Source organism: Marinomonas primoryensis, assembly GCF_013372285.1.
In the GTDB taxonomy this organism is placed as follows: domain Bacteria; phylum Pseudomonadota; class Gammaproteobacteria; order Pseudomonadales; family Marinomonadaceae; genus Marinomonas; species Marinomonas primoryensis.
The window spans coordinates 3478358-3593700 of sequence record NZ_CP054301.1 but is presented as its reverse complement, the minus strand read 5'-3'; the positions used below and the strand labels follow the sequence as shown (position 1 = coordinate 3593700).

At 43.6% G+C, this 115343-nt stretch carries 114 protein-coding genes (2 of these 114 running past the window's edge); 57 read left to right on the top strand and 57 right to left on the bottom strand.

Annotated features, from left to right (window positions below; all coding sequences use genetic code 11):
- The 6 genes from MP3633_RS16745 to MP3633_RS16720 form a co-directional block, all read right to left on the bottom strand.
- Window positions 1-582: the 5' portion of a GlxA family transcriptional regulator gene (locus MP3633_RS16745; protein WP_176336391.1), read on the bottom strand. It extends 486 nt beyond the left edge of the window; the window shows 582 of its 1068 coding nt (coding positions 1-582); it begins with the start codon at window positions 580-582; its stop codon lies off the left edge, out of view.
- Between the two features lie 183 nt (window positions 583-765).
- Window positions 766-1917, bottom strand: a complete 1152-nt coding sequence (locus MP3633_RS16740) for a sulfate/molybdate ABC transporter ATP-binding protein (protein ID WP_176336390.1) — start codon at window positions 1915-1917, stop codon at window positions 766-768.
- Window positions 1914-2801 (bottom strand): sulfate ABC transporter permease subunit CysW, encoded by an 888-nt coding sequence (gene cysW, locus MP3633_RS16735; protein WP_112134767.1) that lies wholly within the window; start codon window positions 2799-2801, stop codon window positions 1914-1916. Before cysW ends, MP3633_RS16740 begins: the two co-directional genes overlap by 4 nt.
- A 9-nt stretch (window positions 2802-2810) precedes the next feature.
- Entirely contained in the window at window positions 2811-3671 is an 861-nt protein-coding gene (cysT, locus tag MP3633_RS16730) for a sulfate/thiosulfate ABC transporter permease CysT (RefSeq protein ID WP_112134765.1), read from the bottom strand.
- A gap of 167 nt (window positions 3672-3838) precedes the next feature.
- Window positions 3839-4852, bottom strand: coding sequence for a thiosulfate ABC transporter substrate-binding protein CysP (gene cysP / locus MP3633_RS16725; protein WP_176336389.1), 1014 nt, complete (start codon window positions 4850-4852; stop codon window positions 3839-3841).
- Between the two features lie 151 nt (window positions 4853-5003).
- The gene (locus MP3633_RS16720; protein WP_176336388.1) at window positions 5004-5906 is read right to left on the bottom strand and encodes a LysR family transcriptional regulator; all 903 of its coding nucleotides are present in this window, start codon (window positions 5904-5906) and stop codon (window positions 5004-5006) included.
- A 171-nt stretch (window positions 5907-6077) separates the two neighbouring features.
- On the opposite strand from MP3633_RS16720, the gene MP3633_RS16715 reads away from it, so the two are divergent.
- Window positions 6078-6833 carry an SDR family NAD(P)-dependent oxidoreductase gene (locus tag MP3633_RS16715; RefSeq protein WP_176336387.1) on the top strand — a complete coding sequence of 252 codons (756 nt, stop codon included), beginning with the start codon at window positions 6078-6080 and terminating at the stop codon, window positions 6831-6833.
- Between the two features lie 161 nt (window positions 6834-6994).
- Here MP3633_RS16715 and MP3633_RS16710 read toward each other — a convergent pair whose 3' ends face one another.
- From MP3633_RS16710 to MP3633_RS16690, 5 genes are all read right to left on the bottom strand, one after another.
- Window positions 6995-7369: a hypothetical protein gene (locus MP3633_RS16710; RefSeq protein ID WP_217909021.1), complete on the bottom strand. Its 375-nt coding sequence runs from the start codon at window positions 7367-7369 to the stop codon at window positions 6995-6997.
- An 85-nt stretch (window positions 7370-7454) separates the two neighbouring features.
- Window positions 7455-7766: a cupin domain-containing protein gene (locus MP3633_RS16705; RefSeq protein ID WP_176336385.1), complete on the bottom strand. Its 312-nt coding sequence runs from the start codon at window positions 7764-7766 to the stop codon at window positions 7455-7457.
- A gap of 138 nt (window positions 7767-7904) precedes the next feature.
- Window positions 7905-8501, bottom strand: coding sequence for a Fic/DOC family protein (locus tag MP3633_RS16700; RefSeq protein WP_176336384.1), 597 nt, complete (start codon window positions 8499-8501; stop codon window positions 7905-7907).
- A 4-nt stretch (window positions 8502-8505) separates the two neighbouring features.
- Complete coding sequence (locus MP3633_RS16695) at window positions 8506-8688, bottom strand: YhfG family protein (protein WP_176336383.1); 183 nt, start codon at window positions 8686-8688, stop codon at window positions 8506-8508.
- A gap of 110 nt (window positions 8689-8798) precedes the next feature.
- The gene (locus MP3633_RS16690) at window positions 8799-9077 is read right to left on the bottom strand and encodes a helix-turn-helix domain-containing protein (RefSeq protein WP_176336382.1); all 279 of its coding nucleotides are present in this window, start codon (window positions 9075-9077) and stop codon (window positions 8799-8801) included.
- 136 nt (window positions 9078-9213) lie between these two features.
- On the opposite strand from MP3633_RS16690, the gene MP3633_RS16685 reads away from it, so the two are divergent.
- Genes MP3633_RS16685 through MP3633_RS16675 form a run of 3 tightly spaced genes read left to right on the top strand, consistent with a single transcriptional unit; the run spans window position 9214 to window position 11554 of the window.
- Window positions 9214-9444, top strand: a complete 231-nt coding sequence (locus tag MP3633_RS16685) for a Trp family transcriptional regulator (RefSeq protein ID WP_176336381.1) — start codon at window positions 9214-9216, stop codon at window positions 9442-9444.
- Entirely contained in the window at window positions 9441-10880 is a 1440-nt protein-coding gene (locus tag MP3633_RS16680) for an anthranilate synthase component I family protein (RefSeq protein WP_176336380.1), read from the top strand. Before MP3633_RS16685 ends, MP3633_RS16680 begins: the two co-directional genes overlap by 4 nt.
- Before the next feature lie 11 nt (window positions 10881-10891).
- Window positions 10892-11554 (top strand): anthranilate synthase component II, encoded by a 663-nt coding sequence (locus MP3633_RS16675; RefSeq protein WP_176336379.1) that lies wholly within the window; start codon window positions 10892-10894, stop codon window positions 11552-11554.
- Window positions 11555-11637: 83 nt separating this feature from the next.
- Here the strand turns inward: MP3633_RS16675 and MP3633_RS16670 are convergent, their stop codons facing one another.
- Complete coding sequence (locus tag MP3633_RS16670) at window positions 11638-12204, bottom strand: YdcF family protein (protein ID WP_244959715.1); 567 nt, start codon at window positions 12202-12204, stop codon at window positions 11638-11640.
- Window positions 12205-12522: 318 nt separating this feature from the next.
- On the opposite strand from MP3633_RS16670, the gene MP3633_RS16665 reads away from it, so the two are divergent.
- The 8 genes from MP3633_RS16665 to MP3633_RS16630 all read left to right on the top strand — a co-directional run bounded on the left by MP3633_RS16665 (window position 12523) and on the right by MP3633_RS16630 (window position 20465).
- Window positions 12523-13206 (top strand): GDSL-type esterase/lipase family protein, encoded by a 684-nt coding sequence (locus tag MP3633_RS16665; protein WP_176336378.1) that lies wholly within the window; start codon window positions 12523-12525, stop codon window positions 13204-13206.
- A gap of 159 nt (window positions 13207-13365) precedes the next feature.
- Entirely contained in the window at window positions 13366-14451 is a 1086-nt protein-coding gene (locus MP3633_RS16660; RefSeq protein WP_176336377.1) for a TRAP transporter substrate-binding protein, read from the top strand.
- 68 nt (window positions 14452-14519) lie between these two features.
- On the top strand, window positions 14520-15059 hold the full coding sequence (locus MP3633_RS16655) for a TRAP transporter small permease subunit (protein WP_176336376.1): 540 nt from the start codon (window positions 14520-14522) through the stop codon (window positions 15057-15059).
- A 55-nt stretch (window positions 15060-15114) separates the two neighbouring features.
- The gene (locus tag MP3633_RS16650) at window positions 15115-16404 is read left to right on the top strand and encodes a TRAP transporter large permease (protein WP_112134714.1); all 1290 of its coding nucleotides are present in this window, start codon (window positions 15115-15117) and stop codon (window positions 16402-16404) included.
- A gap of 131 nt (window positions 16405-16535) precedes the next feature.
- The gene (locus MP3633_RS16645) at window positions 16536-17945 is read left to right on the top strand and encodes a cache domain-containing protein (protein ID WP_176336375.1); all 1410 of its coding nucleotides are present in this window, start codon (window positions 16536-16538) and stop codon (window positions 17943-17945) included.
- Window positions 17914-18546, top strand: a complete 633-nt coding sequence (locus tag MP3633_RS16640) for a response regulator transcription factor (RefSeq protein WP_112134712.1) — start codon at window positions 17914-17916, stop codon at window positions 18544-18546. Before MP3633_RS16645 ends, MP3633_RS16640 begins: the two co-directional genes overlap by 32 nt.
- A gap of 221 nt (window positions 18547-18767) precedes the next feature.
- Window positions 18768-19574, top strand: a complete 807-nt coding sequence (locus tag MP3633_RS16635; RefSeq protein WP_112134710.1) for an endo alpha-1,4 polygalactosaminidase — start codon at window positions 18768-18770, stop codon at window positions 19572-19574.
- Window positions 19575-19616: 42 nt separating this feature from the next.
- On the top strand, window positions 19617-20465 hold the full coding sequence (locus tag MP3633_RS16630) for an AraC family transcriptional regulator (RefSeq protein ID WP_176336374.1): 849 nt from the start codon (window positions 19617-19619) through the stop codon (window positions 20463-20465).
- 3 nt (window positions 20466-20468) lie between these two features.
- Here MP3633_RS16630 and MP3633_RS16625 read toward each other — a convergent pair whose 3' ends face one another.
- A complete protein-coding gene (locus MP3633_RS16625; protein ID WP_176336373.1) occupies window positions 20469-21059 on the bottom strand; it encodes a LysE family translocator in 591 nt (196 codons plus the stop codon).
- Window positions 21060-21277: 218 nt separating this feature from the next.
- On the opposite strand from MP3633_RS16625, the gene MP3633_RS16620 reads away from it, so the two are divergent.
- Complete coding sequence (locus tag MP3633_RS16620; protein WP_176336372.1) at window positions 21278-21574, top strand: Dabb family protein; 297 nt, start codon at window positions 21278-21280, stop codon at window positions 21572-21574.
- A gap of 91 nt (window positions 21575-21665) precedes the next feature.
- Here MP3633_RS16620 and MP3633_RS16615 read toward each other — a convergent pair whose 3' ends face one another.
- Window positions 21666-22355: a type 1 glutamine amidotransferase domain-containing protein gene (locus tag MP3633_RS16615; protein WP_176336371.1), complete on the bottom strand. Its 690-nt coding sequence runs from the start codon at window positions 22353-22355 to the stop codon at window positions 21666-21668.
- Window positions 22356-22517: 162 nt separating this feature from the next.
- Here MP3633_RS16615 and MP3633_RS16610 point away from each other — a divergent pair, with 162 nt between their 5' ends.
- From MP3633_RS16610 to MP3633_RS16600, 3 genes are all read left to right on the top strand, one after another.
- Window positions 22518-23411, top strand: a complete 894-nt coding sequence (locus tag MP3633_RS16610) for a LysR family transcriptional regulator (protein WP_176336370.1) — start codon at window positions 22518-22520, stop codon at window positions 23409-23411.
- 126 nt (window positions 23412-23537) lie between these two features.
- Window positions 23538-23876, top strand: coding sequence for a hypothetical protein (locus tag MP3633_RS16605; RefSeq protein ID WP_176336369.1), 339 nt, complete (start codon window positions 23538-23540; stop codon window positions 23874-23876).
- Window positions 23869-24447 (top strand): cysteine hydrolase family protein, encoded by a 579-nt coding sequence (locus MP3633_RS16600; protein ID WP_176336368.1) that lies wholly within the window; start codon window positions 23869-23871, stop codon window positions 24445-24447. The genes MP3633_RS16605 and MP3633_RS16600 overlap by 8 nt, the downstream gene beginning before the upstream one ends.
- Window positions 24448-24540: 93 nt before the next feature.
- Here the strand turns inward: MP3633_RS16600 and MP3633_RS16595 are convergent, their stop codons facing one another.
- The 12 genes from MP3633_RS16595 to MP3633_RS16540 all read right to left on the bottom strand — a co-directional run bounded on the left by MP3633_RS16595 (window position 24541) and on the right by MP3633_RS16540 (window position 37199).
- Window positions 24541-26982, bottom strand: coding sequence for a TonB-dependent receptor (locus MP3633_RS16595; RefSeq protein ID WP_176336367.1), 2442 nt, complete (start codon window positions 26980-26982; stop codon window positions 24541-24543).
- 115 nt (window positions 26983-27097) lie between these two features.
- Complete coding sequence (locus tag MP3633_RS16590; RefSeq protein ID WP_176336366.1) at window positions 27098-28069, bottom strand: FecR family protein; 972 nt, start codon at window positions 28067-28069, stop codon at window positions 27098-27100.
- Window positions 28062-28589, bottom strand: a complete 528-nt coding sequence (locus tag MP3633_RS16585) for a sigma-70 family RNA polymerase sigma factor (protein ID WP_176336365.1) — start codon at window positions 28587-28589, stop codon at window positions 28062-28064. The genes MP3633_RS16590 and MP3633_RS16585 overlap by 8 nt, the downstream gene beginning before the upstream one ends.
- Before the next feature lie 122 nt (window positions 28590-28711).
- Window positions 28712-29479 (bottom strand): Fe(3+) dicitrate ABC transporter ATP-binding protein FecE, encoded by a 768-nt coding sequence (fecE, locus tag MP3633_RS16580; RefSeq protein ID WP_176336364.1) that lies wholly within the window; start codon window positions 29477-29479, stop codon window positions 28712-28714.
- 3 nt (window positions 29480-29482) lie between these two features.
- Window positions 29483-30442: a Fe(3+) dicitrate ABC transporter permease subunit FecD gene (gene fecD, locus MP3633_RS16575; RefSeq protein ID WP_176336363.1), complete on the bottom strand. Its 960-nt coding sequence runs from the start codon at window positions 30440-30442 to the stop codon at window positions 29483-29485.
- The gene (locus MP3633_RS16570; protein ID WP_176336362.1) at window positions 30439-31443 is read right to left on the bottom strand and encodes an iron chelate uptake ABC transporter family permease subunit; all 1005 of its coding nucleotides are present in this window, start codon (window positions 31441-31443) and stop codon (window positions 30439-30441) included. Before MP3633_RS16570 ends, fecD begins: the two co-directional genes overlap by 4 nt.
- A 3-nt stretch (window positions 31444-31446) precedes the next feature.
- Window positions 31447-32337: a Fe(3+) dicitrate ABC transporter substrate-binding protein gene (locus tag MP3633_RS16565; protein WP_176336361.1), complete on the bottom strand. Its 891-nt coding sequence runs from the start codon at window positions 32335-32337 to the stop codon at window positions 31447-31449.
- A gap of 130 nt (window positions 32338-32467) precedes the next feature.
- Entirely contained in the window at window positions 32468-33496 is a 1029-nt protein-coding gene (gene gntR, locus MP3633_RS16560) for a gluconate operon transcriptional repressor GntR (protein ID WP_343750220.1), read from the bottom strand.
- A 158-nt stretch (window positions 33497-33654) separates the two neighbouring features.
- Window positions 33655-34146, bottom strand: coding sequence for a gluconokinase (locus tag MP3633_RS16555; protein WP_112134686.1), 492 nt, complete (start codon window positions 34144-34146; stop codon window positions 33655-33657).
- Window positions 34147-34229: 83 nt separating this feature from the next.
- Window positions 34230-35546 carry a TRAP transporter large permease gene (locus MP3633_RS16550; protein ID WP_176336360.1) on the bottom strand — a complete coding sequence of 439 codons (1317 nt, stop codon included), beginning with the start codon at window positions 35544-35546 and terminating at the stop codon, window positions 34230-34232.
- Complete coding sequence (locus tag MP3633_RS16545; protein ID WP_176336359.1) at window positions 35539-36096, bottom strand: TRAP transporter small permease subunit; 558 nt, start codon at window positions 36094-36096, stop codon at window positions 35539-35541. The genes MP3633_RS16550 and MP3633_RS16545 overlap by 8 nt, the downstream gene beginning before the upstream one ends.
- A gap of 86 nt (window positions 36097-36182) precedes the next feature.
- Window positions 36183-37199 (bottom strand): TRAP transporter substrate-binding protein, encoded by a 1017-nt coding sequence (locus MP3633_RS16540; protein WP_112134679.1) that lies wholly within the window; start codon window positions 37197-37199, stop codon window positions 36183-36185.
- 511 nt (window positions 37200-37710) lie between these two features.
- On the opposite strand from MP3633_RS16540, the gene siaA reads away from it, so the two are divergent.
- The 10 genes from siaA to MP3633_RS16490 all read left to right on the top strand — a co-directional run bounded on the left by siaA (window position 37711) and on the right by MP3633_RS16490 (window position 48948).
- The gene (gene siaA, locus MP3633_RS16535) at window positions 37711-39705 is read left to right on the top strand and encodes a biofilm regulation protein phosphatase SiaA (RefSeq protein ID WP_176336358.1); all 1995 of its coding nucleotides are present in this window, start codon (window positions 37711-37713) and stop codon (window positions 39703-39705) included.
- A 17-nt stretch (window positions 39706-39722) separates the two neighbouring features.
- A complete protein-coding gene (gene siaB, locus MP3633_RS16530) occupies window positions 39723-40259 on the top strand; it encodes a biofilm regulation protein kinase SiaB (RefSeq protein WP_112134675.1) in 537 nt (178 codons plus the stop codon).
- Between the two features lie 4 nt (window positions 40260-40263).
- Entirely contained in the window at window positions 40264-40644 is a 381-nt protein-coding gene (siaC, locus tag MP3633_RS16525; RefSeq protein ID WP_342356105.1) for a biofilm regulation phosphoprotein SiaC, read from the top strand.
- Window positions 40645-41424, top strand: coding sequence for a diguanylate cyclase (locus MP3633_RS16520; protein ID WP_176336357.1), 780 nt, complete (start codon window positions 40645-40647; stop codon window positions 41422-41424).
- A gap of 468 nt (window positions 41425-41892) precedes the next feature.
- Window positions 41893-43770 carry a DUF294 nucleotidyltransferase-like domain-containing protein gene (locus MP3633_RS16515; RefSeq protein ID WP_176336356.1) on the top strand — a complete coding sequence of 626 codons (1878 nt, stop codon included), beginning with the start codon at window positions 41893-41895 and terminating at the stop codon, window positions 43768-43770.
- A complete protein-coding gene (locus tag MP3633_RS16510) occupies window positions 43770-44435 on the top strand; it encodes a 3'-5' exonuclease (RefSeq protein WP_176336355.1) in 666 nt (221 codons plus the stop codon). Before MP3633_RS16515 ends, MP3633_RS16510 begins: the two co-directional genes overlap by 1 nt.
- A gap of 1124 nt (window positions 44436-45559) precedes the next feature.
- The gene (locus MP3633_RS16505; RefSeq protein ID WP_176336354.1) at window positions 45560-46372 is read left to right on the top strand and encodes a TIR domain-containing protein; all 813 of its coding nucleotides are present in this window, start codon (window positions 45560-45562) and stop codon (window positions 46370-46372) included.
- Window positions 46373-46389: 17 nt separating this feature from the next.
- Window positions 46390-47232 carry an ImmA/IrrE family metallo-endopeptidase gene (locus MP3633_RS16500; protein ID WP_176336353.1) on the top strand — a complete coding sequence of 281 codons (843 nt, stop codon included), beginning with the start codon at window positions 46390-46392 and terminating at the stop codon, window positions 47230-47232.
- 119 nt (window positions 47233-47351) lie between these two features.
- The gene (locus tag MP3633_RS16495) at window positions 47352-48317 is read left to right on the top strand and encodes a hypothetical protein (protein WP_176336352.1); all 966 of its coding nucleotides are present in this window, start codon (window positions 47352-47354) and stop codon (window positions 48315-48317) included.
- Between the two features lie 127 nt (window positions 48318-48444).
- A complete protein-coding gene (locus MP3633_RS16490) occupies window positions 48445-48948 on the top strand; it encodes a hypothetical protein (RefSeq protein WP_176336351.1) in 504 nt (167 codons plus the stop codon).
- A 176-nt stretch (window positions 48949-49124) separates the two neighbouring features.
- Here the strand turns inward: MP3633_RS16490 and MP3633_RS16485 are convergent, their stop codons facing one another.
- From MP3633_RS16485 to MP3633_RS16470, 4 genes are all read right to left on the bottom strand, one after another.
- Window positions 49125-49928, bottom strand: a complete 804-nt coding sequence (locus tag MP3633_RS16485) for a UDP-2,3-diacylglucosamine diphosphatase (RefSeq protein WP_176336350.1) — start codon at window positions 49926-49928, stop codon at window positions 49125-49127.
- A gap of 69 nt (window positions 49929-49997) precedes the next feature.
- Window positions 49998-51785, bottom strand: a complete 1788-nt coding sequence (locus MP3633_RS16480; RefSeq protein WP_176336349.1) for a GGDEF domain-containing protein — start codon at window positions 51783-51785, stop codon at window positions 49998-50000.
- A 307-nt stretch (window positions 51786-52092) separates the two neighbouring features.
- Window positions 52093-52266, bottom strand: coding sequence for a hypothetical protein (locus tag MP3633_RS16475; protein WP_176336348.1), 174 nt, complete (start codon window positions 52264-52266; stop codon window positions 52093-52095).
- 128 nt (window positions 52267-52394) lie between these two features.
- Entirely contained in the window at window positions 52395-53285 is an 891-nt protein-coding gene (locus MP3633_RS16470; protein ID WP_176336347.1) for a helix-turn-helix domain-containing protein, read from the bottom strand.
- Between the two features lie 286 nt (window positions 53286-53571).
- Here MP3633_RS16470 and pobA point away from each other — a divergent pair, with 286 nt between their 5' ends.
- From pobA to MP3633_RS16445, 5 genes are all read left to right on the top strand, one after another.
- Window positions 53572-54774 carry a 4-hydroxybenzoate 3-monooxygenase gene (gene pobA, locus MP3633_RS16465; RefSeq protein WP_176336346.1) on the top strand — a complete coding sequence of 401 codons (1203 nt, stop codon included), beginning with the start codon at window positions 53572-53574 and terminating at the stop codon, window positions 54772-54774.
- Window positions 54775-54979: 205 nt separating this feature from the next.
- Window positions 54980-56011, top strand: coding sequence for a TRAP transporter substrate-binding protein (locus MP3633_RS16460; RefSeq protein ID WP_176336345.1), 1032 nt, complete (start codon window positions 54980-54982; stop codon window positions 56009-56011).
- Window positions 56012-56059: 48 nt separating this feature from the next.
- Window positions 56060-56569 carry a TRAP transporter small permease gene (locus MP3633_RS16455; protein ID WP_112141334.1) on the top strand — a complete coding sequence of 170 codons (510 nt, stop codon included), beginning with the start codon at window positions 56060-56062 and terminating at the stop codon, window positions 56567-56569.
- Window positions 56566-57852, top strand: coding sequence for a TRAP transporter large permease (locus tag MP3633_RS16450; protein WP_112141332.1), 1287 nt, complete (start codon window positions 56566-56568; stop codon window positions 57850-57852). The genes MP3633_RS16455 and MP3633_RS16450 overlap by 4 nt, the downstream gene beginning before the upstream one ends.
- Window positions 57853-57975: 123 nt before the next feature.
- A complete protein-coding gene (locus tag MP3633_RS16445; RefSeq protein WP_176336824.1) occupies window positions 57976-59304 on the top strand; it encodes an IS4 family transposase in 1329 nt (442 codons plus the stop codon).
- Window positions 59305-59359: 55 nt separating this feature from the next.
- On the opposite strand, the gene MP3633_RS16440 is transcribed toward MP3633_RS16445, so the two are convergent.
- The 9 genes from MP3633_RS16440 to MP3633_RS16405 form a co-directional block, all read right to left on the bottom strand.
- The gene (locus tag MP3633_RS16440) at window positions 59360-60388 is read right to left on the bottom strand and encodes an LPP20 family lipoprotein (protein ID WP_176336344.1); all 1029 of its coding nucleotides are present in this window, start codon (window positions 60386-60388) and stop codon (window positions 59360-59362) included.
- Window positions 60389-60390: 2 nt separating this feature from the next.
- Window positions 60391-61017, bottom strand: a complete 627-nt coding sequence (locus MP3633_RS16435; RefSeq protein ID WP_176336343.1) for a penicillin-binding protein activator LpoB — start codon at window positions 61015-61017, stop codon at window positions 60391-60393.
- 54 nt (window positions 61018-61071) lie between these two features.
- Window positions 61072-62739 carry a COG3014 family protein gene (locus tag MP3633_RS16430; protein ID WP_176336342.1) on the bottom strand — a complete coding sequence of 556 codons (1668 nt, stop codon included), beginning with the start codon at window positions 62737-62739 and terminating at the stop codon, window positions 61072-61074.
- Window position 62740: 1 nt separating this feature from the next.
- Complete coding sequence (locus tag MP3633_RS19050) at window positions 62741-62863, bottom strand: hypothetical protein (protein WP_275426914.1); 123 nt, start codon at window positions 62861-62863, stop codon at window positions 62741-62743.
- A gap of 101 nt (window positions 62864-62964) precedes the next feature.
- Entirely contained in the window at window positions 62965-63447 is a 483-nt protein-coding gene (gene secB, locus MP3633_RS16425) for a protein-export chaperone SecB (RefSeq protein WP_176336341.1), read from the bottom strand.
- Between the two features lie 42 nt (window positions 63448-63489).
- A complete protein-coding gene (gene grxC / locus MP3633_RS16420) occupies window positions 63490-63744 on the bottom strand; it encodes a glutaredoxin 3 (RefSeq protein WP_176336340.1) in 255 nt (84 codons plus the stop codon).
- An 11-nt stretch (window positions 63745-63755) separates the two neighbouring features.
- Window positions 63756-64175, bottom strand: coding sequence for a rhodanese-like domain-containing protein (locus tag MP3633_RS16415; RefSeq protein ID WP_239495615.1), 420 nt, complete (start codon window positions 64173-64175; stop codon window positions 63756-63758).
- Window positions 64176-64337: 162 nt separating this feature from the next.
- Window positions 64338-65141 carry a DUF1338 domain-containing protein gene (locus MP3633_RS16410; RefSeq protein ID WP_176336339.1) on the bottom strand — a complete coding sequence of 268 codons (804 nt, stop codon included), beginning with the start codon at window positions 65139-65141 and terminating at the stop codon, window positions 64338-64340.
- A 112-nt stretch (window positions 65142-65253) separates the two neighbouring features.
- Window positions 65254-66108: a LysR family transcriptional regulator gene (locus MP3633_RS16405; RefSeq protein ID WP_112141313.1), complete on the bottom strand. Its 855-nt coding sequence runs from the start codon at window positions 66106-66108 to the stop codon at window positions 65254-65256.
- 177 nt (window positions 66109-66285) lie between these two features.
- Here MP3633_RS16405 and amaB point away from each other — a divergent pair, with 177 nt between their 5' ends.
- From amaB to MP3633_RS16345, 12 genes are all read left to right on the top strand, one after another.
- Entirely contained in the window at window positions 66286-67830 is a 1545-nt protein-coding gene (gene amaB / locus MP3633_RS16400) for an L-piperidine-6-carboxylate dehydrogenase (RefSeq protein ID WP_176336338.1), read from the top strand.
- An 82-nt stretch (window positions 67831-67912) separates the two neighbouring features.
- A complete protein-coding gene (locus MP3633_RS16395) occupies window positions 67913-69184 on the top strand; it encodes an NAD(P)/FAD-dependent oxidoreductase (protein ID WP_176336337.1) in 1272 nt (423 codons plus the stop codon).
- Window positions 69185-69319: 135 nt separating this feature from the next.
- Window positions 69320-70210: a LysR substrate-binding domain-containing protein gene (locus tag MP3633_RS16390; RefSeq protein WP_176336336.1), complete on the top strand. Its 891-nt coding sequence runs from the start codon at window positions 69320-69322 to the stop codon at window positions 70208-70210.
- A gap of 124 nt (window positions 70211-70334) precedes the next feature.
- On the top strand, window positions 70335-71864 hold the full coding sequence (gene gpmI / locus MP3633_RS16385) for a 2,3-bisphosphoglycerate-independent phosphoglycerate mutase (protein ID WP_176336335.1): 1530 nt from the start codon (window positions 70335-70337) through the stop codon (window positions 71862-71864).
- 7 nt (window positions 71865-71871) lie between these two features.
- Window positions 71872-73011: a murein hydrolase activator EnvC family protein gene (locus MP3633_RS16380; RefSeq protein WP_176336334.1), complete on the top strand. Its 1140-nt coding sequence runs from the start codon at window positions 71872-71874 to the stop codon at window positions 73009-73011.
- A 52-nt stretch (window positions 73012-73063) separates the two neighbouring features.
- A complete protein-coding gene (locus tag MP3633_RS16375) occupies window positions 73064-74341 on the top strand; it encodes a S41 family peptidase (protein WP_176336333.1) in 1278 nt (425 codons plus the stop codon).
- Window positions 74342-74377: 36 nt separating this feature from the next.
- Window positions 74378-75595, top strand: a complete 1218-nt coding sequence (locus tag MP3633_RS16370; RefSeq protein WP_244959713.1) for a divergent polysaccharide deacetylase family protein — start codon at window positions 74378-74380, stop codon at window positions 75593-75595.
- A 472-nt stretch (window positions 75596-76067) separates the two neighbouring features.
- Complete coding sequence (locus MP3633_RS16365; protein WP_176336332.1) at window positions 76068-77180, top strand: branched-chain amino acid ABC transporter substrate-binding protein; 1113 nt, start codon at window positions 76068-76070, stop codon at window positions 77178-77180.
- 96 nt (window positions 77181-77276) lie between these two features.
- Entirely contained in the window at window positions 77277-78188 is a 912-nt protein-coding gene (locus MP3633_RS16360; RefSeq protein ID WP_176336331.1) for an ABC transporter permease subunit, read from the top strand.
- Complete coding sequence (gene livM, locus MP3633_RS16355; RefSeq protein ID WP_112141295.1) at window positions 78189-79463, top strand: high-affinity branched-chain amino acid ABC transporter permease LivM; 1275 nt, start codon at window positions 78189-78191, stop codon at window positions 79461-79463.
- Window positions 79460-80344, top strand: a complete 885-nt coding sequence (locus tag MP3633_RS16350) for an ABC transporter ATP-binding protein (RefSeq protein WP_176336330.1) — start codon at window positions 79460-79462, stop codon at window positions 80342-80344. Before livM ends, MP3633_RS16350 begins: the two co-directional genes overlap by 4 nt.
- Window positions 80341-81054, top strand: coding sequence for an ABC transporter ATP-binding protein (locus tag MP3633_RS16345; protein ID WP_176336329.1), 714 nt, complete (start codon window positions 80341-80343; stop codon window positions 81052-81054). Before MP3633_RS16350 ends, MP3633_RS16345 begins: the two co-directional genes overlap by 4 nt.
- 169 nt (window positions 81055-81223) lie before the next feature.
- Here MP3633_RS16345 and tsaC read toward each other — a convergent pair whose 3' ends face one another.
- The 5 genes from tsaC to glnA form a co-directional block, all read right to left on the bottom strand.
- The gene (tsaC, locus tag MP3633_RS16340; protein ID WP_112141289.1) at window positions 81224-81781 is read right to left on the bottom strand and encodes an L-threonylcarbamoyladenylate synthase type 1 TsaC; all 558 of its coding nucleotides are present in this window, start codon (window positions 81779-81781) and stop codon (window positions 81224-81226) included.
- Window positions 81782-81940: 159 nt separating this feature from the next.
- A complete protein-coding gene (locus MP3633_RS16335) occupies window positions 81941-82321 on the bottom strand; it encodes a DUF3461 family protein (protein WP_112141287.1) in 381 nt (126 codons plus the stop codon).
- 153 nt (window positions 82322-82474) lie between these two features.
- Window positions 82475-83908: a nitrogen regulation protein NR(I) gene (gene ntrC / locus MP3633_RS16330; protein WP_112141285.1), complete on the bottom strand. Its 1434-nt coding sequence runs from the start codon at window positions 83906-83908 to the stop codon at window positions 82475-82477.
- Window positions 83905-84990 carry a nitrogen regulation protein NR(II) gene (gene glnL / locus MP3633_RS16325; RefSeq protein ID WP_176336328.1) on the bottom strand — a complete coding sequence of 362 codons (1086 nt, stop codon included), beginning with the start codon at window positions 84988-84990 and terminating at the stop codon, window positions 83905-83907. Before glnL ends, ntrC begins: the two co-directional genes overlap by 4 nt.
- Before the next feature lie 324 nt (window positions 84991-85314).
- Window positions 85315-86721 carry a glutamate--ammonia ligase gene (gene glnA, locus MP3633_RS16320; protein WP_112141281.1) on the bottom strand — a complete coding sequence of 469 codons (1407 nt, stop codon included), beginning with the start codon at window positions 86719-86721 and terminating at the stop codon, window positions 85315-85317.
- A 331-nt stretch (window positions 86722-87052) separates the two neighbouring features.
- On the opposite strand from glnA, the gene thiI reads away from it, so the two are divergent.
- The 3 genes from thiI to dtd all read left to right on the top strand — a co-directional run bounded on the left by thiI (window position 87053) and on the right by dtd (window position 91172).
- A complete protein-coding gene (gene thiI, locus MP3633_RS16315) occupies window positions 87053-88504 on the top strand; it encodes a tRNA uracil 4-sulfurtransferase ThiI (RefSeq protein ID WP_112141280.1) in 1452 nt (483 codons plus the stop codon).
- A gap of 249 nt (window positions 88505-88753) precedes the next feature.
- Window positions 88754-90574, top strand: a complete 1821-nt coding sequence (gene typA / locus MP3633_RS16310) for a translational GTPase TypA (RefSeq protein ID WP_176336327.1) — start codon at window positions 88754-88756, stop codon at window positions 90572-90574.
- Between the two features lie 163 nt (window positions 90575-90737).
- On the top strand, window positions 90738-91172 hold the full coding sequence (gene dtd / locus MP3633_RS16305) for a D-aminoacyl-tRNA deacylase (protein ID WP_176336326.1): 435 nt from the start codon (window positions 90738-90740) through the stop codon (window positions 91170-91172).
- 18 nt (window positions 91173-91190) lie between these two features.
- Here dtd and MP3633_RS16300 read toward each other — a convergent pair whose 3' ends face one another.
- The gene (locus MP3633_RS16300; protein ID WP_176336325.1) at window positions 91191-91661 is read right to left on the bottom strand and encodes a thioesterase family protein; all 471 of its coding nucleotides are present in this window, start codon (window positions 91659-91661) and stop codon (window positions 91191-91193) included.
- A gap of 223 nt (window positions 91662-91884) precedes the next feature.
- Between MP3633_RS16300 and MP3633_RS16295 the strand changes: the two genes are divergently transcribed.
- The 7 genes from MP3633_RS16295 to MP3633_RS16265 all read left to right on the top strand — a co-directional run bounded on the left by MP3633_RS16295 (window position 91885) and on the right by MP3633_RS16265 (window position 99564).
- A complete protein-coding gene (locus MP3633_RS16295) occupies window positions 91885-92757 on the top strand; it encodes a GlxA family transcriptional regulator (protein WP_244959711.1) in 873 nt (290 codons plus the stop codon).
- A 240-nt stretch (window positions 92758-92997) separates the two neighbouring features.
- Window positions 92998-93888 carry a beta-keto acid cleavage family enzyme gene (locus MP3633_RS16290; RefSeq protein ID WP_176336323.1) on the top strand — a complete coding sequence of 297 codons (891 nt, stop codon included), beginning with the start codon at window positions 92998-93000 and terminating at the stop codon, window positions 93886-93888.
- 42 nt (window positions 93889-93930) lie between these two features.
- Window positions 93931-94899: a 3-hydroxyacyl-CoA dehydrogenase NAD-binding domain-containing protein gene (locus MP3633_RS16285; RefSeq protein WP_176336322.1), complete on the top strand. Its 969-nt coding sequence runs from the start codon at window positions 93931-93933 to the stop codon at window positions 94897-94899.
- 146 nt (window positions 94900-95045) lie between these two features.
- Complete coding sequence (locus MP3633_RS16280; protein WP_176336321.1) at window positions 95046-96113, top strand: quaternary amine ABC transporter ATP-binding protein; 1068 nt, start codon at window positions 95046-95048, stop codon at window positions 96111-96113.
- Window positions 96106-97476, top strand: coding sequence for an ABC transporter permease (locus tag MP3633_RS16275; protein WP_176336320.1), 1371 nt, complete (start codon window positions 96106-96108; stop codon window positions 97474-97476). Before MP3633_RS16280 ends, MP3633_RS16275 begins: the two co-directional genes overlap by 8 nt.
- Before the next feature lie 104 nt (window positions 97477-97580).
- Entirely contained in the window at window positions 97581-98588 is a 1008-nt protein-coding gene (locus MP3633_RS16270) for an ABC transporter substrate-binding protein (RefSeq protein WP_176336319.1), read from the top strand.
- Window positions 98589-98631: 43 nt separating this feature from the next.
- Window positions 98632-99564, top strand: a complete 933-nt coding sequence (locus tag MP3633_RS16265; protein WP_176336318.1) for an alpha/beta hydrolase — start codon at window positions 98632-98634, stop codon at window positions 99562-99564.
- A gap of 310 nt (window positions 99565-99874) precedes the next feature.
- Here the strand turns inward: MP3633_RS16265 and tatC are convergent, their stop codons facing one another.
- The 8 genes from tatC to MP3633_RS16225 all read right to left on the bottom strand — a co-directional run bounded on the left by tatC (window position 99875) and on the right by MP3633_RS16225 (window position 106456).
- Window positions 99875-100645 (bottom strand): twin-arginine translocase subunit TatC, encoded by a 771-nt coding sequence (gene tatC, locus MP3633_RS16260; protein WP_176336317.1) that lies wholly within the window; start codon window positions 100643-100645, stop codon window positions 99875-99877.
- Window positions 100646-100709: 64 nt separating this feature from the next.
- Window positions 100710-101159 carry a Sec-independent protein translocase protein TatB gene (gene tatB, locus MP3633_RS19005; protein WP_244959709.1) on the bottom strand — a complete coding sequence of 150 codons (450 nt, stop codon included), beginning with the start codon at window positions 101157-101159 and terminating at the stop codon, window positions 100710-100712.
- A 3-nt stretch (window positions 101160-101162) separates the two neighbouring features.
- Window positions 101163-101381 carry a Sec-independent protein translocase subunit TatA gene (gene tatA / locus MP3633_RS16250; RefSeq protein ID WP_112141272.1) on the bottom strand — a complete coding sequence of 73 codons (219 nt, stop codon included), beginning with the start codon at window positions 101379-101381 and terminating at the stop codon, window positions 101163-101165.
- Between the two features lie 16 nt (window positions 101382-101397).
- Window positions 101398-101730, bottom strand: coding sequence for a phosphoribosyl-ATP diphosphatase (locus tag MP3633_RS16245; RefSeq protein WP_176336316.1), 333 nt, complete (start codon window positions 101728-101730; stop codon window positions 101398-101400).
- 16 nt (window positions 101731-101746) lie between these two features.
- A complete protein-coding gene (ubiB, locus tag MP3633_RS16240) occupies window positions 101747-103390 on the bottom strand; it encodes a ubiquinone biosynthesis regulatory protein kinase UbiB (protein ID WP_176336315.1) in 1644 nt (547 codons plus the stop codon).
- A gap of 2 nt (window positions 103391-103392) precedes the next feature.
- Entirely contained in the window at window positions 103393-104148 is a 756-nt protein-coding gene (gene ubiE, locus MP3633_RS16235; RefSeq protein WP_112141266.1) for a bifunctional demethylmenaquinone methyltransferase/2-methoxy-6-polyprenyl-1,4-benzoquinol methylase UbiE, read from the bottom strand.
- 138 nt (window positions 104149-104286) lie between these two features.
- Entirely contained in the window at window positions 104287-105819 is a 1533-nt protein-coding gene (locus MP3633_RS16230) for a GGDEF domain-containing protein (RefSeq protein ID WP_176336314.1), read from the bottom strand.
- Between the two features lie 16 nt (window positions 105820-105835).
- Window positions 105836-106456, bottom strand: coding sequence for a thiol:disulfide interchange protein DsbA/DsbL (locus tag MP3633_RS16225; protein ID WP_176336313.1), 621 nt, complete (start codon window positions 106454-106456; stop codon window positions 105836-105838).
- Between the two features lie 320 nt (window positions 106457-106776).
- Between MP3633_RS16225 and yihA the strand changes: the two genes are divergently transcribed.
- A complete protein-coding gene (yihA, locus tag MP3633_RS16220; RefSeq protein WP_112141260.1) occupies window positions 106777-107421 on the top strand; it encodes a ribosome biogenesis GTP-binding protein YihA/YsxC in 645 nt (214 codons plus the stop codon).
- A gap of 80 nt (window positions 107422-107501) precedes the next feature.
- On the opposite strand, the gene gshA is transcribed toward yihA, so the two are convergent.
- The 4 genes from gshA to hisB all read right to left on the bottom strand — a co-directional run bounded on the left by gshA (window position 107502) and on the right by hisB (window position 111402).
- Window positions 107502-109094: a glutamate--cysteine ligase gene (gshA, locus tag MP3633_RS16215; protein ID WP_176336312.1), complete on the bottom strand. Its 1593-nt coding sequence runs from the start codon at window positions 109092-109094 to the stop codon at window positions 107502-107504.
- A gap of 190 nt (window positions 109095-109284) precedes the next feature.
- A complete protein-coding gene (gene hisF / locus MP3633_RS16210; protein WP_176336311.1) occupies window positions 109285-110058 on the bottom strand; it encodes an imidazole glycerol phosphate synthase subunit HisF in 774 nt (257 codons plus the stop codon).
- A gap of 54 nt (window positions 110059-110112) precedes the next feature.
- The gene (gene hisH, locus MP3633_RS16205; protein WP_176336850.1) at window positions 110113-110775 is read right to left on the bottom strand and encodes an imidazole glycerol phosphate synthase subunit HisH; all 663 of its coding nucleotides are present in this window, start codon (window positions 110773-110775) and stop codon (window positions 110113-110115) included.
- Between the two features lie 33 nt (window positions 110776-110808).
- Window positions 110809-111402, bottom strand: coding sequence for an imidazoleglycerol-phosphate dehydratase HisB (gene hisB / locus MP3633_RS16200; protein WP_112141253.1), 594 nt, complete (start codon window positions 111400-111402; stop codon window positions 110809-110811).
- 443 nt (window positions 111403-111845) lie between these two features.
- On the opposite strand from hisB, the gene MP3633_RS16195 reads away from it, so the two are divergent.
- The 3 genes from MP3633_RS16195 to chrA all read left to right on the top strand — a co-directional run.
- On the top strand, window positions 111846-114191 hold the full coding sequence (locus MP3633_RS16195) for an AsmA family protein (RefSeq protein WP_176336310.1): 2346 nt from the start codon (window positions 111846-111848) through the stop codon (window positions 114189-114191).
- Window positions 114192-114229: 38 nt separating this feature from the next.
- A complete protein-coding gene (gene mutY, locus MP3633_RS16190; protein ID WP_176336309.1) occupies window positions 114230-115279 on the top strand; it encodes an A/G-specific adenine glycosylase in 1050 nt (349 codons plus the stop codon).
- A 61-nt stretch (window positions 115280-115340) separates the two neighbouring features.
- Window positions 115341-115343, top strand: partial view of a chromate efflux transporter gene (chrA, locus tag MP3633_RS16185; RefSeq protein WP_176336308.1) — the 5' end (the start) only. Its footprint extends 1179 nt past the window's final position; only the first 3 of its 1182 coding nucleotides appear in the window; its start codon is at window positions 115341-115343; its stop codon lies beyond the right edge, outside the window.

Sequence of the window (115343 nt, the reverse complement as noted above, 5' to 3'; positions counted from 1 at the left end):
TGAGGAGGTTAACAAGGTGCCTTCTTCTGTGAAAACGGATGTTGATAGACTTAAGGCAGGAAAGCGTTCTTCCATAATGGCTTTGTTGTCTTGATGAATGGAAATAGTATTTCCTGTCTGTATTCTGCTATCAGCAATATAAAAACTACCGTTCCAGAGTCCCATGATGGTTGCGTTTAATTGTGCTGCTTTGGCTATTTTTTTATTCAGTAATGGTTCGGATTTAAGCGCGCTACGAAAGCCTCCGCAAATTACCAAAATGGAATCTTTACTTATTTCTATATCTTGTATGTTACCGTCGGTTGCCAACGAGATAGAGACATCCGACAGTGCTTTTTGGTCGTGTAAACTGTAGGTTTTACATTCATAAATCGGATTGTCATGAACCATGTTAAGGGTGACTAGGGTGTCTAACGCAACAGAAAAACACGACATGGAAAAATGATCGAGAAGAACAAAATTTGCTCTTCTTGGTGGTGTAGAAGAATTTTTGGTAAGTGTTGAATTAGTAAAAGCAAGATTTGTGCGTTTTAGGTGGCTTTGAAAGTGTGATGTGCCTAGCTTATTACTTGCTTCTAACATGCCTTAAATCCCGCTCTAATTTTATCGACACAATATCGCATATCTAAGGCAAAATAAATGCCGGGGTATGCCACGAATGCTTGTTAGAGTATTTTGGGTGAACGATGAGAAATGGAGATGCGTTTTTTGTTAGATAAAAAATTTAGGAGCAACACGACTCGTGTCGCTCCTGTATCGATTGAATTAGGCCTTTTCTGTTGTAATGATTTTTTCCGTTTCCCAATTCAATAACACCGGTTTTTTTGCGTCTTCGGCGAAAAAATAGCCTGCTTTGGGTGTGACATAAACGGTTTGGCCTTTTTCGAAGCAGTTCTTGTCGAAGGCTTTATGAGGTAAATCAATTTCCCATATTTCTTTGCTGTGCCAATCAATTGGTGTTAGCTCAAGGCGAACTTCGGCACCAATTGGGTTAATAGCAATTACGCGCAATGGCAAGTTCGCTTGAGCTGTTGGTTCTTTTGAAACGAAAAATTCATGCGAGCGAATGTACAGCTGACCACTTTTCTTTTCAGCGCTGTTTTGTCCGACACTTTTTTGCCCGATAGAGTCAGGCAAAACAATGTTCGCTTGCTGATTATGCCACTTACCGTTTTCAATCTTGCCTTCAAAAACATTGGCATTGCCTAGAAAATCAAACACAAAGCGGCTGTTCGGTGACGCGTAAAGTGCGCCCGGTTGATCGATCTGTTCGATGTGTCCGTTACTCATCACCACAACGCGATCAGACAGCTCCAGCGCCTCTTCTTGATCGTGGGTGACGAACACACTTGTGAACCCTAACTCTTCGTGTAATCCGCGTAACCAGCGACGTAGTTCTTTGCGGACTTTTGCGTCTAAGGCGCCAAAAGGTTCATCTAGTAACAGTACTTCTGGTTGTGTTGCCAAAGCTCTTGCCAAGGCAATACGCTGTTTTTGACCACCAGAAAGCTGCGATGGGAAACGGTTAGCAAGGTGAGCAAGCTGCACCATGTCCAATAAATGCATGACACGTTTTTGTATTTCAGAAACGCTTGGGCGTTCTTTACGAGGCAAGACTTCCAGCCCAAAAGCCACGTTATCGGCAACCGTCATATGACGAAAAAGTGCGTAGTTTTGGAATACAAAACCGACGCGACGATCACGCACGTGCAAGTTGGTGACATCTCGGTCGCCAAATTGAATACGCCCTGTGTCTGCGCCTTCTAATCCAGCAATGATACGCAACAGCGTGGTTTTCCCGGACCCAGACGGGCCAAGCAAACCGATCATTTCGCCTTCGTTGATATCCAATGACAAAGGTGACAAGGCTTGAAAGTGCCCGAATTTTTTGGAAATGTTTTCAATCAAAATACTCATTGTGTCACCTGTCTTTCTTTTTCTGCTTCAATTTTTAAACTGCGTTCCTGACGCCATTCGATAAAGGCTTTCAGTAGCAGTGTGAGTAAGGCAATCATCGCCAATAGCGAGGCGCTGGCAAAGGCCGCAGCGGCTTGGTAATCCTCGTATTGCAATTGAACGTGCAGCGGCAAGGTGTTGGTTTCGCCACGAATATTGCCCGATATCACGGACACCGCGCCGAATTCTCCGACGGCACGGGCGTTGGTCAGAATTACCCCGTAGATCAGTGCCCATTTGATATTGGGTAAGGTGACGCGGCGGAATAATTGCCAGCCAGAAGCGCCCAAAATGACCGCCGCTTCTTCGTCTTCTCGACCTTGTTGTTGCATTAGAGGAATTAATTCACGCGCCACAAATGGACAAGTGACAAACACGGTGACCATAACAATCCCCGGCCACGCGAACATTAACTGGATGTCTTGGTCATAAAGCCACGAGCCAATCCAGCCATTGTTACCGTACAGCAACAGATACAGTAAACCCGCCACGACGGGCGAGACGGCAAAAGGAATGTCCATCAAGGTCATTAAAATTTTACGACCGGGGAACTCAAAGCGGGTCACTGACCACGCCAACATGACGCCGAATACCAGATTGATTGGCACGGTGAGCGCTGCTACTACAAGGGTTAAACCAATGGCGTGCAGCGTATCGGCTTCCAACAGACTATTGAAATAATGCGCGGCGCCTTCCACAAAGGCTTGCTGGAAAATAGCGATAAGCGGCACAACCAGCAATATCACGGTTAAAAATAAGGTAAAGCCAATTAACAGGCCTTTGACCCAGGGGCTGTCCCCGACTCTGAGCTGGTGGCGTTGTCCGGGTGCTTGGTGAGAAGACATAATATATTCCTAGCTGCGTCCGTGAAGGCGACGTAAATAACGCGCTTGCCAGATGTTGATGGCGAACAAGAGGATAAGCGACGCCATCAACACAACCGACGCAATGGCGCTGGCCGCAGGGAAGTCGAACTCTTGTAAGCTGACGAAAATCATCAAAGAGGTAATCTCACTGACGTATGGCATGTTGCCAGCGATAAAAATGACCGCGCCAAATTCCCCTAAACTGCGAGTGAATGACAAGGCAATGCCTGTCATAAGCGCTGGCCACAAAGCCGGAAAAATCACGCGACGAAACACAGACCAATCGGACGCACCTAGCGTCATGCCAGCTTCCTCCTCTTCGGGCGACAGTTCTTCCAAAACGGGTTGAACGGTTCTGACCACAAACGGAATACTGGTGAATGCCATGGCAAGTACAATGCCCCACGGTGTGTAGGCTACTTTAATGCCGATGCTTTCAAGTATTTGTCCGTACCAGCCATTTTGAGCATACAAGGTTGCCAAGGTGATACCGGCAACGGCGGTTGGCAAGGCAAAAGGCAAATCCACCAAAGCGTCTAGAATACGACGGCCAGGAAATTCATAGCGTACTAACACCCAAGCGAGCAAGAGGCCAAAAAAGCCATTGAAAAGAGACGCTATCAACGCGGCCCATAAGGTGACTTTATAACTGGCGACAACACGTTCATCGCTGATGACTTGCCAGTATCGATCCCAGCCCATATCGACGGACTGCATAACCAGACCAGTCATGGGTAAGAGCAGAATCAAACTGATAAAAAGCAGGGAAGTCCCTAAGCTTAAACTCAGACCGGGAAGTACTCGTTTATGACGAGGTCGCGTGTCAGCCACGCTAAGTTGAGTTGCCATTTACTTGCCTATGTTTTAGCAATGAAAGTGTTGCGGTGAACGCCAAGATCCAATAAAAAAGAGTGACTTTAAAAAGACTTTCTTTAAAAGCTCTTTTAAAAGGCACTCTGTAAAGACAGAAAGGCCGAATACGCAAGCGTATCCGGCTTATTCGATCCGTCTACTGTTTAGCGACGTTGAAGTTGGTCTAGTTTACCACCATTCTTGAAGATTTCTTTAGTGGCTTTTGGCCAGCCACCGGCAATCTCTTCGACGGTTAATAAAGTTACTTCCGGGAACTTGTCAGCAAATTCTGCTTTTACGACATCGTTATGAACGCGGTAGTTAAAGCTAGCAAGAAGACGCTGTGATGCTTCGCTGTACAAGTAGTTTAAGTACTCATGAGACACCTTTTCTGTACCATTCTTTTTCGCATTTTTTGCGACAACCGCCACTGGGAACTCGGCCAAAATAGACGTTTTAGGAACCACTACCTCATACTTGTCTGCACCGTATTGATTACGGATGTTATTGACTTCCGATTCGAAGGTAATCAATACATCACCAATGCCACGTTCAACGAACGTGGTGGTTGCGCCACGGCCACCGGTATCAAAAACAGCCACGTTTTTCAGAAAAGTGCCTAGGAAATCGTCAATTTTAGCGTCGTTGTCTTTGCCGAAGGTTTTTTGTGCGTAACCTTGTGCGGCTAGATAAGTGTAACGGCCGTTACCCGATGTTTTAGGGTTTGGAAAAACCAGTGCTACATTGTTACGTGCTAGATCGCCCCAGTTTTGGATATTTTTTGGGTTGCCTTTACGAACAAGAAACGCCGTCGTGGAGTAATAAGGTGAGCTAGCGTTCGGAAATGCAGTTTTCCAGTTTGCTGGAATCATCTTCGCTCTGTCATGCAGCACTTGTACGTCTGTAACTTGGTTAAAGGTTACGACGTCTGCTTGCAGGCCGTTCATGATGGCATTGGCTTGTTTTGAAGAGCCAGCGTGAGACTGTTTGATTTCGATGGTTTTACCGGTGGTTTCTAACCAGTGTTTTTCGAACGTAGGATTGTAAGTTGCGAACAATTCACGAGCGATGTCGTAAGAGGTGTTCAGAATAGTTTGATCCGCAGCCGACGCTTGAACGGCTCCGCTCAATAATAGTGTGCCAACAATGGCTTTTAAAAAACGTGGTGTAGACTTCATAATATCCTCGGTGTAATAACGGTTATTCTCAATATGAGGGTAGATTACTTAAAAGATTTAGTTATTACAACGGGACTATATAAACTTTTTTGGAATATGCATAAAGCGTTTTTCGAAACAGTTTTTTTCCAATGATCTGATTAAAATGCCTTTATCCTTTGTGGCTTTTTATCATGATGGATTGCAGCCAATCCATAAAAACAATTAAACGTTTGGGTGGTTGTCGGCGTGATGGATAAAGCAAAGAAACGGGCATCGGTTCGGCTTCGTATTGAGGCAACACCATAATAAGTAAGCCTTCTTCGATCAAGTTTTCTACGCCAATAGTTGGGATTTGAGCAATGCCAAGTCCAAATAAACAGGCGTTCAAATACGTGTCGGTGCCATTCACGGCCAAGCTGCTCGGCATGGACTCTTGCTTTACTTTCCCATCTTCCATGTATTCAAATTGAGCATCGAGATTGCCCAGAGTGTGGGAATACTCAATCAGTTTGTGGTTGGCGAGCTCTGCGAGTGTTTGAGGAATACCAAACTTCTCTACGTAGTTTGGTGATACACAGTTGAGGCTTCTGTAGTGCGTTAATGGTCGAGCGATCAAACTACTGTCGTCCAGTTCGCCCACTCGAATTACGCAATCTATGCCTTCTTTGATTGGATCGACTCGATAATCTGCGCTGCTGATTTTTAAACGAATGTTTGGGTAGTTCTCGATGAAGTCGGCGAGATGAGGAATTACCACGGTAGTTGCAAAACGGCTAGGCATGTCGACTCTGAGTACGCCGCGAACATCATCTGGGTTTCGTCGAAATTGGCTTCCGACAGCGTCTAATTCTGCCAGTAGTGTTTGGCATTGAGGCAAGTAGGTTTCGCCATCTTGAGTTAAGGTGATACTGCGCGTGCTACGATGAAAGAGCCGAGTGCCTAGGGATTTTTCGAGCCCTTGCACCGCACTGGAAATACTTGATTTTGGTAAGCCAAGTGCGTCGGCGGCTTTAGTAAAGCTACCAAATTGAGCGACCAAAACAAAACGTTGCATGGCTTCAAGCTTGTCCATCGTTCCCACCTCGTTCGTTTAATGCGAACAATGTTATCACTTCTAGCACGTTTATCGACAACAATAAACTTCCTATTCTATGCACAGTGTTGAGAGCCAGTGCTGAGTGCCAACTTGGCTTCGCAGCGACATTGCCCCGACATATCCCGAAAAAGTAGAGTGGAGAAAACGATGAACAAGTTAGCAATTATTACTGGTGGTAGCCGTGGTTTAGGCAGAAGCAGCGCGTTGGCATTGGCGGAAAAAGGGGTAGATGTATTATTCACCTACCACAGCAACCGCGAAGCAGCACAAGAGGTGGTTGAAGCCATTAAACAAAAAGGGCAGAAAGCCTTTGCTGCTCAACTGGATACACGAGATGTGGCGGTGTTTACTGAATTTACTCAGCAAATTAAAGGCATACTCAATCAAGAATTTGGTCGTGATGATGTTGATTATTTACTCAACAACGCCGGTACAGGGTTACACGCCAGCATAGAAGAAACCACGTACGAAGAGCTGGAAGACATGTTGGCGATTCATGTCAAAGGCCCGTTCTTTTTAACGCAAGCCTTGTTACCGTTCATCAAAGACGGCGGTCATATTTTGAATGTGTCGTCGGGTCTGGCGCGTTTTAGCTTGCCGGGTTCTGCCGCCTACGCCATGGCCAAAGGAGCAGTAGAAGTGATGACGCGCTATATGGCGAAAGAGTTCGCAGCGCGACAAATTCGAGTGAATACCATTGCACCCGGTGCAATCGCCACAGATTTCCGTGATGGCAACATTCGCGACAATCAACAAATGAACCAAATGGTGTCATCGATTACGGCGTTGGGTCGTGTGGGCGAAGCGGACGATATTGGCGGTGTGGTTGGGTTGTTCTTCAGTCAAGAAGCGGGCTGGATGACAGGACAGCGAATTGAAGCGTCTGGCGGCATGTTTTTGTAAGATGCACGGTAAAGCTACACTTTATTTTAGGCTGCCTTTCATTCTTGGATTTAAGCATTGGATAAAGTAGAGGCTGAGTAGCAGTATCATTGCTATTGGTTAACTCGTATGGCGCAGCGTTGAAAAAGAGAAACGATCCTAAAGATGTTTCTCTTTTTTTATTAGCCAAGATTGAGTTGAATTAAAGTGTAAGTATAAAGTGCAGCACAAATGGCGAGCGCAAAGAGCGCTAGATAATGCAGTATTTTTGGGCATGCGGTTTGATAGGTTTGAACCATGGTCTTCAAAGTTGAAGGCCATTTATCTATCTTAAGTAACGGCATGCTGGTAAACACCATCAATAAACCGGAAATAAACGCGGCGTTTCCCCAAAACTCGCCAAGATGCTGAGATCCATGCCAAGCAAAATTCCACACGCCAGCCAACAAAGCCCAGAGGGCAAGCTCACCTTGGTGTTTCTGCAGCCAAGCCCGCAAAGGATTGGGAACCGACATTAAGAGAATCAACAGCATAGAAACCGTCACAACAAACCCCATTATTTCTTCCTCATCAAGTGCGTAAATAATCAATTGGTTATTAGACGGTATGAGAGCCACTTTATTACAAAATCATTTAGGTTGCTTAAACACTGCCTTCTTTTTCGATCACCAAAATACGGGCTTCACCCACAGGATGCGCAACATGCTCCGTACCAATCGCTGCATAAAATATATCGCCCACAGTCATTAATGTAACGTTTTCGACGCCATTGACTCGGTAGTGCATATTGACCTCGCCATCCAACACCACAAACACTTCTTCACCATCATTGATATGCCACTTGTACGGCTGATCGGTCCAATGCAAACGCGTCGTCACACCATTCATATTGGCAATGTCTAACGCTCCCCAAGCGCGACCTGCAGTAAAATCTTTGGCTTTGAAAAATGTCATTCGTTTATTCCTAAGTGATAGAGATAATACGACGTTAGAATGCCATTACAGTGAAGACAAGGCAGTAGCATCGCTTAGGTGAAAATGGCGGCGATAAAAGTCAAAATACGGGCTGGGTATGGCTGAGTGTTGGAATGGTTAGATGATTGGGGAGAGGCTTCTGGTAAATATCTCTGTCATCGGCTGATAGTTACAATCTAGACATCCACGAATATTAGACTCAATCCATTGATCCTTTGAGGTGCCTTCAAAGCTTAAATTGTAGCCACAATCGATAGCTAGATGTTCAAACAGCAAACGCTGCGTTCTTCCATTTCCTTCTCGGAACGGGTGAACCATATTCAATTCAATATAAAACTCCGCCATTTCTTGGCAAAAGTCATCGAAACCTAACTGTTCGAAAAAATCCTTTTTGCTCAATTGTTTAAACAGTTTATTAGCTTCTTTTTGAATAAACTCAGGCTGGCAAAAACGGGTGTCTTGCTTTGAAATCGAAATGGTTCGTATTTTTCCTGCCCATTGATATAAATCGCCAAAGAGCTTTTCATGCAGAAGACAAAGGTAGGAAAAGTCGTAGGGAGCTGGTTTAAAGTCAATCTCAGCAATCGCTAGAGTAGAGATTTGGTTCTCTAATTCACTCAACTCAACGGAGTCTTTAATACCAAGCTTATTGATTAAAGTACTGGAATTTGAATAGGTATACGGGTCTTGGCCTACACCGTATTTATCTACCACAGGATTAGCCTAAGTATTTCTTTAAGAGTTGTTCTTTTTTAATTTTTCTCTCTGGAGCGCTAAGAGAGAGAAGTGATTTATCGACAGAATAGCCTTCTAAACGCATGCTTTCGACGAAGTTGTCGCATTTTTTGTTTGTATAAGCTTGTTGTTTAGAAGTCACTGTGAGAGTTGAGCCGTGTTTCATTTTGATCTCCTTAAACTACGATATATTTAGTATAGCCTAGTCGGTTGTGCTCTTCTATGGTTAGGTAAGTTCATTTTTTGGCTAAAGTTAGGAATCATAAATATGGATAATTATGACATTTTTTGCGGCATTAAGTTGAGTTCAAAACCACAGGCGTGAGCGTATTTTAATAATGTTGTCCAGCTTGGATTGAAGTTGCCGCGTTCTAGTCGGCTGATATTACTTTTTTGAGTGTGCATGCGTTTTGCGAGTTGTTCTTGGGTTAGTCCCGCTTGGGCGCGCATAGAAAGTAATTGATCGATAAAAGCGAACTCATTTTCAAGTTGATAATATTCCGCACGAACTTCTGAGTTAGCCAATGTCTGTTGTTTTAAGTGTTGTAAACGCATCAACCTTCCCTCTCTAGTTGTCGTAAATGATAACTTTCATTGTAATTTTTATCACTTTACATAGTTGCTTCTCTTTCTTAAAATCTATAATGTACTAGTACATGAATACATGGCTATTTATCGAATAGAAGTGCATATGAAAGATTTGGTCCAGTTTTTAACCGAAGTAGATGATGGGTTGGTGTTAGAGAAGCGTTTAAAGGCGTTGCTCACACCGAATGAAATTGAAGAAATGCTGCGTCGTCTTAAAATTTTAGAACTGTTGGAGCAAGGCGTGCCGCAGCGCGACATAGCGAAACAGCTGGGCGTAGGCATTGCCACTGTGACCCGTGGTTCCCGAGCATTTAAGGAATTAAAAGAGATATGAGTCAATCTAATAAAAAGCCTGAGCGCATCTCGCTACCGCGCAAACCTAAGTACGTCACCATCAGTTCCGATTGTGATTTTTTCAGTTTGTTTAAGAAGATTGAGAAGCGCTTTGATAACTGTTTTATGTTGGAGTCCCTTGGTGAAGAGAGCTTTATTTCCCGCCATTCGATCATAGGTTTTGACCCAGAAAAGCTAATCTGGGCGGAAGGCAAACAACTGTTTATTCAAGAACGTGATGGCAGCACTGAGTCTTATGAATCCGACAACCCTTATTATTTACTGCGTGATATTGTGCCGCAGAATATTTTGTCGCGTGGCTTTGCTGGTGGTTTAACGGGTTATATCGGTTACGACAGTATGAATTATTTCGAGCCGACGTTAGACCTGCAATCCAGCGAGATGTTTGATGCATTTCGCTTTGGTTTGTACAAAGACGGTTTGATTCTAGATAAGATGACTGGCGAGGTTATCTACTTTTATTACGAAGACGCTCATTCTAAAGGCGAGGTTTTTGAAGGTAATCGTGTGGATTTGGTTAACGCCATGATGGCAGAACCGACACCAGAGAACGGCCCGTTTGTGGTGCGTCCTGCGGGTGAGTCGATGAGTAAAACCGATCACGCCGATGCCGTTGCCAAGGTGAAGCAAGACATCATCGAAGGTAAGATCTTTCAGTGTGAAGTGGGCTTTAAAAAATGGTTCGATATGGAAGGCGATACCATTAATTTGTACGAGCAATTACGTGAAGTAAATCCGTCACCGCAAATGTATTACATCAAATTTGGTGAGCAAAAAGTCATCGGCGCGAGCCCAGAATTGTTGTTCCGCGTTCGCCAAGGGGAAATGGAAACTTTCCCGTTAGCGGGTACCGCGAAGCGTGGTAAAGACGCGGCAGAAGACACGGCGTTCGCGCGTGCTCTGTTGAATGATCCAAAAGAAATCGCCGAGCACAATATGATTGTCGATTTGCATCGTAACGACATTGGCCGCGTGGCACGCTTCGGCACGGTGAAAGTGCGTAGCTTGATGGACATTAAACGTTTCAGTCACGTTCAGCATATTTCGAGCGAAATTGTCGGCATTATGGCGGAAGATCACGACATGTTTTCGGCGTTGGCGAGTAACTTCCCAGCAGGAACCTTGACGGGCGCACCAAAAATCGAAGCGATGAAGATCATCGACGATTTGGAAAACGACGGTCGTGGCCCTTACGGTGGTGCGGTTGGTCAGTTCTCTTTTAATGGCGATTGTATGTTTGCGATTCCGATTCGTACCGTGTTTGCCAATGGCAACAAAGCTTATGTGCAAACCTGTGGCGGCAATGTGTATGACTCCAATGCCGAAGACGAATATGAAGAAATCCAACGCAAATTCGCTGGCACCAAGCGCGTGTTAGACAGTTTCGCTCCAACCAACACAGAAGAAAATGCGTAAGGGAAGAACAGATGAAAGTTTATATTATCGACAACTATGATTCCTTCACTTACAACTTGTATCAGTTTATTGGTGAAGTATTGGAAACCGAAAAAAGCCGTGGTGAAATCGACGCTTTTGAGGTGATCGTAAAGCGTAACGACGAAGTGACATCAGACGACATTCGGGCGGCAGCACCAGATCGCATTATTATTTCTCCAGGGCCCGGTTCACCAGATGACAAAGCGTATTTTGGTATTTGTGCTGAGGTTATTTTAGAGTTTGGAAAAACCATTCCATTGCTGGGCGTTTGCTTGGGAATGCAGGGAATTTGTCATGTATTCGGTGGCAAAGTCGTCAAGGCGCCATTGCCAATGCACGGTAAAACCAGCCCGATTACCCACAATGGCGAAGGTATTTTTCACGACATTCCAGATCAACTCGAAGTGATGCGTTATCACTCATTAATCGCCGAAGCAGAAAGCTTCCCAGATGTGCTAGAAGTCACTGCGTCCGTTGGCGATTTGAAAGAAGCTGACTTCAAGGATATCGCGACGATTCATAACGGCGGTGATTTTGAACTGATGGGCATTCGCCATAAAGAATACCCGATCCAAGGGATTCAATTTCACCCAGAGTCCTTCGCGACTGAAGGTGGTAAAGACCTGATCAAAAACTTTTTGTTTCAGGTTTGATGGGTTAGAAATACGTTACGTTTGGATTGACACAAAGCAGTGACCAGAAATGGTCGCTGCTTTTTTATGTTTCTAAATAAACGCTAGCCTTTCATCCATTGCCAAGCGCGACCTAGCCATTCGTAAAAAGCGCGTTCACTTTTGTAGCTGGCATTGGCGTTGATTTGCCAATCACTTTTTTCTGATCCTAAGTACATGGCGGGGGCTGGCATAGTGTCTATTCCAGCTTGCTTGAAGAAGATGGTCGCCCGTTTTAAATGCGACGCTTCGGTGACTAACGCAACGCGTTTTCCTTTTAAGTAAGGTGCCATACTTTTGGCTTCCTCTTGAGTGTCTTTGGCGAGAGGAAAGGCTTTTATTCGATTGGGTTTTGTCCCTAATTCTATCGCTGCTTTGCGCATGACGTCTGCGTGTGATTCTGTCATTCCACCGGAATAACCAGAAACGAACAATTTTGCGTTGGGATTGGCGTTTAAAATACGCAAACCTTCTTCAAGACGAAACAGCGCACTGCTTCCCAATTCCATCACCGCGGGCGTGTTGTTTAGGTCTTTGTGTCCACTGCCGAGCACAATAACAATGTCGACAGTCTGTTGAATATCAAAGGGATACATGTCTTTTTCGACGGTCGAAATAAGCCGATCTGCCATGGGGTTCCAACTGGTTAATCCCAATAAAAGTATCCCGCAGAATAAGAAAAACTTGGCGGTTTTAGGGCGTTTTCTCATTAGTAAGAATGACAGGCACATTATCAAAAGTGTCAGCGGAATCGGCATTAACATCATGCCAACGGTTTTTTTGATGTAAAAAAGAATCAGGCTCACAGCGTGTCGTCTTGTTAATAAATGAGTTTTTAGAATACAGGATCAAGACTAAAACCTCAGTGTCTTTTATTGTTTTTATAGTGGCCTTTCTGAAATTTTATAGAGTATGATTTTCATCAACGAAGTTTCAGGTAGTTCTCTATTATGTTTTCACCACATCCGACCAACATGCCTTTGTCTGTAAAACCAGAACCACAAGATGCCATTTGGTGGTTGCCTCGCCATGAAGAAAAGCTCGCTGAAAAAAATGCGATGGATCGTGTTGATTTGGTGTTTCTGGGAGATTCCATTACGCAGGCGTGGGAAAAAGAAGGCGCTGATGTGTGGCAGACTTTTTATGGTTCTCGATGTGCGCTGAACCTTGGTTTTAATGGTGATCGTACTGAGCATGTGTTGTGGCGTTTAGAGCACGGTGAAGTGGATAATATACAGCCTAAGTTGTTGGTGTTGCTGGTTGGTACAAATAATTCGGGCCATCGAATGGACAAAGCCAAAGAGACGGCGTTGGGCGTTAAGCGAATATTAGAGCAATTGGCTGAAAGGTTACCGCACACTAAAATATTGTTACTGGCGATTTTTCCTCGTAGTGCAAAGCCGACGCAAAAACTGAGGGTATTGAATGACGAAGTGAATCAGATTATTCAAACGTATGCTGATGATAAAACGGTGTATTTTCTCGATATTAATCATCACTTTTTAGACGGCTGTGGGCGATTAACAAGTAATGTGATGAGTGACTTTTTGCACCCGAATGCCAACCAATACCAGATATTTGCGGAGGCGATAGAGCCAAGTGTTCAAGTGCTTCTGGGAACCGACTTTCTCTAAATAATCACTCGTTTCTAAGTAATAATACTTACTGTGCTACGTAGTTTCCGAATACGTTGTCGGTATTCGTACGAATTGTTTACACTTTTCATTCACGCGATTATCTGTCCTGCTCAATTATGTTTTATAAAAATAAATACAGAACAGGATGATAAAAAAATGAAATCCTTCAAGATAACAACTCTGGTTGCCGCCGTAGCGGTTACCGTTAGTGCTTTCTCTTTACCTGCTTTTTCAGCGGAACGAGTCTACAAGTTGAAGATGGCTGAAACATGGGCATCTAATTTTCCTATCTTTGGTGATGCACCCCGAAACATGGCTCGTATTGCAGACGAAATGTCTGGTGGCCGTTTGAAAATCACCATCGACTCGTCGAACAAACACAAAGCACCATTTGGTGTGTTTGATATGGTTCGTTCTGGTCAGTACGACATGGGTCATTCCGCATCGTATTACTGGAAAGGTAAAGTGCCAAACACTTTATTCTTTACCACAATGCCGTTCGGTATGATTACACCAGAGCAATACGGTTGGTTCTACGAAGGTGATGGCATGGAATTGATGCAAAAGGTTTACCAACCTTTTGGTCTATTGTCTTTCCCTGGTGGTAATACAGGCAACCAAATGGGTGGCTGGTTCCAGAAAGAAATTAATTCCCTTGATGATCTTCAAGGTCTGAAAATGCGTATTCCTGGCTTCGCTGGTGAAGTAATGGCTAAGCTTGGTGCTAAGCCAACGAACATCGCGTCTGGTGAACTTTATACAGCGCTTGAGCGTCGTACTATCGATGCACTAGAGTGGGTGGGTCCTTCTCTTGATTTGCGTATGGGTTTCCACAAAATTGCGCCTTACTACTACACAGGCTGGCATGAGCCTGCAACAGAACTTCAGTTCCTTGTGAATGAACGTACCTGGAAAAAGTTACCGGACGATCTTCGTGAAATTTTAAGAGTTTCTATGAAGTTGGCTTCTTATGACATGTACATTCAGTCTTACCATGAAAGTGGTGTGAACTGGGCGACAATGAAAACGGAATACCCGAACGTTCAAGTTAAAACTTTCCCTAAAGACGTATTGGTTGCTATGAAGAAAGCCAACCAAGAACTGCTTGAAGAGAAAGCAGCGGCGGATCCTTTGGCAAAAGAAATTATCGAGTCACAAGCGAAATATTTGAAAACCACTCGTGTTTGGACAAATATCTCCGACCGAGCGTATCTTGACAGTGTTGATAGCTTAGGGGAATAAAACCTCTTGCAGGGTGAGAAGGCGCTTACGAGTGTTTTCTCACCCTTTGTCATTTCTAGGAGTTTGTTATGTTGTTGCTTAACCTAGAACGAGGTATTACTCGTTTTTCAAATCTACTCGGTGTTGTGTCTACGGTATTGTTCATCGCGTTACTGTTCAATGTATTTTACGACGTCTTGATGCGTTATGTTTTTAACGACGTGTCCATTGGTATGCAAGAGTTGGAATGGCATCTTTATGCGGCGATTTTTCTGTTGGGCATACCTTATGGCATTCAGCATGGCGGCCATGTCCGTGTGGATTTGATTTACGAGAATTTGTCTATTCGAGGCAAAGCATGGATTGATTTGTTCGGTTGTATCTTCTTTTTGATGCCTTTTACCTTACTTGTTGGTTACTACGGTGTTGGCTTTGCTCATGAAGCGTACAGCTTGGGTGAGACCAGTGGCGATCCGGGTGGTTTACCTTATCGCTGGATTATCAAAGCGGTGATTCCTTTTGCTTTCTTTTCTATGGCAATCAGTGGTTTGGGTATGATAATTCGTTGTATTAATGTGTTACGTGGCGTGAGTGAAGAAGGTTTTTCTCATCCACCGATTCAGCACTAATACGATTTAGCACTAACCAATAACCAAGTCATTATTTTAAGTTAGTAGGTCGTTTATGATTGGCATTATCATGTTTTTTGTTGCGCTAGTACTTTTGTTACTAGGCTTCCCTGTCGCCTTTACGTTTGGTGGCATCGCGTTGATCTTCGGTGTGTTTGCCGAAGGTTTTGATATGTTTGCTTTTATGCCGTTCCGCATACAAAGCTACATGGAAAATACCGTTATGATGGCGGTGCCACTGTTTATTTTTATGGGCATCGTCTTACAAAAAACCAGATTAGCAGAGCAGCTATTAGAAGCTATGGGGAAACTTTTTGGCGGCGTGCGAGGCGGTTTGGCTATTTCGACTGTTTTGGTTGGGGCGCTTTTGGCTGCGTCGACGGGTGTGGTTGGCGCCAGCGTCGTGGCGATGGGTCTTATCTCACTTCCGGTTATGCTGAAATACAATTACGACAAGTCATTAGCGTGCGGCACTATTTGTGCGTCAGGTACCTTGGGTCAAATTATTCCGCCTTCGATCATTTTGATCATTTTAGGTGACGTATTAGGCATTCCTGTTGGCGATCTGTTTCAAGCCGCTTTAGTGCCAGGTATGGTTTTGATCGGTTGCTACATTGTTTATATTTTAATTATTACTTATTTAAATCCAGATATGGCACCGGCCATGCCTCAAAATTTGGATAACGAGACTCGAGCTCAGCAAATCTACAGTGCGTTGAAAGCGATTATTCCGCCATTAGCCTTGGTACTGATTGTATTGGGTTCTATCTTTACTGGGGTGGCAACACCAACAGAGTCTTCTGCTTTAGGGGGCGTGGGCGCGATTATATTGGCGCTCATTTACCGACAATTTAGCTGGAAAATGCTTTATGACAGTGGCTTAGAAGCTGTAAAAGTGACCGCGATGGTGTTTGCTATTCTGATGGGGGCAACGGCCTTCTCTATGGCATTCAGTTATACCGGTGGTGATTACATTGTAGAAGAAGCGCTGTTGAGTTTACCTGGTGAAAAATGGGGCTTTATTATCTTGGCAATGGTTGCCATTTTGATATTGGGCTTCTTCATTGATTTCGTAGAAATTGCGTTCATTATCGTACCCATTTTAGCGCCAGTAGCCGAAGCATTGGGTATTAATATGGTGTGGTTTGCCATTTTGATCGCAATGAACTTGCAGACGTCGTTTCTCACACCACCCTTTGGATTTAGTCTATTTTATCTTAAAGGGGTCGCCCCCAGTTCGATACGAACCACAGACATTTACAAAGGTGTTATGCCATTTATTTTGATCCAAGTCGTCGTATTGGCTAGTATCATGGTGTTTCCTGGATTGTATGGGATGGGCTGATTTAGGTAGCATTTAATAGGCAATGTTAAAAAGCGGGTGATTACCCGCTTTTTTCGTTTTTTTGAATTGAAAAAACGGCTGTGTCAGCGTTTGATGCAGTCAATGTGAACATAATAAAAAAGGTCTCTCCTGTGGGTTTAAAAAGTAAAATCATCTTACTTGCCATTGCACCCCTCATTGTTGCTACGGCGATCATTACGTATCTAGGGCTGCAATCTGCCCGTGATTTGGCCTCACAAGAGTTGTCTATTTATGAGTTCAACTTAGTGAATGCTAAGAAACAAGCGCTGAAAAACCACGTAAATATTGCCATGTCGGCGATTCGACCAGTGTTAGAAAACGACTTGTTGGACGAAGCTGAAGCGCAATCTCAGGTAAAAAAAATTCTCGCCAATTTAAGCTATGAAGACGATGGCTATTTCTTTGCCTACGAAATGTCCGGCGTCAATTTAGTACATCCGACGCAGCCTGACTTTGTCGGTAAAAACCTTTGGGACTTTCAGGATCGCTCTGGGAATTATTTGATTCAAGGTTTAATTCACGCCGCACAAGCGGGCGGCGGTTACCACCGATACATTTGGGAAAAACCGCCATTAATGAAGCAAGAAGATAAACTGGGCTATGTCATCGCCATTGATCGTTGGGATTGGATGATGGGAACCGGTTTGTACTTGGATGATATTTACGCTGAACTGGCGAAAACCCAAGCCACCATGAATGACAATATTCAACGCAGCTTTTTTAGCGTGATGGTAGTGGTGGTGATCACTGTCATTCTGGTGATTTTACTGGGCTTGGCGATTAATCTTCACGAACATAAATTGGCAGACTCCCGACTCAAAGAATTGGCTCAGCGCTTTATGCGTTTGCAAGTTAATGAAAGACGAGGCTTTTCTCGCGAGCTGCATGATGGCATCAATCAGTTACTAGTGAGTTGTAAATTTCGTATTGAGTTAGCGGGCAATAAGCTCAAACGGGAACATGATGAAACCATCGTTCAGTTGGAACTGGATAAAGCCAGTGATTTGATTGGTCAAACCATCAAAGAAGTGCGACAAATTTCTCATAATTTACGCCCTACATTATTGGATGATTTAGGCTTAGATACGGCGTTAAAAGCCTTAATTGACCAGTTTTTAGAGCGTACCGGCATTCATGTAGACTATCATTTTCAAGTGACCACCGAGATACCTGACGAAATTGAAATTACCCTCTATCGTCTTACCCAAGAATCATTAACAAATATTGAAAAGCACGCTCAAGCCAAGCATATCGAGCTTCAAGTAGGTCAGTCTGATCGTCATATTGTGTTTGAGTGTCTGGATGATGGTCTGGGCTTTTCACATGAAACAGAGTTGTCTTCGGGAATCGGTCTGATTAATATGCGTGAGCGTTTGGAGTTAATTGGTGGCGATTTCATATTTGAATCACAGCGCGGCAAAGGCACGAAAGTGCATGCATTATTGCCTTTGAAAAACAGTTTTAATAAGCGAGCGAAGAGCGATAATAATGATAAAAAAAATTCGAGTACTCTTAGTTGATGACCATATGTTGGTCCTTGATGGGCTCCAAGCCCGTTTGGAAATGGAAGACAATCTCGACATTATTGCGACGGCGTCCAATGGTTTAGAGGCTTTGGAAAAAGCCAAAGCGCTAAAACCAGATTTGGTGGTGATGGATGTATCCATGCCAGTATTGAATGGGTTAGAAGCCACTAAACGCTTTAAGGCTGAGCAACCAAACGTCAAAATACTGATGCTCAGTATGCATCATGACAAAGAATACATATTGTCACTGATACAGTCTGGCGCGAATGGTTATGTATTAAAAGATGTGTCCTCAGAAGAGTTGGTTCAAGCGATCAATACCGTGCATCAAGGCGGCACGTATTTTAGTTCGGGTGCTTCTGATTCTTTATTTTCTCAAGCGCCGTCTCCGAAGCAATGTGAAGAATTGACCAAGCGAGAAGTGGCGGTATTAAAAGAAGTGGCGGTTGGCTTGTCTAATAAAGAAATTGCCCAGTCACTGAGTATTAGTGTGCGAACGGTCGAAACACATCGCCAAAATCTAAAGAATAAGTTAAATATTCATACTTCTGCTGGCTTGATCAAATACGCATTAGAGCATCAGTTAATTGACTAGCTAGAGTGAAGGGGAGCAACCTTAAACGTCAAACCGAGTTTTTGTTTAGGTTCGGTTGATGATGAATGTTTTCTTCTGGTGTTCTCTTTGCAGAACAATCACGATTAATTTACGCTAATTCCCTCATTTGTAAGCCTTTCCCGACATAACAGCGTAGAGTGAAGCCTACGGCAGACCCTGCCGTGGGCTTTTTTTGCCTTTTTGAAAATATGGAGTCCACCATGCGCGTTCTACTCTTTCCTCTTACGGCGTTGTGTTTGCTTCTTTCGTCTTTTTCTTCTCTCCTTTACGCTGCTGATGATTGGTACCGTCCACCCGTTTCTGTTACCTGGCAATGGCAACTGGATGGTGTTGTTAATGAAGACTACGACGTAGATTTATACGATATTGATTTGTTTGATTCCTCCCTTGAGTTGATTCAACGTTTGCAGGCGTCAGGTAAAAAAGTTATTTGTTATTTCTCAGCGGGTTCCTATGAAGACTGGCGCCCCGATGCGGAAGACTTTACGGACAAAGATTTAGGTAAAACACTCAGTGGCTGGGACAATGAACGTTGGTTAGACATTCGTTCGAAACATGTTCGTGAGGTGTTATCTCGTCGTCTTGATCTTGCTGCTGAAAAGGGCTGTGATGGTGTTGAACCAGATAACGTAGACAGCTACCGAACCAATACTGGGTTTTATTTTCATCGTAATGACCAGTTAGAATTCAATCGTTTTTTAGCCGCGCAAGCACATAAAAGAGGTTTGGCGATTGGTCTGAAAAATGATTCTGATCAGGTTCTAGCGTTGGTCGATGACTTTGATTTTGCGATAAATGAACAATGTTTTGAATACTCTGAGTGTCGATCTTTTGAGGCCTTTATTAGCAATGGCAAACCTGTGTTGAATGCAGAGTACCGTGAGATTTATGTAGACGATGAGTCGCAAAAAAACACCATGTGCAAGCAATCTCTAGCGTTGAAATTCAGTACTTTGGTATTGCCTGAGGCATTAGACGACAAGTTTCGAGTGAGCTGTCTACCATAAGCGCATATATTTTATTAAAAGCCTGACGGACTGGACGATAATATGACACCTTCTACGTATCCTCTTTTTTGGCGTGACCCAGCATTACCTTATGTTGAGCTTCGTCAGGTATTGGATGGTCGAAAGGTCAGTTACGCGCCGCATTCTCATGAAGCCTGGTCGATTGGAGCGATCTTGGAAGGGGAGAGTGAATTTCTCTGCGCTGATCGATTACACGCGGTTGAACGTGGCGCCTTGGTGATGATGAATCCTGATGTGGTTCATGCCTGTAACCCACGCCAAGATTCGCCTTGGGCGTATTACATGATGCATCTTGATAAAGATTGGCTGGCGTCGTTGTTGTTTGATGCAGGTATAAGAGAGCACCGCTCTTGGCAAAATACTCACTTAGATACCTTAACCTTTGATACGTTAGTCACCGCGGATCTCTATGAGTTGTTCGTGGTGGTGTGTGAACGATTAATGGCCGCTGAACTGTCTTCTTCTGACAAAAGCCAGATACTAGAAAGTTACTTTATACGTTTGTTTAAACATTTGAATAACAAAGCTGAAACGACGACTATGCTGCCATCCAATAATTTGTATCCGGTGGCAGATTATCTGAATCAATTTTGCCTAGAAGATACGTCTATTGAGCTAATCAGTGCTGAGTTTGGTTTTAGTACGGGTTATCTGGTTCGTGCTTTTAAGCGGCACTTTAATATGACGCCCCATGCTTATCGTTTGAATCGTCGCATTCAACTGGGACAGCAAGCACTAAAGCAAGGCCAGCCCATTGCTGATGTTGCACAGACAGTTGGTTTTAGTGATCAGGCTCATTTCCATCGGATATTTAAACAACGTGTAGCGGCGACACCGGATCAGTATCGCCGTTCTATGGGACCGGTTTAGTCGTTAGATTATGATTAAAAGACAGCTTCCAGCCAGTAATAATGCCAAGGTCTTATTCATCAAACGCATCTTTGCGGGGCTTTGAAAATACTGTCCAAGTAATTTCCCTATCCAAACCCACACGCCAAGTGACAACCAACAAATCGGTAAATACAAACTCGCAAAGATCAGTACTTCATCTGTATTAGCCTGAGGGATGTAAGCTGAAATGCCTGACACGGACGCCAGCCACGCTTTGGGGTTTAACCATTGCATGATAGCGCCAGTCATAAGCGTTGGCGCATTTTTGTGTTTATCTGAGTGCAACTCGCCATCGTCGATAAATAATTGATAGCTCAGATACAGCAAGAAGGCGATGCCTAACCATTGCAGTACTTGAGTGATCCAATTCAATTGGGCGATAAGATAATGCAGCCCAAAACCAATCAGTAAAAACAAAACAATGAAACCAAGAGTGGCCCCAGTAATAAAAATAAGCCCAGCTCTCATCCCATGTCGAGCACTGCCACTTAATGAGACCAGATTCACTGGACCGGGAGATAGCGATGCCGCTAGAGCAAACAGTGACATGGAAACGATGAGAGAAAGAGTCATAAGACAGTCCTTAAAATAGACAGGGTTAGGCGCTTACTGTCGTCTTTATAGAAAGACGGGTATTGAACAAAATTGACCTTTTAAGGATTGTTTCATTTGTGGGGGAAGCAAACGGAACGTTCGTGATATGGTGTTTGATACAGAGTTCGACCTACTATTTACAAAAACGGCCTAGCTGAATTTTGTGAAACGATTACTGACCGTAAACAGGAGTCTTTATGATTCGTCATGTGTTGTTTATTCAATATAAAGATCAAGCGACAGACGTGGAAGTTGCTACGTCTTTAGCTAACTTCGAAGCCATTAAAAGTAAAATCAAAGGTATTGAATCGGTTGAATGGGGGCTGAATAATAGTCCTGAAGGGCGCAACAAAAACTACACCCATTGCGTATTTATGACGTTTACCGATGAAATAGCTCGAGATTACTACCTTCCACACCCAGAACATGACGTGCTAAAAGCACAGTTAGGGCCCATTTTAGAAGACATTATCGTCTTTGATTACGCTCTATAAATCGGCGTAATAGCGGTGAATGCAAGGCAATAAAAAACCCACCTTAGTCATCGCTAAGGTGGGTTTTTTCATCGTCTATGTTTTGAAAAACTTATTTATTAAGTTGAGCAAGTAATTTTTCAGCGACTAGCTCTGAACTTGCTGGGTTTTGTCCGGTGATCATCAGGCCATCTTGAACCGCGAAAGCCGTCCAGTCAGCGGTATTTTTGTAATCCGCTCCGCGTTTTTTCATTTCATCTTCAAGCAAAAAAGGCACAATGTCGGTAAGTTGCACAGCGGCTTCTTCGCTGTTGGTGAAACCTGTGACTGTTTTGCCTTTGATGAAATATTCGCCGCTAGCGTCTTTAATATTTAGAAAAGCGCTCGGTGCGTGACAAACAGAGGAGATTGGCTTGTTGGCTTGTAAAAAGCTTTCGATCAAGGCAATAGAGTCAGTATTGTCGGTAAGGTCCCAAAGTGGGCCGTGGCCGCCAGGATAGAAAATCGCATCGAAATCATCTTGCTTCATGTCGCTAAGTAACTGCGTGTTGGCAATGATATCTTGTGCAGTTTGGTCTTCATAAAAGCGCGTGGTGGCACCGGTTTGTGCATCTGGAGCTTCGCTATTTGGGTCGATGGGTGCTTGTCCCCCTTTAGGTGTTGCTACTGTCACTTCTGCACCAGCATCGATGAAAGCGTAATAAGGCGCAGCAAACTCTTCTACCCAAAATCCTGTTTTATGACCTGTATCGCCTAAATCTGAATGTGATGTTAGAACGACTAGAATTTTCTTCGTGCTCATAAGGAACCCCTAAAAATAATGATTTAATGAATGTATTAACTTGTGATTAGTCTATCTAACTAATCGAATGAAGGTAATGGGGTGGTTTTTGACTTCATTGGTTTAATAATTGATACAATCGACAATGTTAACCCCTTTGACCAAATAGAGTGAGAAGACGTCATGGAAGTCTCGTTTGAGCAGTTAAAAAGCATGGTGGTGTTTTCCCAAGTAGTCGACCAAGGCAGTTTAACGGCGGCCGCTAAAGCCATGGGTATTTCTCGTGGTGTGGTGAGCTATCACTTAAAAAAATTAGAAGAGCAATTGGGTGTGAAATTACTCAATCGCACTACGCGGTCTTTGTCTTTGACAGAAACAGGAGAGGCGTATTACCAGCGTTGTCGAACCATTGCTTATCAGGCTCATGAAGCAAATCTACAAATTGAAAAAGCCAAACAAGAACCTGTCGGTAAACTGAAAATCACCTGTCCGGTGAATTTAGGGCTGCAAGTGATTGTGCCAGCGCTGAATGAATTTCGTCGGCTTTATCCTTTGATAGAGCTGAATGTGTCATTGAGTGATGACGTGGTCAATATTATTAAAGAGGGGGTCGACCTTGCTATTCGTGGTGCGCCATTATTAGATTCAGGCTTGCAAGCGAGTAAATTAACCAGCTTTGAAACCTGCCTTTGTGGTTCGCCTGAGTATTTTCGCCGTCGTGGTCGACCAACTCAACCTGAAGAATTGTATGAACACGATTGGGTTGTGTACACGCCTGCGGCGAATACCGTGCATCTAAGTCAGGGAACTCGCTCTTATAGCTTGTCTGTTCATGGTGCGGTGAGTACTAATAATGCGGCGGCGAGAACGATATTTTTAGAAGGCGGCAATGGCATCGGTCGAATTCCTATGTATGACGCGTTGCCGCGTATTAATCAAGGTCGCTTAGAACGTATTCTGCCTGATTATCAATGCACCGGAATCGATGTTTATGCGGTTTTTCCTCCAGGAACTGCAGGGTCAAAAAAACTGCGTTTACTGTTGGATTTTCTAAAAGTCTCGTTTACTCGTTTATGATTGGTAAAAAGATCGTGAAAAGACAATCATAACGAATGGTATCTGACGCAGCTCTGCTCTATCTATTAGGGCTGCGTTCCCGTTATGATGCAGATGACATCACTTGATAGAATTTAGGGGAATCTTATGTTATATCGATTGGCATTAAGCGTGTTTCTTGTTTTTTTTGTAACCACTTCCATGGCCGCGAAGGAAGAAAGCAAGGAGACAAAAACACTCACTCAAACGGTTTTTGAATTAGAGCGAAGTCTGGCTATTTTACAGTTATCCACTGCGTCTTTAGGCGATTATCAATCGCTTGATAAAAAAATAGCGCAGGTTAAATCTCTAGAAAACCGCGTAAATTTTCTTGGCAATCTCACTTTTTTATTGTGTATGGCGCTCGCTGTTTTCTTTTTTCAACTGCGTAAGCAAAATAAGCGACTATTAGAGCTTGAGAAGAGCAAGGGAAATGCCAATGAATAAAACTGCAGTCTTGATGATTATCGATATGCAGCAAGGCATGTCTTGGCCACAAGCTGGCGAGCGAAATAACCCTAATGCGGAACATGAAATTGCTGAATTAATCGCCCATTGGCGAGCGAATCATGCGCCTATTGTGCATGTGCGCCATATTTCAACTGAGCTAGAATCTTTATTCTGGCCAGATCAAGACGGTGTTTTGTTTCAGGATGCGTTTCAACCGCTTGAAGATGAAAAAGTTATTGAGAAATCCGTTCCTGATGCGTTCATCTATTCGGACCTAGAAAAGTGGTTACTAAAACTGAATACTCAAGCGCTTGTGGTGGTCGGCGTTAGCACCAATAACTCCGTTGAGTCGACGGTAAGAAGTGCTGGCAACTTAGGCTTTACGACGTATGTGGTGGGCAGTGCTTGTTTTGCGTTTGAGAAAGAAGATTTCTTTGGGCAATCGCGCAGTGCAGATGAAGTACACGCCATGTCATTGGCTAATTTGCATGGGGAATACGCCACGGTCATCACTCAAGATGAAGCGTTTGCCTTATTACCGAAAGAACACACCTCGCTACGAGATTAGGTTTTTCCTCTTTTGTTAATCCTAAAAAAAGGCCAACGGAAATAATTCCGTTGGCCATCAAAAAGGGTTTCTTTGCTCTTTCTTGAACTCGAATTAGAACTCAGTAGAAAGCGACAACTTGATCTCGCGTGGGTTGCCCTGTGTTAGGTAGTTTACATAAGTGGTTGCAGCAGCCGATGCCCAGTAGTTTTCGTTCATCACGTTAGTGATGTTCAAACGCCATGTCACATCATGTTGAGCAATCGTAGATTCATAACGGGCACTTACATCAACTCGAGTCCAAGGGGCGATTTCTAAAGTATTGCTGGTATTGACATATTGAGGGCCGCTACGAATGATTTTTCCGCCTAAGGTTAGTCCTTCTAGTGTGTGTAGGTCGTACTCGCCACCTAGAACCAAGCGATATTTGGCAACGCCAGCAGCATCATTCCCGTCATTGGTACCGTCTTTAGTATTTTCTAGTTTAGGGTCTAACCAAGTGGCAGACGTATTGATGCGAAGTCCATCCAGTGGTTCACCGTAAAGGCTTAATTCAAGGCCACGGTTACGTTGCTCACCATAATAATCGTAAACACCACCGTTTTCACCATAGGCTTGGGGTTTGGTAATTTCGAAAACTGCCGCGCCTGCACCCAATGTGCCATCTTCAAATTTGATTCCGACTTCGTTTTGCTTGGAAATATAAGGTTTTAAGTTTTTGCCAGCATTTGAGTAGCTTGCTGTACTACTGATAATTTCACCTTGCTGTAGTGCTTCAATATGATTGGCATATAAAGAAATAGTATCAGATGGTTTGTACACAATACCGTAAATAGGAGAGGTTGCCGTGTCGCTGTACGCTGTGTCTAAAGCGCCATCATACTTGTAGTTATTTACATCAATTTCTTGGTATCGCACCCCTGCAGTAACCAGAATACTGTCGTCCATAAAGCCCAGCGTGTCCGCAAAGGAAAGCCCTTTTGCATCGGTTTTAGATCGGATATGTGGATTTTCCATATCCCCGCCAGCATAAAGATTTACTTCTGGGTAAGCGACATCAGCAGGATCATAGATGTTGGTGTTGCTTGTCCCTGACATGGTATAAGCCGCGTAGGTTTTATTCACAAAACCTGAGTAGGCTGCATTTAATTGATGAGTTACTTCGCCCGTCGTAAGGTCGCCCAATAAACTAACAGAAGAAGATAGTGTGTTAGATTCATAAGGTACTGTGAGTCGGCTTACAGTCGCGTCGCCATCTAAATTGGTTACGGTTGGTGATGAATATTCACCAAACTCTTTATTTTTGTTCGCGCCAAGAGCGGCGTTCAATGTCCAATTTTCGTTCAGTTCATAGTCAGCTTTGACCATGCCATATAACGTTTCTAACTCAGAGTCAGCCCAAGATGGCGCGTAGTTTGTTTCGGCATTTGGTGTCGTTGGAATCTGGGTTAGAGCACTACCTGCGTAGACAATAGAACGTCCGTTATCAATAATTTGTTTTTGGTAGCCCACATCGGTAGAGACATTGAATTTTTCAGCTCGGTAATCAACACCAACACTAAAGGAGTTTTCTTCGCGGGATTCGTTGTCAATAGCACTGTCACCTTCACGATGCAGTGCATTGACTCGTACGCCCCATTGGTTTTTATCACCAAAACGTCGAGCGACGTCCGTATTGATACCCACTTGACCTTCCGCTGTGGTGTCGAGTGTCAAAGCTGTAAGGTGCTCCTCGGCACGTTTTGGCTCAAGATTGATGGCGCCACCAATACCCGTGCCGCCAGGTGTGACACCATTGAGGAAGGCGCTCGAACCTTTTAGTAACTGCACGCTTTCTACCGCATTAGTAGAGACTACTTGGCGAGGCAATATGCCATAAAGACCACCGTATGAAATCGCGTCACTGTCTAGTTCAAAGCCACGAATCATGAATTTTTCTGAGTAGTTTCCGTAGCCATAACCCGATTGAACAGAAGCGTCACTAGCCAGTACTTCGGCGATGCTTTCTAGTTGTTGGTCTTCGATGGCTTTGTTGGTGTAAGACACGACGCTGAAAGGAACGTTGGCACTGTCTTGTTCGCCAAACACGCCTAAACGGCCGCCGGACTCAATTTGTCCGCCTTTGTATTCCGTTAGCACGCTGTCATCAATTTGCTCGGCAGAAACGGCCAAACCAGACAGGGTGTAGTTGCTCTGATCCATTAGGCGGTAGGTGCCGTCTTGGTTCGCCGTCATGATAAGACCTGTATCTTCTAGCAAGGCATCTATCAGTTCAAGCGGAGAGAAATTGCCAGAAACCGCTTTGTTTTTAAGCCCTTGAGTCAGTGCTGGGTCAAAAGAAAGTGATATGTGATGACGTACCGCAATGTCTGTTAGGGTTTTACCAAGGTTTCCTGCGGCAATGTTTACTTGTTCACGCGTTTCTTGTTGTACCGTATTGTCAGCCAATGTGAGGGAGCTTACGCCGGCGCCAACCACCAGGCTTGTACTAAAAATAGCGGCACTGATGGCATGATGTAACTGGTTTTTAAAATAATGTTTTCTCTGGGCAGCCACAGCTACCTCCTTTTTTAATCATAGGGTTATTTGTTGTCTACTTAATAAGCCACTCGAAAAGAAAAAAGGTATCAATAATAATGAAAGTAATTCTTATTAGCATTTGAAGGCTGTTTTAAGCCGGTTCAAGAGTGATCCAATAACCGCCCATATGACGTTTGGCTTTGATTGGGTAAGTATGGGTGAGCATATTGATAATGATGTCTGTATTCGAGGTTGGGAATGCACCGGAAACCATTAAATTTTCGATCTTGGGAGATACGCGTAAAAAACCGTGGCGATAGCGAGAGACTTCCTGAGCAAATTGTTTTAGAGGCATCTTGTTCGCTGCCAACATTTGGTCAAGCCATGCGTTTGTTTCTGGTGCGATCAACTGATTTGATAATAACGCGTAGCTAGATAATTCTGCTTGATAACCAGATTGGATGACGGTGTTGTCAGTCGTCGTTGCTAGTCTAGGCGTGACTTTAACTTTTCCTTTTATGGCGGCAAGCTGAGTGATCCCTTCATTTTGACGCACTGTTAATATTGTACCGAGAGGAGACAGCATTCCTTCATGTGTTTGAATCAAGAATGGGCCAAACTCTTTGGTGTTCACTTGTGGTGTTTGTAATTGAATTTCGCCTTCTCTTAGGGTGAGAAGGCGAGAGTGGCGGTCAAACTTCATATCAAACGCGGTCGCGGTGTTGAGCTTTACCAAGGAACCATCAGGTAACGTGACTTCTTGAACTTCGCCTGTAGCGGTGCGGTAATCTGCCGTCCATTGTTGTGTTTCGACAGTTTTATAGCTTCCCCAAATAACAGGGCCTGCAGCAAGTAGCAGCGAAAGATTACCAATGGCGAAACGGCGATTTTCATCGTCTGGGCGATTCAGTACCGCCGCGGCGATGTCTTTAGGTAAGGTTTCTACATGACCCATAAGACGCTGTGCGCGCAACCAGGCTCTGGTGTTATCTGGGCTTGCTTTTTGCCATTGCTCTAATTGTTCTTGCTCTTCTGCGGATAGAGGGGCTTCTTGTGATTTCATTAGCCATTCAGCCGCTTGTTCAAGACTATGCTTTGTGACAGTGATATTCGCTTTATTCAAAGAAGTCATCCTCCATTAAGGTTAAGCACTGTACATAGGCTTGTTTCATATAACGTTTGATACTGATCAGAGAAAGGCCCATTTCATCGGCGATTTCTTGGTATTTTTTGCCTTCGATTTGAGACATCAAAAATACTCTTTTCACATTGTGAGGTAAGTCGTTGAGGAGTGTATCAACCTGTTCGAGGGTTTGTAGAATGATATGAGTTTGCTCTTGAGAACAGGTCACAGGTTCAGGGAGTAATGCAACATACTCTGAATAGGTCTCTTCTAACGACTTTCGGCGATAAAAGTGGCTAATAATGCCTTTTGCCACCGTCACAAGATAAGCGCGAGGTTCATTGATCTTGTCTACTTCTTGCCGAGAGTGAATACGCATAAAGGTATCCTGAGTTAAATCTGCCGCATCGAATTGATTGTCTAAGCGCTTACGTATCCATGTATACAGCCAACGGTGGTTATCTGAATAGAGTGCATGCATTGCATTTTGCTGCACTCTTGGATCCGCATTGTGCGGCATGAACTCGCTCCTATAACGAAAAACATTAAATCTAAATGATAATGCATCTCATTAGACTATATGGTTGCTTTTTTGTCAATGTTGAGTACTTTTTGAATAATGAGAGCGTTATCGAGAGAGGCTTATTCCACTACGCACATTGGGGTTTTCGCGATAGGGTCTTGATGAATCTGCGCATCCAATGAAAAAACGGATTTCAGCATGTCTTGAGTTAGTACGGATTCGGGTGAGCCTTGGGTGATGATTTCACCTTCTTTCATGACAATTAAATGATCACAATAGCGCGCGGCTTGGTTGATATCGTGTAGTACTGTGATGATGGTTTTGCCTTGTAAGTTTAGTTTTCGCAACAGGTGCATGAGCTCGACCTGATGACTGAGATCCATATAGGTCGTAGGTTCGTCGAGTAAAAGATAGGGCGTGTCTTGGGCCAATGTCATGGCAAGCCAAACACGCTGGCGTTGACCGCCGGACAACTCGCTGACCAATTGATTCGCTAACTCTGTTATTTCGGTTTCTTCCATTACCCGATCAATGACTTTTTTGTCTTCCGCATTGATTCTTCCCCAAAATCCAGTGTAAGGACTGCGGCCATAGGTGATCAAATCGATGACTTTAATACCTTCTGGAATCGGTTGTGTTTGCGGTAATAATGCTAAGCCTCTAGCCAGTTGGTTAGACGGAATCTTATGTAAATTTTCACCATGCCAATGAACCTGTCCTGACATGGGTTTTAAAATACGAGCGATGGCTTTTAGTAGAGTGGATTTACCGCAACCGTTTGGCCCAAGCAAGGCTATAAATTTTCCATCGGGAATGGTTAAGTTCACCTGTTTTACAATGGCTTTATCGTGGTAACCCACTGATAAATCATGAGTGCTAAGAGACATAAATCATTTCGTCCTAAAGAGTAGCCAAAGAAAATACGGTGCACCAATAATGGCAGTCATAATACCGGCGGGTAATTCTATGGGCGGATCAATCGTCCGTGCGACTAAATCCGCCAAGAGCAACAAGGTCATGCCCACAACAATAGCGCAAGGCAAGAGGATTTGATGACGTCCGCCAACCAAGCGTCGTGCCAAATGCGGGGCAACCAGCCCCAAAAATCCAATGGGTCCACAGATAGAGACACAGGCCGCTGTCATACCAACCGCAATAGCCAAAACCATTAAGCGGGTTACCGGAATGGATACGCCTAAGCTGGTTGCAACGTCATCGCCTAACTGCACAAGGTTCATGCGTTTCGCTAGCCAAAAAGCCACCGGCACCAAACTAAGCCAAGGTAAAATCATTACTACCTGATCCCACCCTCGACCCCATAAGCTGCCTGTTAACCAGAGCAAGGCGTTGTTTATCTCTAAAGGTTGAGTCAGCATTAAAAAATCGACCAAACTACTATAAAGTGTGGCCAGCGCAATCCCAGTAATGGCCAATTTGATTGCGCTACTGTGAGACCCACACAACAACCAAAGAAGTAAAGCAGCCAACAAACCGCCGCATAACGCCGCCCAAGGCAACCAATACACGGACACATGAGGAAATAAGGTCATTAACACCACCGCCGCCAGACCTGCTCCGTGGCTAACACCCAAAATATCGGGGGAAGCTAATGGGTTTCGAATCACACCTTGTACTAATGCCCCAGACAGCGCCATCATACCGCCAACCAACACGGCTAATAGGGTTCTGGGTAACCGGTATTCATGAATGGTGAAGTAGAATTCAGACGATGGTGTGAAGCCGCTGATGATGTCGTTCAACGACAGACTGACCGCACCAAAAGAAAGGTTCAAAGCCACTAATATCAACACCATGGTGAACAGAAGAAAAGACAATACCATCGGTTTCATGATGTTCGAGTCCTTACCATGTAGATGAAAAATGGTGCGCCGATTAAGGCGACAATCGCCCCAACAGGGGTTTCCATCGGATAAATAATGGCACGACTAAGGGCATCGGCCATGACAACCAAAACAGCCCCCATGATGGCGGTTAATGGTAATATTTTTCGATTGTCTTGCCCCACCAATGTTTTTGACATATGAGGAACGAGCAAGCCGATAAATGCGATAGAGCCGGCAATACTTAAGGCGCTGCCTACAAGAATCAATACAAGAAGACTGAAAATAACACGAACCCACCCCAACTTAACGCCTAAGCTGCGGGCATTATCGTCGCCAAGATTTAATAAGTTTAAGGTTGGGCTCATGAAAAATGCACCAAGTAGACTCACAGAGGCAAGTGGCCAAAAGCTTTGCCATTGATGCCAGCTAGCACCAGCAACACTGCCAGCTAGCCAAGTCAAAACCGCAGAGGCTTGGTCTTCATGAAGTATGATCATGGCTTTCATTAAGGCTGCACACAATGCCGAAACCGCCACACCAGCCAGCACAAAACGGCCATGTTCGTTGCCGCCGCGCCACGCCGCGCCCAGTAACATAACGATTCCCCATGCTATCGCGCCGCCTAGAATGGCGGCGGTTGAAGTGCCGAAAAAGCCAAGCCAAGGCGTCACCGTCGAAACGGCGGCCATGCCTAATGCTGCGCCGGCATTCACACCCAATACAGAAGGTGATGCTAAAGGGTTTTGGGTGAGGCTTTGCATGATGGCACCAGAAACAGCTAAGCAAGCGCCGACAAGGCCTGCAATCAGGACTCGCGGTAGGCGGATATCCAACACAATATGGTGCGCAATACTATCGTCATCAGGGGCGATTAATGCCATCAAGGCTTGAATGCCACTTATCGGGATGATTGACCAGGTAAATAAGGATAACCAGGCAAAGAGCAATAATACCAATAACAGAGCCGTGCATTGTCTCGGGTAGGACGTGTGTTTAAGAAGCGACATGGATTATTGATTGAAAACCCTTGTCAGATCTTTAGCCATGTTTTCTGCTGCCATGATGCCTCGACAGCGTGACCAAACATTGCCATTGACCCTAAATAAATGTTGATTACGAGCAACTTTAAGCACCGACCAAAGCGGTTCTTTTTCCCATTTATCGATAATGTTTGGCGACACATAGGTACCAACAATAAGATAATCTGGGTTGATGGCGAGCAGCTGTTCTAGGCCAATTTGGCGACTGGACTGTTTATCGTCTTTTTCTAAGGATGGATTTTTTAAGCCTAATGCTTTTATCACTCCGCCGGCGTAAGAGTTTGCTGGGTGCATGAAAAGATTGTCTGCTCTCGCCACAACGAATTGTACGTTGAAGTCCTTTGGTAGTTGTGTCGCATAGTTTTGCATGATGGTTTTATGTTTGGCGAGTCTTGCTTGCATTTCTTGGTCTTTACCAACCACCTTACCAATGACCGCGGCGGCTTTCAGGTTGTCTTCGTAGGTTTCACGACGTGATGGTAAAATGAGCGTTGGGGCAATTTTTTTCAGATCCTCATACACGCCTTCGTGGCGGCCAATGTCGGCAATGATCAAATCCGGTTTTAGCGAAGAAATAACCTCAAGACTAGGTTGCGAGCGCGTGCCTACGGATTGCCATTCGCCAATAATGTCTCGCACTTGTTTTAGCACACGTTCAGGGTCTTTGTCGTCAGCGATACCAACCGGGCTGACATTCACGGAAGCCAGTGCATCGGCAAAAGAAAACTCTAATACGACAATGCGTTTTGGTATGTAGTCGAGAGTAAAGGTTCCTTTGCTATCCTCTACCGTAACGGCGTGAGTCAGTGAGCAAAAATACATTGAAAGGACAGTGAATGCGAGGCAAAGCAAGCGCTTCATGGATGGTAGCCTTAGTCGTTATCATCAGTGATTGAAGGGTTTTGATAATGATAACACTTCTCAGTTCCATGAGAAGTGATTTTGCTCTAAGGGCTTGGTTTTGAAGCTTTTGATCGGACGTTGTTTTACACTAAATGCTTTCACCCATTTCAATCTGAAAGGGTAAGTTAATGACTTTTTGTGAGACGGGATTGCCTTGTAAACGAGACAGCAAATGCTCTGCCGCTAAACGGCCCATTTCTTCTCGAGGGGTAATAACCGTAGCTAATAACGGTACCATGACTCTCGCGATATTATGGCCATGAAACCCCGCAATGCCCATTTCTTCCGGTATTTTGATGCCCATTTTTTGGCAAGCGTAGAGTGCGCCAATGGCTAAGTCATCATTGGTGCAAAAGATGCCGTCGGTATCAGGTTGTTTTTCTAAGGCTTCTTTCATGAATTGCTCGCCCTGCGTAAACGATGATGCACTGTCTGTACTTAGGCACATTTCAGTTAAGCCATTGTCCTGCATTGCGGCCTGATAGCCGCGTATTCTTAACAGCGTGCGTTGGTCCATTCTAGCGGCGAAATAGACAATTTTACGATGACCTTTTTTGATCATGCACTCGGTCATGGCATAAGCCGCGGCTTGGTTGTCGATACCAATGGCTTGCTCGATCGCTGGAGACACCGAATCCATGATTTCAATAACGGGAATACCGGCCACACTAAGCATCTTGCGAACTCGTTCGGTATGGTAGCTTTCGGAAATAATAAGGCCGTCCACATTGTAAGAAAGCAGCGCCGCAATACGTGTTTCTTCGGCTTCTTTGCTGTAGCCATAGTGCGCCAGCATGGTTTGGTAACCAGCAGGTTCTAATACCGATTCAATGCCACGGATGACTTCTGCGAATACTTGGTTGGTTAGCGACGGCACCAGCACCCCAATGGCGTGACTTTTGGATTTGGATAAAATATCGGGTGCACGGTTGGGTATGTAGCCGAGGTGGTCTAACGCTTCCCCGATTTTAATTTGCAGAGGGGGTGAAACCTGATCAGGGTTTCTAAGATAACGGCTTACCGTCATTTTCGTGACGCCAACTAGGTTTGCAACGTCTTGTAATGTAGGGCGTTTATTTTTCATACCTGAGCTTTTCATATCAAGAGACGTATCCATGAATTGTTACCTGTAACATTATCATAAGCAACTCATAGCAAGAAACAAAAAAAAGACAATTACGGTGAAGGTGTTTTTAAAACAAAGAGGCTATTGAAAGTGAGTATTTACTATTGTGTGGTTTAGAGGCACAACTTGCTTGTTGTGCCTCTTTTGTTCTATTGGTTTGATAATAGAGAAAGTGCTTCGTTCAAGACGGCATCTGCATCTTGGGAAATATCAATGACGAGTGCTTCCTCTTCTGTTGGCTCAATCAAGGTGGCAAATTGGCTTTCTAGCATTTCACGACCATTAAAATAGTGACCATCACGTTTTTGATGACGTTGCCAAATGGTATCAATGCTTCCTTTTAAATAGATCATGGTGACATCATCGAGACCTTGACGAAGCATGGCGCGGTATTCTGGTTTTAATCCAGAGCAAGCGATGACGACGGTCGAGTTGTCGGTCAATAGCGTATTTAGTGTGGCGAGCCAGTCTTTACGATCTTCGTCGGTTAGCGGAATGCCTTGGCGCATTTTGTCGACATTGGCTTGACTATGAAAGTCATCACCATCAAAAAAGCGATAACCAAGCTTGTCTGCAATGTTTTTACCAATCAAGGATTTGCCTGAGCCTGATACGCCTAATACTACAATTTTTTTTGTCATCTTCTTAAGTCCTTGTCGCCTTGCTGATATCAGCAAGGCTGTGTCGTTCAAAAAGCCGTGTTGAACGGCATGGTCTCAATGGGTTATTTCCACCAAAGGGCCAGCTCAGGAAAGAATATGACCAAGGCGAGTACGGCAATCTGCATTGCAATAAAAGGAAGCAAAGAGCTGAATATTTCACCAAGACTAATGTCTTTGGGGGCCACCGATTTAAGATAAAACGCGGCGGGGCCAAAGGGCGGAGAAAGGAAAGAAACCTGCATATTCAAACAGAACACCACACCAAACCAGATTGGGTCTAAGCCCAGACCGATAATGATGGGGACAAAGATCGGCATGGTTAGCAGCGCAACCCCGACCCAATCTAAGAACATACCCAAGACAAGCAAGATCACCATCATGATCATGATGGTGCCCATCACGCTGCCGCCACTTAAGGCAAGAATGATTTCTTCGACAAAACTGATACCGCCCATCAGGTTGTAAACACCAACAAGCGCGGTTGCACCAATGCCGATCCAGATAATCATGCCGCAGGTGCTCATCGTCGCGGTGGCGCTGTCTTTAAGCATGGAGAAGTTCAGTTCGCCACGAATAGCCGCACTGATGATGATGCCGACAACACCCAAAGCGGAGGCTTCCGTGACAGACGCCACGCCAGTATAAATACTGCCCAATACCATCATCACGGTAAGCAAAGGGAAAAGCAGTGCTTTGAAATAGTTAACGTCTTCGTCCGCGGCGAGTTCTTCTGCTGTTGGTAATGGCGCGTATTCTGGGTGAATACGACAAAGGATCAGCACGTAGGCCATGTAAGCGAACGCTAAGATAAAGGCCGGCAAGAAAGCCGCTTTAAAAAGGTCACCAATCGATACGCTGGCGGTTAGGCCATAAATGATCAATACGATACTGGGTGGCAGCATGGTGCCAAGCGCGCCGCCGGCACAAGTGGTACCAATAGCAAGTTTGCGGTTATAACCAAGGCGCAGCATTTGTGGCAAGGCCAGAATGCCCAGCAATACGGTTTCTCCGCCGATCACACCAGACATGGACGCCAATACAATCGCTACTAATAATGTTTGTACCGCAACGCCGCCGCGCAACTTACGACCAAATACCTTCATCGCATCAAAGAGATCACGTGCAATGCCGGATCTATCTAAGAGTGCGGCCATCAATACAAACATCGGTACAGCAAGGAACACATAGCTGCCCACAAAACTGTATAAGCGGCTGGTGATCAATGGCAAGGCGCCTACACCAAACCAACCGACTGCAAAAACCAGAGCCACTAACGCGGTAACGAACGCTAATTGCATCCCCGTTAGCAGTAATAAAATCATGGAACCGAGCATCAATAGGCTTCCGTAGCCTATGCCTATAGCGGATAAATCAAACATCGTCGCGTTTCCTTAAGCCATTTAATTCTTGTATTAGGTGCAAGGAGAACTGCACAAACATGATACAAAGCGTCATGAATATCATGCCTTTAACTAACGCAGGGAAAGCAGGATCCCAAGCCGATCCAGATGTTTCTAAACGAAAATCACCGAATGGTGTGAACCAAGAGTCTTGAACCATTTGATATGCAGCCCAGCTGAGCAATCCTGAAAAAGTGAGCCCCATAACGTGATGAAAAACATTCAACCAACGTCGTGTTCTATCAGAGACAATGTCGTAGATGAGCACCACACGCACATGTTTATCTATCGATAGAGCATAGATCCCACCATAAACAAACAAGCAACCACCCAGAAAAGAAGCCGTTTCATGAACCCACATAGTGGGGGCGTTAAAAACATAACGCATCAAGACTTCGTAAAAGGAAATGGCAACGGTGAAGATGAATAACAGGCTTAAGATATTGCCAAGTTTGAAAATAATGCGGTCTAAACCGTTTCTTGGCTGGTTTACTTTGTCGGGTGTTTGAGGATGAATTTCGTCTTGCATGATCATGATCCAATGAAAAAACAGGCGTTTACATAATAAACGCCTGTTGTGCTAGCTTAAAGGACGTCAGTAAGTGTTTTTAACGCTTATAGAAGACCATTTTCTTCTAGGTAAGTTGTGACAGAATCGTATACTTTTTGTGCGTTATCAGAGCCTTTAGCGAACTCTTTCCACTGCGTACGAGCAATAGCACGGAACTTTTTACGTTCTTCTTCAGACCAGTCATGAATCGTGATGTTTGGATCCGCTTGTGCTGCTTTTACGGCAGCTTGATCGGCAATACGCAATTGCGTGGTGATATCTTCTGCGAAGTCACGTACTGAAACCGTTAGGATTGACTGAATGTCAGCAGGTAATTTGTCCCATTTTTTCTTGTTCATTGAAATATCGATCAATGGCAAAGAATGGAAACCTGGTTGAACAGGGTGTGTTGCAATGTCGTTCATACCGGCTTTTTGGTTAGTAGAAAAAACAGTGTAGTCAGCCGCATCGATAACGCCTTTGCTAAGACCGGTGAATACTTCAGAACCTGGTAGGTTTACTGGAGCAGCGCCAGCAGCCGCGAAGACTCGCTGAACAAGACCTTCAGGTGCGCGCAGTTTCAGACCTTTCAAATCAGCAACGCTGTCTAGCGGAACACGAGATACCAATGACTCAACACCGGTTGTGGAACCACCAATGAATTTCACGCCGTAAGGAGCGTAAAGTTCGTTCATTAGCTCGTAACCACCACCGTAGTTAATGTATTGCAGAAGTTGCTGAGTGTTTGACCAAGCGCCTACTGTGTTACCGATCAAACCAAACGCTGGGTCTTTACCAGAGAAAAATTCAGTTGCCGTAATATGGCCATCTAGGATACCCATTTTAATGCCGTCTAGGGTTTCGGTATGTTTGAAAATACTACCAACAGGAAGCAAGTCGATATGAACACGGCCGCCCGTCATGGTTTCAACGCGTTCAACCCATTCTTTTTGAACTTGAAAGTTCTTGTCACCCGCTGGATCAGAGGATTGAAACTTAAAGTTATAATCCGCTGCAATCGCAGAGGTAGAGAGGATGCCGGCCATCGTGGCGGTCAATAGTGTGGTGCTGAATTTACTCATGGTATCGCTTCCTATTGTTTTTTTTTTGAAAGAACATTTTTAGAAGATGTGCCTAGGTTGTCGGTATATGTTACCGGTAACTAAGACGGGATGTTACCGGTAACTTTTCCTCTTCGTCAAGCCTTTATTCGCAGATTTTTTAGTTAAACCATAGATGATTGATATCCATAAGAAAATTTTCTTATGTCTTTTTTAGTGAGACATTAGTGGGACTAAGGTTGGATTTACTATTATGAAACATCAAGTTTTGTCTTGTCTGGAAAAGTGATTAATCACGACATTGAGTGATGGTAGGTTTGGCCTACAAGTCGCTTAGAAATTAACCCATTTAGAAAATGAGCGATTTGTTTGGCTTAACACCACAATATTGATCTTTATCAACGTTGTTTTGCTGATTATGCCGCTTACTTCTTTACTAAAAGAGAGCTAGGCAACAAACTATTCCTTTACTGTATTTTTGACAAAAATTTGTTGTTAAAAATTGTGTGTTTGAACAAAAGGATACTCAGAAATGGCCCGTTGGGGATTACGTGGTAAATCGTTATTTGCTTTGGCAAGTACTTGCCTTTTTGCGTTGTTAATTATCGCTGTTATTGGTTGGTCCTTTGTTCAAAAAGGGCAAGAATATTCAGCGGAAAATTACGCAGACAGTTTTACTCAGTTAAATTATCAACGCATATTAACGCCAGTTTCAAGAGAAGTGGCGTTGGCAGAGCGCTTTGCGAGTTCAACTGTTATAAAAGCGTGGTTGAATAACCCTGAAGACCCAGAGTTGAGAAAGATTTGGCTTGAAGAAACGCAAGGCTATCTTGATGCCTTTCAAAACCACGCGATGTTCATTGTGAATGATTCGACTCGGCATTATTACTTTGCAGACCAGGATAACGCACTGACAACGACCCCAAAATATGCCCTAAGTGAAACGAATAATACCGACAGTTGGTATTTCTCTACGCGAGCCAAAACCGAGCCTTTTAGCATCAATGTGAACTACGACGAAGTCCTTAAGGCGATGAAAGTTTGGATTAATTTTCCGGTTCGTGACCAAGGTCAGTTTATTGGTTTGGCGGGAACCGGCTTTTCATTGGATCGTTTTACGGCGCAATTTCTTGAGAACCAAGTTCAGGGCGTGACGCCTTTTATTATCAATGCTGATGGCGCTATAGAGATTCATCGAAATAAGGCGCTGATTGCCTACAATGCAAAAAACAGCGGCAGTGATGTGCAGTCTATCTATTCAATGTTAGACGACAGTAAGTCTAAAAAAAGAGTAAAAGAGGCATTAGTTCAAGCACAAAGCGAAGAGGGAAAAGTCACTACGGTTAGTGTGCAGCAAGACGGGCATAAGCAGTTGATGTCTTTTGTGTATTTTCCGTTATTAGATTGGTTTGTTGTAACCAATATAGATTTGGCCAATGTCAGTATTTTTGACGCCAGTTTGGTGTTGCCTGCGGTCAGTGTTTTTGTGTTGCTGTTGGTACTATTGCTCGTTGTTTTTGGCTTTGTGGTGGAGCGGTTATTGATAGCGCCGATTCGTCAGTTACAACAGTCGGCAAAAAACATTGCCAGCGGTTCCTATGATGTATCATTGACGGCGGGCGGTAATGATGAAATAGGAGACTTAAGCAAAACCTTTAATAAAATGGCGCAGCAAGTAAGAAGCCACACTCAAGAACTTGAAGAAAAAGTACAGGCTCGTACGGCGGAATTAGAGAAAGTTCATGAAAAGGTATTAGAAGCGCATGGAAAAATTGGCGCGTCTATCGACTATGCTAGCCTTATCCAAAGGTCGATTCTTCCTGATCGTCAAATGCGTCAGTTATTAGGGGAAGAGTACAGCGTTATTTGGCGTCCCCGTGATGTTGTTGGTGGTGATTTTTATGTATTCCACACCACAGATGAAGGGTGTTTGTTAGGGATTGTTGATTGTGCGGGGCATGGTGTTCCTGGCGCTTTGATGACTATGTTAATGCGCGCCGCAATTGATTATTCCATCGCTAGGATAGGGATCGAAGATCCTGCTGCTTTGCTAAGTTTGATTGATGGCACATTGCGCTCTATGTTGAACGAAGAAGTCAGCGCCAAAAAAGTCGCAACCAACGCGGATGTTGGTTTAGTGTATATACCGAAAGACGGTAGCATTATGCGTTTCTCTGGTGCGAAAATTGCGCTGTATGCAAGTAATGGTGAAGAATTCATTAAATATGATTCTGGCCGTCGAGCATTAGGTGATCGCCGTCGAGGTGACTATGAGAATACCGATTTGCCAATGACTGAGTGGACTTATTATATGACGACAGATGGTTTTCTAGATCAATCTGGCGGCGATAAAAACTTTGGTTTTGGTAATCAGCGTTTTGAAGCATTAATAAAAGAAAATGCGGCCTTACCTTTAAAGGAACAATCCGAGTCTTTTGAATCAGCATTAGATCAGTACATGGGAGACCAACCGCAAAGAGATGACATTACACTGCTGTCATTCCGATTTGATATCAATAACCACTAATCACAAGGGTAGGTGAGATGAGTTCGCCAGATTTATATGGATTAAGAGAACGCTTTGAAAAAGACAATATCTTATTGTGTTTTAATGGCCCTATTTCCCGTAGTTTGATTGAGGAAATTGGTAATGCGTTAAAGAATTATTTGAAATCTGAACAGTTGTCCCCGGCATCTGCTTTGGACGTGTTTGCTGCGTACATTGAATTAACACAAAATATTAGACATTACGCGACGTCATCGCAATTGCCCGGTGCGGATACGGCAACCGTGATCGTGAGTCATTATGACGGATGCTATAGTGTTGCAGCAGGCAATATTGTTAGAGCAAGCGATGGTAGAAAATTAGTGGAGCGTATTGAATCATTTGCAAACATGGATAAAGCCGAACTAAAAACCGCATACAAGACTCAACTTCGTCAGCCTCGTGATGCCGATGCCGTGACCGGTGCAGGGCTGGGGTTAATTGATATGGCACGAAAATCTTCGAAACCGATGGAAACAACGCTTAAAGAGATCGGAAACGACACAGCCTATTTTAGTCTAAGTATAAAAATTTGAGAAAATGAATATGAATGATTTATTAATAGAGGGAAGCGTTTCTTCTCCTACAGTGAGAGGGGAATGGGAGAATGGAATACTCTATATGGAAGGAGATTCCTATCCAGAAAATTCCTATGAGCTTTATAGTTCTATGGTTGCTTGGGTAGCGAGTTATCTGAAAGAAAGTTCTGAACCACTGACGCTTGAACTGACATTGTTATACCTTAATACAAGCAGCATTAAAGTAATGATGGACATGTTTGATGAGATGGAAGAGTGCTTTCAAGAAGGTCGCCAAGTGGCTGTAAACTGGTACTTCGATGCAGAAAATGAACGCGTGGCTGAGTTGGCTGAAGAATTCAAAGAAGATTGTACGTTTCCTTTTAAAATCATAGGTAAATAAATGAAGACGGATTTTGCTGAACTTGAAAAAAACATTCAGGATATTCTGGCGGCACCTGAATATCAGGATCACCCTGCAAGTAAAGCCTTAAGTCAGCTTTGGGACGTTAATCAAGAGCAGTGGAATCGTATGGATCGCTTAACTCGATTGTCTGATTCATACCAAGATGTCATGATCCAACAGGGAAAAAGTCTTAGTGAGCGTTTTGACAAACACGTGCGACAATTAGAGAAAATGACCAGAATTTCAGATCGCTATCAGCGTAGTTTACGGCAGCTGAATATCGAACTAGAGAAGACTTCATTAATAGATCCGCTGACGGAATTACCTAACCGACGTATGATAATGAAGCAGTTATCTCAAGCATTTTCTGGCCAGCAAAAAGAAAGCTTAAGCATCGCAATGATAGACATTGATTACTTTAAAAAAGTAAATGATGAATTTGGCCATCAAGTGGGTGATAAGGTGTTAATCGCTTTAAGCAGATTGATGGAAAGTGTGGTTGGTGATCGTGGTGTTATTGGTCGCTGGGGCGGTGAAGAATTTTTAGTGATATTGACCAGTCCCAAATTTGAAAATGCGGTTGCGCTTCTTGAATCGCTTCGTTCTAAAGTGAATGCTTATACTCATCAAGTAGATGATAAAACCGTTTTAACCAGTGTTAGTATCGGTATTGCAGAGTATCAAGAAACTGACTCGATGGATTCATTACTCTCGAGAGCAGATAGCGCTTTATACTCGGTTAAATCCAAAGGGCGAAATAGTCTAGTGATTGGATGATTTTAAGCGGCTATCGTCAGGCTGTTAAAATGAAAAAAGGGGCATCTCAAAGAGATGCCCCTTTTTTATGTTTGTCTGGATAATATTTAAATAGCTATTTTGTCTCATAGGGAAGGTGCGAATAAGTCTACTAAGCCTCAGTCTTTCAGAGAAATCGTCAAATAAGGCGCGACTCTGAAGGAATGTAGGTACCTTTCAAAGAGTCGCAACGTAGTGTGGAATTTTCCCTGAAAGACCCGAAGGGCATGGCCTAAAAGCCTGAATTCTTTTTTGAGCACCTCGAAAATAGGTTAACTATTCACATTCGGTACTCGCCTCGAATTACACGCTTTTATCCACATGCTGAGGCAAGGGAGCTTGTTCGCCTCTTCCCTAGACATTGGTCTAAGAAACGTTTTATTGACTAGAATAAAAGAGCACACTCTTTTACATCGATAAAAATGAACTTACACAAATGAGAATAATAAAATGGCCGCTATCGATATTCCTGAAGTCCATAAATTCATCGAAACCATTCCGCCTTTTTCGGGCTTAAGCTTATTAGAGCGAAAGCAGATATTGACTGGGGTGTCTATGTTGTATGTGCGTCAGGGGCAAACACTGGTGCTAAAAGACGACTCAGCGACGGTACATCTTATTCGCCGAGGCGCCTGTGAAATCCGCACGCCCAAAGGTGGCTTAGTGGATCAAATTGCCGATGGTGAATGCTTTGGTGTGTCCAGTGTGATGGCGCAAAATCCCGATGGGTTACAGGTTGTCGCCATGGAGGACAGCCTTGTTTATCGTTTTGACAAAATACGCTTTATAGAAATGCTTGAAAAGAATGAAGCGTTCGGACTTTTCTTTGAACATACTCAGCACAACCGCTTACGAAAGCTCACCCGCAGCCAGAGTAACGAGTTAGCTTCTCCCGCGTTGCAATTATCGACGCCCGTCGCCCACATTATGACGCGGCAGTTAATACAAGCCACGCCAAAAGAAACGGTACAAACCATCGCTATGCGTATGACGGAAGCGCGAGTTAGTTCCATTTTGGTGGTAGAAGAGGGCCGCTTGCAGGGTATTGTCACCGATCGAGATTTACGCTCACGCATTTTAGCGGTCGGCGGATCTTCGGACTCTCTGGTGGCCAATGTGATGACCGCGTCTCCTGTGACGTTATCGCCAAATTCATTGGTTATGCAAGCGCAAACCTTGATGAGTGAAAGTAACATTCATCACTTGCCTATTGTCGACGAAGAGCACCAAGCCGTTGGTATGTTGACGGCAGCCGATCTATTACGCCATCAAGAACTCAGTCCGCTTTTATTGATTAATCTAATCCATCGTCAGCAATCCGTAGAAAGCCTTGCTCGTGTTTGCAAACAATGGCCGACCTTGATTATTAATCTGATTGTTACCGATATGAAAGCCGCAGATGTGGGCAAGGTGCTGGCGACCGTGAGTGACAATTTAACGCGACGTTTGATTGAATTAGCGCTCGAAAAGCTTGGCCCAGCGCCGATGGACTTTCAGTTTTTAGTCTTTGGTTCCCAAGCGCGTCGGGATCAATCTCTGGGCAGTGATCAAGACAACGGATTGATGCTTGAGCGTGAGCCAAGCACGGAAGAGAGTCTCTATTTTGCCGATCTATCCGAATTCGTTTGTCAGGGGTTAGGTTTGTGCGGTATCCGACTTTGCCCTGGTAACATCATGGCCAGCAACCCCGAATGGCGAAGGACAACAGACGGTTGGCAGCAGGCGTTTTCGCGTTGGATAAAAAGCAGTGCGCCCAGTGCGTTGCTGCATGCCAGCATCTTTTTCGACATTCGTTGCGTTTATGATAATGGCAAAAGTGAAGGTGAAGCGGTAAAGGATTTAATCAAGGCGATGCAGTTAGAAGTGAGTAAAAACAGTGTGTTCTTGGCCACCTTGACTCGCAGTGCATTGGTGACAAAACCGCCGCTGGGCTTCTTTCGGCATTTCTTATTGGAATCGTCTGGTGAACACAAGCATCAGCTGGATTTAAAGCATCAAGGCTTGGCATTGATTAATGACTTAGCGCGCCTTTATGGTTTGTCTTGCCAAACGTATCGCGTTGGAACTCTGGATCGAATTGAACAAGCGATTCGTGAAAAGCTCATCAGTGTCGATACCGCCCGTAACTTGATGGACGCATGGGATAAATTAAACGGCTTACGTTTAGAGGCGCAAAGCCGTCACTTTCAAGCAACAGGGAAAGCCAGCGCTTATTTAGACCCGAAGGATTTGAGTCCTTTAGAACGCAAACACTTAAAAACCACCTTTAGTATTATCAGTGAGGTTCAAGATGTCGCTCAACAGCGTTTCCTAAGGGGGTACAGCTAATGCTGTCGAGGTTTATTCACAAGCTGAAAGCCTGGTATTTGGCTCGCCAGTCGGTAAAACGGCGTTGGTCTGAGTGGGATTATTTGGTGTTGGATATTGAAACGTCAGGATTGAATGCCAAGCAAGATCATATCGTCAGTGTTGGTTGGGTGTGTATTCAAAACGGCGTTATTGAATTGGACACGGCTCGTCATATCGTACTCGACAATGCCCAGATTGGCGACAATGTTGGCATTCACATGATTACCGACTCGGATGTGCAGCAGCACGGCAAAAGACAAGAAAGTGTGTTGCGTTATTTACGACATTTATTAAGAAATCGAGTGTTAGTCGTGCATCATGCGCCAATGGAGCTTGGGTTTTTAAAACAGTCTTGGTTAGAACACGCGTTGCCCACGTTTTCGCTCAGTTGGTTGGATACCTTGGCAATCGAAAGGTCGAAAGCCAATAGAGCTCAGCAACCGATTCAAGATGGTGGCTTTCGCCTTGATGCCTGCCGAGAACGATATGGCTTACCAGAATACCAAGGTCACGATGCATTGACAGACGCCTTAGCTACCGCAGAATTGTTATTAGCGCAAATTGCCTACCAAGGCAGAGACTGCCGGTTATACGATTTAAATCAAATGGGAGGCGGGCGAACGAGACTCGTGCCTCGCTCGTAACGCTCTGTTCCCTCCCATTTCTTCAAGGGGAGGGTTAGGGTGGGGTTCTGTGGTCTCGTTCCCATGCTCCTGCGTGGGAATGCATATAATTCCCATTCAAACGCTTTGTATCCCCGACCTTTATTCCGATTTTAGAATACGGGGTCAGGGTGTAGGCCTGTATGAGGGAGGTACGACCGTAATCAGGCGAAGAAAGCGAAGCTTTCATTGTATGGTCGAGGCTTTAGCCCGACGCGCAACTTCGTCGCGTCGAACTGACTTCATTGGAGTTTCAATGGTGAAAAACTAAGAGGGTAGGCCTGTATGAGGGAGGTACGAATTGTGATCAGGCGAAGAAAGCGAAGCTTTCACTATGGTAGGTCGAGGTTTAGCCCGACGCGCACTTCGTCGCGTCGAACTGACTTCAATGGGAGTTTCAATGGTGAAAAACTAAGAGGGTAGGCCTGTATGAGGGAGGTACGACCGTAATCAGGCGAAGAAAGCGAAGCTTTCATTGTATGGTAGGACGAAGCTTTAGCCCGACGCGGAATTTATAGGTTCCATTCAAACGCTTTGTATCCCTGACATTTATTCCGTTTTTTAATTCAGGAAAAAGCTAAGCGTGTAACTTTAAGATTTTTATAAAGTCGCGCAACTTCGTCGCGTCGAGCTGACTTCCAGAGAGGAGCATAAACTAAAGATACGTCATTCCCGCGAAGGCGGGAATCAAGCTTTTATGGAATAGGATAAATTCTCTTTGAAGTGTAGCCTACTTCATTTTTGGGTGAAATTTAAAACGTAATTTACGGGTGGATATACAGCTTATTTTTAGGTTGCCAAATTTCGGCTCGCTTTGTCTAAAAAACAACCAATAAATTGCTCGTTTACACTAGTGAAAGACAGTAAAGCCTTTTACTATCAATGGCTAAGATGACCTTCAGTCGAAATAACGTGCTGTGGATAAAAGACATAACGCGCACGCTCGTTTTCCCGATTTTTAGATTTGTGGTTAAGTTTCTAAAGTCTATTAAAATTAGTTGTTTAGGAATGTTTTTGTAGGTTTGGAACAATGTGTAAACGAGCGTGCGCACTATTAAAATGTTAGGCTTTAAGTCAGATTTGGTTGCACCTTATAAGGAATTAAATTGAGTATTGAATTTTTAGAAAATGATTTTGATAAGGTGAGTTACCTTGCAAATTTGTTAACAGCAAGAGCAACTGGATTATCAGCTGAAAATGGTGAGTTTGAATTTCTGCGAAGAGAGCTTCTACAAAATTCAGATGTTGCGTCCATGCTACCTAGCTGGATTAAACAACATAGAAATTTAGATTCATTTTGGGGTTTTATTAAAGAGAAATACGGCACTTATGCAGAGCGACGTACATATATCTCAGAACAATTTACTCCTTTATTAGATTTCCTTGAATTTGGTCAGTCTCCTACACCTGTTAGTCAAACAACTAGCAATACTTCCAAAGTTCCTCCAGCTAACACGACAACCGTTGCCAGAAACAAACGAAAAGTTTTTATAGTTCACGGTCGTGATAATGAAGCAAAATATGAAGTTAGTCGTTTCATTGAACAGCTGGGTTTAGAAGTAATAATTCTGCATGAGCAAGCTAATGCAGGCATGACCATAATTGAAAAAATAGAACACTATTCTAACGATGCTGATTTTGCACTTGTCTTATACACAGGTTGTGATCATGGGCGTGGGGTGCATGAGTCGGATGTACCGCCTAAGAATAGAGCCAGACAAAATGTGGTATTTGAGCATGGTTACTTAATGGCAAAACTAGGAAGAGAAAACGTGTGTTCATTGGTCAAAGGGCAGATAGAAACACCAAACGATATCAGTGGTGTAGTCTACGTTCCACTTGATGAAAATTCAGGTTGGAAAAATTCAGTGGCTAAAGAGCTCACAGAATGTGGTTATAAAATAAATACATTTTTTTAATTTGTTAAGGGAAGAGCATGGGAACCACTAGTGGTTATGAAATCGCTGAAGCTGCTTTTTCAGATATTGAGTCATTTTTTCTTAGTCCTGTTAATTTTCAAATCAACAGAGAGTTGAATGTTACATCGATGAGAGGGAATGCTGCAATTAGGGGGAGCGGTAAGACTGCAAGAGTTAGGCTTTCATATGAATTTTGCAATTATGAATTGTCTGCATTGGAAGATTATATTTTTGTTTTAACCATTATTTGCCATGAGTTAGCTCACTATTTGAATTTTCACAATGAATATAAAGATGAAACAGAATTAGACAGTGTTGCTCTGGAGTCGAGAGCAGACCATTTTGGCGCACAGATATTGATGGTACTCATTACTTTTGGTTCTAAAACAACTAGGCTTATGAAGCAAGTTGATGCTGCAATTAACCCTACGGTGATTACCAAGAGTATCGGTAAATCATTGCGCTTAATCTATGATGAAATATACATAAATGGTAATTCAGAACTATACCCTGAACCGAAATTAAGAGTGGGAATATCAATTGCGGGTTATCTTTCATTTTATCATAGATACTTCGGAAGCTTACCTGAAGGGTTTACGGTTAGATTTCTATTAACTGTAATGCGTGAAGGGAATCTATCTGGCTTACTTGAAGGCTTCGATGAAAACCAACAAGAAAATGCTGTAGAAAAAATAACTAGTACTCACGCTCAATTGCAAGAACGGTTTCCGTTAATGATTTTAGGCTTCAAACAAAAGTTTGGTTATTTCCTCACTTCTCAATTTGATGCTAGTGAAAATGATAGAACCAAACACCGAATGATGCTCGAAAAACATGTAAGTGAATTTGAGCTTAGTTAATTAAAGCCTAACAAGCTGTTAAACAAGGACAAAAAACAGTTGGTTTTGCTCCTTCGTCGCTAATTTTAACCAACTATTTTTTGCCTGTTAACAGGGCGTTATATTTCTAAGGAGCACGGATGCCAAATTGGCTATTAGATAGATTGTTTGATGGTGGAGACCAAGCTGAACCAAGATTTGCTTTTCAAGGAACCGTTAATTGGATGAGAGCGCTAGCAGAAGTGGTTAACTCTGGAGCGTGTGATGATGACGAGCTTGAATCTTTATATCGAAGAGTCGCTAGAAGGCAAATCAATCAAGAAGCGGATACTTTAGTATTTGAAAATATGCATATGGCATATCATAACCTAGCTTCCTTAGATGCAATGAATAATGATGCTTTGGATAAATATGACATTTGTCGTTCGGCAATTGTATCTTGGTATTATTCTGTATATTTTGCAGCTAGTGCTATGGTTGCTGCTTCCTCTGGTTCAATTCAAGAGACACACACAGCAACAGCTAAAGTCTGGCAAGCTGATATTGCTGAACGAAATCTTATCCCTTACCCATTTGATCTATATTTGAGCAGTTTAGTAACCACGACAGCAGAAGCTGAGATTTCAGAATATCGCGGAACTAATGACTATGATTTAAATCATCGTGCTCATGATCCTGATATGGCTCATGGAGCAATAGTGTCTTATTTAAAAGGAACACATAAGTATAAGAAATGGGAAGCGGAAGAACGTATTAAAAATTCTAGAGAGTTTAAAGCACTTAATGTTGACAACTTTCGTAAAAAAGTAGCCCGAGAACTTCGAGACAAAACTTTAGATAAAGGTCAGGTGAATTTTTTAATTCAAGCATTCAGGTATAGAGGAAAAGCTAACTATAGAGATTCTATATTTTTATCTTATGGTGATAATAATGAAGGAACGATTGATCAGTTTATTGAAGATTTAAATGATGTTGCCTTCGGCTTTCTTAGAGCCGCTTCGAGGTATTGTTCTAAGAGAGTAGAAAGAGGAACTTGGGCGCTCTTTGTTGAGGATATAGAGGACAACACACGTCTATCTATTGGCATTGACGCAATCGAAATATAACAAGTCGTTTAAAAAGGACAAAAAACAGTTGGCTTTTGCTCCTTCGTCGCTAATTTTAGCCAACAATTTTTTGCCTCTTAACTAGGCGTTATACACCAAACCTTAAATTACAATGCGAGGCTTTCTATTGAAAATAATACCTATAGCAACTCTTCCAGTTTATAGATTAACTAGAGAAGAATATTATGCTAAACGTGACCAATTTTCGGAAAAGGCAATTTTTGGAGGTCACGATGGTGAATTTAAAAGAGAGTACGCAAAAAAAGATCCTAGTTGGTATTCGACATATAAAATGCATTTAGACACTTCTTATGGCGGCGCTTGGAATTACAATGAAGTGATCGGTTATATTGAATTACACTTTATGGGCAATCAAGTTCGTGGTTCTTATTGGCAGGATAACAAGAAACGTTTTGTTAAAAGCCGTAAAAAGCAATTTGTTTACCAAACACACAAATTATGCGCTGAAAAAAGTTTTTCTCGTAAGTCGACTCGTGAAGAAATTTATGATGTTGTCTTGGCTTATGTTGAGAGTTGTCGAAAAGAATTAAAGGGTCGCTATATTGATGACTCTACGCTTCTGGGACTTGGTAAACATATAGACTGGATTTCACTATATAAAGGTGTATAACAAGGCGCTTAAACGGAACAAAAACAGTGGGTTACGTTTCGCTACACATTATAACCCACAATTTTTGTCCGCTTAGCGCGGCGTTATACCCTTCAATGAATCAAGAGGATTTATGGCAAATAAGGAATATAGGGTCAGATAAAAAATTAGCCTTATTTTTCATCCGACCTTTTTATTCAGCTTCTAGAAGGCAGCGGTGACAACCCCCAATCTTCTTCTTTCGGTTCAGTTGCCAAGACTCTTGGGTTTTCTGACCAATGCAAAAGGCTCATTTCCCCTGCGGCGGATTCTGTTAGCGCTGTGCAATGCTCGACCCAATCCCCATCGTTGCAATAAAGAATGTCGTCTTTGATACGAAAAGAAGCGAAGTGAATATGCCCGCAAATATAACCATCTACTTTTTGGTTTTTAGCGGATTTTAGCGCGGCGGTTTCGAAGCGTTCGATGAATTCTTTGGCTTTGTTAATGTGACTTTTTAAATACCCAGCGAACGACCAATAAGGCAAGCCAAATAGGCGCCTCGCGCCATTTATCCATTGGTTTAGTGTGAGCATGAGCCCGTGTGCTTTATCGCCAATGGCGAGCATCAGAGGGCTGATTTTAACCATCTGATCGAACTCATCACCGTGGCTTACATGAAATGTACGGCCATTGGCTGTTTTATGACGTGCGTTGAGGCGAATGTCGATGCCAGACAAGGTTTGCCCAACAAACTGGCGGAAAAAAGCATCATGATTACCGGGGATATAGATCACCTTGGTGCCAGATTTTGCCATGGCTAAAATTTGCTCTACGACGTGATGGTGAGATTCAATAAAATACGCACGATGACGCATTTCTTGTAGGTCGATAATGTCGCCAACCAAGTAAAGTGTGTCTGTCTTAATGTTTTGCAAAAAATCTAATAAATGCAACGCCTGACAGGCTTTTGTCCCTAAATGAACGTCAGAAATAAACACGGATCTAAATCTTGTCTGCATAAGCACCTCCAGCTCGTTATTATTAGATTAGACGGTGTTTATGACAGACTTATGTGTTCTTTGTGACCGTTAGATCACAATGGATGAAATCGTCGATTCCGGAGCGTCATCGATAAGGTGAGGTTGCAGATATAAATGGTTACCGCCCTGTTGTTTGGCGGATTTTTTGGCTTGTGCCGCCAGCTCTGCTACTTGGTGATGGTTGGTGCAGTGTTTAGGGATTGGCTGAACCACGCCAATCGCTAAACTTAAGATGGGATGGAAAAGGGTTTGGCCTTGACGGGTTTTTGTCCAGACGCCGCCTTCTTGAAGCGTTTCATCAGAATAAAACTCGCGTACTTGTCGAGCAAATTCTACTAATATTTTTTCACACTGATGCTGCCAGTTGACATCTCCGAAGATAACCACAAAGTCGTCACCTCCAATGTGACCAATGAAATTGTCGTTAGTTGATACGAACTCTTTGATCAAATAGCCGACTAGCTGAATGACAGCGTCGCCCTTTGAATAACCAAAAAAGTCGTTAAAGGGTTTGAAATCATTCAGGTCAAAATACGCCACGTGAAAGTCTTCATTGGCTAATAACCGGCGACTGACTTCTCGATGTATTGGTACGTTGCCAGGCAATAAAGTGAGCGGGTTTGAGTAGGTGGCATTTTGAATTTTTAATTCGGTGATGCGCTTCAATAGGTCTCTTAGATGACCAATACCAATGAATTTCCCATCGCGAACGACAATAATTTCGTTGTTTAGGGTGTCGGCTTCTTGATTGGTCATTAAGGTTGAAACACTGGAAAGGCTGACATAGCTTTCCACTATTAGCACATCGTAACTGAGTAAATTAGTGACGGGTTTATGCTCATAGAGTGCACGGCCATACGGCGTAGAAAAAAGCTCATGCAGTTGATTTCGTCGTATCACCCCAACCGGTTCGTGCTGTCTATTTACGATAGGAATCGCCATCAAATCGGGTTGTTTTTTGAAGTATTGAGACGCATCTTCTAACAGGCTGTCTTCTTGTAAGCTTGCGGTAGGACGACATAAGGTTTGCACTGTCTCGGCGTGATCTTCTTGAAACTGTGAACGACGCTGTGCGTGCTTTACTAAGTAAGGATGGGTTGAAAACGCCGGTGTCTCTGTTGGCCGTCCAAGAAAATAACCTTGGCCAAAGGTAACGCCAATTTCAATCAGTTGGTCGAGCTCTTGCTGTGTTTCTATCCCCTCAGCAATAAGCAAACAGTTTAAGCGTTGAGCAATGGTTAAAATAGAGCGTACAAATTCGCGTTTGATTTCGTCTTTATCTACGTTTTTAATAAAGTGCTTATCAATCTTTACAATATCTGGCTGTAACTCTGACCAAAGCTGCAATCCTGAATAGCCAACGCCTAAATCATCAATGGCCACTTGGAAGCCCATTTCTCGATAATGGTCGACACTGCTACGAGGCAAGCCATTATGGTCGTAAGGGTGTTGTTCGGACAGCTCGATAACGATGTCTTTTTGATCTAATCCCAGCTCATTAAGAATGGCGAGCGTCATGCCAGATTGATGATCCGGCGACGCCAATAAAGAGGCGCTGACGTTTAGGAATAAACGTCCTTCTAAGGACAATTTGGCGAATTTCGAAAGGGCTTTCTCACGACAAAGTAATTCCAGCTTGTGGAGTTTTCCTTCTTGTTGAGCCAATGCAAATAGTGGGTCAGGAGTAAATAGAGCGGAATTCTTGGGGCCGCGCGAGAGTGCTTCGTGCCCATAAACTTCCCCATTTTTTAGGTCATAAATAGGCTGGAAATAAGGCGTAATTAATCCATTTACAAGGATTTTTTCAAGCAGCGTACTGTTGTCTAATGGGCTCATTTTTTTCTCAAATACATCTAGATTAAAAAAGTGGCTAGATGGGCATTTTATGTCATATTTATGACATTTTGATGACTGAGTTTGAGATGAGAATGGTGACTGAGGATGTGTTCTATAAAGGATTATAAGACCCCGTTACCGGATCGATTTCTTATTATTGCTTTCGATCATCGGGAACATTGGGTTCTTTATTGTCGTTATTTTATTTGTGTCACAGCGGCTGTTTTGTTGTTCGTAATAAGAGTTAACAACGGCAGAGAATACAAATACAGTAGACGTTAACGTGTTCGTTTGGTGCTTAGTGTTGTTACGCTGATTTTAATGGGCGACTAACAGTAAGGTTTGCAAAGAATGCTATTACATTCGCTTTCATTTTTTTAAAAGCGGCAGCGTAGTATGCTCGGCGTAATTCGTACGCTTTTTCTACATAAAAATCAGTATCAAGGTTACCAAAGCTGTCATATTTGTAATCGGTTTTCATAATGATTCTCCTAAAAGTAAGTCATATTTGACACTGCCTATAATAGGATTTGACCAACCATTCAGCAAACGATCAATTTTCAGCTTATAGGTTAGAAAAATTCACCATTAGAAGCGTGGAGAAACGCGTTAAATAGAAGGTTGATTGCTCAAAACGCGAAATTTACCAGGCGTTACACCTGCGGTTCTTTTAAAAAATCGAGAAAAGTAGCCCGGATCTTTAAACCCTAAGTCATAACTTATTTCTTCAACGGATCGTACGGTATAAATGAGACTTCGTTTGGCTTCAATCAAGAGTCTATCGTGGACGAGATCGAGTATGCTTTTGTTGAATGCTCGTTTACTAACACGATTTAAACGGCTGGTGGATGTGCCTAATGCCTGCGCATATTGATTGCTTGTCCAGTGCTGCCGGTAGTGATTTCCGATTAACTCTTTGAGTTGCTGCGCATGGCTGCCTTCGGTTTTGTTGCTCACATTGGCTACGCCACTGCTGTGTTGGCGATGCAACAATAACAAAATGGCTTTAATAAGGTATTCGCTCATTAAGGCTCTTCCTTCACGTATGAACGCTGACTCACTTTCAAGCTGCTGGATTAGTGGCCAAAGCTCAGAAAAAACATTGCGATGACTATTTAAATTGATATAGCAGGCTTGACTGAGCAGCGGTTTGATAAATGCCGCGGCTTTTTCTTGGTAGGCATCTTCGAGCAAGGGTTCTGCAATGCTAATGACTCGACCATCTGTATTTGGGGAGAACCGAAAGCCATGTACCATTCCTGCGGGCACGATAATAGCCCACGCGCCTTGCAGTTTGCGTTGTTGTTCGTCCAATTGAACTTGCGCCTCTCCCGATTTAAGAATAAGAATTTGGAAAAGCTGAGCATGACGATGAGGATTTATCTTCCAATCTAGGTTACTGCTGCGCGATTCAATGTCTTCAATGTGGAAAAACTCTGGGTCATTGATCCAGCTGGATTCGCCATAAAGCCCAAAATGTGGAATGGTAGGTTGCTTCATACACTTCTTCTTATTTGTTAAAAATGTACTTTATGTATTGTTTTTTAATAATAGTAGAACGTTAAAATACACGCTGATACATAGCCCTTTATAAGGAAAAAGTGCATTAAAGTCATTTAATTCTCTGATTAAATAGAGATATAAAAATATAAATTGATAAAAAAGTACAATTTTTTGAACAAAAATCACCTAACGCCTCATTCGTTAATCTTCCACTATTACAACACTTAATAGGTTGATGTGTTTGTCAGCATCGAAGAAAAACAATAAATGAAGGTGTGAGAAAATGAAAACTCAAGTTGCAATCATAGGTGCTGGTCCGTCAGGTTTATTGCTTGGTCAATTACTATCAAAGCAAGGCATTGATAACGTTATTATCGAACGTGCTGCGGGAGATTATATTCTTGGCCGTATTCGTGCGGGTGTACTTGAACAAGGCATGACGGATCTACTTCGCGAAGCGGGCGTTGGTGAACGCATGGACCGTGAAGGCCAAATACATACTGGCGTAGAGTTAGCATTTAACAACAAGCGCGTTAAAATTGAGTTAGAAAAACTGACTGGAGGCAGTACCGTGATGGTTTACGGCCAAACAGAAGTGACTCGCGACTTAATGGAAGCACGTTCAGCCGCCGATTTAACCACCTATTATGAGTCTAGTCACGTGGTTCTTCACGATGTAAAAACCGATTCGCCTTATGTGACGTTCGAGCAAGGTGGTGAAGAATATCGCCTAGATTGTGACTATATTGCAGGTTGTGATGGTTTCCACGGCGTGTCTCGTCCCACCATTCCTGAGTCTTCTCGTAAAGAATTTGAGCGTGTTTATCCATTCGGCTGGTTAGGTGTTTTGTCTGATACTCCGCCTGTGAATGATGAGCTTATTTACTGCAAAACGGATCGTGGTTTTGCCATGACGAGTATGCGCTCCGCGACACGTTCTCGTTATTACCTTCAGGTGCCCCTTACTGATAAAGTCGAAAATTGGAGCGATGATGATTTTTGGACAGAGCTGAAACGTCGTCTTCCTGATGATGTCGCTGAAAAGTTGATCACAGGTCCGACGATTGAAAAGAGCATTGCGCCATTGCGTTCTTTTGTGTGCGAACCGATGCAATATGGCAACCTTTTCTTGGTCGGCGATGCTGCTCACATCGTACCGCCAACGGGTGCGAAAGGTTTAAACCTCGCAGCATCGGATGTGGCGACGCTGAATAAAATATTAACGCGCGTTTATAAAGACGGTGATAAAGCGTGTATTAATCAATACTCTGAAATCTGTTTGCGTCGAGTTTGGCATGGCGAGCGTTTTTCATGGTGGATGACGAGTATGTTGCATGACTTTGGTGATGATGGCGCAAACAGCACGGATGCAGAGACTTATGGACGCTTCATGAGCTCAGAACTGAATTTTTATACAGACAATGAAGCGGGCCGCCGTGTGATTGCAATGCAATACGTTGGATTGCCTTACGAAGACCTGTCTTAAAAGATCCAGAAAGTCGGATAGCGATTAGATGCTTTTTGAGAATAGGTACGGTTTTTCTCTTTGAGATTTTATGACGCTATCCAATTTTTCAATACCTCAAATTTATAATCAATTACCTTTTTGACAATTAGGTTGTTAGTCTCCTAAATGCAAAGTGGTTCTAAAAACTGCCTATAAAAAAAACAACGCTATTTGGGAGTCGATCATGATAAGAATAATAAAACACGCGGCAATAACGGCTATTGCTGCCTCTGTTATTGTCAGTGCTCAAGCAAACGCATCCGCAGAATATACATTGCGTTTTAGTCACTTCTTTCCTGAGGTTTCGGGCCCAAGTAAGGGTTTGTTCCAGAAATGGGCTGAGGCGGTAGAAGTGGAATCAAACGGGCGCATTGATGTTCAGATGTATCCTTCTAGCACGCTAGCTAAGCCGCCCGCTCAGTACGATGCAGTGAAGAATAGCATTGCAGACGTGTCTGTTTCCGTTCAAGGCTATACAGCAAACCGTTTTCCACTAACGCAAATTGTGGAGTTACCAGGTGTTTCTCAAGGTGCGGCGCAAGGTTCTTGTATTGTTCAGTCACTGTATGATGAAGGCCTTATTTCTAACGAATACAGCCAAACTAAACCTCTGTTCTTGTTTACACATGGGCCAGGTGGCATTCACACCACTGAGAAAGAAATAAAGGTACCTAAAGACTTAGAGGGTTTACGTATCCGTCGTCCTACGGCTGTGGTTGCAAAACTGCTTGAAGGCCTTGGTGCACAACCTGTTGGCATGCCAGCTCCTGACTCTTATCAGTCTACTCAACGTGGTGTGATTGATGGTGTTGCGTTGCCATGGGAAGGTCAATATACATTCCGTCTAAACGAATTAACTCAGTACCACACAGACGTAGGTGGTCTTTATACGCTGGCCTTTATTATGACGATTAACAAATCGTTTTATAACCACCTTCCAGCGGACCTTAAAAAGGTGATCGATCATAACTCAGGCATGGCATGGTCTAAAAAAGCAGCCATCGTATTTGATGATTTGGATGAGAAAGGTCGCGCTCAAGCCATCGAAATGGGACATAACATTACCGTCATTGAAGGCGGTGCAGAAAATCCTTTGTGGAAACCAGTTCTTTATCAAGCAACAGAAGATTACTTGAATGAACTACAGCAAAAAGGATTACCTGCTTATAAAGTGTATGCTCGTGCTGTTGAGCTGTCTCAGTCAGCTTGTAAATAACGGTAGTTAATAGATATGACCAAGAGTTGTGGTAGTTGGAGAGTAGTAATGAAGGTAATAGCTCAAATAATAGAGCGCATTACGCATGGAATGCACTTATTGGGTGGGATGTTTCTAATCACTATGATGGTGATTACCTTGTTTGATGTCTTTACCCGAGGTTTGTTTTCGATGACGGATGGTGCCGTAGATTTGACTATCCTTGGTGGCATCGAGTTGGTGAAATACAGTTTACTATTTACTGTGCTCTTCATTCTTCCGCACTCTGTTAGCCGTTCACAGGTCATTGTTGACCTGTTTACGGAACGGCTTCAAGCGAGAACAAAAAAAGTACTCGAAGCGGTTTATATACTTTGCTTTGGTTTAATGGGAATTGGTATGAGCTACAGTTTTTATCATTTGGTTGATGAAGCGGCAATGAGTTATGAAACGACCCAGGATCTATTGATCCCATTAACGTATTTTTATGCCGCGGCTTGTTTCGCAACATTTATGCTTGCTGTTTCGGCCGTGATGCACGCGTTGCAGTTATTATTTTCTGAAAAGGCAGAGTCATGAGTACTTCGATGATTGGTGTTGTCTGTATTGCCGTCATGTTGCTGCTAATCGTACTGCGTGCTCCTATCGCATTGACGATGGCGTTGGCGGGCTTTGTTGGATTTGGTTGGATTGTTGCTTTCGATCCTGCTATTTCCATTCTCGCTAGCGGCCCTTTTGAAACGCTGTCTAATTACAGCTTTAGCCCTATTCCTATGTTTATTCTGATGGGGGTATTTGCTTCAAAATCCGGTATGTCGCAAGAACTATTCCAAGGCGCAAGAGCGATGTTTGGTAGTTGGCGTGGCGGCATGGCGTTGGCCGCAGTCACTTCTTGCGGTATTTTCTCTGCTATTTCTGGTTCATCCATGGCGACGGCAGCCAGTATGTCTCGTGTTGCGTTGCCAGAGATGGAAAAGAATGGTTATGCGCCAACCTTGGCGACGGGTGTGTTAGCCGCGGGTGGTACCTTAGGCATCATGATTCCACCTTCTATTGCGTTGTTATTGTACGCCCTGATAACCGAGCAATCGGTGGGGGCAATGTTCATGGCTGGCGTGATACCCGGTTTGCTTGGGTTGGTGATGTACGGACTTACCGTCGCTGTTTTGGTTATTGTGTTTCCTAATATTGCTCAACCTGGAAAGGCAACCACGTTAAAAGAAAAATTTCTTGGTCTTAAGGGGTTAGTGCCTTTCACTGGCGTGTTTGTGTTCATTATTGGTGGTATTTACAGCGGTTGGTTTACGCCAACAGAAGCTTCTGCCGTCGGTGCGGCAGCAACCTTGTTAATTGCCCTTGTACGAGGCATGCGCTTTGAACAGTTTAAAGACGCGGTGGGTGAAACGTTAGTGATGTCTGCGATGATCTTTTTTATGATCATTGGTGCTGAAATTTTTGGTTATTTTCTCTCCGTATCTCGTATTTCGTTTTCCTTGGTTGAGTACGTAGACAGTCTGCACTTAGGGCCTTACATGATACTGCTCTGTGTCTTAATTCTGTTTATGGTACTGGGTTGCGTCATGGACAGTATCGCTATGTTGCTGCTGACGGTGCCTGTTGTTTATCCATTGATAGAAGCCGCTGGTTTTGATCCTATTTGGTTTGGTATTGTAGCGGTTATCACGGTGGAACTAGGTTTGATTACCCCGCCCGTTGGCATGAATGTATTTGTCATTAAGTCGGTGGCCCCCCATATATCCATTGGTGATATGTATAAAGGGGTAATGCCATTTGTGATTGCTGATTTGCTGCGTTTAGCGCTTATTGTGGCCTTTCCGATACTGGCCATTGGCTTGGTATAACAGACGATCTTAGAATGTAAAAACGGCGCCTACGGGCGTAATACTGTTCACTTAAGGGTTGAATTTAATTGAACAGTCTCAGAAAATCCGATTAGGCTTTCTTAATCGGATTTTTTTGTGTCTATTCAGCAGTTACTTCTTAGCATCGATGAACTTCATTCATTCTCAGATCACTCGACCTTCACCCAGAATATTCCTGTTGAATGGATCGAGTCTGCATTAACCCTTTCTTCAAAAGCGAGCATCAGACGACGACGTCTACCTGAAGATCAAGTTCTTTGGCTAGTGTTAGGTATGGCTCTTTTTCGGGATGAAGCGATCGAAGAAGTGGCGAGACGCTTAAATATTTGTTCGGAAGGATTAGCGTCGGAGCAGCTCCTTGCCAAAAGTGGCGTATCTCAAGCGAGGCAGCGCCTTGGTTCTGATCCTATGCAGTGGCTTTTTCAGCGTACAGGTGAACATTGGGCCAATGAGCGATTTGCTCAGGATGATTGGCAAGGGCTGCAAGTATTCGCAATAGATGGTGTCGTTTTTCGCACCCCGGACACACCAGAGTTACGAGAACACTTCGGTAGCGCTAGCAATACAACCGTCAAGCAAAGCGCCTATCCGTTATTGCGTTGTGTCGCTCTGATGAATACGCATTCTCACATTATTCTAGATACTCAGATTGGACGTTATCGAAAAGCTGAAACGCCATTAGCTGAAGCTATGTTAGATAAAATTCCTGATCGCAGTATCACACTCCTAGATCGAAATTTTTGGAGTGCTAATCTCATGCATACCTTGATGAACGGAGGGAATAAACGACACTGGTTAATCCCAAAACGCAGCAATACTGTGTATGAGGTCATTGAAGAATACGGAGACGGTGATGCGTTATGGCGTATGAAAGTCTCCCCACAAGCACGCAAAAAGAACCCCAGTCTGCCTGAATACTGGGATGCACGAGCCATAACCTATGACGTTCAAGGTAAAGCTAAGACGGTACTGACATCACTTCCTATCAGTAACTATCCTGCTGACAAGATTGCTCAGTTGTATCATCAGCGATGGGAAATTGAACTGGGATTTCGTGACATCAAATCTTCCATGCTTAACAACGCCATTACGTTGCGCAGTAAGAAAGTCGATTTAATCTATCAAGAAATGTGGGGGATGCTACTGGCATACAACATCGTGCGTCGAGAGGCGAGTCATGCGGCGGCATCACATGGTCAACGAGCGAGCGATGTGCGTTTTAAAATGGCGTTTACTTTTATTGCTTCCAACTTGATCGTGATGGCAGCGGCTAAGCCAGAATCGAAGACAGGAATGCGCCTTAAGGAGCTAAGGTCTGGGGTGTGTAATTTGTTTTTGGAGAGAAAGAAAGCGAGGCCTAATCGGCCTCGCGTGGTGAAGCAATCAAAGACGAGATATCCGGTATCTCGTAATGCTGTTCCGCTTAAGTGAACAGCATTAGCCTACGGGCGTCGTTTTTTTGTTTATAGGGTTGAGATTGACAGGGTTAGTCTAATCGAGTTAACCAAGTAAACATGGCTTCAATTGCTTGATTTGACCAGTTGACAGTGGCTTGCTCTCGAGCACTACTCAGATTCTTAGCAATGCCTCTGGCACTCACTGTCCAAGAAGCAAGGCGCGAGCCTGTTGGGTCAATGAGTTCCAGCGTGCCGTCTTCGAACACATAAAAGCGACCATCTTGAGTTTCATGGTGTTGCAGTGTACGACTATTTAGCGTGAAGATAGAATTCGCTTTTGGTGTTAATCCAAACCGCGATAACGCGCTGGCCAATGCATCCGCTTGTTTTGTTGTTGAAGCATCAAAACCAAAGCTGACTAGAGCGCGACTCAATTGCCGTTCTATATTTTGAATATCGTCGTCGGCTCTTCCCGCTAAGGTTCGTTCAGTTGAATAAAGACTCAATTCTTCTTCGTAGGCCTTGCGCTGGGCAAAGTGTGGAATAAGCTGCATGTAGATTTGCCAATCTTGTACGGCAGGAAGTTGGGACGCCTTGGTGCTTAGCAAAGACGCTTGCTGACGAATTACGTCGTCGGTATCACTAATGGCGATTTTTAACTTGGCGACAATGCGCGTGCGATCAATCGATTGCAGTGCGTAGACGTAGTTTTTTCCAGCGTAGCGTTTTTCATTGATCGCTTGTTCTAGCTCAATCGGTGATGTTGTTATCTGAGTGTAAGCGGTTTGTACCTTGGAAACCTGTTCTCCGCCTTGTCCTGATCTCACCTGGGTGTCTTGCGTATTGACTTGACTCACCTGAGTACGCAGCTGTTGCGCAATTTGAATATTGCCATTTTGCTCGGCTTGGGTAAAAGCCAGAGCAATGTTTTCAATGCGCGACGCACTGCCGACACCATACAAATGTGTGCTGTCCTGTGGTGGAGACGACACCCAGCTCGGCATCGTCTCTTCCGCTTGGTTGGATTTTGTATTGAAGCCTAAACACCCAGTCAGACTGAGCAATAGACCCGTGATCATCATCCAATTTAAAGACGTAGGAAGGACGGAGAATGTCATGGTTAGAAAAAGCCTTTATCAGCCAATTTTTTGAGTTTCTTCTGACCATTCCATACTTCACGATTGGTCGTCATATCAATCAATTTCAAATCGACTTGGTAGAAGCTCACGCGTTGGTCGCCATTTGAATCAACAATGGAGTTGATCGTGCCAGATAAGGCAAAACCAGCGCCTTGTTCTAGGCCAAATTTAGCAACGGTATCGGGTGCGGCGTTTAGCGCTTGTTCTTCTCGCTCGCTACGAACTTCATCTCGTTCTGCACCGGAAACAACAAAGTCGACTTTACCGGCACGCAACAAACTGCGCTTGATGTCATTAATAAAGGTATCAACAGGAATGTGCTCAGAGGTTTTGTTACGTATCGTCTGCACAATAACAGTTGGGTTGCCTTTGTTGCTGAAATTGTAATCACGAAACCATGGGAACGTCAGCATGTCGCCCATCATTTCTTCTGCGACTAAGCGGGAGTCTGTATCATTCCAACGGTCAGACAGCATGACATCTTCGTTAGTGTCTAGACGTTTTACGCTGCCAGAACACGCCGCTAATAGTACAGTCATACAGACAGTGACAAGCCCCTTCCATGACAGAGTGATCCATTTAGACTGATTTAGTTTATCAATATGCATAATGTTTTCCTTACGTCCGTTTTAGCCTGATGCCAAGCTGTTAGTGTAATCAATTTAATAAGGGTTGCGTAGATTCCAAAGTTTAATTTTATTTGCTTCTAAGTTGATCTTACCCAGAGAGAATTGTTTTTGATTGACGTTATAGTCTGGCGCGTATTCGCCCGGTGGCAATGGCTCTCTTGTCAGTCTTACTTGCGCTGGAAGTGTGAGCCAATTTCGTGTGTCCGCCGCGGACGATGCAAACACAGCCACTTGCCCAATGAGGTTCAAAATCAAGCTGGCGCTTTCATCTTTAACATTTGCCGTGAGTTGATACGTTAACCAGCTGCGTAACAACTCTCTTGTTAGGCCTTCGTAAATATCTCTCTGCGCTTGTGCTAGTTGTTCTTGGAAGGCAATGTCAGCAAGAGACGTCATTCTTAAGCTGTGACTTGTGTCTGTCATAGCTGGTCCGTTCGTTTTTAACCTTGGTTGATGCTGGTCCAAGGTGAAACGACGATAGTATGGCACGGTAACGCGTATGGGTTGTTGCGCCAGGAGTTTATCTACGTTCGCGGCGCTAAGTTGCTGCCAAACAGGACGACCAAGAATAACGCGTTTGGTAAAGATGCCGGAGAAAGTGCCCCATGCACCGCCCGCTTTGTAATTAGCGATCAAGTTCAGTGGATTGATGTCGGCATATACCATGGTAAACCAACGAAATGAATCATTTGTCTGCGTTGTTCCGCCGCCGTGAAGCGGCTCTAACACTAAAGAGTACGCCCGAGGATCTGAGAACAGTAATAAGGTCATTTCGCTTTTGTCAGGAATAAACCCTTGGTGTTCTAAAATGACCAGTTCCGCATCACCAGTGTGGTATTGCTTGAGCGTTTCTTGCATGTCGGGAGAAAGTTTATCTTTTATTTTTTGCTGTATTTCGCTTTGGCTAAAACCCCCTTTTTGCATCATACGAATGGTGTCTAACCAGGCTCGTTCAGCGGTCGTGCTGGGCAAGTCGTATTGCTTTGCGTAACCGTCTTCATACAAATTCGCGGCCTTTTGATAACTGATACGAGCGTCGTCGTATTCGCTATTAATCTCGTATTGTAGCCCCTCCATGTAACGCGCCCACGCGTCATCACGATAGAGAAATTTGTCCGTGTCTCTTCCGCCAGTGTAGAAGTTACCCAACCAGCTCAATGCTTTCATGTAAAAAGCTTGGTTTTCTTTGGCGTTGAGATCTTGATAGCTGGGATTTTGTGCGCGGATTTCATTGAGTTTGATGTCAATGCGACGTACTTCAACCACGGCGGCGTCGTTCAATTGGCGTTTTTTAGCGGTGTTTTTTTCTTGCTCCGCCAGCGCGAGGTAGTTCATGGACTTGAGGTAACTGATATAAATGCGTTCCATGCCGCTACCACGATAGTCGCTTTGTCTTGGGTTGCTCAATAAGGCCCAGGAGCGATTAGAAAAATTTTCTTGGAAGAAGGTATCACTTAATCTTTCGGCTTGTTCGAGTAGGGTGTTACTGCGCTCATAATCCCCTTGATTTTGGGCAAGAGCGCCAATTTCCATGTAATAGAGTAGCTTGTCTTGAGAATTGTCTAGAACACCTTCTAATTTATCCTCGGCTTTTTTCCATTCACCTTCTTTCGCTAAGCTTAATCCAGCATCAATGTCCTGCTTGTAAGTAGCACAGCCAGCTAGAAAACTGATACTTAAGCAAAGAAAGAACCACCTCACATTACATTCCTTTTTCTAAAAACTGATTGGCGACCAATATGGCAAGCAGAGCAAAGCAGCCTAGGTAAAGTAGTAACCAGCGGGCTTTAAGGCAGTTAGGGCAAGGTTTTTTTTTCTTTTTCATCACAGCTTCCATTTGTACTGATGATATTAAAAGGCGATCTTTGGCTATTATGCAATAAAAAAGGAGGCACGTGGCCTCCTTTTTTCATCACTCAATGGTTTCTATTGAGTTGTTTCAGCTTGTTGCTTTTGTAGGCTTTCTAGATACAGCGCATCAAAGTTGATTGGCGCAAGCATAAGGGCTGGGAAGCTGCCTTTAACAACAATCGCATCGATGTTTTCACGAGCATATGGAAACAAGGTTGCTGGGCAGAAAGCGCCTAGAGCATGATGTAATTGCTGCTCATCAAGACCAGAAACAACAAACAGACCGCCTTGTTGAATTTGTACTAGATAACCCGTTTGGCCGCTGTTTTTAACCGTAACAGTAATTTCTAGTACGATTTCATAAACACTTTCGCCTACTTGGCGGCTTTTTGTGTTCAATTCTAAGCCAACTTCTGGTTTCCATTCTTCTTGGAAAATCATCGGTGAGCGAGGCGATTCAAAAGAAATGTCTTTTAAGAAAACACGTTGCATAGACAGTTGTGGTGTTTGAGCTTCTTGTGTTTCAGTTGCAGCGTTTACTTCAGTTGTATCAGACATTGTTGCTCCTTTCTTTATTATAAGAATATTATATTTGCGCCACTATTGGGCAAGTAAAGTATCGAGTTTTTGTTCGCGTTCAAGAGCATACAGATCGTCACAACCACCAATGTGTCGTTCGCCAATCCAGATTTGCGGAACAGAGGTACGCCCACTTTTTTCAGTCATTTGTTGACGAACTTCACGTTTTCCGTCGACACGAATTTCGTTGAATGCAACATTCTTAGCAGATAGCAGCTGTTTTGCTCTTACGCAAAATGGACAGTAATCGCTTGAGTAGATAGTGACAGTGGACATAATCTTTTCTTTTACCCTTTAACCAGTGGCAGATTAGATGATTGCCATTCAGCAATGCCGCCTTGAAGTTTATATACCTTAGTGAAGCCTGCCTTTTTCAAGTCTTTTGCACTTGCACCGGAGGTGACACCAGATTTGCATACTATGATGATTGGGGCGTCTTTGTGTTTCTCAAGACGTGTTTGATTTTCTTTCATCTTAGTAGCAGGGATGTTTAATGCGCCAGTGATGTGGCCAGCGTTGAATTCTTTTTCAGGACGAATGTCGACAACAACAGCGTCTTCGCTGTTCATTAAGTTGGTGGCTGCTGAAGGTGTTAACCCCTGTGCACCGCCCTTGCTTTCAACAAATAGTAGTGTGGCAAGAATCGCTAAAAAGATGGCGACCATTTCCCAGTGGTTGATAGAAAATTCGATAAGTTGGTTAATCATAATAGTAAAGCCCATATTTAAACTGCCAGCATTATACACGCCGAGTGGAATCGGTACATAGTCTCAGACAAAGGTGACAAATATATGATGGGATGAGTAAGGAAATGAGAGAGAAATCGAATCATAACGGGCCCTTAAGGGCTCGTTATGATGTTGGGTATTTTACTTTGTGTTGGTGGAGTCAAAGATCTTATCGGCATTACCTTCGATAAAGCTGTCAAATAGATTGCCGTCTGCCATGAAGTGGCGTCGAGCGAATTCATAAAAACAGCTTGGAATGGTTTTTTGTTTGCCATCGGCGAAGGTGTAATCCACTTTGTCGGCCATGGTTGAAGACTGTTCCAAGAATGATTGAGGTGTACCTTTAACTAAGCCTCCCACTTGATTTAACGCATAACCTTCATCGATAAGCATTTGGTTAACGGCTTCGATGGTTGGGTATTTCTTAAGATGGTTGATGCTGACGGTAAAGTGGTTCGCTTGTAATCCCATAGTGGATAACCAAGCTGCGTATTCACTGTGTTCCGCCAAGGCAAGATAGTCGGCTTCTGTTGGCGTTTGCCATAATTTTCCTGCCCAGAAAACAGCTGGAGATTGCACCGCATCGGCTGGGATTTGTGCGATGAATTTCCCGATAATGTCTTGGCAGTGCGGTGGCAATTCTTCTACCAATAATTCAGAGAGGAAAATCTTTGGGGAGTCCGCATCGGTTTTGTGTTTATAGCAGCGAGCTTTGAGGTGCTTACTCTCAAAAATAAAAGCACCGTACGCTTTGTAACCGATGGCTTCGAGTTGAGGCTCTAGTTTTTCCAAAGAGATTGGCGAATTATTAAAGGTACGAAAGGCCACATGGTCGTTTAATACGGTTTCGCCATGGCTTTCAAAAAGTTGCTGAATACGCTGAGCTTGTGGTGTGATTTGAGTGTAACTGTTCCACAAAGCACTAAAAAAATCAGAAGGTGTCATAGGGTTTCCCATAATGGCTTGAAGTCGTTTAAGTTACTTTAGTGCAGTGATGAGCGGTAATGCAAAAGGTAAAAATGCATTTCATGATGCATAAAAGTATTACGAGTCGCCTTTATGCTGGGTTCTTGTTGACTAATAACTGCTGTTTGGCCGTTAAAATAGTATTGATAAGGTGTGCTGGGAAGCTGCGCTCTTTTTTATGCGCTAAGCCCACAACCCGTTTTAATTTCACATCGTTAAGTGGCCGTAGACAAAGATCGCTACGCCCTCGAGACGAATGCTCGGGAATCAAGGATATGCCTAAACCTGCTGCGACCAAGTCCAGCGCATATTCCTCGGTTTTCACCTGCGCGCGAACATCCGTGGTGAGCTCTTGTTTTTGCATGAGATAGTTCCACGATTCCAAAATGTCACAGGGCGTACGAGATATGAAAGGCTGCTTGTCTATTTGTTTGATAGAAATAGAAGGAAAGTCGGCTAGCCAATGATCCAACGGCATGGCGATGACATAGTCGTCCTCCCAAAGAGGATAAAACACATCTTCGTCTGAGGTGTACCGGCTGCAAGTAAAGCGCAGATCGGCGCTTTCGGATTCATCGACCAGTTTCAGCGTTAAACCTGACACTTCATCCAACATGGTTTTGATTACTTGGCTGATCAATGCACCCGACAAAAAAGGCGTAAGTGAAATCGACAGTGCCAATGGCGCGGGTGAATCGATAAACAAGCTGCGCATCGCGCTGAGATCGCTGACCATTTTGCACGCATGAGGATACAGTTGTGAACCGCTGTCCGTCGGAGAAACGCCCTTAGAGTGCCTTACAAAAAGCTTGGTGCTTAAGTCGGCTTCCAGTTGCGCCACGGTGGTAGATATAGAGGGCTGAGCAACGAAACAGCGTTTGGCGGCAGCGCTCAGACTGCGTTCCTCATATACGGCGATAAAGTAGCGTAATGACCGAATGTCCATGGTAAAAGCCTTCTATTTTTCGAGTAACGTCTTTCTAAATACCTATAGGAGTATGGGGTAAGCTATAGGAAAAAACTAGACCACTGGCAGGAAAACGGTATTTCTCATTATCGTATGAGCTGGTTATGGTGGAGGGAGTAGAATTTCACTTAATAAACTAATCTTAAGAGGTTTCACATGTCATTAGCTTGCTTAGACACATTGGGTATTAATACTCTAAAACAGGGCGACACCTTTTTCAGTGTGTTAACGGGTAATACGAAGTCGTTAGGGAAAGGCAGCGTCTTTTCTGCTCATAGCCCAATTGATGGTGCTAAATTGTCTACGTTCAATAATGCTACGCCTGCTCAACTTGAAGCGGTGAACGTGGAATTAAAAGACGCATTTAAAGTACTGCGTACTATTCCAGCACCACGTCGCGGTGAATTGGTTCGTCGTATTGGTGACGAAGCACGCAAATACAAACATGAATTGGCGCAAGTAATTTCCCTTGAAGCTGGCAAAATTCTTCCTGAAGCATTGGGCGAAGTACAAGAGTGGATCGACGTGTGTGACTTTGCAGTCGGTCAATCTCGTATGTTGCACGGTTTGTCTATTGTGTCTGAACGTCCAGGACATCGCATGATGGAGCAATGGCACCCACTTGGTCCTGTTGCTGTGATCACGGCGTTTAACTTCCCGATGGCTGTTTGGGCATGGAATACCATGCTTGGCTTGGTTTGTGGCGACCCTGTGTTGTTGAAACCGTCTGAAAAAGCGCCTTTGTGTGCGTTGGCTATGTACCAAATTGCACAAAATGTGATTGCTGATATGCCAGATATTCCGAAAGCAGCGGTGTCTGTAATGATTGGTGATCGTGAGCTTGGCGAAGCCATTGCGGCGAGCGAAACGTTCCCACTGGTTTCTGCAACGGGTTCTACCGTGATGGGTCGTGCTGTTGCGAAAACAGTGGCTGGTCGTCTTGGTCGTTCTTTATTAGAGCTTGGTGGCAACAATGCGATGATCGTTTCTAAGACTGCTGACCTTGATCTTGCATTGCGTGCGATCGTCTTTTCTGCGGCAGGAACAGCGGGTCAACGTTGTACCACGTTACGTCGTCTGATTACCCACGAAAGTGTGGTTGATGGTTTGGTTGCAAGTTTGGCTAAATCCTATGGTTCTCTTCGTGTGGGTAATCCATTAGTCGACGGAAATCTAGTTGGACCGTTAATCGACGAAAGAAGTTTTGACACTATGCAAGCGGCATTGGAAACGGCGAAACAACAAGGTGGCAAAGTCATTTGTGGCGGCGAGCGCGTAACAGAAGGTGTTCCGGCTGGTGGTTTTTATGTGAAGCCTGCGATTGTTCGTATTGCTCATGATGCACCGATTGTTCATGAAGAAACGTTTGCACCGATTATGTATGTATTGACGTACAGCACCTTTGAAGAAGCGATTGAAATTCAGAACGAAGTACCACAAGGTTTGTCTTCTGCTGTGTTTACGGAAAGTATGCGTGAAGCTGAATTGTTTATGGCGCCGGCTGGTTCTGATTGTGGTATTGCTAACGTCAATATCGGTACGTCAGGTGCAGAAATTGGTGGCGCGTTCGGTGGAGAGAAAGATACTGGTGGTGGTCGTGAATCGGGTTCCGATGCATGGAGAAACTACATGCGTCGTACCACTAATACGGTGAACTATGGCGGTGATTTGCCATTGGCTCAAGGTATTGTTTTCGAGTAATAGTCCCTTGTACGGCTCGGCGAATGCTGAGTCGTGCTTTGCGTTTTGATTGTCTGCGATGGTCGCTTCAGAGGTGGTCGTTATGTCTAAATTGTTATGTGATTCCTTGTGGCGAGCGAGTGCGCCAGCGGCGCCTGTATTAACGTCATTAGAAGGGCGTTTAGAGGTTGATGTGGTTATCGTCGGCGGTGGCTTTACCGGATTGTCGGCGGCACTGCATATGGCGAAATTAGGGATATCGGTAGCCGTTGTTGAAGCGCAGGAAGTTGGTTTTGGCGGTTCTGGCCGAAATGTCGGTCTTGCCAATGCCGGACTATGGTTAGAGCCGGATCAGCTTGATAAAACCATTGGTGCGGAGGCAGGCAAGATACTCTATGACGCGCTGGCGGTTGCGCCTGATTATGTTTATGGCTTGATCGATGAATACGGCATTGAATGCGAGGCAACACGTCATGGCACCTTGCATGCCGGCGTAGGTAAAGCTGGACTGGTGCAATTAGAACGACGTTATGAACAATTGGTTCGCCGTGGTGCGCCTGTGCAATTATTGAACGCGTCGGAAGCTCAGTCTCGTATTGGTTCTGGGAAGTTCAATTCCGCATTGTTTGATCCGCGAGCGGGCACCATTCAACCTCTGGCGTATGCCCGAGGGTTAGCTGACGCGGCGCTGAAAGAAGGCGCAAAACTATTTGAATTTTCTCCGGTTAATAAGATCGAGCCAACACCAGATGGTTGGGCAATTCACACCGATGCTGGTGAAGTACACGCTGAAAAAGTTATTTTGGCGACTAACGCTTACAGCGAACACGGTGTAAAAGAACAAGCGCGTAAATTTGTGCCTATTTTTTATTCTCAGTTGGCAAGTAAGCCGCTGTCTGATGCACAACTAGCGAGTATTCTGCCTAATAAAGAAGGCGTTTGGGATACCTGTACCGTCATGAGCTCTTTTCGTCTTGATAAACAAGGGCGCTTAGTATTTGGCGGCATGGGAGGCGAAGGTAGTGTGTTATCGAACTGGGCCTCTCAACGAGTAAAGGAAATGTACCCGATTCTTAATAAAGTGGAATGGGATTATTGTTGGACAGGAAAAATTGCTTACAGCGAAGACCATTTGCCTCATTGTCAGCAATTACAGAATGGTTTGTTTAGTGTGGCGGGTTACAGTGGTCGAGGCATTGGTCCTGGCACGGTCGTTGGCGCAGAATTAGCCCAATGGTTTGCTGGTCAGCGAGAAAGCTTGTCGATTCCAACTACCTTGCTAAGAGACATACCTTTTAGAGAGTTAAAGCGCATGTTTTATGAGGTGGGTGCACACACCTATCATCTCGGGCAGCAGTCTCATGCTTTAGATTAGTTTGTTGTTTTGAATGGTTTATTAAATTAATAAAACGCATCCTTGTGGTGCGTTTTTTATTTTACTGTTTGGGAATAAGAGTGATGTAAGGTACAGTTATTGTCTCCTGTTTTTTTGTTAATGAGTAACGCCTCCATGCGCCGTTATATCCCATCGTCAACCGCGTTAAAGTGTTTTGAAGCCTCGGTAAGGCACTTAAGTTTTACAAAGGCTGCGGAAGAACTGCACCTGACCCAAAGCGCCGTCAGTCGACAAATTCGAAACCTTGAAGAGTTTTTGTCTCGTGACTTGTTTATACGATTAAATAAACGTCTGGTGCTTACGGGAACCGGGGCTGCGTATTACAAAGAAGTGGTTCCTTTACTTGATGGTATGGAAAACGCCTGCTTGCGCATGCTGCATCGAGAAGACGAGAAAACGACGCTCACCATATCGGCGTTGCCTACCTTAGCGTCTTATTGGTTGATGCCTCGCCTTGCCAAATTTCAACTTGCTAACCCTCAGTTTCAGATTAAAGTCCGTTCATTAGACGATGCCGCGAAGGTCGACCCTGAAAGTATTGATATTATTTTGCATTATGGCGGAGATCATTGGCCGCGAGCGATTTCTCATCAACTGATGCGAGAGCATGTGGTGGCTGTGTGTTCACCGGCGCTATTAGCGCGTATTGGTGATAAAGCCATTGATGAATGGCAAGTTGATGATGTGACGCGTTTTCCATTTCTACATTTATCGTCGCGTATTAATGCGTGGCCGGATTGGATGGTTTCTCAAGGGTTAGAAAGCGGTTCTTTTGCGGGGGCTTCTTTCGCACACTTTCATATGCTGCTGGAAGCCGCCAAAAATGGCATGGGGATTGCGATTATGCCGACTATTTTGGCAGAACGTAGTTTGCAAACAGGCGAGCTGGTGGCGCCTTTTGGTCAAGCGGTTGCCACACCTCATGAATATCTTTTGTCTTATCCTGTCGACAAGGCAGACCTTGAGCAAGTGGTGATTTTTCGAGATTGGTTGTTGGCAAAATAAAATGCGTCGCTGAGGTTCCATTAACGAAACTAATAGCCTTTATAGACGCGCCAACCTGTAACAAAATTACAAGCCTGTGATAGTATCGAGTCATAATCACGATCAATTTACGGGGTAGATTAAGATGAACAAAAAGACCACAGCGCTCTTTATCCTTGATGGATGGGGATACAGCGAGACTTCTAAATCCAATGCCATTGCCGCAGCAAACACACCCAACTGGGACGCACTGTGGAAAAACCATCCTCATACGTTAATTAAAACATCTGGCCTCGCAGTGGGTCTACCTGAAGGCCAAATGGGCAACTCCGAAGTCGGACACATGAATTTGGGCGCTGGTCGTGTTGTTTATCAAAATTTTACTCGTATTGGAAAAGCCATTGAAGATGGCTCTTTTTTTGAAAACGAGGCTCTAGTTAATGCGGTCGATAAAGCGGTTACAGCCGGTAAAGCGGTGCATATTTTAGGCTTGTTGTCTGATGGTGGTGTTCACAGTCATCACGAACAAATTATGGCGATGTGCAAATTAGCAGTAAAACGTGGCGCAAAAGCGGTTTATATTCACGGTTTTACCGACGGTCGAGATACACCACCTCGCTCTGCTAAAACACCAACGGCTGAGCTAGAAGCGAAATTAGCGGAACTGGGTGTCGGCAAAATTGCGACATTAACGGGACGTTATTTTGCGATGGACCGTGACAATCGTTGGGATCGTGTAAAAACGGCTTACGACGCCATTGTATTAGGCAAAGGGGTGTTTCAAGCGAACACCGCGCAAGAAGCGATCCAAGCAGCCTATGACCGTGATGAAAATGACGAGTTTGTAAAAGCGACTGTGGTCGGTGATCCTGCTCCAGTTCAAGATGGTGATGCCATTATCTTTGCTAATTTTCGTCCAGATCGTGCTCGCCAACTCACAAGAGCGTTTACTGACGCTGATTTCGATGGTTTTGAGCGCGCGGTTTATCCGAAGTTTTCGTCATTTGTTACCTTCACAGAGTTTGCGTCAGACATCAAAGCAGATGTCGCCTTTCCTCCGATTGCGTTGAGCAATACGTTAGGTGAAGTATTAGCGAAACAGGGCAAGAAACAGCTTCGGATCGCTGAAACGGAAAAATACGCGCATGTTACGTTCTTCTTTAACGGCGGCGAAGAGGCCTTGTTTGATGGTGAAGAGCGCGAATTGATACCATCACCCAATGTTGCAACATATGATTTACAACCAGAAATGAGCGCGCCAGAAGTCACCGATAAATTAGTTGAAGTTATCGAAGCGGGCAAATACGACACCATCATTTGTAACTTTGCTAATGGCGACATGGTTGGCCACAGCGGTATTTTCTCTGCGGCGGTGAAAGCCGTTGAAGCGGTAGATGCTTGCTTGGGTCGAATTATCAAAGCATTAGAAGTGAACGGAGGTCAGTGTTTGATCACCGCGGATCATGGAAACGTAGAGCAAATGCTAAGTGATGACGGTTCTCAGCCTCTGACATCCCATACTATTGGACCTGTGCCTTTGGTTTTGTTCACTCCTACAAAAGGTGTCGGCATAAAAGAAGGGGCATTGTGTGATCTTGCGCCGACTTTATTGGACATGATGGGAATGGAAAAACCTGTTGAAATGACCGGTGTGAGCTTGCTCACGCACGCCTGAGGCTAGGATGATCTTATTATCTCGTTGCCTTCTTTTATGTTTTTTCTTGCTGTCCAGTGTTGGCTGGGCGGCAGGCGAACCACAAACACCAGAGGAGGCTAAACAGCAAATACAAACATTGCAGAAAGATTTAAAGAAGCTTAATGGTTGGCTGAAGGATCTTAAATCTGAACGTTCTGATGTGGAAAAACAGCTTGAAGGTAAAGAAAAAGACATTCAAGAGCTGCTTAAAAAAATTCAAAGCATTCAAGATGGCTTAAAAAAAGGAGAAAAGCAGCTAGGAGAATTAAGAATTCAGCAGCGCTCTCTTCAGTTAAGTATTCAACAACAAAATGAACAAATAGCCGCCCAATTAAGGGCGGTTTATCGTTCTGGCAATGAAGAAAGCATTAAATTGTTATTGAACGGTGACAGTTCGGAAGATGCTCAGCGTTTGGTGCAATACAATCGTTATTTTTCTAATGCTCGACAGTCTCTGATTAACGGCTTCATCAATGAAGTAAGTGATTTGAATCTTGTTGAGAAAAGCATTCGAAGTCATCGCGCTCAGCAAGCGAGAGAAGAAACGTTATTAAAAGCAGAGCGTAGTCGCCTCACTGGCCAACAGGCAGATCGACGTAACTTGCTGGCCAAGCTAGACAGTGACTTGGCGAAGGGCGATAAACGCTCGAAGCAATTATTGAAAGATCAGCAAAATTTACAAGAAATGCTACAGCGCTTAGAAGAAGTGCTTGCGGACATACAGATTCCTGATCAGGATGTGCCTTTTTCCTCGCAACGTGGCAAGCTCGTCCGTCCTTTAAGAGTGGTTGCTGAGCTGCCTATTGATGGAAGTATTAATTTAGGCGGAGTGACATTACGCGCCAAAGAAGGCGAACCGGTTCATGCTATCTTCCAAGGTCGGGTGGTGTTTTCTGATTGGATGCGAGGTTTCGGCTTTTTACTTATTTTAGACCATGGTGATGGTTACATGTCATTATACGGTTATAATCAAAGCTTGTTAAAAGAAGTGGGTGAATGGGTTGGTGCGAATGATACTGTCGCTATGGCAGGAAGCACAGGTGGCCGCCCCGATACTGCCTTGTTTTTTGCGATTCGCCATAACGGCACGCCATTAAAGCCACTTTCTTGGGTGAACGCTGGTTGATTTACACGACAAACTCAAACCAGCGGCCAGAAAAGAAGTAATAGGAATAAATATGATCAATATACTGCGACAGCACATTCCCTTTTTATTTATGGTGTTATTAGCGCAGCCTGTTTTTTCTGCAGACATCCAAGAAAAATCCATTTTACCGACCGCTGAAATCCAATCTTTTGTTGAAACTTTTGAAACCATTCGTGAAGGTTATGTAGAAGTCTTGTCTGATGAGGATATTCTCAATAAGGCGTTAAAAGGTATGGTATCAGGCCTGGATCCGCATTCAGAGTATTTCACAAAAAGTGAATTGGTTGACTTCAATGAGCTGACTTCCGGAAATTATGCGGGGATTGGTGTAGAAGTTGAAATGAGAGACAACCATTTGATAATCGTTACACCGGTTGATGCTTCGGCGGCAGCGGAAGCGGGAATTTTACCGGGCGATGTTATTATTAAGATTGATAATACGTTAATTACAGATCTGGGCATGCAAGATATTGTGACACTTATGCGTGGTGAAATTGGCACCACAGTGACTTTGGATATTGAGCGCGATGGGGAAGTTAAACACTACGAACTCATACGGCGATTGGTCGAAGATGAAAGTGTTACTGAAAAATGGTTAGACGATGGTATTGCGTATTTTCGTCTCAGTCAGTTCCAAGGTGATAGTGCATCAGAATTTTATCAATCCATTGATAAGCTGGAGCAAGAAAGAACAATTAAAGGCGTTGTTTTAGATTTACGAAACAATCCTGGCGGTGTTTTGCAAAGTGCAGTTGGCGTCGTAGATGCCTTTATTGATAAAGGTATGATTGTTTACACCAACGGTCGCCATGAAATGTCTAAAGGGCAGTTTATGGCAACAAAGGAAAATACCAAACTTGGGACAGTTCCTCTTGTCGTACTTGTAAATGAAGGGTCAGCCTCGGCCTCTGAAATTGTGGCGGGTGCTTTACAAGATCACCAGCGTGCCGTGATTTTAGGTACGGAAACCTTCGGTAAAGGCTCTGTTCAAACGGTGGTTCCATTGTCTAATGGCGATGCGGTAAAGTTAACTACCGCCTTGTACTACACGCCAAATGGCCGCTCCATCCAAGCGCAAGGTATTACGCCTGATCTTGTTGTTCCGCAAGCTACGTTGACGTTCGAAAAGGGGCAATTCTTTATTAAAGAAGCAGAACTTAAAGGGCATTTAGACAACGGTACGGGTGGTAAAGAGCGAACAAGCGCAGATGTGAAATCTGATATTAGTGAGCTCGCACAAACGGATTTCCAGTTATTTCAAGCTGTTACTATTCTGAAAACTCTGCCTAAGCTAGTTCAGAAACAGTAATTTTTAAGTAAACGTATTTTTTTGGTAAGCACTCGCTTGGTTGATTTAAAGAAAGTCTCTGTTGTTGTGTTTTTTTTGTTTTCCTTGTACGGGTGGGCAAATGAGTTGGATCGTATTGCTGACCGTGCGCAAACAGTAATCACTAATGATGACGATGCGGTTCAACTTGAAGAAACTCAAATTACCGAACAAGAAAACCCAATTTTTTTTGAAGTCCCTGCCGTTCTTCCTGAGCATTTAGGTCCTTTGGTTGCTCCAAAAAAACATGAAGCGCCACAAAAATATATCGTTTCGGAAAAGCAGGCAGTGACAAAAAAACTTTCCTCAAAGAAAGCGTCAGATGGCCCTGTCGCTTCTACTCCCCCTTTATTGCCTAACCTTCCAATATTGGATACGCCCCAGCCTTGGGCGCCAACAATGGTGCCTTTTTTGGATGCACCGTTTCTCCATCAGTATGATTCTCTTTCTAAAGATAAGCCGCTTTCACCGGTTGTTAAGCCAGAATTAGATCGTAAAGTGCCTAGTGGAAAGGTTATTCCCGCTAAAATACTGGCCGTTGACGTGCATCCAAAAATGCCAAGGATTGCGATTTTGATCGATGATCTTGGGTATAATCGACAAGGAATGGAATCATCGTTGGCATTACCTTATGAAGTAGCTCTGGCTATTTTGCCAGAAACCCCTTTTGCTCTACCAACGGCGTTAACGGCGAAAGAGCAGGGTAGAATCACCTTGTTGCATGCTCCAATGGAAAACCAGCGAGAGTTGAAATTGGGCCCTGGTGGCTTGTATGCCAATATGACCGAACATCAGTTAAAAGCGACGTTGAATAAGGACTTAGATGGTTTACCCGGAATTCAAGGTGTGAATAATCACATGGGAAGCTTATTAACGACCAAAGCAGATTCGATGAAGTGGGTCATGGAAGTACTAAAAGGCCGCTCTCTATTTTTCATTGACAGTTTAACGAGCCCTAAAAGCGTGGCGAAAAAAACAGCCCAAGAATATGGCTTGAAGACAGTCAGTCGTGATGTGTTTTTGGATAACATTCGAACGGAAAAAGCGATTGATAAGCAATTTTCTCGCCTAATAAAACGAGCAAGGCGTCATGGGAGCGCATTGGCGATAGGTCATCCTTATCCTGAAACAATGGCATACCTTAAAAAGCGTCTTAATCATTTAGAAGCTGACGGTGTTCGTCTTGTTCGCTTATCTGACGTACTTGAGATAATGCCTCAGCATACCAAAGAGTAATTCACATTTTACGTTTTTATTGGACCGGAGTTTTTTGATAAAAAATAAGAGTTTTTTTTAATTTTTATTTTTCTTTTTGTAATACATTGTATAAGTAGTCTTACCGCTTGTGGTTGCTACGCATATCCCTTGATATAATTTCTAACATGCCCCTTCCAATTTTTGCGCTTACACAGTGCGGAACGCTCCTCTATAAGTACAAAAAACTATAAAAATAACGTTGAACAGTGTTTTATTTTGTCTTTTTAAAAGCAAATAGAATTTTGTTTACGTTTTTTACATTATTTGTGCGCACTACTATTGACCAAAGATTGGTCTAATATTACTGTGTAGCCTTGTTGCGGTGCACATTTTTTGAATACTTGCTGCGAAAGTTCCATAATTTATACCTTTTCATGAGGACTATATTATTGGAACACTTCTTGCTTTTGAATAATAACGATAAAACACAAAACGAGTAGAGGCTTTTCTTATGTCAAACACAGTTATTAAAAAAACATTACTTTCTCTTGCTATCGCTGGTGCTGCGACACTGGCTCAGGCTGAAGTTGTAATCGGTGTTGCTGGTCCTCATACAGGTGCTTATGCCGCATTTGGCGAGCAACTTTGGAAAGGCGCTGAACAAGCAGCCGCTGACATTAATGCTAACGGTGGTATTAATGGCGAAATGATTGAATTGGTTAAAGCAGATGATGCTTGTGAACCAAAGCAAGCCGTTTCAGTTGCAAACCGTTTAGTAGATTCTGATGGCGCTCTTGCGGTTGTTGGTCACTTTTGTTCTTCTTCATCTATTCCGGCTTCAAGAATTTATGAAGAAGCGGGTGTTCTAATGGTGACTCCAGCTTCAACTAGCCCAACGCTTACTGATCAAGGTTTATCAAACGTTTTCCGTGTATGTGGTCGTGATGATCAGCAAGGTGACGTAGCGGCGAGCTATATTATTGATACTCTAGGTGCTAAACGTATTGCCATTATTCATGATAAAGACACTTATGGTAAAGGTCTTGCTGACGCTACGAAAGCGACTCTTAACGCTTACGGCGTAGAAGAAGTAATGTATGAAGGTTTGACTCGTGGTGAGAAAGATTTCAACGCATTAATTACAAAAATCCGTTCTGTTGATGCTGACGTTGTTTACTTCGGTGGTCTTCACTCAGAAGCTGGTCCACTAGTTCGTCAGTTGCGCGAGCAAGGTTCTAAAGCAATCTTCATGTCTGGTGATGGTATTGTTTCGGATGAGTTCGTTTCTGTTGCTGGTTCACCAGATTATGTTGATGGTGTATTGATGACATTCGGTGCTGATCCAACCTCTTACCCTGCTGGTAAAGCAGTAGTTCAAGGGTTCCGTGACAAAGGCTTTGAGCCAGAAGGTTATGTGCTTTATTCGTACACTGCGATGCAAGTTGTAGCGGCTGCTTTATCAAACAGCAATCTTGACCCAGTTAAAGCTGCAGAATGGTTGCAATCTCATTCTGTTGACACTGCAATGGGCAAGAAAACTTTTAATGATAAAGGCGATTTGACGGTTTCTGACTACGTTATGTATGAGTGGGATGCTCAAGGTAAATATCATCAAGTAAACTAATTTTCATTTAGTTTAATTCACTTGTTTACTGGCATAAGGATGGTGCTGGTAGACAAGCTCTCTCTATTTTAGCTAAAACTCCCACGAGGTCTTACGATGGATATCGTTCTCCAGCAGTTGGTAAACGGTCTTACCCTTGGCTCTGTTTATGGGCTCATTGCGATCGGTTACACCATGGTATACGGCATTATTGGCATGATTAACTTCGCCCATGGTGATGTATACATGGTGTCTGCCTATATCACTGCAATTGCCATTGCTATTTTAACATTTTTCGGTATTGAATCTTTCCCGATCATCATCATCGGCACGTTATTTCTAACGGTTGCTGTGACAGGTGCTTACGGTTGGGTGATTGAGCGTATTGCATACCGTCCATTACGTAACTCTAGCCGCTTAGCTGTATTGATTTCGGCGATAGGTATGTCTCTTATTCTACAGAACTATGTACAACTGAGTCAGGGGGCTAACCAACAAGGTGTACCTACTCTTTTGACTGGCGCTATCCGCTTTACGGTGGGTGATGGCTTTGTACAAATTACTTATATGAAATTGCTTATTTTGTTTGTTTCTATTTTGGGAATGGGCGTATTGACCTACGTTATTCAAAAAACAAAATTAGGCCGTATGTGTCGTGCTACTCAGCAAGACCGAAAAATGGCTTCTATTTTGGGAATAGACACTGATAAGGTCATTTCAACCGTTTTTGTTATTGGTGCCATGATGGCCGCCTTAGCAGGCGTGCTTATAACACTAGATTATGGTGCATTTGATTTCTATGTCGGCTTTATTATTGGCATTAAAGCCTTTACTGCTGCGGTATTGGGTGGCATTGGTTCTTTACCTGGTGCCATGTTAGGTGGGCTTATTCTTGGCTTGTCCGAAGCCCTGTTTGCTGGATTGATCAGTTCTGATTATAAAGATGTCTTCTCATTCTCATTATTGGTTCTCATTCTGATTATTCGCCCAAGTGGCCTTCTCGGCAAACCTGAAGTGGAGAAAGTATAAATGAGCCAAGCAGTTGGAATAAATTTTAAGAAAAGTAGCATTGATTCGCTCGTTGCGGGTTTTCTGGCGCTCATCTTGTTTGGCCCTATTGTTGGGGTGCTGCTGGATGGTTATGACTTTGATTTCGAGTTTGAGCGAGTGGCCTGGATGGTCGCGATCGTTGTTGTTGGGCGCTTTGCTATATCCAGCTTTTTTCAGACAGAAAAAGGCGTGGCGATGGCATTTCGCTATGCTAGCAATGATGAAGGTGCAACGGTTCTAGCACCAGGGCACAAATCGAAGATGGTATGGATTATCCCATTAGTGATTTTGGTTGGGCTTTTGGTGCCTTTCATTGCCTCTAAATACGTACTTACTGTGGTTATCCTAGGGTTGATCTACGTACTACTTGGGCTTGGTCTTAATATTGTTGTGGGTCTTGCTGGTTTATTAGATTTAGGTTTCGTGGGCTTTTACGCTATTGGAGCTTATGGCTTGGCGTTGGGTTATGAAAATCTAGGTCTTGGCTTTTGGTCAATGTTACCGATTGCTGCTCTTTTAGCCGCGTTTGCAGGGGCTATACTGGGTTTCCCCGTCTTGCGTATGCACGGTGATTACTTAGCGATTGTTACCCTTGGTTTCGGGGAGATCATCCGCCTTATTTTAACCAACTGGGCGTCGTTTACTCATGGGCCTAATGGTATCTCTGCGCCGTTACCAACGCTATTTGGACTAGAGTTCAAGCGTCGATCTAGTGACGGTCAAACCTTCCATGAATTCTTTAATCTTCCGTACGATTCTGCCTACAAATATATGTTTATATATTTGGTCTTATTCGCTGTTGTCTGGGCGGTTCTTTTTATCAAGCATCGCTTGGTGAAAATGCCAATAGGTCGTGCTTGGGAAGCACTTCGTGAAGATGAAATTGCTTGTCGTTCACTTGGTTTGAATCATGTATTGGTAAAACTTTCTGCTTTCATGTTGGGGGCGTCCACGGGTGGTTTAGCGGGTGTGTTTTTTGCTACCTACCAAGGTTTTGTTAATCCGTCTTCCTTTACTTTCTTTGAGTCTGCGTTGATTCTTGCCATTGTTGTTTTGGGTGGTATGGGCTCAACATTGGGTGTGGTTATTGCGGCTTTTTGTCTTACTGTTTTGCCTGAGGTGTTAAGAGAGTTTGCCGAGTACCGTGTCTTAATGTTTGGTATTTTGATGGTAGTAATGATGGTTTGGAAACCTCGAGGTATTGTTCGTGTAACGCGAACCGGTTTTGCAACGAGAAAAGGGGCAGTGAAATGAGCCAAGAACATATCTTAAAAGTAGAAAACTTGGTGATGCACTTTGGTGGTATTAAAGCGTTAAATGATGTGACCTTTGATATAAAGCGTGGCTCCGTATCTGCCTTGATTGGACCAAATGGGGCAGGTAAAACAACGGTATTTAACTGTCTTACTGGTTTCTATAAAGCAACGGGCGGTAAAATTTTACTGTCTGCTGCTGGAAAAGAAACCAGCATAATCAAAGTGCTGGGAGAACCTTTCCAGCCAACAGATTTTTTATCTCCCTTTGCTTTCTTTCGTCGCCTTAAGTACAAAATGTTTGGTGGTTCGCATTTAGTGAATCGGGCTGGGTTATCTCGGACCTTTCAAAATATTCGATTGTTTAAAGAAATGTCTGTTGTGGAGAACTTATTGGTTGCTCAGCATATGCGAGTCAACCGTAGTTTGATTTCAGGCATTTTGAATACCAAGGCGTATAGGAGATCTGAGGAAGAAGCATTAGAGCGCGTGTTCTATTGGTTAGGTGTTGTTGATCTTGTGGATTCAGCGAATCGCTTAGCAGGAGAGCTTTCCTATGGTCAGCAGCGTCGTTTAGAAATCGCTCGTGCTATGTGTACGAATCCTGAAATCGTTTGTTTGGATGAGCCAGCGGCGGGTTTAAACCCTTCTGAAACCGAAGCGCTTACCAAAATGATCCGTGTTTTACGTGATGAGCACAATACAACGGTGCTGTTAATAGAACACGACATGGGGATGGTTATGGATATTTCGGACTATATTGTTGTATTGGACCATGGCGAAGTCATCGCCAAAGGTGGCCCTGATGACATTAAAAACGACCCGAAAGTAATTGCCGCTTATCTTGGTGCTGAAGAAGATGATGAAGAGGTGACACTATGACATCTTTGATGGAGTTTAAAGAGGTTGATGTCCACTACGGGCCAATCCAAGCGTTAAAGAAAGTCTCTTTAACGATAAATGAAGGTGAAATTGTTACCTTGATTGGAGCGAATGGTGCGGGTAAGTCGACGTTACTGATGTCTATTTTTGGCCAGCCGCGTATTTCTTCTGGAGAAATTATTTATCGTGGTGAGGATATTTCACAAAAATCTGCGCATTATGTCGCGTCGAATGGTCTTGCTCAATCACCTGAAGGCCGACGTATTTTTCCAAGTATGTCGGTAGAAGAAAATCTTTTGATGGGGACGATTCCGATCGGCATGGATCATGCTGAAGAAGACATGCAGCGAATGTTTACATTGTTTCCTCGCCTATTGGAGCGTCGTAATCAGCGTGCATCAACTATGTCTGGTGGTGAGCAGCAAATGTTAGCCATTGCTCGAGCATTAATGAGCCGCCCAAAGTTGTTGTTATTGGATGAGCCGAGCCTGGGTTTAGCCCCCATTATTGTTAAGCAAATCTTTCAAATTTTGAGGGATGTAGCGAGTACAGGCATGACAATTTTCCTTGTAGAGCAAAACGCTAATCATGCATTGAAACTGGCTAATCGTGGCTATGTGATGGTCAATGGTGAGATTCGTATGACGGGCTCAGGTCAGGAATTATTGGTTAACCCAGAAGTGCGTGAAGCGTATTTGGGTGGGCACTAAGCTAGGAATTTTCTTATATAGAGTGATCTGATTTTACGCTTACTATCAAAGCGGCGTTTCATTTATACATTGAATGAAATGCCGCTTTTTTATTTATGTGGATAAAAAGATCGTTTTTACACAAGAAGTTCAACAGATGTATCGACAGAAGTGAAAAATGCGTTACGTGTTATGCTCTAAAAAGTTTGTTCGTCAAAATGTCTCGAACTTGCGAAGGTTGAGAGGCTTCTCCAAGTGACGCATGAAAGATAGCGTCAATCTTATCCCCAAAGTACGCATAGACCTCGTCTGCATTCATCGCAGGAGCAAGTCCTGCAGGGTTCGCCGACGTAGAAACAATCACGCCTTTAAAAGCGGCACATAGGCGCTGTACTGGACTATGCTGAGAAAGTCGTATTGCGACGCTTTTGTGTTCTCCTCTTACCCAGCTGGGGGTGATTTGGGTATCAGGCACTACCCAAGAGGTCGGTGTCTCATTAAGGCTGACTAGGCGCTGTATGGCATCGCTGTCTAATATTTTTAGCCAAGGTGCCAGCTCTTCTTGAGCGCCAGCAACGAGAATCAACCCTTTTGATTCAGGGCGAGATTTCAGTGCTAAAATTCGTCGTACAGCTAATTCATTAAAAGGATCACAGCCTAACCCCCAAACCGCTTCGGTAGGGTAAGCGATGACACCGCCTTTCCGAATGATGTCAGCAAGCTCTGTTTCAGAGGTAATAAAACGCATATAAATAAAACTCAAATAGCTTATTAGGGATAATAAGAATGTAGGAGATTGTAGCGAGGTTTTTAGAAATGGGCTAGCAGGTATTCCCTTCTACTAACAAGGCTAGTCGTAATAGCTTCGTTAAGAATAAGGAATTCCTGCTACGTGGTCTTAATGGACTTATTTCATTGCTGAGATTTTTTCTTTGATTTCATTGATCTTGCTATTCACCACTTTTTCTAAGTGCTCAAGCTCTTGGACCAAATCATCTTTTGTGACTTTAACGTCGTGTTTCCTGCCAACAATTTTTTCTAGTTCTTCCATTGCTCGCAATACGATAAGAGAAGGCTCTTGTACTTGACGATAGGTTTGTTGACCACCGTCTGCTAATACAGTCTTTGTTGAGCGACCAAATTTGAATTTTTTACTTTTAGGTAGCAAGGAGCCTTTTTCCCGACGGTAATAAATTTTTAAAACGTCGTGGCCGCCTTCGAAGCGCAAAGTGAATTTTTCAATGTCCTGTATGCTTGTGATACCCATGGACTGAAGTGTTGGATACATAACAGTTTTCCCGTTTATTAATGGTCATTCAATAGACATTAATTAGTAGGGGATTGTAGGTATAAATGCAAGTCAAAAATAGGAGAAAGCTGAGATAACGCAGGCAATTGGTAAATAGGTTTGCCTGCATTGTTTTTTCTCAGCTAGAAGCTATTAATCTTCGTCTTGTTCCGCGTGATCTATGTTTAACTCTTTGATTTTACGCGTCAACGTATTACGCCCCCAGCCTAATAAAAGAGACGCATCTCGGCGGCGTCCACCCGTGTGAGCGAGTGCCGTTTCAATCATGATACGTTCAAATTTTGGAACAGCTTGATCGAGAATGCCTTTTTGTCCTGTCGCCAGCGTGCTATCGACCCAATTTTTAAGGGCTTCCTCCCATGATGCGAAAGGCTGCTCATGAGGCGCGGCCGCGAGTAGCTCAGGTGGTAAATCTTCAACCAATACCTCTCGTCCTGACGCCATAACGATTAGCCAGCGACAAGTATTCTCTAGTTGACGCACGTTACCGGGCCATTCCAGCTGAGTAAGGTAGTTTTCGGTTTCTTTGGTCAGCAGCTTAGGTTCAACAGAGAGCTCGTCTGCGGCACGACTCAAGAAGTGACGTGCTAATTTTGGAATATCTTCACGGCGCTCTGATAACTTAGGCAAATGAATGCGGATGACGTTTAGACGATGAAATAAATCTTCACGGAATGTCCCTTTTTGCACCAGATTTTCTAAGTTTTGATGTGTGGCGGCAATGATGCGAACATCGACTTTCACTGCGGTATGCCCGCCTACACGATAGAACTCGCCATCTGCAAGAACTCGCAGTAGGCGAGTTTGTGTCTCGGCTGGCATGTCACCAATTTCATCTAAAAATAAGGTGCCTCCGTTGGCTTGTTCGAAACGACCTCGGCGTTGAGTATTCGCGCCAGTGAATGCGCCTTTCTCATGACCAAATAGTTCTGATTCAATTAAGTCGTGTGGAATGGCTGCCATATTAAGGGCGATGAAAGGGTTGGTAGTGCGAGGGCTGTGAGTATGTAGTGCTTTTGCGACTAATTCCTTACCAGTACCGGACTCACCGTTAATTAGCACAGTGATGTTTGAGTTAGCGAGTCGACCAATGGCACGAAAAACCTCCTGCATGGCAGGCGCTTCACCGATGATTTCTTTATCTACTTCTGGCTCGGCTTCTTCTTCCATAAAATCTGTGCTGGGCCGTGCATTTCTATGATGCAGTATGGCGCGTTTTACAAGGCTAACAGCTTCTTCTACATCGAAAGGTTTTGGTAGATATTCAAACGCGCCGCCTTGATAAGATGCCACGGCACTTTCAAGGTCTGAATGTGCCGTCATAATGATGACAGGCAAATATGGATGATCTTTTTGTAGTTTTTCGAGCAGTGCTAAGCCATCCATGCCAGGCATGCGAATGTCACTGATGATGGCACTTGGCTGCTCTTTATCTAGCATGTTTACTAAGTTTTCGGCGGAATCAAACAGACGACATTGAATTCCCTCTTGCTCTAATGTCTTTTCCAATACCCAGCGAATTGAGCGATCGTCGTCAACAATCCATACGGTTTCTTCTGGTGTCATGAGTGTTTCTCCTGGTCTTGGACTGTCGTCTCAATGGGAATCAATATATTAAATTCGGTTTCTTTGGGGTAGCTGTTGCACTCCACTATTCCGTGATGTTGGTGAATTACGGATTGGGCGATAGAAAGGCCTAAGCCTGTTCCATCCGCTCTAGCACTTACCATTGGATAAAATAGTGTTTTTAAGATGGCCTCAGGGATGCCGGGCCCATTGTCAATGATGCTGATTTTGCAAACCAAACGGTGACGTTTTGAACCTATGGTGAATTGGCGTAAAGCACGAGTCACTATATGAATGGTTTTACTATGATTGTTCTCGTCTTCCATTAGGGCTTGCATAGCGTTTCTGGTGATATTGAGTAATGCCTGTATTAATTGTGACTCATCGCCAATCAAATCTGGAATACTAGGATCATAGTCTCTAATGAGCTGGATTTGATTGTCGGTTTCAACGGAAATCAGCTGTCTAACTCGTTCGATTACCTTGTGTACATTTAGTGGTTTGTTTTTAGGAAGTTGTCTGGGCCCTAATAGCCGATCAACAAGATCGCGTAAACGATCGGATTCTTCAATAATGACTTGTGTGTAATCGTTTAACGCTTCGTCGGTAAAGGCCCGGCTAATGAGTTGCGCAGCACCACGAATTCCGCCCAAAGGGTTTTTAATTTCGTGGGCAAGACCTCGTACCAACTCTTTGCTGGTTTCATGGTTCGCTATTAACTCATCTTCTTGTGAGATGCGCTTCATTCTGTCACGTGGGTACAGTTCTATAATCAGGCTTTCTGTGTCATTTGACGTGCCCATTATCGGGGTGACGGTGTAATCACAAAAAAGTTTTTTGTTATTGCTGCACTCGATTTCAGCTTCCCGCTTGGTAAATGGGTGGCCGGACTCTATGGCCGCTTGGAGTGCGAGGATGCTGCCTTCGTTTTCACGGAAAGCGGCTCCAAGGTCGTGGCCATAAATTCGACGACGACTTACTGCGAGCAGCATTTCAGCGGCCGGATTTAAATATTCGATTTCGAGTTTGTTATTCAATTGAACAACAGCGGTGGATAAGTGGTCGATTAATAAGCTATACACAGACAGCGCCTCACTATTGACTCCTGCTTTCTGAACTCTTTGCACGAAGCGTGTACTTGTAAAGACGCGGTTAAAAATAAACACGTCTTTACGTCACTTCTTACCTCGTGCGAAGGCCTCTTATTGTTTCCTGTAATGATAGTTGCAAAAAGCGAACCAACATTGGGCGATCTGAAATGGCTTATATATTAAGGCTTTTGTAACAAGGAAAAAGCTCACTGCACAATTATAGTGCATGCCGGTGTGGTAGTGATGCTTCTTTTTGTGCAAAAAAAAGCCCCGATCTGCATCGAGGCTTTTTAAGTATATTAACGACCTAATAGTTTATAGGCTGTAGTAAAGTTCAAACTCAAGTGGGTGAGTTGTTGTAGCAACTCGTTGCGCTTCAGCTGTTTTTAGCTTGATGTAGGCATTGATCATGTCATCAGAGAATACGCCGCCTTGAGTCAAGAATCCGCGATCTTCGTCTAGACACTTAAGCGCTTCTTCTAGGCTGCCAGCAACCTGAGGAATAGCCAATGCTTCTTCAGCTGGTAAGTCATACAAATCTTTGTCTGCTGCATCGCCAGGGTGAATCTTGTTTTTGATACCATCGATACCCGCCATCAGCATTGCTGAGAATGCTAGGTATGGGTTAGCGGTTGGATCAGGGAAACGAGCTTCAATACGTTTGCCTTTAGGGCTTGCAACGTATGGGATACGGATAGAAGCAGAACGGTTACGAGCCGAGTAAGCAAGCATTACAGGCGCTTCGAAATGTGGAACAAGACGCTTGTAAGAGTTAGTTGAAGCGTTAGTGAACGCATTCAATGCTTTAGCGTGCTTGATAATACCGCCGATGTAGTAAAGTGCCATTTCAGATAGGCCAGCGTATTGATCGCCAGCGAATTGGTTTTCACCATTTTTCCAAAAAGACTGGTGAACGTGCATACCAGAACCGTTGTCGCCAACGATTGGTTTCGGCATAAATGTCGCCGTTTTGCCATAAGCGTGAGCCACGTTATGTACGCAGTACTTAAGGATTTGAACTTCGTCTGCCTTTTTAACGAGCGTGTTAAATTTAACACCGATTTCGTTTTGGCCAGCGGTCGCTACTTCATGGTGATGAACTTCGATAACCAAGCCCATTGTTTCCATTGCGCCACACATTGCAGCACGTAGGTCGTGATGAGAATCAACAGGTGGTACTGGGAAATAGCCGCCTTTTACGAAAGGACGGTGGCCCATGTTGCCGCCTTGAATTTTCTTGTTAGAAGACCAAGCAGCTTCTTCAGCGTTGATTTCTACTGAACAACCAGACATGTCTGTTTTCCAGCGAACATCATCAAAGATGAAAAATTCAGGCTCAGGGCCGAAGAATGCTGTATCGCCAAGACCGGTAGACTTTAGGAACTCTTCAGCGCGAATGGCAACAGAGCGTGGATCACGATCGTAGCCTTGCATCGTAGAAGGTTCAATGATGTTACAACGAACAATAATAGTCGGTTCTTCAGTGAAAGGATCGATGATAACTGTGTCGTCCTGAGGCATCATGATCATGTCTGATTCGTTGATACCTTTCCAGCCAGCAATGGAAGAACCATCAAACATCTGACCGTTTTCAAAAAACTCTTCATCTACCGTAATAGCTGGAATAGATACGTGTTGTTCTTTACCTTTAAAATCGGTAAAGCGAAGGTCAACCCACTTCGCGTCATGCTCAGCAATCAAGGCAAGGGTCTTGTTTGACATAGTTGTTCTCCAGTCGTAGTTAAAGCGAAATTACTTTTTGTTTTTAAGAGTGCTTTAATATAAAGCGTCATTTGTCGAATATAAAGCATAACTTGTGCCAGAATTTCGTGCGGCCTTATAATCCTCTATATAACAACAAGATAGAGGCTTTTCATTTAAAGTCACAGTTGATAGTAGTCTGAGTATGTCTTTAAAAAAGCATGCGCGCACTATTTTGGTTCGGCGCTAAGTGCGTTTGAGCTATATTGGTGCGAATTTAGGGTTTTCGTATCGATACGCTTTTCTTTATACTACGCGCCCTTTCTTATATCCGGTATAAATCACACCCGCCATGAAATTTATTGTTAAGTTCTTTGCAGAAATCACCATTAAAAGTAATCCAGTCAGAAAGTCTTTTATTAAGCAGCTTCGACATAATATAAGGCTGGTGCTTAAAAAATATGATGCCAATGTCGCCGTTTCTGGAAATTGGGATTTTATTGAGGTCTTTTCTGATAAAGATGAGTTACGAGACGGCTTTACTGAGGCCTTGTCTAATGTCGCGGGTATTGCGCATTTTCAATTTGTTCGTGAGTTTCCCTTTATCGACCTTGATGGCATCGTTGAGCAAGCGGTAGTGTCGTATGGTGACACAATAAAAGACGCCGTATTTGCCGTGCGAGTCAAACGTGTTGGCCACCATGACTTTACCTCGGTAGATGCCGAGCGGCATATTGGTGGCTGCCTTAAAGCACAATGTGGTGCTTTGGCTGTACGTTTAAAAAACCCTGACGTACTGGTTCCTATCGATATTCGTGATAATCGGGTGTGGATGATCGAGCAACGTGTAAAAGGTTTGGGTGGTTACCCACTTGGTTCGCAAGATCCCGTTTTATCTTTGATGTCTGGCGGCTACGATTCAACAGTCAGTTCTTTTTTAACCATGAGTCGCGGCCTAAAAACGCATTTTTGTTTCTTCAATTTAGGTGGCGATGCTCACGAGATTGGCGTGAAGCAGGTTTCTCATTTTATTTGGGAGAAATATGGTTCAGCATTAAATGTAAAATTCATCACTGTGCCTTTTGAAGCGGTTGTTGGCGAAATTTTAACGAAAGTTGATAACGCTGAAATGGGTGTTATCCTAAAACGTATGATGTTGCGTGCTGCCTCTCAACTGATGGAGCAGGTGGGTGCGAAAGCCTTGGTAACAGGAGAAAGTGTTGCTCAGGTATCGAGTCAAACCTTGATTAATTTAAAGGTAATTGATCAAGTCACGGAAGAATTAGTGCTTAGGCCTTTGATTACCACGAATAAACAAGAAATCATCGATAAGGCAATCGAAATAGGCACCGCGCCGTTCGCCGCCAGAATGCCAGAGTTTTGTGGTGTGATTTCGGTCAAACCGACCATCCGAGCCAAAATGCATCGCGTTGAAAAGCAAGAATCTAACTTTGATTTTGATGTCTTAGAGCAAGCGATTGCCAATGCTCAGACGATGTCTATTCAAAATGTAATGGATGATGTTGCTAAGCAGTATCAAGGTGAAGTGCCGGTGGTGCGCATGCCAGTGAGTGATGAAGTGATTATTGATATCCGTCATCCAGATGAAGCGATTAACCGACCATTAAAAGTCAGTGGCCGGCCTGTTAAGGTTATTCCTTTCTTTGCACTAGACTCTAACTGGTCAGAATTAGATTCCGGTACAACTCATCTGCTTTATTGTGGGAAAGGTGTTATGAGTCGTATGCATGCTTCTTATCTGTTGGGTAAGGGGTATGAAAATGTTGGTGTTTATTTGCCTTAATTAAGCATTGTTAAGCGGTAGCATTATTGTAGTAATTGGATGTTACCGTTCTGAACTGAATGTGCATTGTCCCCCTGTTGAAGTATTTATATGGACTTTTTTTTCCACTTTAATGGGATATTTTTCAATATAAGGGTACAATTGCGCGAATTTTATCCCGCACCAAGATCCGAGACGCTTGAAGAGCATACCCGCCCGAATCAAGCGGCGGTTTGTCTTTTTGCTCACACCAAATACAGAGAACTATAAATGTCTAATGATATTAGTAAGTTACGCAATATTGCCATCATTGCGCACGTTGACCATGGTAAAACTACCTTAGTTGATAAACTATTGAGCCAATCCGGCACGTTGGATCGTAAAGATGAGGGTTCTGAACGAATCATGGATTCTAACGATCAAGAAAAAGAACGTGGTATCACGATATTGGCGAAAAACACGTCAATTATGTGGAAGGATTACCGTATCAATATCGTAGACACACCTGGACACGCTGACTTCGGTGGTGAAGTGGAACGTGTACTTTCTATGGTTGATTGTGTATGTCTATTGGTTGATGCTGTTGACGGTCCAATGCCGCAAACACGTTTTGTAACCTCTAAAGCTTTTGAGCAAGGTTTGCGTCCTATTGTTGTTATCAACAAAGTTGACCGTCCTGGTGCTCGTCCTGATTGGGTTATGGATCAAGTATTTGATCTTTTTGATAACCTTGGTGCAACGGAAGAGCAATTAGACTTCCCTGTTATTTACGCTTCTGCAATCAATGGTCAAGCTGGTACTGATCCAGATAACCTAGCAGATGATATGACACCGCTTTATCAAATGATTGTTGATAGCGTGCCTGTGCCAGATGTTGATCCAGAAGGTACCTTCCAAATGCAGATTTCGGCATTGGATTATGACAGCTATGTTGGTGTTATCGGTGTAGGTCGTATCACACGTGGTAGCTTGTCTCCTAACCAGCAAGTTGTAGTTAAATCAGCTGACGGTAAAGAGCGCAAAGGTAAAGTACTAAACGTGAAGGGCTATCATGGTCTAGCACGTGTTGATACGGATAAAGCGTCTGCTGGCGATATAGTTTGTATCAATGGTATTGATGGTCTAAGCATCTCTGATACTTTGTGTGATCCTACTTGTGTTGAAGCGCTTCCACCTTTGTCCGTTGATGAGCCAACAGTAAGCATGACTTTTATGGTGAACGATTCTCCGTTCGCTGGTAAAGAAGGTAAATACATAACGACTCGTAATATCTCAGACCGTCTAGATCGAGAGCTTATCCACAACGTTGCATTGCGTGTTAAGCAAGGTGAAACACCAGATAAATTCATCGTATCTGGTCGTGGTGAGCTTCACTTGTCTGTATTGATTGAAAGTATGCGTCGCGAAGGTTTCGAAATGGGTGTATCTCGCCCAGAAGTAGTTATCAAAGAAATTGATGGTCAGAAATGTGAGCCATTTGAATTGGTGGTTATCGACGTTGAAGACCAACATCAAGGTTCTATCATGGAAGAGATTGGCTTACGTAAAGGTGAGCTAACCAATATGGAACCAGATGGTAAAGGTCGTACACGTCTTGAATTCATGATGCCATCACGTGGTTTGATCGGTTTCCGTGGGTTGTTCCTAACATTGACGTCTGGCTCTGGTATTTTGACCAGTGTTTTCGATCATTACGGTCCAGTGAAAGATGGTGAAGTTCAAAGTCGTAAGAACGGTGTATTGGTCAGCATGCTGACAGGTAAAACAGCCGCTTACTCTTTGTTTAACTTACAGAGCCGTGGACGTATGTTCCTAGGTCATGCTATTGAAGTTTACGAAGGTCAAATTATCGGTATTCACTCACGTGATAACGATTTGGCAGTTAACCCTGTTAAAGGTAAGCAGCTGACTAACGTACGTGCTTCTGGTACGGATGAAGCGTTGACACTAACGCCACCTATTCGCCAAACGCTAGAACAAGCGCTTGAATTCATCGAAGACGATGAATTGGTAGAAGTTACGCCATTAAGTATTCGTGTTCGTAAGAAGTTCCTTACTGAAAACGAACGCAAGCGTAACGGCCGTAAATAAATAGTTTGATAAAGTAATTCGGAAGAATTGCTTTAAAAGAGCAGCAGCAAATGAGTTCATTTAAGTGAATTCAGGAGCGACAGAAGCGCCTTAGGGCGCTTTTGTTTTTTCTGGCATTTGATAAAGTAAGTGCGGAAAAGTCTTATGGATAAAAGGAACAGGAATGAAGGTCTTAGTGCAACGAGCATTGAATGCCAGAGTCGTAGTCGATGGTGAAACCATAGGTGCAATCGATCATGGACAGCTTGTTTTGGTTGGCGTTGAAAAAGGTGACAGTGACGTTGATGTGCAGCGACTTGCAGACAAACTGTTAAAGTACCGCATGTTTGGTGACGAAGAAGGCAAAATGAACCTGAATGTTCAGCAAGTAAATGGTGGTGTTCTATTGGTCTCTCAATTTACCTTGGCGGCAGAAACCAAAAAAGGGCTTCGCCCTGGTTTTTCGACGGCAGCCATCCCTGCAGAAGGCGAACGTTTATTTAATGATTTTGTGGATAGAGTACGATCACAATATAACAAAGTCGAAACAGGGCGTTTTGGTGCGGACATGAAAGTCTCCTTTACCAATGATGGCCCTGTTACTTTTATGTTGGACTAACTTGTTTCTATTTGTTCATTATGAAACGCGTTGTAAACGAATTGCATTACCCGCAAGCGCTGGATTAGGCAGTGTGTTATGGGATACTTGCATCGAGTCTATGACAGACTGAATCGCGGGTAAAAAATTCATGGATTTATGGAGTTGTGTATTTACGTGCAATAAAAGCGTTTCTAATGTGGCGAGTTCGACGTTACTTTCTTCATGATACATGGTCATAAATAAACGTATTTTTTTTCCATTACTTTCCAATAGTTGGCCTTTGATGACAATTGGCTCTCTTTCAGCTACTTCTCGTATATAGTGCACCATACTTTGTAATGTATAGATGGATGAGTGATTTTCTAGGCGAAACTTTTCATTGATGCCTATGAGCAGCATGAAAGCATCAATAGCTTTACTAAAGGCAATAACGTAGTAAGCGTCATTCATGTGGCCGTTATAGTCGATCCAGTCGGCCAGCACAGGGCTTTTGAATAAGGTGATCATGCAAATGTTCCTTTCATTATTTCTGTATGAGTGGTTCGATACGTCAATATTAGACAAAAAATAAAATCAAAATTGCTTAAATTCGAATATTTAATGATGATTTTCAATTGCATTTTTCTATTGTAGAGGTGAAAAAATCGTGTTTGGTGATTCATTTAAAAATGGACCTCAAAAAATTTATTTTTTGTTAGTGCCCGGTTTCTCTCTTTTTGGACTGACGTCTATGTTAGCCCCCCTTCGACATGCAAACCGCACCAGTAATGACATGCTTTACGAATGGTATTTGTTATCAGAGTTTGGCGGAATGATTTGCAGTAGTGATGAGATCGAAATTAAATGCAATTCCAGTATTAATGAAGTCGATAAATGTGAAATGTTGGTGATTTGTTCTGGTACGCACCCACAGGCAGAGCTAACGCCAGGCTTGTTGGCTTTTATTCGCCGGCAAAGTCACTATGGTGCCGAAATTGGGTGTCAAGATACCGGGGCTTTTATTGTCGCCTCGGCAGGTGTTTTAGATGGCTACCGAGCCACAACCCATTGGGAGAACTACGCAAGTACGGTTGATAGCTTTCCTAATGTGAATTTTGCACAAGAGTTATTGGTCATAGATAGAAAGCGTTTTTCATGCCCTGGCGCGCTTTCCGGATTGGATATGATGCTGCATCTAGTCAGTGAACAGCATGGTAGCGAATTAGCAACGAGCGTAGCTGACGAGTTGGTATACACTCAACAGCGCGCTCATACAGAGCCTCAGCGTCGTTCATTACAAATTAGGTTGGATAGTCGTAATGCTAATCTAATTGAAGCCATACAATTGATGGAAAAAAATATCGAAGAACCGTTATTAATTAGTGATCTGGTAGAATATATCGGTATTTCAGATCGTGAATTAGAGCGTTTATTTAAGCGACATCTACAGCAGACACCTAAGGCGTTTTATCGACAGCTTCGCTTAGAAAAAGCCCGTTGGATGCTTCAGCAAACGTTAGACAGTGTGACGGCTATTTCTATGGCCTGTGGCTTTGCTTCTTTGTCTCATTTTACACGTAGTTATCAGCAGTTGTTCTCCAAGAAACCAAGCCAAGAACGCTAGGGTTCCTTTCCTGCAATTAGTGTTTTTTTATTCCCCACCTGACATTTCTAGGAAAACTACTATTTTCGACAGTTTATCTAATCGCGACAAGCGAATGAATAATGACTTTTTAGGCTAAAAACAATCGATTTTAGGCAAAAATCAAAGATTTTTTAGAGTAACGTTTACAGCTCTAAATAACCGATGGGCAAATTTTAATCTTTCCCCAGTATCCGATTAACCTATTTGAAGATCGAAAGTATGAATCAAGATGTCATTATTACCTGTGCAATAAATGGAGCCGCGGATACTGCACGCCGTAGTTCACATGTTCCAATTACCCCAGAACAAATTGCCAACTCAGTGGTAGAGGCATGGCATGCCGGCGCAGCTATTGCCCATATTCATGTACGTGACCCTGAAACGACTCAAGGCTCCAGACGTGTCGATCTGTATGCTGAAGTGTGTGAACGATTACGTGCATCCGACTGCGACATCATTATTAATTTAACCGCGGGTATGGGCGGCGATCTTTATATTGGCCCAGAAGAAAATCCAACCGCTTTTTGCCCAGAAACGGACTTAGTCGGCGGATTGGAGCGTTTGATTCATATCGAACAACTTAAGCCTGAAATTTGTACCTTGGATTGTGGCTCTTTGAATTTTGGTGATAACAATCTGGTGTATGTATCGACGCCTGACATGCTTCGGTTGGCTGCTGCTCGTATTAAAGAATTAGGCGTGACCGTTGAGCTAGAGATTTTTGATACAGGTAATCTTTGGTTCGCTTTACAAATGATGAAAGAAGGTTTGTTAGACGATAATGCTATGTTCCAACTTTGTCAGGGCATTCCTTGGGGCGCGCCACCTAACTTGGGAATTCTTAAAGGCATGGTAGACATGCTTCCTGCTAACACGAGTTGGACTGCTTTTGCGTTAGGTCGTAATCAATTGCCGTGGGTTGCTCAATCTGCGTTATTGGGTGGTCATGTGCGTGTTGGGCTGGAAGATAACTTGTACCTTGAAAAGGGTGTGTTAGCGACGAATGGTCAGCTAGTAGAGCGTTCTGTAAATATTATCGAAAACATGGGGGCACGTATTTTAAGTCCGTCAGAAGCACGCCAAAAATTGCGTCTGCGTGGAACTCAATAGTTTTTGAAATTAATAGCTGATTAGCATATTGGAGAATAAAATATGGCTCGCCCAAATCCAAGTGAAGTAAAAAAAGTAGGCGTTATTGGTACTGGTGTAATCGGCGGAGCTTGGGCTCTGCATTACCTGCGAATGGGAATGGAAGTGGTTGCTTATGACCCAGGTCCTAATTCCGCCGAAAAGCTGTTAGCAATGGTTGAGCATGTTTGGCCAACCATTGAAAAACTCGGTTTACGAGAAGGCGCGAGCAAGCAGAATTTACGCTTTGTGGATTCGCTAGAAGACATGGTTTCCTGCGTAGAGGTGATCCAAGAAAGTACGCCAGAACGGTTGGATGCTAAACAAACCTTGTTTGCTGAGTTGGATCGAATTACACCGCCTGATGTGGTGATTATTTCCAGTACATCAGGATTCCCTATGACAGAGATGGCTGTAGATTTAAAAGAACAGCCAGATCGTTTTGTGGTTGGTCATCCTTTTAATCCACCTTATCTAATGCCTTTTTGTGAGGTCTGTGGCGGTGAAAGAACCAGTCAAGACGTGGTTGATTGGACAGCCGCTTTCTATGAAGCAATAGAAAAGCAAGTTGCCAAAATGGATAAAGAGTTGCCAGGTTTTATCGGTAATCGCCTTCAAGAAGCCCTATGGCGCGAAGCCTTGCATATGGTCAAGAATAAAGAGTGTTCAGTTGAGGATATCGACAAAGCCATTGCCTATGGCCCCGGTTTACGTTGGGCGATTATGGGACATTGTCTGACTTACCATCTTGGCGGTGGTCAAGGCGGTATGGCGCATTTATTAGATCATTTTGAAGAGTCGCTAGAAGCACCTTGGACGCGATTAAAAGCACCCAAATTAACGCAAGAATTGAAAGATGACATGGTGGCAGGGTGTTTAACCCAAGCCAACGGCGCATCGATCAATGAGTTAATTCAAGAGCGAGATGATTGCTTGATTCGCATCATGCAGACGTTGGATGAATACCGTCAAGAAAAAGGCATTAGACGTTAATGATTGATTATGAAGCTAGCATATGGGAATTAAAAGTAGGCTAGTTTCTACCTAATTGTTAGCAGAGGATCACTAATAAAAACCCTCATAATAAAGATTTGGTGTTTGTAGAGCACCATCAACTCAAACTAGGTGGGCGAAGTTAGATGTTAGAAAACAAAAGAGAACAACCTGCAATAGAATGCAGAAATGTATGGAAAATATTTGGTGATCGATCGGTTGAAGCTCTGCATGCCGTAAAAACCAAAGGACTAACCAAAGATCAAGTGCACGAAGAGTACGATTGTGTCGTTGCTGTGGCAAACGCGAGTTTTCAAGCGTTAGAAGGGGAGATATTTTGCATCATGGGGTTATCAGGGAGTGGTAAATCCACACTGGTACGCCATATCAATCGTCTCATTGAGCCCACGGCAGGTGATATACTGATTGAAAATGAAGATATCAATGCATTAGACGCGAAGCAATTACGTAAAATTCGTGCTGAGAAAATTGGCATGGTATTTCAACATACGGCGTTATTACCCCATCGTACCGTACGAGAGAATGTGGCATTAGGACTTGAATTACGCCATGTAGATGAATCGCACCGACTGAATATAGCGCAAAAAAAACTGGAATTAGTTCAACTCGATGGATGGGAAGATCGTATGCCATCTGAGTTATCTGGTGGCATGCAGCAGCGAGTTGGCCTCGCTCGTGCTATGGCGGCAGATCCTTCTATTCTTTTAATGGATGAGCCTTTTAGCGCATTGGATCCTTTGATTCGACGCCAGTTACAAGACCAGTTTCTAGAACTCGCCAGAAAGATGAACAAAACCACCATATTCATTACGCACGATTTAGACGAAGCCATTCGTATTGGTAATCGTATCGCAATTATGAAAGATGGCGAAATTGTACAAATAGGCACACCGGAGCAAATCATCACGGCGCCTGCCAATGATTATGTGGCGGAATTTGTAAAAGACATCTCGCGTTTAAAATTGGTGTCTGCCCAATCGATAATGCGCCCAATTGAAGATTATTTGAAAGAGAACACCTTGGATCAGAACCTCTGCCCAAGAGCGCCACACGATGCGGATCTTGATGAGCTGATTAATTTAGCCATTGATCATGAAAATCCTATCCTTGTCTTAAAACAAGATAAAGAAGTTGGCGTGATTACCAAACGTCAATTATTGCGTGGCATACAAGGGAGAGATGCAAATGAGTGATTCTGCTAAGCAAGAAACAATGACGAATGCTAAAGAAGGCAATAATCCGCCCTTAAGTAAGAAAGAAATTGATGGTTTAAAGCGATTTCTGGGCAGTTCAATAGAATACTATTTGCAGTCGTTTAATGAAATTATCCAAGGTAAGAAATACAAACTTAATCTAGCGGCGGCGATGGCTGGACCTTTGTGGGCAGCGAGTCGTAACGTCTGGTTTTTATTTTGGGCCTTATTAGTGACCGATATACTGGGCTGTATTTCGATTGCCAGAAGCCTTTGGAGTGCAGACGCTTACCCTGAGGCTAGTGTTGCAGTCGGTCTTGGTGTCCTTGTTGTTGGTCGATTGATTGGCGGCAGCGTCGCAAACAGTTTGTATTACAATTTCTACAATAAATGGCGAATTAATAACGACTTATTAAAAGGTACTAGCAGCAATAGAATAATGAAAGGCGTAGCACTGATCGCTGCCATTTACCCTTTAACGGTTTATAAGTTTAGTGCAGCACAAGTTATCGATGCCTTAGACACCTTTCCAACCAGCCGTAAAATCGCTTCGACCACAGCAAATAGTATCGATGCTTTTGTTGAATGGTTAACGATTTCGTTTGAAGATGTTTTTGATTCGATTACTTGGGCTATTCGCGGCATGCTCGATTTTCTTGAGCTGTTGTTTATTGGTACGCCTTGGCCTGTGATGGCGCTGCTATTACTTTTATTGTCATGGAAAATGGCAGGTTGGAAAGTGGTGGCGTTTACTGCTGCTGCCTTGACGTATCTAGGGGCATTTGGCTTCTGGGATAAATCAATGAGCACCATGGCGTTGGTCGGTGCTTCGGTGTTTATCTGCTTACTCATTGGTGCGCCTTTGGGCATTCTTGCCGCCAAAAACCCTCGTTTTAACAGAATTCTAAATCCCATCTTGGATGTGATGCAGACCATGCCGAGTTTTGTTTATCTGATTCCTGCCATTGCGTTCTTTTCAGTCGGCAAACCGCCTGCGGTATTAGCGACAGTAGTATTTGCTATGCCGCCGATGATCCGATTAACCGCGTTAGGCATTCAGCAAGTGAGTCCATCGGTCATTGAAGCGATGTTGGCATTTGGGGCGAGCCCGAATCAGGTCTTGTTTAAGGCGCAATTGCCGTTGGCGATGCCGTCTATTATGGCGGGGATCAACCAAAGCATCATGATGAGTTTGTCTATGGTGGTGGTAGCTGCGTTGATTGGCGCGGGAGGACTTGGGTACGATGTTTTGTCTTCTTTGCAGCATCTTGATGCAGGTAAAGGTCTGCTGGCGGGTCTTGCGATTGTATTGTGCGCGATGATTCTGGACAAAATTATCCAAGGGCATCATCGAAAAGCATAATTTCTTAATAGAATAAACATAATTTTGGTCTAGGAGCATTTATTGAGTTTGATAAATAATTGCTTTTACTTGGATTGTTAATGAAAAATAAAGAGGAAATACCAATGAAGAAAGCACTAGCAATATTTGGGTTAACTACCGCTGTGGGGGTAAGTATATCCCAAGGCGTAAGCGCTAAAGAGACGATCGTTATTGGTGAAGTAAGCTGGGACGCTTCTCTTGCTATTGAGAACGTATTGAAGGTTGTCATGGAAAAGAATTTCAATGTGGATGTTGAAATCATGTCTGCTGATCAGGCGGCTATATGGTCAGCTATGGATAAAGGCAAAGGCAGTATTGATGTTCATCCAGATATTTGGACATCTTCTCAAACGGAACCCTGGGCGAAGTTTATCGCAAAAGGCGGTAAAGAAAGCGTTCGAGCTAACAAAACTCCTTATTTAGGAACCGATGGTTTTTACATTCCAGGCTATATCCAAGATGAGTACGGTGTGAAGTCTGTTTATGACTTGGCGAAACCAGAGATTGCTAAATTGTTTGATGCTGATGGCGACGGGCTAGGTGAATACTGGCCTGGTGCGCCGGGTTGGACAGGAGTGAAAATCAATCAAATAAAAGCTAAAAGCTATGGGTTTGATAAGTATTTTGAACCTATTATCGTGTCGGACTCCATTATTAAAGCTCAGCTTAAGACCGCTTATCGTAAGAAAGAAGGTATCTTGTTTTATTACTGGACACCAGAATGGATTCATTTTACCTATGACCTTCGTAAGCTTGAGGAGCCTGCATTTACTGGCTACGCCGGAGACAGTAAAAAACTACATAAAGATTACAACCCTGATGGCTGTTATAAGTTTTCTGATACAGAAAACTGGTTACAAGACAGCGAAATTAAGTGCGGAGTTCCAAACACAGAAATCTACATAGGTTATTCCGCATCGCTAGAAAAAAGAGCGCCAGAAATCGCTGCGTTTTTAAGTAATGTGGCCTTGGATGCGTCTTATGTGAGTCAATGGATATTCAAAATTGCCAGCGAAGGAGAATACCCTGATGAAATGGCTGAAGAGTGGGTTAAAAACAATTCAGCGATTGTAGATACTTGGTTACCCTAAAAGCGACCCTACTTAACGTTAGACCAAGGTGTTAAATACTAAAATGGACAAGAAATACCCATTAAGTGAATCAATGACAGGTTTTGTGAAAGAAAGTTTGTCATTTTTCCATTCAGCCGTTGTTGATCAAGGAATTGATGCTCAACGGCTTGCTTATAATGCCATGACGTCCCATTTCGGGAGTTCGCGTCCCATTGCTTTACAAGTAGAGGATCAAACCCTTGCAGGCGTAAAGGTTCGTCACTACCAACCAGACGCTCCAGTACTTAATTTGCAAGTCCTGTTTGCCCATGGCGGTGGTTGGTATTTAGGCGGACTGGACAGTCACGATAGTTTTTGTGCTCATCTAGCGCATGATTGTGGTGTAACCGTGACGGCTATAGATTATTCATTAGCGCCAGAGCTGCCGTATCCTGAAGGCTTAAATGATATTGAGCGAGTTTATCGATCCCTATCCATGAATAATTCATCTTCTATTTTATTAATGGGAGATAGTGCGGGTGGCAATTTAATGGCTGCTTTATCATTACGTTGTCGACGCAAAGGTATTTCACCTGCTTATGCTCAATGTCTTCTTTATCCAGCCTTATCGAAGATAGGTTCTTTACCGTCACATTTAGCAATGTCGGATGCACCATTATTAGACACAAGCAGTATAGATTATTGTTGGGGCCAATATGTATCACTTTATGAATACAGCAATGCAGAAATCGAAGAGTTGCTGCCTCTTAGCGCAAGTACTCATATTTCTTTACCTCCAACCATGTTGTTTGCGGCTGAATATGACCCTTTGATTGATGACGCTCGTTATTATCAACAAGCGCTGATTGCTGCAAAAGTGCCTGCTGAGTTAAGTGTTATTAGAGGTTTGGTTCATAGCGGTTTACATGGTTTTAAATCAACCAGCGAGGGGCGGCAGTTTTATGCTGAAATCAACAGCTATGTTCAATCACAGATAAAGAAATTAGCAGGCTAGTTGCTTCAATATGTTTCTACCAGCGAACATCTACATGCCCTACCAATTCTTGAATCAAAGATGGTGATGATACTCTTTGGATAACGTGATACGCGCTAGGATGTCGACGTCTATCAGTGCCGTACTTACCTATTTTAAACGCTTGATAAGTATGTCTTTTACTTTGCTGTCAATTTACCATTAATGAGACTTTCATTTGTACAGGCTTATTTAAGTGGAATCAAAATCCAATCAACGCCGTTCAAAGTATTTAAACGACTATCCACAATGATTATGACAAGTTTCATAGTGATTGGAGATGTTACTGATCTTAGTTTTTGGAATCGTTACTTTCAGTGTTTTCTTCGCTGCCATCAACTACGATTTTCACCGTGCGACCTGCAATGAGCCCAAGTTCAAATAGCATCCACATTGGAATGGCGAGAAGGGTTTGAGAGAATATGTCAGGGGGGGTTATCAGCATGCCAACGACAAAGCAGCCAAGGAATATATAAGGGCGTTTTTTAGAAAGCGTTGCAACTGTGGTTACGCCAGCTTTGATGAGCAAATAAGTGGCGACAGGGATTTCAAACGTCACGCCAAAAGCAAAAAACAGTTTTAGAACAAAGTTTAGGTAGTTGTTAATGTCCGTCATGACAGTCACTTCGCCTGGTCCGACCGTGGTGAAAAAACCAAAAATCAGCGGTAGCACAGCGAAATAAGCAAACAGTACGCCAGCATAAAAAAGAAATATGCTGGAAACCAATAAAGGAATGGCAATTCGCTTTTCATTTTTATACAGAGCGGGTGCAATGAAAGACCAAGCTTGAAACAGAGTGTAAGGAACAGACAATAAAACAGCGACCGCAAAAGTTAACTTGAGTGGGGCTAGAAAAGGTGAGGCGACTTCGGTTGCAATTAATGAACTACCAACCGGTAGTAGCAGTCGCAACGGTTCAGAGACAATTAAATACAAATCATTGGCGAATGAGTATAAACCAATAAAAAGAGCCAGTATGACAAGCACTGTTTTAAGTAAACGATTTCTTAACTCAATAAGATGAGCGACCAGTGGAGCTTGATTGGAAGAATTTGTACTCATAATATGCGATAGGTCCGCGCGTCGTTAGAATAAAGAGTTTAGAGAAAGCCCATTCAAATAATTACTAGCTACGAGATGCTGCTTCGGGTGTTTTCTCAACATCGTCTAATAGTGAAGGCTCAATTGACTCTGATTTATCTGATGCAGATAAGGTTATACCGTCATCGCCGGGCACTTCACTCTCTTTTTCCTGATTTTCTGTGTCAGCAGCGGATGCCTTTAATGGTTCAGGTTCAGATACTTCCATTTTGCGTTCTTCAGGATAGGGAGTGATGGTGTTTTGTATTGCTTGCCCTTCTTTTAACAGGCGCTGGTTAGTTTCGCCAATTTTTTGCTGCAGTTCTTCGTGATCAAGTTGAGCATTGATTTCTCTTTGCACAGAATTGATACTGCGACGAATTTTACGAACCCACAACCCTGCTGTTCTAGCAGCATGGGGCAAGCGTTCAGGGCCCAGAATTAACAGGGCAACAACGAAAACAACGAGGAGTTCAGAAAATCCAATGTCGAACACAGATTAGGCGCTCTTATCGTCTTTTTTGACTTCAGCATCAATGACTTTATGCTGGGCCGTTTTTTCTTCTTCAGTGTCAGCTTCTTTGTCTACAGCTTCTTTGAAACCTTTGACAGCACCGCCTAAATCGGAACCAAGATTCTTAAGTTTTTTAGTACCAAAAATGAGTATTAAAATGGCTAAAACAATTAATAATTGCCAAATGCTAATTCCGCCTAACATACATTTCTCCTACAATTTATTTAGAACGACTGGCTTTTTCGTCTAAGCCAGATAAGTTAAATCGACGTGCTAATTCATCAAGTATAGCATCAGGGCCAATATCTAAATGAGATAACATGACAAGAGTGTGAAACCAAAGATCAGCAGTTTCATAAATCAAATCGGATTTGTCGCCAGATATGACAGCATCCTTAGCGGCAATAATGGTTTCAATGCTTTCTTCACCTACCTTTTCTAGGATCTTGTTTAATCCTTTTGCATGTAGGCTAGCGACATAGGAAGAGTCTTCCGCCGCATTTTTACGTTGTTCTAGTGTGGCTGCTAATTCAGCCAGTATATCAGCTCTCATTATAGTCTCTCGAATGTTACGGTTTTAGGACAAGCAAGTAAACGCCCGCCAAAAATAACCCTAAACTGGTCAAATCAGCGTCTTTTATATGGTTCAGAGACGCCGGGTCCGTTACCACCCAAGCGGCAGCTAGACTGAATAAGCCGAGCAAGCGAAAAGGCAGATTATGTCGGCCTTTTTTAAGCTCTTTACCCAGCTCATTAATCGCATGCGTTTGTGCTTGCATGCGCTCTTCCTGATGTGACATTTGCGATAATGCCGTAAAAATCAAATTAGGTATCTGTGGAAGCTGACCAGCCCACTGTGGCGCTTGTTTACGGACCTCTTCAATGACGCGTTTTGGACCGACTTGTTCGCGCATCCATCGTTCTAGGAACGGCTTGGCAGTCACCCAGAGGTCTAAATCTGGATAAAGTTGACGACCCAAGCCTTCAATATTGAGCAGTGTTTTTTCTAATAAAACCAACTGTGGTTGTACTTCCATGTTAAAGCGACGAGCCGTTTGGAATAAACCGATTAGTACTTGTCCAAAGGAGATGTCTTTTAATGGTTTTGCGAACATGGGCTCGCAAACGCTACGGATAGCCGACTCAAAAGCATGGACGGGGGTGCCTTTCGGAACCCAACCGCTTTCGACGTGCAATTTGGCGACCAAACGATAATCTCGTTGGAAAAAGGCCAATAGATTACGCGCTAAATAGCTTTTGTCTGCATCGTCCAAGCTTCCCATGATAGCGCAATCAATCGCAATGTATTTAGGTTTCTGCGGGTTGCTGGCATCAACGAAAATATTGCCAGGGTGCATATCTGCGTGGAAAAAGCTGTGAGAAAAAACTTGCGTGAAAAAGATCTCAACCCCTCGTTCAGCTAAGCATTTCATGTCCACGTTGGCTTTGTTTAGAGCCGCAATATCGGCAACGGGAATGCCAGAGATACGTTCCATCACCATGACATTACGGTGGCTATAATCCCAATAAACCTGCGGTACATAGAGTAAATCGGAATCCATGAAATTACGTTGTAACAACCCCGTATTTGCGGCTTCTTTCGCGAGATCCAGTTCATCCAGTATGGTGTATTCGTAATCGGTTACAACTTCAACAGGTCTTAAGCGTCGGCCGTCATCACTCATATTGGCAACAAGGTGTGCCAAGGTATAAAGCAGACCAATATCCTTGCTGATGGTCTTTTCTATTTTTGGACGAATAACTTTTATAACAACGTCTTCGCCAGAATGGAGCTTGGCAGTATGAACTTGTGCTATTGACGCTGAGGCCAATGGAATAGTAGAAAATTCCGCAAAGAGTTCACTGACTGGCGCTTTCAGGTCTCTTTCGATAATAGCTTGAGCCACATCACCAGAAAAAGCAGGCACTTTATCTTGAAGTTTTGCCAGTTCATCAGCGATATCGTCGTCAAGCAAATCACGTCGCGTGGATAAAATTTGTCCAAATTTAACGAAAATAGGGCCAAGGGACTCTAGTGCAAGACGAAGTCGCTCGCCCTTATTTTTACTGGCGCGCTTGCGACCAATAGAACAAACTAGGCCAAGCGTATAGCTGATATACCAAGGCAATAAGGCGAAAGGAATAAAAACATCAAGACGAAAGCGCATGACGGTGAATAGTATGCGCAGTAATCGAAAAAAGCTGGTCAACATGATTAGAATTTAAATCCTTTATGAAGCGCTACAATGCCGCCCGTTAAATTTTGGTAACTTGTGCGCTCAAATCCAACGTCATTCATCATACTTTTTAAGGTTTCTTGGTCTGGGTGCATGCGGATGGATTCGGCAAGATAGCGGTAACTTTCAGAATCGTTAGCAATCAACTTACCCATTGCTGGCAGCAGACGAAAAGAATATTGGTCGTAGACTTGAGAAAGTAGCTCAGACTCTGGTTTAGAAAATTCCAGAACCAATAAGCGGCCGCCAGGTTTTAAAACACGATACATAGACGCGAGTGCTTTGGATTTATCGGTGACATTACGCAAACCAAACGCGATGGTAATGCAATCGAAAGTATCATCAGGAAAAGGCAATGCTTCGGCATTGGCTTGAACAAACTTCACGTTACCAATAATGCCGTTATTAGCCAATTTGTCACGACCAACCTTTAGCATTGAATCATTGATATCCGCTAAAATAACGTGTCCTTCACTGCCCACTAAGCGTGAAAATTTAAGTGTTAAATCGCCTGTTCCGCCAGCGATGTCTAATACACAATTCCCAGCGCGAACACCCGATTGACTAATTGTATGGCGTTTCCAAAGGCGATGAACGCCACCAGACATAAGGTCATTCATTATGTCGTATTTTGTGGCGACGGAATGAAAAACTTGCGCGACGGCTTTTACTTTTTCATCGGTAGGAATTTCTTTAAAACCAAAATCTGTGGTTTTTTTCTGATCGTCTTGCATAAACTACTTCATCCTAATGGTGGCATCGCACGCCGCTTTCTTTGTGTAACAGCTCTTTAACAGCTTTTGACAAGGTGTATTTAATGGTGAGTGGTCATTGTAACCGCGACTGCAAGGCTCTGATACCGATTTTCGGTTCTATTTATTCCCCATGACCTTATTTCGGCCAGCCTCTTTTGCTAGATATAGCTGTTTGTCAGCTCGGGAAAATAACGACTCTGGTTCTTCTTGAGCGTTAAGCTCGGCGATACCAATAGATATGGAAATTGAAACTGGTTCACCCTGCATATTGAAAGGTGTTTTGACTACCGCAAGTCGAATGGCTTCTGCGCGTTCAATGGCTTGAGGAAGTGAGGTGTTTGGGAACGCAATGACGAACTCTTCGCCACCATAACGGAACATGAGATCTTCTTTTAATAAAACGCTGCGAATTTGTTTTGGTACTAGTCTTAGTACTTTGTCGCCTGCGAGATGCCCCCAAGAGTCATTTACTCTCTTAAAGTGATCTATGTCACAAACCGCTAAACAAATGGGTTTCTTGGTCTTCTGCATGATTTTACAGAGTGGCAGAATGGTGTCTTGATAGGCGGTGCGGTTCGGTAAATCGGTTAAAGAATCTGTCATCGCCTGAGCAAGTTTTTCTTGTAACAGAGTACGCAGTGATGCGGTGTCTTTTTCCATTCGAGTCACTTTGTTTTTCAGTGATGTGATGGATTGAGCTGAATGCTTTTCCTGCTCTATCATTTGTGCTCGATGTTCTGTCATGGTACTTGAAATAGTCGACAGTCGATCATTAATGAGGCTTTTTAAGCTATCTAAATCTTTTACACCATTGATGGCTAACGACGTGTCTTCAACTTGCATTTGAAGTTTTGTGTTAAAGCCTTCTCTACTTTCAGACAGTGATTTTTGTGAATGGTAGCTGGTGGAGATAGATTCATTGATGCTAGCGAGTTGTTTATTTAGCTGGGTTAAATAATTCGTCAAACTTTCTTGGGTTTTACCTATGGCGATCATGATGAAGTTAATAACTTCATCAAGCAATCCTGGAAGTTGTTGAATATTGCTATTTCCCAGTAATGCTCTTTTAAGATCAACGATGTCTTCATCATAGATGCTTGGAAGCGATAAATTATTCATTAGCCCTGCAAATGTGTGGCTAATTTGCACCATAATTTCTTGATCATTATTTTTAGGTGCTGAATCAGGGTTCCGGTTAAAAAAGCGTTTTAAAAAAGAACTCTTAGATTGGCTTGTTACGTCTTCAGGTTGATTTAAGGTGTTCTCTGCAAGCGTTAAAAAGCCTTTTAGAAGCTGAGGCCATTGTGATGATACTTGCCAGTTCGAGCGTATTTGAGCTTCGAGCTGCTTCTTCTCATTTTGAGGAACCCTTCTGCTTGTTTGTCTTTCGAGAAGGTCAATCAACTCTTGTAATGTACTGCGAACTTGCTTGGCTCTATCTGTTAGGGCCTCGTCACTTTTGATTAAGAGTGGCTCGGCATTGTTGAGTACATCTTGTATTTCTTGGGCCTTTGCCCCTTTATTGACGGCTTGGCGAATTTGGCGAACAACGGAATCAAGTTCAGGGTCATTTCCTTCTGCCAGCATGCTGGTTCTGGAAACCGCTTTACGTAATACTTCAATCAGTTTATCACTCGATGATTCCGTCATATCGCCTCATTTTATATTATTTTTGACGTTCTTTTTCGATCAGAAAATCGATTACTTTATAAATATTTTCATTGCCATTAGCGGTTTCTGCCGTCACGAGGTATTTGCCATTGACGATTAACCCTGGAACACCACGAGCGCCATAAGCACGTATTTTCGCGTCGGCTTGACTCAAACGGCTGTTGACAGCAAAAGAGTCGTACTGTTTACGGAACTCATCTTCACTAACGCCATAGTTTACAAAAAAGCTAGCAAGTGCGTCTTCAGAATTTAGGTTACGACGCTCAACATGGATAGCATTAAAAAGATCTGCACGCAGTTTATGCTCAATACCAAGTAAGTCTGCCACGTAGAAGGCTTTTGCATGCGCTAACCAACCACGGCCGAAAACAGCAGGTAAGAATTTGAAGTCAACATCACTTGGCATATTCTCTTCCCAGGCCCGAGTGATGGGTTCAAGTTTGTAGCAGTGCGGACATCCGTACCAAAAGATTTCAGTCACTTCTATTTTGCTTGGATCACTGGTGCGTACCGGTGTTTTGATGGTTGTGTAACCATTACCATCACTGTACTCGGCAGCGGCTGCCGTAAGTGGGATAAGGAAAGAAAGTATCAGCGCTGAAAACAGCTTTATCATGAATTGCTCCTAATCATGTTAATCAAAGTAATTTTTATATCATGCACAGAATTGCAACAAAATACGATTCTATTTAAGGCTGAAGGTTCTATTTTATTAGTAAGTTTACATAATATTTACATGAAGAAAACCGTCGGCGAATTCTTATTTATGCATTTTTGTAATAATCGTAAATCGTAGTAGCCTTAAATTAGGTCAATTAACGTGATTCTGCCGACTTTGATGGTTTAACATGGCATATCACCGTGTTTGCTGGCATTATATACAGCTAATGAAATAAATATGAATGCCAATCCGAATCTACTGACGAATATCAACTTATGACCCCTTTTGACTCAAATTTCCAGTCCGCACACTTTATTAAGAGTGCTGAGAAGCTTTCTCAATGTCCTCTAGACCAAGGTGTAGAGGTCGCATTTGCAGGCCGCTCGAATGCCGGTAAATCGACGGCATTAAATACCCTTACGAACCAAAAGAAATTAGCGCGGACTTCAAAAACACCGGGTCGAACTCAGCTTATCAATTGCTTTGGGATAAACGTTGAAGATCGTCGTTTAATTGACCTTCCAGGTTACGGTTTTGCAAAAGTTCCTATTGCTATGAAAAAAGTCTGGCAGGCACACATGCAAGACTATTTGATGAATCGTCGCTCTTTGGCTGGTGTTGTTTTAGTAATGGATATCCGCCACCCATTAAAAGAGTTTGATGAAATGATGCTGGACTGGGCTAAGTCCAATGGAATGAAGGTGCATGTCTTATTAACAAAATCGGACAAGCTAAAGCGTGGGCCAGCAAAATCAACCATGTTAGCCGTTCAAAAAGCGATTAAAGAGCACGGCGTTGATGGCACGGTACAGACCTTTTCATCGTTGAGTGGTGACGGAGTTGATGATCTGCGTATCAAGCTGGCTGAATGGTTGGTACTTGATAATCTTGAAGGGATTCCAGTTTCGCCAAATGCTTAAAGCGGCAGGCTTGCTTGCGTTAACGAAAAAAAGCCTCATATGAGGCTTTTTTTACATCTAGTGAATTGTGTACGGCTAATTTATTGTGGTGTTAAATACCCTTTTAAGAAGGTATCGAAATCCACCTCATCCGCCGCTTCAATAGCTTCTTGTTCGCGTAAAGAACGTTCTGCTTTCTCCATGAATTCGTGCGTCAATTCGTCAGATAAAGGGCAAGCCATCCAGTTTGCTTGTTGTTCTTTTGATAAGGTCAGCATGGCACTTTGGTAGCCTTGTTCTGCTTTACTGCGCTCTAATAAAAGAGCAGAAGGTAAAAGGGCTTCGTTGGTTAATTTTTCTTTTTGAACCTCAACCGCTTGTTGATAAGCAGAGTTGCCTGTTTTAGTAGATAAAAAATCCGCGACTTCCGTCAGAGCATCAAGCATGTTTTCTGCTTTATCACGCAGTTTTACTGGGCCTTGGCCAAAATCGAAGTTCATGTCTAAATCTCGGCCATGAGACGCAATTTCTTGCTGCATTTTACGTAGCTGGTTGCATTCTGCACTGCCTAGGCGTTCGTCGCCGCGCAACATGCAATACAGCAAGAAGACATCAATGAAATACAAGGTAGAAGACTGCATGCCAATGGAAGAGCTAGGGTCTAGGTCCATAATACGTACTTCAATGTATTCAACGCCTCTCGCTTGCAATGCAGCGCTTGGGTGTTCGCCTGGCTGAGTGACACGTTTAGGGCGAATGTCGCTGTAATACTCGTTTTCAATTTGCAAAAGATTGCTGTTTAACTGACGGTACAGACCGTCGACCTTCACACCAATGTCTTGGTAGCGCTGATATGGTGTTTGCAGCGCTTTCTTGACGGTACTGATGTACGTATCGACTTCGTTATAGCAAACATACAAATCCGCTTGAGCTTTGTTCTGATAACCAAGGTCGCTCATTCGAAGCGATGTCGCTTTAGGGCCAAACCACGTGTGTTTTTCAAGCTTTTCTAAGCTGTCAGGCTTTTTCGGTAAAAAGCTTTCGTCAATCGCAGGGGAAGCGCCAAACAATAATGACAGCATCCAAGAGCTACGGCGAAAATTACGAATCAAAGCGAAATAGCTGTCCGATTGAAAGGCTTGTTTTTCTGCTTGAGAAAGAGCTGTTTTGCCTTTATAGCTTTCTAAGAAAGACCAGAAGTCTTGATCAAACGAGAAGTTGTAATGCATACCTGCAATGCACTGCATGATACGACCATAGCGATTAGACAAGCCTTCACGATAAGTGCGCTTTAGTTGTCCTGTATTCGATTCACCAAAATACGCAATCGGGACATCTTCATTGCCCGCCAAGTAACACGGCATACTGGCAGGCCATAAGCATTCGTCTTGCTTGTAGAGTTCATGATTAACCACGTTATGGATATCGTCCAATTCTTTAATGACGCCTTCAACGCTAGGATGAACCTGCGTAATGAATTCCATCAAAGACTCTGAGTAATCCGTTGTAATGGAGCTGTGAGTTAACGCAGAACCTAATGCTTTGGGGTGAGGTTTGTGTGAAATGTGCCCTTCGGAACGATCAACTCGTAGCGCTTCTCGTTCCACGCCACGATGAAATGTTAATGCAGACGTTGTCGTGGCTTGCTGGCAATGAGTTTCCAGCGCTTGCAAAGCATTGGTTAAAGTGGTCAAGAAGTCTTCCTTCAATTGAATACGGCAAAATTAAATTTTAAGGATTGTACTCGTCGAAGCTTCTTTTCGGCAAGTCACAGATACCTTGTGCACAAAATATGCAGACTTCACCATGAAAAAAACGCGATGTTAACTAAACATCGCGTTTTGGGCTTTCTATTCACAGCAACCGTGGGCGATGAAATGGCGGTTATAGGCGCATTTCAATGCCCGCATCGGTCATGCGTTGTTTGGCTTCTTGAATGCTGTATTCGCCAAAGTGAAAAATGCTGGCCGCGAGTACCGCATCGGCTTTGCCTTTGATAACACCATCGACAAGATGATCAAGATTACCTACACCGCCAGAAGCGATAACGGGTACGTGAACGGCCTCACTGATCGCGCGCGTTACGCCAAGGTCAAAACCATTCTTTGTACCGTCACGATCCATACTGGTTAGGAGGATTTCCCCTGCACCGTATTCGACCATTTTTTTCGCCCATTCTACTGCGTCTAAACCAGTAGGTTTACGACCGCCGTGGGTAAAAATCTCCCATTTATCAGGTTCGCCTTCGGCACTGACTTTTTTCGCGTCAATGGCAACCACAATGCATTGTGAGCCAAAACGTTGTGCGGCTTCACGAACAAATTCAGGATTAAACACCGCCGCGGTATTGATGCCGACTTTGTCTGCTCCAGCGTTTAACATGCGACGAATATCGTCACAGGTGCGAATGCCACCGCCGACGGTTAAGGGGATGAAGACTTGGCTGGCAATGGCTTCCACCATATGAACGGTAGTTGCTCGGTCGTCAGAGCTGGCCGTAATGTCCAGAAAAGTGATTTCATCGGCGCCTTGCTCGTTGTAGCGTTTAGCCACTTCTACTGGATCGCCAGCGTCGCGAATGTCAAGGAACTGAACGCCTTTGACCACTCGACCATTGTCCACGTCAAGACAAGGAATAATACGTTTTGCTAAGCCCATAAATGACTCCTAATACCGCGCAAAGATCTTCGTTGGATTGTGAATAAGTGAACGTTATGGCTTGCCATTCCAATGAAGGAAATTCTTGTAAAGCTGAAGACCGTCTTTGTGGCTTTTTTCTGGGTGAAACTGTACCGCGAAAACATTGTCTCGTGCGAGCGCGACGCAGAATTCTAGGCCGTAATCACAGGTGCCGGCGACTTCTGCTTTATTCTCTGGCACAACATAAAAACTGTGTACAAAGTAGAAGCGGGCATTGTCATCAATATCAGCCCAAAGCGGGTGGTCAATAGTATGTTTGACTTGATTCCAACCCATGTGCGGCACTTTTAATTTGCTTCCGTCATGGTCTGTGTGTTTTTCGCCAAAGAACAGAGCGTTGCCTTGAAAGTGGTTCAAACAGTCAACACCGCCGTTTTCTTCACTGTGAGACATCAAAGATTGGATGCCTACGCAAATGGCGAGAAACGGTTTCTCCGCCATCGCTTTGCGAATGCTAGGCACAAGTCCCGCATTATGCATTTCACCAATACAATCACGAATGGCGCCAACGCCAGGAAGCAAAACACGATCAGCGGCATCAATGACGGCTGGATCGCTTGTCACAATAACGGAGGTGTTTTCATCTGCAACGTGTTCAAGCGCTTTGGCAACCGAATGTAGGTTGCCCATACCGTAGTCGATGACTGCAACAGTAGATTTTCTCATATCACCCATGGGATTTTTGCTGTTACTCATACTAAGAGAATCCTACAAACAACCTTTAGTGGAAGGCATTTGGCCTGCCATACGTTCGTCAACCTCTAACGCCATGCGTAACGCACGACCGAAGGCTTTAAAAATGGTTTCTGCTTGGTGGTGTGTGTTCTTACCACGAAGGTTGTCTAGATGAAGTGTAACTTTCGCGTGGTTGATAAAACCGTGGAAGAATTCAGAGAACAGATCCACATCAAAACCACCCACTGAACCGCGAGTAAACGGCACGTGCATTTCTAAGCCGGGACGACCAGAGAAATCGATGACGACGCGAGACAATGCTTCGTCCAAAGGAACATAAGCATGGCCGTAGCGTTTAATACCTTTTTTATCGCCAACAGCGATTTCAAAAGCTTGTCCCAGTGTAATACCCAAATCTTCCACTGTGTGATGAGCATCAATGTGAAGATCGCCAACCGCATGGATGTCTAAGTCAATTAGGCCATGACGTGCCACTTGCTCAAGCATATGGTCAAGAAAAGGTACGCCTGTGACGCAATTAAATTTACCGGTACCGTCTAGGTTAATCGACACCTTGATCTGAGTTTCAAGCGTATTACGCTCGACACTGGCAATGCGATCGGACATTGATTGGTTTCTCCGCAGTGATTGTGGCGAGTAGTCGCCACTGAATAAAACATAAGTGGCCCATTATAGAACGAGCGCTCTTTGGCTTCTATGTTTTATCTGGGTGTTTTTTGATGACTTGTCTCTATTGCTTCGATAAACGCTTACTTCGAATGCTATGATTAGGTGATTTTTAAAAAGCAGAACCTCACCCTAACCCTCCCCTTGAAGAAAGGGGAGGGAACTTTAACTCCTCCTTCTACAAAAGGGGGAGTTGAGAAGGGCGAGAACACCAAGCTCCTCCCCCTGCTAAGGGGAAGTTGAGAAGTGTAAGAACGCAAAACCTTCCGCCTACTATTGGGAAGGTTGGGAAGGGTAAGAACACCAAACCCCTCCCCCTGCTAAGGGGGAGGTTGGGAGGGGGTTAATGTTTGTATCTAGGTTAATTCATTAAGGAGTTTTTCATGGTTTGGATAAAGCGACTTTCATTATTAGTTGCCAGTTTATTGGCGTTCATTGTCGTACTGCTGGCGTATATCATGCTGTTTGTGAATCCAAATGACTTTAAGGATGAGTTAAAAAGCGTCGCTTTGGAAAAAGCCAATGTTAATTTACGTTTGGACGGTGATATCAGCTGGTCGTTCTTTCCTTGGCTTGGCCTTGAGCTTGAAAACATCGGCGTGGCGTTGGGTACAGACGCGGAAATTTTACAGTTTGATCGCGCCGAATTTGGTTTGGCTATTTTGCCTTTATTAGAAAAAAAGATTCAGGTTAATAAAGTGAATCTTGTGAACCTAAAAGCAAGCTTAAACAAAGATGCACAAGGGCAAGGAAACTGGCAATTGGACATACCGGAGTCAAGCGCTTCTAACGCTCAAGCGGCATCAGGGTCTTCATCTGCAACGACAACGCCTTCTGTCGAGGACTCCAGTGAAAGCGCGACCCCAATGAATTTGCCTGATATCCAACTTGATGAGTTACGCATTGAAAACGCGCAAGTCACATACCGTGATGAACAAACCAAGCAATTGATTAACGCGACTTTTAACGTGCAACTAAACGATGTGCAGTGGGATAAAGCATGGCCAATGGCTATGGACGTTGCGCTGACACAAAGTGATTTGCAAGGGAACACGCCATTACAGTTAAAAGCGAAGTTGAACGCGAATTTAGCGGTGTTTCCAGAAAGGGAATCCTTGTCGTTAGACTCACTTGTGCTGTCTGGGGATGTGTCTAGTGATGCGTTACCAACGAGTCCAATAGAAGTGAAATTAAGTGCGACCAATATCGATTTGGATTTGCCCCAAGAAAATGTCTTGGTAGAAGGGCTGGCGCTCAGTACGTTAGGATTGAATGTTGATGCCAAGATTCAAGTTTATCAAGTCTTGAGTAGCCCGCAATTTTCGGGAGTATTATCGGTAGGCGAATTCAATCCACGATACTTGATGACGCGTTTGAATCTGCCTATACCGGATATGTCAGATGACACCGCGCTGACCAAAGCGCGAGCAAACATTACCTTCGAAGGTAGCTTGGATTCGATTACCGCTCAGCCTATCTCGATTACGATGGACGAAACGAAAATAGAAGCCAATGCGGTGGTGGATTTATCCCCATTACGTTGGGATGTGAGTATTGCGGGTAAAAACTTGAATGTAGACCGTTACCTTCCCACCCCGGTTGAAGCTAGCCCAGAAGAAATCGCGGCGGCCAAAACGGATAATGTTACTGAGGCAGTACAGAATACTAATGTAGCTGGTGCAGAACAAAATAGCAGTGATGTCGGTGAGTTGATTCCAGTCGACTTGATCCGAAGCTTAAACGGTCATGTGGGTGTTGTGTTTGAAGGTCTCACAGTCAAAAAATTAAAAATAGACAAAATAGAGTTAGATTCCACTCAGGCTAATGGTTTGGTGAAAATATATCCGCTGCGCGCTTCTTTATATAAGGGCGATATTACCTCAAAAGTGAGCTTGGACGTACGAGGCAATACGCCTGTTGTCGATATATCCCCCGCCATTGATGGTGTGCAAATCCAACCCTTGTTAGTCGATTTTATGGACATGGATAAAATCGCAGGCGCGACCTATTTAAACGGGGAGCTCAGCGCGAGAGGCAATCAAATCGATGCTCTGATGTCATCACTGCAAGGCGACTTATTGGTAGAAATTAAAAATGGTGCTTTGGTGGGAACCAATTTAACAAAAACCGTCTGTGAAGGAATTGCCGCGATACGTAAAGAAAGCATTAAGGAAGACCAGTTTGGTCCAGACACACCGTTTGAAATCATGCGTTTTCCTGCTCATATCGTGAATGGAAAGGTTTCTACGCCGGGTTTAAAAATTAGTTCTGCGGGTATTCAGGTAACCGGCGATGGTGTTGTTTCTCTGCCGGATTCTTCCTTGGACTATCAGGCCAATGTTGGTGTCGCGGGAAGCGAACTAGATAAGGCGTGTCGAGTAAATGCCAAGTTAACCAAACTGGCTTTTCCTATTGTATGTAAAGGACAGTTTAGCGATGACCCTGCCGGTTTGTGTCGCCCTGATATAAAAGGCTTTGGTAAGTTATTTGCAAATTTAGCGAAAGATGAGCTGAAGCTCAAACTAGAGGCTGAAAAGGTAAGGCTTAAAGAAAAAGGTGCCGAACTAAAAGCGGAATTAGAAATGAAAAAACAAACCGAGAAAGCCAGATTAGAGGCTAAGTTAGCCACGGAAAAAGCTCGATTAAAAGCGGAGCTAGATGAAAAACGTCAAGCCGAAGCAGAAAGAGCAAAAGAGAAGCTTAAAGAAAAATTAAAAAGTTTGTTTTAATTGCTGATTAATTAAACCGCTGTAATCGTGAGAGAGAAATGCAACCAGTTAAGAATTTTGCGCCCCGCGTTTTAGCGTGGTTTGATGAGCACGGGCGCAAAACGTTGCCTTGGCAAGAGAATAAAACACCGTATCGAGTCTGGATTTCTGAAATCATGTTGCAGCAAACGCAAGTGACCACCGTTATTCCGTATTACCATAAGTTCATGACGTCGTTTCCGAGCGTTGAAGCATTAGCGCAGGCTGAGCAAGACGAGGTTCTAGCGCACTGGAGTGGTCTAGGGTATTACGCTCGAGCGCGCAATATGCATAAAGCCGCGAAAATGCTGGTGGATGAATTCGACAGTGAGTTTCCACAAAGTGTCGAAGGTGTGTGTGAGTTGCCAGGCATTGGCCGTTCGACGGCGGCGGCTATTCTATCTATTTCTCGTGGTGTCCAAGCCGCGATTTTAGATGGCAATGTAAAACGCGTACTTTCACGTTTTCATGCTGTGCCCACTTGGCCAGGTGAAAAGAAAACCGAAAATGCCATGTGGGAGCTGGCTGAAAATTACATGCCAAGTGAGCGCTGTGGTGATTACACTCAAGCAATGATGGATTTAGGCGCAACGCTTTGTACTCGTTCTAAACCGCAATGCTTGCTTTGCCCATTAGAAAGCGACTGCGAAGGTCGTCAAACGCCAGATCCCACTCAGTTTCCTATCCGTAAACCCAAAAAAGCCGCTAAGCCAGAAAAGAGTATTCAGTTGTTGGTATTAATGAATCAACAGGAACAGCTATTACTAGAAAAGCGCCCTCAGACGGGGATTTGGGGTGGATTATGGAGCCTGCCTGAACTGGCAACTGACGAGTCAGTGGTGCTGCATATTGAGCAACGATTTAGCGCACAGGTGAGCTCTGTCATACCCTTGTCATCTTTTAGGCATACTTTTAGTCATTATCATCTGGATATTTCCCCAAGCCAAATTCAAATGGCAGCAGCCAATTGGATAATGGAAGGGGATAAATACCAATGGTTCAGTCAACAAGAGGCGTTAGCACTTGGTTTGCCTGCGCCGGTGAGAAGTATTTTAGAAAAAATAATTTAAAATAAGTGGCTTAGAATGCGCGTTCTAGGGTGCGCGACGACAAAATTTATTGGAAGTGACAATG

Bases quoted from the DNA above. Each gene is read 5' to 3' on its own strand.
- MP3633_RS16660 (WP_176336377.1), top strand. From the start codon at position 13,366: ATGAAATCCTTCAAGATAACAACTCTGGTTGCCGCCGTAGCGGTTACC.
- MP3633_RS16495 (WP_176336352.1), top strand. From the start codon at position 47,352: ATGCCAAATTGGCTATTAGATAGATTGTTTGATGGTGGAGACCAAGCT.
- dtd (WP_176336326.1), top strand. From the start codon at position 90,738: ATGAAGGTCTTAGTGCAACGAGCATTGAATGCCAGAGTCGTAGTCGAT.
- MP3633_RS16655 (WP_176336376.1), top strand. From the start codon at position 14,520: ATGTTGTTGCTTAACCTAGAACGAGGTATTACTCGTTTTTCAAATCTA.
- MP3633_RS16470 (WP_176336347.1), bottom strand. From the start codon at position 53,285: ATGAAGCAACCTACCATTCCACATTTTGGGCTTTATGGCGAATCCAGC.
- MP3633_RS16485 (WP_176336350.1), bottom strand. From the start codon at position 49,928: ATGCAGACAAGATTTAGATCCGTGTTTATTTCTGACGTTCATTTAGGG.
- MP3633_RS16345 (WP_176336329.1), top strand. From the start codon at position 80,341: ATGACATCTTTGATGGAGTTTAAAGAGGTTGATGTCCACTACGGGCCA.
- ubiE (WP_112141266.1), bottom strand. From the start codon at position 104,148: ATGCAAGACGATCAGAAAAAAACCACAGATTTTGGTTTTAAAGAAATT.
- MP3633_RS16375 (WP_176336333.1), top strand. From the start codon at position 73,064: ATGATCAATATACTGCGACAGCACATTCCCTTTTTATTTATGGTGTTA.
- MP3633_RS16455 (WP_112141334.1), top strand. From the start codon at position 56,060: ATGAAGGTAATAGCTCAAATAATAGAGCGCATTACGCATGGAATGCAC.
- MP3633_RS16280 (WP_176336321.1), top strand. From the start codon at position 95,046: ATGTTAGAAAACAAAAGAGAACAACCTGCAATAGAATGCAGAAATGTA.
- secB (WP_176336341.1), bottom strand. From the start codon at position 63,447: ATGTCTGATACAACTGAAGTAAACGCTGCAACTGAAACACAAGAAGCT.
- MP3633_RS16450 (WP_112141332.1), top strand. From the start codon at position 56,566: ATGAGTACTTCGATGATTGGTGTTGTCTGTATTGCCGTCATGTTGCTG.
- MP3633_RS16435 (WP_176336343.1), bottom strand. From the start codon at position 61,017: ATGCATATTGATAAACTAAATCAGTCTAAATGGATCACTCTGTCATGG.
- gntR (WP_343750220.1), bottom strand. From the start codon at position 33,496: ATGGATACGTCTCTTGATATGAAAAGCTCAGGTATGAAAAATAAACGC.
- MP3633_RS16620 (WP_176336372.1), top strand. From the start codon at position 21,278: ATGATTCGTCATGTGTTGTTTATTCAATATAAAGATCAAGCGACAGAC.
- siaA (WP_176336358.1), top strand. From the start codon at position 37,711: ATGGCCCGTTGGGGATTACGTGGTAAATCGTTATTTGCTTTGGCAAGT.
- MP3633_RS16390 (WP_176336336.1), top strand. From the start codon at position 69,320: ATGCGCCGTTATATCCCATCGTCAACCGCGTTAAAGTGTTTTGAAGCC.
- glnA (WP_112141281.1), bottom strand. From the start codon at position 86,721: ATGTCAAACAAGACCCTTGCCTTGATTGCTGAGCATGACGCGAAGTGG.
- hisB (WP_112141253.1), bottom strand. From the start codon at position 111,402: ATGTCCGATCGCATTGCCAGTGTCGAGCGTAATACGCTTGAAACTCAG.
- cysP (WP_176336389.1), bottom strand. From the start codon at position 4,852: ATGAAGTCTACACCACGTTTTTTAAAAGCCATTGTTGGCACACTATTA.
- MP3633_RS16555 (WP_112134686.1), bottom strand. From the start codon at position 34,146: ATGACAAAAAAAATTGTAGTATTAGGCGTATCAGGCTCAGGCAAATCC.
- MP3633_RS16475 (WP_176336348.1), bottom strand. From the start codon at position 52,266: ATGAAAACCGATTACAAATATGACAGCTTTGGTAACCTTGATACTGAT.
- MP3633_RS16690 (WP_176336382.1), bottom strand. From the start codon at position 9,077: ATGCGTTTACAACACTTAAAACAACAGACATTGGCTAACTCAGAAGTT.
- MP3633_RS16335 (WP_112141287.1), bottom strand. From the start codon at position 82,321: ATGTATCCAACACTTCAGTCCATGGGTATCACAAGCATACAGGACATT.
- cysT (WP_112134765.1), bottom strand. From the start codon at position 3,671: ATGGCAACTCAACTTAGCGTGGCTGACACGCGACCTCGTCATAAACGA.
- MP3633_RS16635 (WP_112134710.1), top strand. From the start codon at position 18,768: ATGCGCGTTCTACTCTTTCCTCTTACGGCGTTGTGTTTGCTTCTTTCG.
- MP3633_RS16415 (WP_239495615.1), bottom strand. From the start codon at position 64,175: ATGATTAACCAACTTATCGAATTTTCTATCAACCACTGGGAAATGGTC.
- MP3633_RS16290 (WP_176336323.1), top strand. From the start codon at position 92,998: ATGAATCAAGATGTCATTATTACCTGTGCAATAAATGGAGCCGCGGAT.
- MP3633_RS16570 (WP_176336362.1), bottom strand. From the start codon at position 31,443: ATGTCGCTTCTTAAACACACGTCCTACCCGAGACAATGCACGGCTCTG.
- MP3633_RS16195 (WP_176336310.1), top strand. From the start codon at position 111,846: ATGGTTTGGATAAAGCGACTTTCATTATTAGTTGCCAGTTTATTGGCG.
- yihA (WP_112141260.1), top strand. From the start codon at position 106,777: ATGACCCCTTTTGACTCAAATTTCCAGTCCGCACACTTTATTAAGAGT.
- thiI (WP_112141280.1), top strand. From the start codon at position 87,053: ATGAAATTTATTGTTAAGTTCTTTGCAGAAATCACCATTAAAAGTAAT.
- MP3633_RS16395 (WP_176336337.1), top strand. From the start codon at position 67,913: ATGTCTAAATTGTTATGTGATTCCTTGTGGCGAGCGAGTGCGCCAGCG.
- MP3633_RS16540 (WP_112134679.1), bottom strand. From the start codon at position 37,199: ATGAGTAAATTCAGCACCACACTATTGACCGCCACGATGGCCGGCATC.
- MP3633_RS16360 (WP_176336331.1), top strand. From the start codon at position 77,277: ATGGATATCGTTCTCCAGCAGTTGGTAAACGGTCTTACCCTTGGCTCT.
- MP3633_RS16630 (WP_176336374.1), top strand. From the start codon at position 19,617: ATGACACCTTCTACGTATCCTCTTTTTTGGCGTGACCCAGCATTACCT.
- tsaC (WP_112141289.1), bottom strand. From the start codon at position 81,781: ATGCGTTTTATTACCTCTGAAACAGAGCTTGCTGACATCATTCGGAAA.
- MP3633_RS16625 (WP_176336373.1), bottom strand. From the start codon at position 21,059: ATGACTCTTTCTCTCATCGTTTCCATGTCACTGTTTGCTCTAGCGGCA.
- MP3633_RS16665 (WP_176336378.1), top strand. From the start codon at position 12,523: ATGTTTTCACCACATCCGACCAACATGCCTTTGTCTGTAAAACCAGAA.
- MP3633_RS16710 (WP_217909021.1), bottom strand. From the start codon at position 7,369: ATGGGGTTTGTTGTGACGGTTTCTATGCTGTTGATTCTCTTAATGTCG.
- MP3633_RS16300 (WP_176336325.1), bottom strand. From the start codon at position 91,661: ATGATCACCTTATTCAAAAGCCCTGTGCTGGCCGACTGGATCGACTAT.
- MP3633_RS16245 (WP_176336316.1), bottom strand. From the start codon at position 101,730: ATGAGAGCTGATATACTGGCTGAATTAGCAGCCACACTAGAACAACGT.
- MP3633_RS16285 (WP_176336322.1), top strand. From the start codon at position 93,931: ATGGCTCGCCCAAATCCAAGTGAAGTAAAAAAAGTAGGCGTTATTGGT.
- MP3633_RS16480 (WP_176336349.1), bottom strand. From the start codon at position 51,785: ATGAGCCCATTAGACAACAGTACGCTGCTTGAAAAAATCCTTGTAAAT.
- MP3633_RS16410 (WP_176336339.1), bottom strand. From the start codon at position 65,141: ATGACACCTTCTGATTTTTTTAGTGCTTTGTGGAACAGTTACACTCAA.
- MP3633_RS16550 (WP_176336360.1), bottom strand. From the start codon at position 35,546: ATGTTTGATTTATCCGCTATAGGCATAGGCTACGGAAGCCTATTGATG.
- MP3633_RS16705 (WP_176336385.1), bottom strand. From the start codon at position 7,766: ATGACATTTTTCAAAGCCAAAGATTTTACTGCAGGTCGCGCTTGGGGA.
- tatC (WP_176336317.1), bottom strand. From the start codon at position 100,645: ATGAGTACAAATTCTTCCAATCAAGCTCCACTGGTCGCTCATCTTATT.
- hisF (WP_176336311.1), bottom strand. From the start codon at position 110,058: ATGGGCTTAGCAAAACGTATTATTCCTTGTCTTGACGTGGACAATGGT.
- tatA (WP_112141272.1), bottom strand. From the start codon at position 101,381: ATGTTAGGCGGAATTAGCATTTGGCAATTATTAATTGTTTTAGCCATT.
- mutY (WP_176336309.1), top strand. From the start codon at position 114,230: ATGCAACCAGTTAAGAATTTTGCGCCCCGCGTTTTAGCGTGGTTTGAT.
- MP3633_RS16545 (WP_176336359.1), bottom strand. From the start codon at position 36,096: ATGCAAGACGAAATTCATCCTCAAACACCCGACAAAGTAAACCAGCCA.
- MP3633_RS16270 (WP_176336319.1), top strand. From the start codon at position 97,581: ATGAAGAAAGCACTAGCAATATTTGGGTTAACTACCGCTGTGGGGGTA.
- gpmI (WP_176336335.1), top strand. From the start codon at position 70,335: ATGAACAAAAAGACCACAGCGCTCTTTATCCTTGATGGATGGGGATAC.
- MP3633_RS16565 (WP_176336361.1), bottom strand. From the start codon at position 32,337: ATGAAGCGCTTGCTTTGCCTCGCATTCACTGTCCTTTCAATGTATTTT.
- MP3633_RS16440 (WP_176336344.1), bottom strand. From the start codon at position 60,388: ATGACATTCTCCGTCCTTCCTACGTCTTTAAATTGGATGATGATCACG.
- MP3633_RS16405 (WP_112141313.1), bottom strand. From the start codon at position 66,108: ATGGACATTCGGTCATTACGCTACTTTATCGCCGTATATGAGGAACGC.
- typA (WP_176336327.1), top strand. From the start codon at position 88,754: ATGTCTAATGATATTAGTAAGTTACGCAATATTGCCATCATTGCGCAC.
- MP3633_RS16685 (WP_176336381.1), top strand. From the start codon at position 9,214: ATGAAAGATTTGGTCCAGTTTTTAACCGAAGTAGATGATGGGTTGGTG.
- MP3633_RS16515 (WP_176336356.1), top strand. From the start codon at position 41,893: ATGGCCGCTATCGATATTCCTGAAGTCCATAAATTCATCGAAACCATT.
- pobA (WP_176336346.1), top strand. From the start codon at position 53,572: ATGAAAACTCAAGTTGCAATCATAGGTGCTGGTCCGTCAGGTTTATTG.
- MP3633_RS16740 (WP_176336390.1), bottom strand. From the start codon at position 1,917: ATGAGTATTTTGATTGAAAACATTTCCAAAAAATTCGGGCACTTTCAA.
- ntrC (WP_112141285.1), bottom strand. From the start codon at position 83,908: ATGACACCAGAAGAAACCGTATGGATTGTTGACGACGATCGCTCAATT.
- MP3633_RS16460 (WP_176336345.1), top strand. From the start codon at position 54,980: ATGATAAGAATAATAAAACACGCGGCAATAACGGCTATTGCTGCCTCT.
- MP3633_RS16275 (WP_176336320.1), top strand. From the start codon at position 96,106: ATGAGTGATTCTGCTAAGCAAGAAACAATGACGAATGCTAAAGAAGGC.
- MP3633_RS16605 (WP_176336369.1), top strand. From the start codon at position 23,538: ATGTTATATCGATTGGCATTAAGCGTGTTTCTTGTTTTTTTTGTAACC.
- MP3633_RS16720 (WP_176336388.1), bottom strand. From the start codon at position 5,906: ATGGACAAGCTTGAAGCCATGCAACGTTTTGTTTTGGTCGCTCAATTT.
- siaC (WP_342356105.1), top strand. From the start codon at position 40,264: ATGAATATGAATGATTTATTAATAGAGGGAAGCGTTTCTTCTCCTACA.
- MP3633_RS16650 (WP_112134714.1), top strand. From the start codon at position 15,115: ATGATTGGCATTATCATGTTTTTTGTTGCGCTAGTACTTTTGTTACTA.
- MP3633_RS16520 (WP_176336357.1), top strand. From the start codon at position 40,645: ATGAAGACGGATTTTGCTGAACTTGAAAAAAACATTCAGGATATTCTG.
- siaB (WP_112134675.1), top strand. From the start codon at position 39,723: ATGAGTTCGCCAGATTTATATGGATTAAGAGAACGCTTTGAAAAAGAC.
- cysW (WP_112134767.1), bottom strand. From the start codon at position 2,801: ATGTCTTCTCACCAAGCACCCGGACAACGCCACCAGCTCAGAGTCGGG.
- hisH (WP_176336850.1), bottom strand. From the start codon at position 110,775: ATGGGTGATATGAGAAAATCTACTGTTGCAGTCATCGACTACGGTATG.
- MP3633_RS16640 (WP_112134712.1), top strand. From the start codon at position 17,914: ATGATAAAAAAAATTCGAGTACTCTTAGTTGATGACCATATGTTGGTC.
- MP3633_RS16695 (WP_176336383.1), bottom strand. From the start codon at position 8,688: ATGAAACACGGCTCAACTCTCACAGTGACTTCTAAACAACAAGCTTAT.
- MP3633_RS16680 (WP_176336380.1), top strand. From the start codon at position 9,441: ATGAGTCAATCTAATAAAAAGCCTGAGCGCATCTCGCTACCGCGCAAA.
- MP3633_RS16510 (WP_176336355.1), top strand. From the start codon at position 43,770: ATGCTGTCGAGGTTTATTCACAAGCTGAAAGCCTGGTATTTGGCTCGC.
- MP3633_RS16225 (WP_176336313.1), bottom strand. From the start codon at position 106,456: ATGATAAAGCTGTTTTCAGCGCTGATACTTTCTTTCCTTATCCCACTT.
- fecD (WP_176336363.1), bottom strand. From the start codon at position 30,442: ATGAAACCGATGGTATTGTCTTTTCTTCTGTTCACCATGGTGTTGATA.
- grxC (WP_176336340.1), bottom strand. From the start codon at position 63,744: ATGTCCACTGTCACTATCTACTCAAGCGATTACTGTCCATTTTGCGTA.
- MP3633_RS16670 (WP_244959715.1), bottom strand. From the start codon at position 12,204: ATGGCAGATCGGCTTATTTCGACCGTCGAAAAAGACATGTATCCCTTT.
- MP3633_RS16295 (WP_244959711.1), top strand. From the start codon at position 91,885: ATGTTAGCCCCCCTTCGACATGCAAACCGCACCAGTAATGACATGCTT.
- MP3633_RS16230 (WP_176336314.1), bottom strand. From the start codon at position 105,819: ATGACGGAATCATCGAGTGATAAACTGATTGAAGTATTACGTAAAGCG.
- MP3633_RS16715 (WP_176336387.1), top strand. From the start codon at position 6,078: ATGAACAAGTTAGCAATTATTACTGGTGGTAGCCGTGGTTTAGGCAGA.
- MP3633_RS16500 (WP_176336353.1), top strand. From the start codon at position 46,390: ATGGGAACCACTAGTGGTTATGAAATCGCTGAAGCTGCTTTTTCAGAT.
- MP3633_RS16380 (WP_176336334.1), top strand. From the start codon at position 71,872: ATGATCTTATTATCTCGTTGCCTTCTTTTATGTTTTTTCTTGCTGTCC.
- fecE (WP_176336364.1), bottom strand. From the start codon at position 29,479: ATGTCTCTTAGCACTCATGATTTATCAGTGGGTTACCACGATAAAGCC.
- MP3633_RS16365 (WP_176336332.1), top strand. From the start codon at position 76,068: ATGTCAAACACAGTTATTAAAAAAACATTACTTTCTCTTGCTATCGCT.
- MP3633_RS19050 (WP_275426914.1), bottom strand. From the start codon at position 62,863: ATGAAAAAGAAAAAAAAACCTTGCCCTAACTGCCTTAAAGCCCGCTGG.
- amaB (WP_176336338.1), top strand. From the start codon at position 66,286: ATGTCATTAGCTTGCTTAGACACATTGGGTATTAATACTCTAAAACAG.
- MP3633_RS16585 (WP_176336365.1), bottom strand. From the start codon at position 28,589: ATGCCGCACAATGCGGATCCAAGAGTGCAGCAAAATGCAATGCATGCA.
- livM (WP_112141295.1), top strand. From the start codon at position 78,189: ATGAGCCAAGCAGTTGGAATAAATTTTAAGAAAAGTAGCATTGATTCG.
- MP3633_RS16615 (WP_176336371.1), bottom strand. From the start codon at position 22,355: ATGAGCACGAAGAAAATTCTAGTCGTTCTAACATCACATTCAGATTTA.
- MP3633_RS16265 (WP_176336318.1), top strand. From the start codon at position 98,632: ATGGACAAGAAATACCCATTAAGTGAATCAATGACAGGTTTTGTGAAA.
- MP3633_RS16600 (WP_176336368.1), top strand. From the start codon at position 23,869: ATGAATAAAACTGCAGTCTTGATGATTATCGATATGCAGCAAGGCATG.
- MP3633_RS16675 (WP_176336379.1), top strand. From the start codon at position 10,892: ATGAAAGTTTATATTATCGACAACTATGATTCCTTCACTTACAACTTG.
- ubiB (WP_176336315.1), bottom strand. From the start codon at position 103,390: ATGTTGACCAGCTTTTTTCGATTACTGCGCATACTATTCACCGTCATG.
- MP3633_RS16610 (WP_176336370.1), top strand. From the start codon at position 22,518: ATGGAAGTCTCGTTTGAGCAGTTAAAAAGCATGGTGGTGTTTTCCCAA.
- MP3633_RS16350 (WP_176336330.1), top strand. From the start codon at position 79,460: ATGAGCCAAGAACATATCTTAAAAGTAGAAAACTTGGTGATGCACTTT.